This is a genomic window from Humibacter antri (assembly GCF_054777235.1).
In genome coordinates, this window is the sequence record NZ_BAAHAW010000019.1 from 57672 (window position 1) to 173014 (window position 115343).

At 67.3% G+C, this 115343-nt stretch carries 97 protein-coding genes (1 of these 97 only partly in view); 62 read left to right on the plus strand and 35 right to left on the minus strand.

Annotated features, from left to right (window positions below):
* Positions 1-39: 39 nt before the first annotated feature.
* Complete coding sequence (pgi, locus tag ACYVDK_RS06680; RefSeq protein WP_460519765.1) at positions 40-1719, plus strand: glucose-6-phosphate isomerase; 1680 nt, start codon at positions 40-42, stop codon at positions 1717-1719.
* A gap of 65 nt (positions 1720-1784) precedes the next feature.
* On the opposite strand, the gene ACYVDK_RS06685 is transcribed toward pgi, so the two are convergent.
* The 3 genes from ACYVDK_RS06685 to ACYVDK_RS06695 form a co-directional block, all read right to left on the minus strand.
* Positions 1785-2282: a hypothetical protein gene (locus ACYVDK_RS06685; RefSeq protein ID WP_460519768.1), complete on the minus strand. Its 498-nt coding sequence runs from the start codon at positions 2280-2282 to the stop codon at positions 1785-1787.
* A complete protein-coding gene (locus ACYVDK_RS06690; RefSeq protein WP_460519771.1) occupies positions 2275-2610 on the minus strand; it encodes a helix-turn-helix domain-containing protein in 336 nt (111 codons plus the stop codon). The genes ACYVDK_RS06685 and ACYVDK_RS06690 overlap by 8 nt, the downstream gene beginning before the upstream one ends.
* A 339-nt stretch (positions 2611-2949) precedes the next feature.
* A complete protein-coding gene (locus tag ACYVDK_RS06695; protein ID WP_460519774.1) occupies positions 2950-4596 on the minus strand; it encodes a DEAD/DEAH box helicase in 1647 nt (548 codons plus the stop codon).
* A gap of 429 nt (positions 4597-5025) precedes the next feature.
* Between ACYVDK_RS06695 and ACYVDK_RS06700 the strand changes: the two genes are divergently transcribed.
* From ACYVDK_RS06700 to ACYVDK_RS06715, 4 genes are all read left to right on the plus strand, one after another.
* Positions 5026-7473 carry a HelD family protein gene (locus tag ACYVDK_RS06700; RefSeq protein WP_460519777.1) on the plus strand — a complete coding sequence of 816 codons (2448 nt, stop codon included), beginning with the start codon at positions 5026-5028 and terminating at the stop codon, positions 7471-7473.
* Positions 7474-7579: 106 nt separating this feature from the next.
* On the plus strand, positions 7580-9004 hold the full coding sequence (locus ACYVDK_RS06705; RefSeq protein ID WP_460519780.1) for a glycoside hydrolase family 1 protein: 1425 nt from the start codon (positions 7580-7582) through the stop codon (positions 9002-9004).
* A 4-nt stretch (positions 9005-9008) separates the two neighbouring features.
* Entirely contained in the window at positions 9009-10241 is a 1233-nt protein-coding gene (locus tag ACYVDK_RS06710) for an MFS transporter (protein WP_460519783.1), read from the plus strand.
* Positions 10242-10254: 13 nt separating this feature from the next.
* Positions 10255-12120 carry a sulfatase gene (locus tag ACYVDK_RS06715; protein ID WP_460519786.1) on the plus strand — a complete coding sequence of 622 codons (1866 nt, stop codon included), beginning with the start codon at positions 10255-10257 and terminating at the stop codon, positions 12118-12120.
* Here ACYVDK_RS06715 and ACYVDK_RS06720 read toward each other — a convergent pair.
* Entirely contained in the window at positions 12029-13993 is a 1965-nt protein-coding gene (locus ACYVDK_RS06720) for an ABC1 kinase family protein (RefSeq protein WP_460519788.1), read from the minus strand. The two genes, ACYVDK_RS06715 and ACYVDK_RS06720, sit on opposite strands and share 92 nt — an antisense overlap.
* A gap of 173 nt (positions 13994-14166) precedes the next feature.
* On the opposite strand from ACYVDK_RS06720, the gene ACYVDK_RS06725 reads away from it, so the two are divergent.
* Positions 14167-14631: a DUF2871 domain-containing protein gene (locus ACYVDK_RS06725; protein WP_460519792.1), complete on the plus strand. Its 465-nt coding sequence runs from the start codon at positions 14167-14169 to the stop codon at positions 14629-14631.
* Between the two features lie 102 nt (positions 14632-14733).
* Here the strand turns inward: ACYVDK_RS06725 and ACYVDK_RS06730 are convergent, their stop codons facing one another.
* Together ACYVDK_RS06730 and ACYVDK_RS06735 are read right to left on the minus strand one after the other, a co-directional pair.
* Entirely contained in the window at positions 14734-15354 is a 621-nt protein-coding gene (locus ACYVDK_RS06730; protein WP_460519794.1) for a transcriptional regulator, read from the minus strand.
* Between the two features lie 4 nt (positions 15355-15358).
* Positions 15359-16531, minus strand: coding sequence for a sensor histidine kinase (locus ACYVDK_RS06735; protein ID WP_460519797.1), 1173 nt, complete (start codon positions 16529-16531; stop codon positions 15359-15361).
* A gap of 151 nt (positions 16532-16682) precedes the next feature.
* On the opposite strand from ACYVDK_RS06735, the gene ACYVDK_RS06740 reads away from it, so the two are divergent.
* The 4 genes from ACYVDK_RS06740 to ACYVDK_RS06755 are packed head-to-tail and all read left to right on the plus strand — an operon-like array spanning position 16683 to position 20954.
* On the plus strand, positions 16683-17762 hold the full coding sequence (locus tag ACYVDK_RS06740; RefSeq protein WP_460519799.1) for an ABC transporter permease: 1080 nt from the start codon (positions 16683-16685) through the stop codon (positions 17760-17762).
* The gene (locus tag ACYVDK_RS06745; RefSeq protein WP_460519802.1) at positions 17759-18472 is read left to right on the plus strand and encodes an ABC transporter ATP-binding protein; all 714 of its coding nucleotides are present in this window, start codon (positions 17759-17761) and stop codon (positions 18470-18472) included. The genes ACYVDK_RS06740 and ACYVDK_RS06745 overlap by 4 nt, the downstream gene beginning before the upstream one ends.
* Positions 18469-20133: an efflux MFS transporter permease gene (locus ACYVDK_RS06750; protein ID WP_460519805.1), complete on the plus strand. Its 1665-nt coding sequence runs from the start codon at positions 18469-18471 to the stop codon at positions 20131-20133. Before ACYVDK_RS06745 ends, ACYVDK_RS06750 begins: the two co-directional genes overlap by 4 nt.
* The gene (locus tag ACYVDK_RS06755) at positions 20130-20954 is read left to right on the plus strand and encodes a 2-phosphosulfolactate phosphatase (RefSeq protein WP_460519807.1); all 825 of its coding nucleotides are present in this window, start codon (positions 20130-20132) and stop codon (positions 20952-20954) included. Before ACYVDK_RS06750 ends, ACYVDK_RS06755 begins: the two co-directional genes overlap by 4 nt.
* Positions 20955-20980: 26 nt before the next feature.
* Here the strand turns inward: ACYVDK_RS06755 and ACYVDK_RS06760 are convergent, their stop codons facing one another.
* On the minus strand, positions 20981-21478 hold the full coding sequence (locus tag ACYVDK_RS06760) for a cupin domain-containing protein (RefSeq protein WP_460519809.1): 498 nt from the start codon (positions 21476-21478) through the stop codon (positions 20981-20983).
* Positions 21479-21541: 63 nt separating this feature from the next.
* Between ACYVDK_RS06760 and ACYVDK_RS06765 the strand changes: the two genes are divergently transcribed.
* Complete coding sequence (locus tag ACYVDK_RS06765; RefSeq protein ID WP_460519812.1) at positions 21542-22135, plus strand: TetR/AcrR family transcriptional regulator; 594 nt, start codon at positions 21542-21544, stop codon at positions 22133-22135.
* Positions 22136-22474: 339 nt separating this feature from the next.
* A complete protein-coding gene (locus tag ACYVDK_RS06770; RefSeq protein ID WP_460519815.1) occupies positions 22475-22927 on the plus strand; it encodes a hypothetical protein in 453 nt (150 codons plus the stop codon).
* Positions 22928-23003: 76 nt separating this feature from the next.
* Here the strand turns inward: ACYVDK_RS06770 and ACYVDK_RS06775 are convergent, their stop codons facing one another.
* Together ACYVDK_RS06775 and ACYVDK_RS06780 are read right to left on the minus strand one after the other, a co-directional pair.
* Positions 23004-23228 carry a hypothetical protein gene (locus ACYVDK_RS06775; RefSeq protein WP_460519818.1) on the minus strand — a complete coding sequence of 75 codons (225 nt, stop codon included), beginning with the start codon at positions 23226-23228 and terminating at the stop codon, positions 23004-23006.
* Between the two features lie 140 nt (positions 23229-23368).
* The gene (locus tag ACYVDK_RS06780; RefSeq protein ID WP_460519820.1) at positions 23369-24331 is read right to left on the minus strand and encodes a quinone oxidoreductase family protein; all 963 of its coding nucleotides are present in this window, start codon (positions 24329-24331) and stop codon (positions 23369-23371) included.
* 94 nt (positions 24332-24425) lie between these two features.
* On the opposite strand from ACYVDK_RS06780, the gene ACYVDK_RS06785 reads away from it, so the two are divergent.
* Entirely contained in the window at positions 24426-25040 is a 615-nt protein-coding gene (locus ACYVDK_RS06785) for a TetR family transcriptional regulator (protein ID WP_460519823.1), read from the plus strand.
* Here the strand turns inward: ACYVDK_RS06785 and ACYVDK_RS06790 are convergent.
* Complete coding sequence (locus tag ACYVDK_RS06790) at positions 25032-26330, minus strand: zinc ribbon domain-containing protein (RefSeq protein WP_460519826.1); 1299 nt, start codon at positions 26328-26330, stop codon at positions 25032-25034. The two genes, ACYVDK_RS06785 and ACYVDK_RS06790, sit on opposite strands and share 9 nt — an antisense overlap.
* A 195-nt stretch (positions 26331-26525) precedes the next feature.
* On the opposite strand from ACYVDK_RS06790, the gene ACYVDK_RS06795 reads away from it, so the two are divergent.
* The gene (locus tag ACYVDK_RS06795; protein WP_460519829.1) at positions 26526-26828 is read left to right on the plus strand and encodes a DUF427 domain-containing protein; all 303 of its coding nucleotides are present in this window, start codon (positions 26526-26528) and stop codon (positions 26826-26828) included.
* A gap of 67 nt (positions 26829-26895) precedes the next feature.
* On the opposite strand, the gene ACYVDK_RS06800 is transcribed toward ACYVDK_RS06795, so the two are convergent.
* Positions 26896-27768 carry an LLM class oxidoreductase gene (locus ACYVDK_RS06800; RefSeq protein ID WP_460519832.1) on the minus strand — a complete coding sequence of 291 codons (873 nt, stop codon included), beginning with the start codon at positions 27766-27768 and terminating at the stop codon, positions 26896-26898.
* A 44-nt stretch (positions 27769-27812) separates the two neighbouring features.
* Positions 27813-28427: a TetR/AcrR family transcriptional regulator gene (locus ACYVDK_RS06805; RefSeq protein ID WP_460519835.1), complete on the minus strand. Its 615-nt coding sequence runs from the start codon at positions 28425-28427 to the stop codon at positions 27813-27815.
* Between the two features lie 53 nt (positions 28428-28480).
* Here ACYVDK_RS06805 and ACYVDK_RS06810 point away from each other — a divergent pair, with 53 nt between their 5' ends.
* Positions 28481-28819: a hypothetical protein gene (locus ACYVDK_RS06810; RefSeq protein WP_460519838.1), complete on the plus strand. Its 339-nt coding sequence runs from the start codon at positions 28481-28483 to the stop codon at positions 28817-28819.
* A 4-nt stretch (positions 28820-28823) separates the two neighbouring features.
* Here ACYVDK_RS06810 and ACYVDK_RS06815 read toward each other — a convergent pair whose 3' ends face one another.
* Positions 28824-29519, minus strand: a complete 696-nt coding sequence (locus ACYVDK_RS06815) for a CGNR zinc finger domain-containing protein (protein WP_460519841.1) — start codon at positions 29517-29519, stop codon at positions 28824-28826.
* Between the two features lie 111 nt (positions 29520-29630).
* A complete protein-coding gene (locus ACYVDK_RS06820) occupies positions 29631-30086 on the minus strand; it encodes a SprT-like domain-containing protein (RefSeq protein ID WP_460519844.1) in 456 nt (151 codons plus the stop codon).
* A 210-nt stretch (positions 30087-30296) separates the two neighbouring features.
* On the opposite strand from ACYVDK_RS06820, the gene ACYVDK_RS06825 reads away from it, so the two are divergent.
* Together ACYVDK_RS06825 and ACYVDK_RS06830 are read left to right on the plus strand one after the other, a co-directional pair.
* On the plus strand, positions 30297-31055 hold the full coding sequence (locus tag ACYVDK_RS06825) for a LamB/YcsF family protein (RefSeq protein ID WP_460519847.1): 759 nt from the start codon (positions 30297-30299) through the stop codon (positions 31053-31055).
* Entirely contained in the window at positions 31052-33184 is a 2133-nt protein-coding gene (locus tag ACYVDK_RS06830) for a 5-oxoprolinase subunit B/C family protein (protein WP_460519850.1), read from the plus strand. The genes ACYVDK_RS06825 and ACYVDK_RS06830 overlap by 4 nt, the downstream gene beginning before the upstream one ends.
* 350 nt (positions 33185-33534) lie before the next feature.
* Here ACYVDK_RS06830 and ACYVDK_RS06835 read toward each other — a convergent pair whose 3' ends face one another.
* Positions 33535-34431: a spermidine synthase gene (locus ACYVDK_RS06835; RefSeq protein ID WP_460519853.1), complete on the minus strand. Its 897-nt coding sequence runs from the start codon at positions 34429-34431 to the stop codon at positions 33535-33537.
* 51 nt (positions 34432-34482) lie between these two features.
* Here ACYVDK_RS06835 and ACYVDK_RS06840 point away from each other — a divergent pair, with 51 nt between their 5' ends.
* The 21 genes from ACYVDK_RS06840 (at position 34483) to ACYVDK_RS06940 (ending at position 63346) form a co-directional block, all read left to right on the plus strand.
* Entirely contained in the window at positions 34483-35040 is a 558-nt protein-coding gene (locus ACYVDK_RS06840; RefSeq protein WP_460519856.1) for a hypothetical protein, read from the plus strand.
* Between the two features lie 253 nt (positions 35041-35293).
* Positions 35294-36523, plus strand: coding sequence for a sensor histidine kinase (locus tag ACYVDK_RS06845; protein ID WP_460519859.1), 1230 nt, complete (start codon positions 35294-35296; stop codon positions 36521-36523).
* Positions 36520-37257: a response regulator gene (locus ACYVDK_RS06850; protein ID WP_460519862.1), complete on the plus strand. Its 738-nt coding sequence runs from the start codon at positions 36520-36522 to the stop codon at positions 37255-37257. The genes ACYVDK_RS06845 and ACYVDK_RS06850 overlap by 4 nt, the downstream gene beginning before the upstream one ends.
* Before the next feature lie 308 nt (positions 37258-37565).
* On the plus strand, positions 37566-38450 hold the full coding sequence (locus tag ACYVDK_RS06855) for an endonuclease domain-containing protein (protein WP_460519865.1): 885 nt from the start codon (positions 37566-37568) through the stop codon (positions 38448-38450).
* 626 nt (positions 38451-39076) lie between these two features.
* Positions 39077-42604 carry a DNA-directed RNA polymerase subunit beta gene (gene rpoB / locus ACYVDK_RS06860; RefSeq protein ID WP_460519868.1) on the plus strand — a complete coding sequence of 1176 codons (3528 nt, stop codon included), beginning with the start codon at positions 39077-39079 and terminating at the stop codon, positions 42602-42604.
* 81 nt (positions 42605-42685) lie between these two features.
* Positions 42686-46567 carry a DNA-directed RNA polymerase subunit beta' gene (locus ACYVDK_RS06865; protein ID WP_460519871.1) on the plus strand — a complete coding sequence of 1294 codons (3882 nt, stop codon included), beginning with the start codon at positions 42686-42688 and terminating at the stop codon, positions 46565-46567.
* A 485-nt stretch (positions 46568-47052) separates the two neighbouring features.
* Complete coding sequence (locus ACYVDK_RS06870; RefSeq protein WP_460519874.1) at positions 47053-48441, plus strand: hypothetical protein; 1389 nt, start codon at positions 47053-47055, stop codon at positions 48439-48441.
* A gap of 90 nt (positions 48442-48531) precedes the next feature.
* Positions 48532-49011, plus strand: a complete 480-nt coding sequence (locus tag ACYVDK_RS06875) for a DUF6121 family protein (RefSeq protein WP_460519877.1) — start codon at positions 48532-48534, stop codon at positions 49009-49011.
* Between the two features lie 249 nt (positions 49012-49260).
* Positions 49261-49620 (plus strand): PadR family transcriptional regulator, encoded by a 360-nt coding sequence (locus ACYVDK_RS06880; RefSeq protein WP_460519880.1) that lies wholly within the window; start codon positions 49261-49263, stop codon positions 49618-49620.
* Between the two features lies 1 nt (position 49621).
* Entirely contained in the window at positions 49622-50572 is a 951-nt protein-coding gene (locus tag ACYVDK_RS06885; RefSeq protein WP_460519883.1) for a permease prefix domain 1-containing protein, read from the plus strand.
* A gap of 144 nt (positions 50573-50716) precedes the next feature.
* Positions 50717-51790 (plus strand): ABC transporter ATP-binding protein, encoded by a 1074-nt coding sequence (locus tag ACYVDK_RS06890; RefSeq protein ID WP_460519886.1) that lies wholly within the window; start codon positions 50717-50719, stop codon positions 51788-51790.
* Positions 51787-52602, plus strand: a complete 816-nt coding sequence (locus ACYVDK_RS06895; protein WP_460519889.1) for an ABC transporter permease — start codon at positions 51787-51789, stop codon at positions 52600-52602. The genes ACYVDK_RS06890 and ACYVDK_RS06895 overlap by 4 nt, the downstream gene beginning before the upstream one ends.
* 59 nt (positions 52603-52661) lie before the next feature.
* Positions 52662-57233, plus strand: a complete 4572-nt coding sequence (locus ACYVDK_RS06900; RefSeq protein WP_460519892.1) for an FtsK/SpoIIIE domain-containing protein — start codon at positions 52662-52664, stop codon at positions 57231-57233.
* A 189-nt stretch (positions 57234-57422) separates the two neighbouring features.
* The gene (locus tag ACYVDK_RS06905; protein WP_460519895.1) at positions 57423-57749 is read left to right on the plus strand and encodes a hypothetical protein; all 327 of its coding nucleotides are present in this window, start codon (positions 57423-57425) and stop codon (positions 57747-57749) included.
* Positions 57733-59298 carry a putative T7SS-secreted protein gene (locus tag ACYVDK_RS06910; protein ID WP_460519898.1) on the plus strand — a complete coding sequence of 522 codons (1566 nt, stop codon included), beginning with the start codon at positions 57733-57735 and terminating at the stop codon, positions 59296-59298. Before ACYVDK_RS06905 ends, ACYVDK_RS06910 begins: the two co-directional genes overlap by 17 nt.
* A 16-nt stretch (positions 59299-59314) precedes the next feature.
* Positions 59315-59905 (plus strand): hypothetical protein, encoded by a 591-nt coding sequence (locus tag ACYVDK_RS06915; RefSeq protein WP_460519901.1) that lies wholly within the window; start codon positions 59315-59317, stop codon positions 59903-59905.
* Complete coding sequence (locus tag ACYVDK_RS06920) at positions 59902-60537, plus strand: hypothetical protein (protein ID WP_460519903.1); 636 nt, start codon at positions 59902-59904, stop codon at positions 60535-60537. The genes ACYVDK_RS06915 and ACYVDK_RS06920 overlap by 4 nt, the downstream gene beginning before the upstream one ends.
* Entirely contained in the window at positions 60534-61187 is a 654-nt protein-coding gene (locus ACYVDK_RS06925; RefSeq protein WP_460519906.1) for a DUF3592 domain-containing protein, read from the plus strand. The genes ACYVDK_RS06920 and ACYVDK_RS06925 overlap by 4 nt, the downstream gene beginning before the upstream one ends.
* Before the next feature lie 253 nt (positions 61188-61440).
* Positions 61441-61740: a WXG100 family type VII secretion target gene (locus ACYVDK_RS06930; RefSeq protein WP_460519909.1), complete on the plus strand. Its 300-nt coding sequence runs from the start codon at positions 61441-61443 to the stop codon at positions 61738-61740.
* A 135-nt stretch (positions 61741-61875) separates the two neighbouring features.
* Positions 61876-62556: a hypothetical protein gene (locus tag ACYVDK_RS06935; RefSeq protein ID WP_460519912.1), complete on the plus strand. Its 681-nt coding sequence runs from the start codon at positions 61876-61878 to the stop codon at positions 62554-62556.
* A complete protein-coding gene (locus ACYVDK_RS06940; protein WP_460519915.1) occupies positions 62549-63346 on the plus strand; it encodes a hypothetical protein in 798 nt (265 codons plus the stop codon). Before ACYVDK_RS06935 ends, ACYVDK_RS06940 begins: the two co-directional genes overlap by 8 nt.
* Before the next feature lie 379 nt (positions 63347-63725).
* On the opposite strand, the gene ACYVDK_RS06945 is transcribed toward ACYVDK_RS06940, so the two are convergent.
* Positions 63726-64712, minus strand: a complete 987-nt coding sequence (locus ACYVDK_RS06945) for an LLM class F420-dependent oxidoreductase (RefSeq protein ID WP_460519918.1) — start codon at positions 64710-64712, stop codon at positions 63726-63728.
* A gap of 375 nt (positions 64713-65087) precedes the next feature.
* Positions 65088-66128 carry a hypothetical protein gene (locus tag ACYVDK_RS06950; protein WP_460519920.1) on the minus strand — a complete coding sequence of 347 codons (1041 nt, stop codon included), beginning with the start codon at positions 66126-66128 and terminating at the stop codon, positions 65088-65090.
* Positions 66129-66679: 551 nt separating this feature from the next.
* On the opposite strand from ACYVDK_RS06950, the gene rpsL reads away from it, so the two are divergent.
* The 8 genes from rpsL to ACYVDK_RS06990 all read left to right on the plus strand — a co-directional run bounded on the left by rpsL (position 66680) and on the right by ACYVDK_RS06990 (position 76783).
* A complete protein-coding gene (gene rpsL, locus ACYVDK_RS06955; RefSeq protein ID WP_170024989.1) occupies positions 66680-67054 on the plus strand; it encodes a 30S ribosomal protein S12 in 375 nt (124 codons plus the stop codon).
* On the plus strand, positions 67054-67524 hold the full coding sequence (gene rpsG / locus ACYVDK_RS06960; RefSeq protein ID WP_460519923.1) for a 30S ribosomal protein S7: 471 nt from the start codon (positions 67054-67056) through the stop codon (positions 67522-67524). The genes rpsL and rpsG overlap by 1 nt, the downstream gene beginning before the upstream one ends.
* Before the next feature lie 176 nt (positions 67525-67700).
* Positions 67701-69815 carry an elongation factor G gene (fusA, locus tag ACYVDK_RS06965; protein WP_460519926.1) on the plus strand — a complete coding sequence of 705 codons (2115 nt, stop codon included), beginning with the start codon at positions 67701-67703 and terminating at the stop codon, positions 69813-69815.
* A 163-nt stretch (positions 69816-69978) separates the two neighbouring features.
* Positions 69979-71172, plus strand: coding sequence for an elongation factor Tu (gene tuf / locus ACYVDK_RS06970; protein WP_460519929.1), 1194 nt, complete (start codon positions 69979-69981; stop codon positions 71170-71172).
* A 363-nt stretch (positions 71173-71535) separates the two neighbouring features.
* Complete coding sequence (locus ACYVDK_RS06975; RefSeq protein WP_460519932.1) at positions 71536-72954, plus strand: tyrosine-protein kinase domain-containing protein; 1419 nt, start codon at positions 71536-71538, stop codon at positions 72952-72954.
* Complete coding sequence (locus tag ACYVDK_RS06980; protein WP_460519935.1) at positions 72951-73550, plus strand: low molecular weight phosphatase family protein; 600 nt, start codon at positions 72951-72953, stop codon at positions 73548-73550. Before ACYVDK_RS06975 ends, ACYVDK_RS06980 begins: the two co-directional genes overlap by 4 nt.
* Before the next feature lie 70 nt (positions 73551-73620).
* The gene (locus ACYVDK_RS06985) at positions 73621-75489 is read left to right on the plus strand and encodes a polysaccharide biosynthesis protein (RefSeq protein WP_460519938.1); all 1869 of its coding nucleotides are present in this window, start codon (positions 73621-73623) and stop codon (positions 75487-75489) included.
* Positions 75490-75550: 61 nt separating this feature from the next.
* On the plus strand, positions 75551-76783 hold the full coding sequence (locus tag ACYVDK_RS06990; RefSeq protein WP_460519941.1) for a glycosyltransferase family 4 protein: 1233 nt from the start codon (positions 75551-75553) through the stop codon (positions 76781-76783).
* Here the strand turns inward: ACYVDK_RS06990 and ACYVDK_RS06995 are convergent.
* From ACYVDK_RS06995 to ACYVDK_RS07040, 10 genes are all read right to left on the minus strand, one after another.
* Complete coding sequence (locus ACYVDK_RS06995; protein ID WP_460519943.1) at positions 76699-78075, minus strand: O-antigen ligase family protein; 1377 nt, start codon at positions 78073-78075, stop codon at positions 76699-76701. The two genes, ACYVDK_RS06990 and ACYVDK_RS06995, sit on opposite strands and share 85 nt — an antisense overlap.
* Positions 78076-78155: 80 nt before the next feature.
* A complete protein-coding gene (locus tag ACYVDK_RS07000; protein WP_460519946.1) occupies positions 78156-79457 on the minus strand; it encodes a lipopolysaccharide biosynthesis protein in 1302 nt (433 codons plus the stop codon).
* 22 nt (positions 79458-79479) lie between these two features.
* The gene (gene wecB / locus ACYVDK_RS07005; RefSeq protein ID WP_460519949.1) at positions 79480-80613 is read right to left on the minus strand and encodes a UDP-N-acetyl glucosamine 2-epimerase; all 1134 of its coding nucleotides are present in this window, start codon (positions 80611-80613) and stop codon (positions 79480-79482) included.
* Complete coding sequence (locus tag ACYVDK_RS07010; RefSeq protein WP_460519952.1) at positions 80610-81701, minus strand: polysaccharide biosynthesis C-terminal domain-containing protein; 1092 nt, start codon at positions 81699-81701, stop codon at positions 80610-80612. The genes wecB and ACYVDK_RS07010 overlap by 4 nt, the downstream gene beginning before the upstream one ends.
* A complete protein-coding gene (locus ACYVDK_RS07015; protein ID WP_460519955.1) occupies positions 81698-82753 on the minus strand; it encodes a polysaccharide biosynthesis protein in 1056 nt (351 codons plus the stop codon). The genes ACYVDK_RS07010 and ACYVDK_RS07015 overlap by 4 nt, the downstream gene beginning before the upstream one ends.
* Positions 82754-82809: 56 nt before the next feature.
* Complete coding sequence (locus tag ACYVDK_RS07020; protein WP_460519958.1) at positions 82810-83871, minus strand: GNAT family N-acetyltransferase; 1062 nt, start codon at positions 83869-83871, stop codon at positions 82810-82812.
* On the minus strand, positions 83868-84851 hold the full coding sequence (locus tag ACYVDK_RS07025; protein WP_460519961.1) for an aspartate aminotransferase family protein: 984 nt from the start codon (positions 84849-84851) through the stop codon (positions 83868-83870). Before ACYVDK_RS07025 ends, ACYVDK_RS07020 begins: the two co-directional genes overlap by 4 nt.
* Positions 84848-85612, minus strand: a complete 765-nt coding sequence (locus tag ACYVDK_RS07030; protein ID WP_460519964.1) for a GNAT family N-acetyltransferase — start codon at positions 85610-85612, stop codon at positions 84848-84850. Before ACYVDK_RS07030 ends, ACYVDK_RS07025 begins: the two co-directional genes overlap by 4 nt.
* Positions 85609-87450 carry a sugar transferase gene (locus ACYVDK_RS07035; protein WP_460519967.1) on the minus strand — a complete coding sequence of 614 codons (1842 nt, stop codon included), beginning with the start codon at positions 87448-87450 and terminating at the stop codon, positions 85609-85611. The genes ACYVDK_RS07030 and ACYVDK_RS07035 overlap by 4 nt, the downstream gene beginning before the upstream one ends.
* A 51-nt stretch (positions 87451-87501) precedes the next feature.
* Positions 87502-88638 (minus strand): DegT/DnrJ/EryC1/StrS family aminotransferase, encoded by a 1137-nt coding sequence (locus tag ACYVDK_RS07040; RefSeq protein WP_460519970.1) that lies wholly within the window; start codon positions 88636-88638, stop codon positions 87502-87504.
* A gap of 243 nt (positions 88639-88881) precedes the next feature.
* On the opposite strand from ACYVDK_RS07040, the gene ACYVDK_RS07045 reads away from it, so the two are divergent.
* Positions 88882-90696: a DUF4012 domain-containing protein gene (locus ACYVDK_RS07045; RefSeq protein WP_460519973.1), complete on the plus strand. Its 1815-nt coding sequence runs from the start codon at positions 88882-88884 to the stop codon at positions 90694-90696.
* Here the strand turns inward: ACYVDK_RS07045 and ACYVDK_RS07050 are convergent.
* A complete protein-coding gene (locus tag ACYVDK_RS07050) occupies positions 90587-91123 on the minus strand; it encodes a GtrA family protein (protein WP_460519976.1) in 537 nt (178 codons plus the stop codon). The two genes, ACYVDK_RS07045 and ACYVDK_RS07050, sit on opposite strands and share 110 nt — an antisense overlap.
* 68 nt (positions 91124-91191) lie before the next feature.
* Between ACYVDK_RS07050 and ACYVDK_RS07055 the strand changes: the two genes are divergently transcribed.
* The 13 genes from ACYVDK_RS07055 to ACYVDK_RS07115 all read left to right on the plus strand — a co-directional run bounded on the left by ACYVDK_RS07055 (position 91192) and on the right by ACYVDK_RS07115 (position 106037).
* The gene (locus tag ACYVDK_RS07055) at positions 91192-91977 is read left to right on the plus strand and encodes a glycosyltransferase family 2 protein (RefSeq protein WP_460519979.1); all 786 of its coding nucleotides are present in this window, start codon (positions 91192-91194) and stop codon (positions 91975-91977) included.
* Positions 91974-93596, plus strand: a complete 1623-nt coding sequence (locus ACYVDK_RS07060; RefSeq protein ID WP_460519982.1) for an ArnT family glycosyltransferase — start codon at positions 91974-91976, stop codon at positions 93594-93596. The genes ACYVDK_RS07055 and ACYVDK_RS07060 overlap by 4 nt, the downstream gene beginning before the upstream one ends.
* A gap of 188 nt (positions 93597-93784) precedes the next feature.
* Positions 93785-95599, plus strand: coding sequence for a DUF4012 domain-containing protein (locus ACYVDK_RS07065; protein ID WP_460519984.1), 1815 nt, complete (start codon positions 93785-93787; stop codon positions 95597-95599).
* Positions 95600-95772: 173 nt separating this feature from the next.
* Positions 95773-96045, plus strand: coding sequence for an LPXTG cell wall anchor domain-containing protein (locus tag ACYVDK_RS07070; protein WP_460519987.1), 273 nt, complete (start codon positions 95773-95775; stop codon positions 96043-96045).
* A 325-nt stretch (positions 96046-96370) separates the two neighbouring features.
* Positions 96371-97909 carry a sugar transferase gene (locus ACYVDK_RS07075; RefSeq protein WP_460519990.1) on the plus strand — a complete coding sequence of 513 codons (1539 nt, stop codon included), beginning with the start codon at positions 96371-96373 and terminating at the stop codon, positions 97907-97909.
* Between the two features lie 351 nt (positions 97910-98260).
* Entirely contained in the window at positions 98261-98938 is a 678-nt protein-coding gene (locus tag ACYVDK_RS07080; RefSeq protein ID WP_460519993.1) for a ferredoxin--NADP reductase, read from the plus strand.
* A gap of 134 nt (positions 98939-99072) precedes the next feature.
* Positions 99073-99450 carry a holo-ACP synthase gene (locus tag ACYVDK_RS07085; RefSeq protein ID WP_460519996.1) on the plus strand — a complete coding sequence of 126 codons (378 nt, stop codon included), beginning with the start codon at positions 99073-99075 and terminating at the stop codon, positions 99448-99450.
* Between the two features lie 141 nt (positions 99451-99591).
* Complete coding sequence (locus ACYVDK_RS07090) at positions 99592-99837, plus strand: acyl carrier protein (protein WP_460519998.1); 246 nt, start codon at positions 99592-99594, stop codon at positions 99835-99837.
* Positions 99837-100763: a class-II aminoacyl-tRNA synthetase family protein gene (locus tag ACYVDK_RS07095; protein WP_460520000.1), complete on the plus strand. Its 927-nt coding sequence runs from the start codon at positions 99837-99839 to the stop codon at positions 100761-100763. The genes ACYVDK_RS07090 and ACYVDK_RS07095 overlap by 1 nt, the downstream gene beginning before the upstream one ends.
* A gap of 49 nt (positions 100764-100812) precedes the next feature.
* Complete coding sequence (locus ACYVDK_RS07100) at positions 100813-102510, plus strand: CocE/NonD family hydrolase (protein ID WP_460520003.1); 1698 nt, start codon at positions 100813-100815, stop codon at positions 102508-102510.
* Positions 102511-102606: 96 nt separating this feature from the next.
* Positions 102607-103827 carry an acyl-CoA dehydrogenase family protein gene (locus ACYVDK_RS07105; RefSeq protein ID WP_460520005.1) on the plus strand — a complete coding sequence of 407 codons (1221 nt, stop codon included), beginning with the start codon at positions 102607-102609 and terminating at the stop codon, positions 103825-103827.
* A gap of 1 nt (position 103828) precedes the next feature.
* On the plus strand, positions 103829-105100 hold the full coding sequence (locus tag ACYVDK_RS07110; protein ID WP_460520007.1) for an ATP-grasp domain-containing protein: 1272 nt from the start codon (positions 103829-103831) through the stop codon (positions 105098-105100).
* On the plus strand, positions 105090-106037 hold the full coding sequence (locus ACYVDK_RS07115) for a CE1 family esterase (RefSeq protein WP_460520010.1): 948 nt from the start codon (positions 105090-105092) through the stop codon (positions 106035-106037). The genes ACYVDK_RS07110 and ACYVDK_RS07115 overlap by 11 nt, the downstream gene beginning before the upstream one ends.
* A 135-nt stretch (positions 106038-106172) precedes the next feature.
* Here the strand turns inward: ACYVDK_RS07115 and ACYVDK_RS07120 are convergent, their stop codons facing one another.
* From ACYVDK_RS07120 to ACYVDK_RS07140, 5 genes are read right to left on the minus strand one after another with little or no spacing between them, the layout of a single operon-like run.
* On the minus strand, positions 106173-107126 hold the full coding sequence (locus ACYVDK_RS07120) for a glycosyltransferase family 2 protein (RefSeq protein ID WP_460520013.1): 954 nt from the start codon (positions 107124-107126) through the stop codon (positions 106173-106175).
* 2 nt (positions 107127-107128) lie between these two features.
* Complete coding sequence (locus ACYVDK_RS07125) at positions 107129-107875, minus strand: PIG-L deacetylase family protein (RefSeq protein WP_460520016.1); 747 nt, start codon at positions 107873-107875, stop codon at positions 107129-107131.
* The gene (locus ACYVDK_RS07130) at positions 107872-109056 is read right to left on the minus strand and encodes a polysaccharide pyruvyl transferase family protein (protein ID WP_460520019.1); all 1185 of its coding nucleotides are present in this window, start codon (positions 109054-109056) and stop codon (positions 107872-107874) included. The genes ACYVDK_RS07125 and ACYVDK_RS07130 overlap by 4 nt, the downstream gene beginning before the upstream one ends.
* Positions 109057-109093: 37 nt before the next feature.
* Positions 109094-109879, minus strand: a complete 786-nt coding sequence (locus tag ACYVDK_RS07135) for a glycosyltransferase family protein (protein WP_460520022.1) — start codon at positions 109877-109879, stop codon at positions 109094-109096.
* 1 nt (position 109880) lies between these two features.
* On the minus strand, positions 109881-111242 hold the full coding sequence (locus ACYVDK_RS07140) for a PLP-dependent aminotransferase family protein (protein WP_460520025.1): 1362 nt from the start codon (positions 111240-111242) through the stop codon (positions 109881-109883).
* A gap of 53 nt (positions 111243-111295) precedes the next feature.
* Between ACYVDK_RS07140 and rfbG the strand changes: the two genes are divergently transcribed.
* Positions 111296-112360 carry a CDP-glucose 4,6-dehydratase gene (gene rfbG / locus ACYVDK_RS07145; protein ID WP_460520028.1) on the plus strand — a complete coding sequence of 355 codons (1065 nt, stop codon included), beginning with the start codon at positions 111296-111298 and terminating at the stop codon, positions 112358-112360.
* Positions 112357-113511: a class I SAM-dependent methyltransferase gene (locus tag ACYVDK_RS07150; RefSeq protein ID WP_460520031.1), complete on the plus strand. Its 1155-nt coding sequence runs from the start codon at positions 112357-112359 to the stop codon at positions 113509-113511. The genes rfbG and ACYVDK_RS07150 overlap by 4 nt, the downstream gene beginning before the upstream one ends.
* Before the next feature lie 46 nt (positions 113512-113557).
* Here ACYVDK_RS07150 and rfbC read toward each other — a convergent pair whose 3' ends face one another.
* Together rfbC and ACYVDK_RS07160 are read right to left on the minus strand one after the other, a co-directional pair.
* Positions 113558-114109 carry a dTDP-4-dehydrorhamnose 3,5-epimerase family protein gene (gene rfbC, locus ACYVDK_RS07155; protein WP_460520033.1) on the minus strand — a complete coding sequence of 184 codons (552 nt, stop codon included), beginning with the start codon at positions 114107-114109 and terminating at the stop codon, positions 113558-113560.
* A 44-nt stretch (positions 114110-114153) separates the two neighbouring features.
* Positions 114154-115343, minus strand: partial view of a glycosyltransferase gene (locus ACYVDK_RS07160; RefSeq protein WP_460520036.1) — the 3' portion only. Its footprint extends 7 nt past the window's final position; only the last 1190 of its 1197 coding nucleotides appear in the window; its start codon lies off the right edge, out of view; its stop codon occupies positions 114154-114156.

Sequence of the window (115343 nt, forward strand, 5' to 3'; positions counted from 1 at the left end):
CCCACCACTCTCGGCTCAATCGCGGATAGCGTTGGCGGTGTGAATGCACCCGTCGACCCCACCACGACATCCGCCTGGGCAGAGCTCGAGGCCCACCGCGACGCTTTCGCCCCCGACCTGCGCGGCTGGTTCGCCACCGACCCGGGCCGCGTCGAGCGCCTGAGCTTCGCGCTTGCCGACCTGCACGTCGATCTGTCCAAGAACTTGGTGACCGACGACACCCTCGCCTCGCTTGTGCGCCTGGCAGAGCAGGTCGGCGTCGCCGAGCGCTTCGAGCAGATGCTCGCCGGCGTGCACATCAACACCACAGAGGATCGCGCCGTTCTGCACACCGCGCTGCGCCGGCCGGCGGATGCCTCGCCCGAGCTGGTCGTCGACGGCCAGCACGTGGACCACGACGTGCACGAGGTGCTCGACCGCATCGCCGCGTTCGCCGACCGGGTGCGTTCCGGCGACTTCGCGGGAGTCACAGGCAAGAAGATCGCCACGGTGGTGAACATCGGGATCGGTGGATCCGACCTCGGGCCGGTGATGGTCTACGAGGCCCTCAAGCCGTACGCGGATGCCGGGATTCAGGCCCGCTTCATCTCCAACATCGACCCCACCGATCTGGCGCAGAAGACGTCCGGCCTCGACCCGGAGACCACGCTCTTCATCGTCGCGTCCAAGACGTTCACCACTCTCGAGACGCTGACCAACGCGCGACTGGCGCGCGACTGGCTGTGGGAGTCTCTGCAGGCATCCGGTGCCATCGGTGACGACGAGCAGAGCAAGAAGGATGCCGTCGCCCACCACTTCATCGCCGTCTCGACCGCGCTCGACAAGGTCGCCGAGTTCGGCATCGACACCGACAACGCGTTCGGCTTCTGGGACTGGGTCGGCGGCCGGTACTCCGTCGACTCCGCGATCGGCACGTCGCTGGCGATCGCGCTCGGGCCGCAGAACTTCGCCGACTTCCTGGCCGGATTCCACGCCGTCGACGAGCACGTGGCATCCACCCCGCTTCAGCGGAACGTGCCCGTGCTGATGGGACTGCTCAACGTCTGGTATTCGAACCTGCTCGGCGCGCAGTCGCACGCCGTGCTGCCGTACGCGCAGCTGCTGCACCGCTTTCCGGCCTACCTGCAGCAGCTCACCATGGAGTCGAACGGCAAGTCCGTTCGCTGGGACGGTACGCCGGTCACGACCACGACGGGGGAGATCTTCTGGGGCGAGCCCGGCACGAACGGGCAGCACGCGTTCTACCAGCTGATCCACCAGGGCACCCGCCTCATCCCGGCGGACTTCATCGCGTTCGCCGACCCGGCCTATCCGATGAAGGACGGCGACCGCGATGTGCACGGGCTGTTTCTGGCGAACTTCCTGGCGCAGACGAAGGCGCTCGCGTTCGGCAAGACCGCCGAAGAGGTCGAGGCGGAGGGCACCACCGGGGCGCTCGTGGCCGCGCGCACCTTCCCGGGGAACCGGCCGACGACATCCATCATGGGCGAGGCGCTGACGCCGAAGGTGCTGGGCGAGTTGATCGCGCTGTACGAGCACATCACGTTCACGCAGGGCGCCGTGTGGGGCATCAACTCATTCGACCAGTGGGGCGTCGAGCTCGGCAAGCAGCTAGCGCTGCAGATCGCCCCTGCGATCGAGGGCGACGAGGCGGCGATCCAGGCACAGGATGCCTCCACCCGCGCCCTTCTGGACTACTACCACCAGCACCGGTCGTAGGTCGGCGACTGTCTCGCCGCACGAGGCGTCTTGGTCGTGCAGCGAGAAATTCATCGGCGTTCGGCTCAACCCGGTTCGTGCCGGCTGGCCAGTATCTCGCGCAGTGTGGGCAGGACGCGCTGGTCCTTGGGCCGGTTCGTCGCTTGTTTCGAACGAATGATGTCGGCCAGCGATGCGAGGCGAACGGTCACACCGCGCACGTCGAGCAGGGAGGCGTCGCGCGCGAGGTCCGCGTATCCCGTGGTGCCGTTTGGAACGAAGGAGATGTCGAAGTCGCCGAAGTCTGTCACGAGGTTCCAGGTCTGGGCCGAGGCGAGCGACGCAGCGTCGTGCGCGAAGGGGAGGCCGTCTGGTTCGGATGCGGTGCGAACCAGGGCGTGGAGGTCGCGAAGTGCATCCGAGAGCCTCGCGAGGTTCTCTTGCGATGCCTCAGGTGTGATGTCGACGTCCTGGGTCAGGAAGGGGGAACCGTGTTGAACGGCGGCGTATCCGCCGATCAGCACGTATTCGACCCCCCGGGTTTCGAGGGTGCGCAGCAACTCGATCGCGTTGAACTCAGGCATCGGATGCACCCATGACACGCGCCTCCTGCATGGCGCGTGCTTGATCGAGTAGGTTCTCGAAGGCGTCCTGCCGTTGCGCCGGAGTCAGAGCGAGCATGCGCTGCGCTTGAACCCAGTCGGAGTCGTCGAGCTCCACGAGCATGACGTCGAGGTCGAGGCGCATCAGTCGCAGGTACCGAACGACGTCATCAAAGCTCGGGGCGGTTCGCCCGGACTCGAGCCGAGCGACCGCCGACTGAGTGGTGCCGGCGAGTGCAGCGAGTTGCGCCTGCGTGAGTCCGCGTCGGCGCCGCGCTTCCCGGATCAGGTCGTTGCCCATCCCCACCATGAGATGAGTATAGCAAGGGTGCTATGCACGGCGCCGGTGTTCGGGGATCCTCTAGGGGCTGGTTCGGGTGAGGCTCGCACGGCGTCCGCGGCCGTACGCGTTCGCCGCGGGTGCAGCGGTGCCGCTCGGCTGGTGGAAGTCATCGAGAGGCGCTCTAGCGGCGGACTCTGCATCCGGCGCGGACGCGAACCTCCACTCTGCGAACCCTCGCAGCACCTCGCGCTGTTCATTACTCAGGACCGCGGCCGGAGGTCGCCTGCTGCACGCCGGAGATCATGCGGGGCTGCGGGGCCGGGCTGTCCAGCGGTCCTGATTTATGAACGGATGAGGCGCGCCAGGTCAGCCCTGCGCGCGACGCGGGCCGCGGCCGCGAGAGGTGCCGCCGTTGGGACGCACGATGTCGCCCACGCGGTACCCGGTACGGCTCTGTGCCGCCCCGCCGCGGTGTGAGGACTGGCCGGTCGCCTGTTGGCCGCCACGCGAGGGCTGCCCCGACGACTGCTGGCCGCCACGCGAGGGCTGCCCCGACGACTGCTGGCCGCCACGCGACGACTGTCCGCCGCTGCGACCGTGCTGTCCGCCGCGGGTGGGCTGGTCGCCGCGTTCCGCGTCGGCCCGACCACCACGCGATGACTGCGTGCTGCGGCCGGATGCCTGCTGGGTGCGGGCATCCGCTCCACCCGAGCCGCGCCCGCGTCGACGGCCGTTGCCGCGAGCCGAGCCGGCCTCGAGTGCCTCCCCGACCGTGCGGCTGCCGCCCTTGGACGAGCGCTGCGGCCGCTGCTGCTGCTGAGCCTTCGGCGCCGGCTTCACGTACGGTGCCACCTCGCCGACCAGGCGCGCCACCTCGGGCGACGTCGCCGTCACAGTCAGCGGCATGGCCGCGATAGCGGCCTTGCGCAGCACGACGCGAAGATCGGCACTCTGGGTCGGCAGCGAGATCGTCACCACGTCGCCGGTGGCGCCGGCGCGGGCCGTGCGGCCCGAGCGGTGCAAGTACGCCTTGTGCTCCGCCGGCGGATCCACGTGCACCACGAGCTCGACGTCGTCGACGTGCACGCCGCGGGCGGCGACATCCGTCGCCACCAGAACCCGAACGCTGCCGTCGCCGAACGCGGCCAGGTTGCGGTCGCGCTGCGGCTGCGACAGGTTGCCGTGCAGGTCGACGGCCGGGATGCCCGACTCGGTCAGCTTCTTGGCCAGTCGCTTGGCATGGTGCTTGGTGCGCATGAACAGGATGCTGCGCCCCTTGCCCGACGCCAGCGCGTGCACGAGATCGTTCTTCGCGTCGGCGTCCGTGACCTCGAACACGTGGTGAGTCATGCGGTCCACGTGACTCGTCTCGTCGTCCACGGAGTGCAGCACGGGGGAGTGCAGGAAGCGCTTCACGAGCTTGTCCACACCGTTGTCGAGCGTCGCGGAGAAGAGCAGGCGCTGCCCGGAATCGGGAGTCTTGCTCAGGATGCGCGTCACCACGGGCAGGAATCCGAGGTCGGCCATGTGGTCGGCCTCATCGAGCACGGTGATCTCGACGGCGTCGAGCGAGACGAATCCCTGGTTCATCAGATCTTCGAGGCGGCCAGGGCAGGCGACGAGGATGTCCACACCGGCTCGCAGCGCATCCACCTGGCGCTTCTGGCTGACGCCTCCGAACACGGTGGTGGTGGTCAGGCGGTAGGCGGCGGCGAGCGGCTCGAGCGCTGTCGCGATCTGTGTGGCGAGCTCGCGGGTCGGGGCGAGCACGAGCGCGAGCGGATGCCCCGCCCTGCGCTTTCCGCCGGCGAGCGTCGTGCCGAGTCGTGCGGCGATCGGCAGGGCGAACGCGATCGTCTTGCCTGAGCCGGTCTTGCCCCGGCCGAGCACGTCGCGGCCGGCGAGCGTGTCGGGCAGGGTGTCGGCCTGGATCGGGAATGCCTCGCTCTTGCCGTCGCGTTCGAGTACGGCGACGAGGGGCGCGGGCACGCCGAGGTCGGAGAAGGAAGTCATGGGGGTGCCTTTCGGGCGGGCGTCGTGGTGCGCACGACGGAAGTGCGGCGAAGGCGCCGAGTGGCGCATCCGTTCGCCGTGAGAAGGAATCGAAAGCGAGTCGTGCGCGATTATGACGCGGCGACGACCTCGCGAGCTGATGCGCTCTGACGACGCAGGCGTATCCCGGCATCGGGAACGCAAGAGCAACAAGCCTATCAGGTCGTGTAGTAACTGGCGGCAGAGCAGACACGATGCCGCTCCTCGACAGGGCACGATGCCTTTCCTCGACAGGACATAGAGCGCTCTCCCGCCGAGAACATGCCGAACTGGCATGCTCTCGATCGGTTGTCCTGTTGGCGCGCCTCGCCGACTGCGACGGCTCCTTGAGCAGCGGAGCCGGGCACAGTCCCTTAAACTGGACGGCCTGATATCGAACCGGGGGGACGCGTGCACGAATCGGAACTCGCTCGGGAACGCCGCGTCGTCGCCGACCTCTACGCCCGGCTCGACGCTCTCCGCGAGGACACCGTGCAGCGCCTCGCCGCCGTCCGCAGGCAGAGCGCGGGCGGCACGCACCAGGCGCGCGGCGAGCGGGATGCCTACGCGCGGCTCTATGAGGACCGCATCCTGCAGCTGCGCGAGGTGGAGCCCCGTCTCGTGTTCGGCCGCCTGCAGCTGGAGGAGGATGCCGCGAGACTGCACGCCGGCGCCGAGACAGCGGGTAATGCCCTCCTCCTCGGGGCGGGCGTGCAGTCTCACGACTCGGATGCCGGCGACTCGGATGCCGGCGACTCGGGTGCCGGCGACTCGGGTGCCGACGACCCGCTGCGCGACCCGCGTCTGCGCTATGTGGGACGAACCGGCCTGCGCGACGACGACGAGCACACCGTGCTGCTGGACTGGCGCGCTCCCCAGGCGACCGCGTTCTACCAGGCGACCGCCGCGAATCCGCTCGGGGTCGCCGCCCGGCGCCGACTGACCATGCGCGATCGCCATGTGCTGCGGGTCGACGACGAGGTGTTCGACTCCCGGGTGCTCGAGCAGGCAGGGACGCGACCCGACGAGGTGTCCGGCGACGCGGCGCTGATGGCCGCGCTGATGTCGCAGCGCACCGGGCGCATGAACGACATCGTGGCGACGATCCAGTCCGAGCAGGACCGCATCATCCGGTCCGAGCTGCGCGACGCGCTCGTGGTACAGGGCGGCCCCGGGACGGGAAAGACCGCGGTGGCGCTGCACCGCGCCGCCTACCTGCTGTACGCGCATCGGCAGAAGCTGCAGGCATCCGGCGTGCTCGTCGTCGGCCCGACGCACGCGTTCCTCACCTACATCGAGGAGGTGCTCCCGTCGCTCGGCGAGACCGGCGTGGTGATGCAGAGCCTCGGCGAGCTGTACCCCGGCGTCTCCGCTGACACAGATGACCCGCCCGCCACGGCCCAGCTGAAGGGCTCCAAGCAGCTGGTGAGCCTCATTCAGCGGGCCGTCGAGTCGCGGCAGCGGGTGCCCGGCGAGGCATCCGTGGTCAAGATCGACAACGAGCGACTGGTGGTCGAGCCCGCGCTCATCACGGATGCCCTGCGTCGCGCACAGCGTACCGGCAAGCCGCACAACGTCGCCCGCGTCACCTTCGTCAAGCAGGCGCTCACCGCCCTGACCGCCCGGCTCGCCGAGCAGCTTCGCAAGAAGGGGCAGACGCTCGACGAGGAGGACTTGACCGTGCTGCGCGAAGACGTGCGCACGAGCTACGACGTGCGCGTGCTGCTGAACACCGCATGGCTGCCGCTGACCCCCCAGAAGCTCCTCGCCGACCTGTATGCGAGGCCGCAGTGGCTGGCCGAGCTGACGCCCAGGTGGAGCGCCGAGAAGCGGGCGCTGCTGCGGCGGTCGCGGGAGGCCGAGTTCACGATCAGCGACATCCCTCTGCTCGATGAGGCCTCCGAGCTTCTGGGCGAGGCCGCCGATGTCAGGGACCAGGCGCAGCGGCAGGCGTCCAAGGAGCAGCGCAGGCGCGACCTGCGGATGGCGAGAGCCGCGATCGCGGATGCCGGCGCGGAGTCGTTCGTCACCGCCGAGCAGCTCGTGGACCAGGCCGCGGAGCGCGGCGACGGGCTGACAACGGCAGAACGTGCCGCGTCCGATCGCACCTGGACGTACGGGCACGTGGTCGTCGACGAGGCGCAGGAACTCAGCCCTATGCAGTGGCGACTGCTGGTTCGGCGCTGCCCCATGAAGTCGTTCACGATCGTGGGCGACATCGCGCAGTCGTCGGCGGCCGGCGGCGGGCGGAGCTGGGCGGATGCCGTCGGCCCGCTCTTCAAGGACCACTGGCGTCTCGAGGAGCTCACCGTCAACTACCGCACCCCGGCGCAGATCGCGCGGCAGGCGGAGGCGTTCGCCCGCTTGCACGGGCTGCCGATCACGCCGGCGCGTGCCGTGCGCGAGGGCGAGTGGCCGGTGCGCGAGGTGGTCGCCGCCCCTCCACCCGTTCAGGCCGCACATTTTGTCGGTTCTGAGCTTCCGGACCGACGAGAACTGCGACCTGAACGGATGGAGGGTGCGTCGGCCCTGATCGACGCCACGGTCGACGCCGTCGCGCACGACCGGGGCATCGAGGACACGGGGTCGCTCGCCGTGATCGTGCCGGTCGCGCTCGCGGACGAGGTGGCGGATGCGGTCTCCCGTCACTACGGAACGGATGCCGGCCGCGGGGCATCCGGCCTGGTGAAGCCGATCGTCGTGCTGACCGCGCACGACGCCAAGGGCCTCGAGTTCGACGCCGTGGTGATCGCGGACCCCGACGCGCTGGTCGCGGAATCGCCGCGCGGGGCATCCGCTCTCTACGTCGCGATGACGCGTCCGACGCAGCGGCTCACGCTGGTGCGCGCCTCGGCGTAGGGCAGCGCTGACACGGATGCCCTCGATCGAGGGTATGGTGTCCGAAGTGGGTCAAGTGACCCACTTCGGTGCGTAGCGGACGATGTGGTCCGCATCGGGAGACATGATGGTCGAAGACGACTACACAGATGCAGCGGCGCTGGCACGACGATTGCCACCCGGTTTCGTGATGGGAACCGCAACGGCCGCCGCCCAGATCGAAGGCGCCGCCACGACGGAGGGCCGCACACCGAGCGTGTGGGACCGGTTCAGCGCGCTGCCGGGCAGGATCGTCGACGGCAGCGACACCAGCATGACGACCGACCACTTCCACCGGCATTCCGAAGACGTGGCCCTCATGCGGGAACTCGGTGCGGATGCGTACCGGTTCTCGTTCTCCTGGACTCGGCTTCAACCCCACGGCCGCGGCTCGCTGCATGCCGACGGCGTCGCCTTCTACGACCGGCTCCTTGACGAGCTGCTCGATGCGGGGATCGGGCCGGCCGCGACGCTCTCGCACTGGGATCTGCCCGTCGAGTACGGCAACGGTTGGCTGGACCGGGACACAGCGGCCCGGTTCGGCGACTTCGCAGGCCTGGTCGGCGAGCGTTTCGCCGACCGAGTGAACATGTGGATCACCATCAACGAACCGGCGACGGTGACGCTGAACGGATATGCACTCGGCCTGCATGCGCCCGGACTTGCGCTCCTCTTCGACGCCCTGCCCACCGTGCACAACCAGCTGCTGGGCCACGGCCTCGCGGTCCAGGCGCTGCGTGGCGCAGGCGTGCAGGGGCGGATCGGCATCACCAACGTGCACAGCCCGGTCATTCCGGCCAGCGACAGCGAGGAGGACGCCACGATGGCCGCCCTCTTCGACATCGTGCACAACCGTGTGTTCGCCGATCCTGTTCTGTTGGGTCGCTACCCGGATGCGCCTCCCGGGCTCGATACGATCCTCGGCTCACTGGGAGCTGTTCCGCAGGACGACCTCGATGTCATCCACCAGCCTCTCGACTTCTACGGGCTCAACTACTACATGCCATCCCGCGTCGCCGCCGGAGCCGGGAGCGGAGCGAGCCCCGACGGGATCAGCGAGGCGATGAGCGACCTGCCGTTCCGTCTGGAATCGCTGCCGGAGCATCCGGTCACCGGCTTCGGCTGGCCGATCGCCCCGGAGTTCTTCGCGACCACGCTCGTCGAGTTGCAGGAACGGTACGGCTCCGCGTTGCCTCCGGTGTACATCACGGAGAACGGCGCGAGCTTCTCCGAGTCGGCCGCCGCCGACGGCGTCGTTCACGACGCGGAGCGCATCCGCTACCTGGCGTCGCATCTGCGTGCCGCCCTCGATGCGGTGGCTCCCGGGGGCCCTGCCGAAGGCATCGACCTGCGCGGCTACTTCGTCTGGTCGCTCCTGGACAACTGGGAGTGGGCGGCGGGATTCACTCAGCGGTTCGGGCTCGTGCATGTGGACTTCGCCACGCTGAAGCGCACCCCGAAGGCATCGTTCCATTGGATGCGCGACCTCCTCGCCGCGCGCACCGTCGGCTAGCGGCATGACCGACGAGTCGACTCTGCAGGCTCCCGCGGTCGAGGACGGGCGGTCGGTGGGTCGAAGATGGCTGACCTGTTTCGGCCTCGCCTGGTTCGGCTTCTGGCTTATCGTGATGCTTCCCGGGCAGTTCATGACGCTCAAACTCGCCGGAACGATCGATGCCGCGGCCAAGGTCTCGATCAGTTCCTTCCTGATCGCGGAGTCATCCGTCATCATCCTGGCGACCGTCCCGATCATCGGCTGGCTGTGCGATCGCAGTTCGCCACGGTTCGGACGCCGCCGTACCTGGGCGCTCGCGGGATTCATCGTCGCCGTCGTGCCCTTCGCCTTCGTCGGTCTTCAGACCGCCTGGCCGCTTGCCGCGGTGCTTCTCGGCATCGTCGCGATGGGGCAGGCGACCGTGCTGGTCTCCCTGTCGGCGGTGATCGCCGACCATGTGCCCGTGCACCAGCGAGGACGGGCTTCGGCCGCCATGGGCGTGCCGCAGGTGATCGCGTTGGCCGGCGGCACCGCGCTGGTGACGGAGGTCGTCACAGATGTGGCGGCGAGCTGGATGCTGATCGCCGCCATAGCGTTCGTGTCGGCTCTGCCCTTCCTGCTCTTCTTCCGAGAGCCGGCGTCGCCGCCGGTGGCCAGGCGAAGCGGGGTGCGCCGGTCCGCATCCCGTGCAGCCCTGGCGGGCTACCACGACTATGGCTGGGCGATGCTCGCACGGGTGCTGATCAACGCGGGCAACCTGGTCGGCACGACGTACCTGCTGTTCTTCCTCTCCGATGCGCTGCGGCTCGCCGACGCCGACACGGCACTTCTGTTGCTGACGCTCGTCTATCTGCTCGCCAGTGGGGCCGCATCGTGGATCGGCGGCGTCGTCAGCGACCGGTGGCGATCACGCCGCAGGCTCGTGGCCTTGTCTGCAGCACTGCAGTCGGCCGCCGCGCTCACGCTGGCCCTTTCGCCCGTCTGGCCCAGTGCGATCGTCGCCGCCGTGCTCCTCGGCCTCGGGTACGGCCTGTTCCTCTCCGTCGATCAGGCGCTCCTCACCGATGTGCTGCCCAACCCGCGCACTCGAGCCCGCGATCTGGGCATCGTCAACTCGGCGCAGCACATCCCGGTCGCGCCACTCGTCGGATGGCTGGTGCTGAGCATCGCGGGCTACACCTCGCTCTATGTGGTCGCAGCCGTGCTGATCGCGATCGGCGGAGCCGTCGTCTACCGCATTCGTTCCATTCGCTGACCGGAGGTCGCCAGTGAAAGCCATCATCGTCATGTTCGACACCCTCAACAGGCGATTCCTGCCCCCGTACGGCGCCAAGGGTGTGCATGCGCCCAACTTCGAGCGACTCGCGCAGCACAGCGTGCTTTTCGAGAACTGCTACGGCGGCTCGATGCCCTGCATGCCGAGCCGACGTGAGATGCACACGGGACGATACAACTTCTTGCATCGCGGCTGGGGGCCGCTCGAACCGTTCGACGACTCCGTACCTCAGATGCTCTCGTCGGCAGGCGTGTACACGCATCTGGCCACCGATCACCAGCACTACTGGCTCGATGGCGGCGCGACCTATCATCCGCGTTTTCGCACCTTCGAGTTCTTCCGCGGTCAGGAGGGCGACGAGTGGAAGGGGTCGGTCGCCGACCCCGACATGACGAATGTCGCACCCCACTCGAGCAACCGGCTGTTGCGGCGCCAGGATGCCGTCAACCGCACCCACCTGCGGACCGAGGACAGGCATCCGCAGACGCTGACCTTCGATGCGGGCATCGAATTCATCCAGACCAATCGAGACAGCGACGATTGGTTCCTGCAGATCGAGACCTTCGACCCGCACGAGCCCTTCTTCAGCTACGAGCAGTACCACCGGCTCTACGAGAGCGAACCCTGTGATCGCGCCGGAGCAACCGCCTCAGGTTCCGACTTCGACTGGCCCGACTACAAGCAGGTCACTGAATCCGACGAGGAACTCGCCCACCTGCGCAACCGATACCTGGCGTTGTTGTCGATGTGCGACCGCTCCCTGGGGCGCGTGCTCGACACGATGGACGAACTCGCGTTGTGGAACGACACGATGCTCATCGTCTGCACCGACCACGGGCTCCTGCTCGGGGAACACGCGTGGCTCGGCAAGAACGTGCCGCCCTTCTACGACGAGACCATCCACACCCCGCTGTTCGTCTGGGATCCGCGATACGAGGTCGCGGGGGAGAGGCGCGATCAGCTCGTGCAGACGATCGACTTCGGCCCCACGCTGCTCGACTTCTTCGGTTTCGAGCGCACACCCGACATGCAGGGCCGGTCGCTCGGCACGGTGATCTCCACTGGGACCTCGCTGCGCAACGCGGCACTCTTCGGAATTCACGGTGGCCACGCGAATGTGACAGACGGACGCTACGTATACATGCGAGCCTGCGTGACGCCTGACAACCAGCCGCTCAGCGAGTACACGCTCATGCCGACCAGCATGCGGGGTCGATTCTCGCCTGACCGTCTCGCGCACGCCGAGCTCGTGCCGGCGATGGGTCACACGAAGGCGTCTCCCTTGCTGAAGGTGCCCTCCATGGCGCCGACCAACCCCGCAGCGTTCGGATCGATGCTCTTCGACCTGGTCACCGACCCGCAACAGGCGGCGCCCCTGGTGGACGACGCACTGGAATTGCGGATGGCTACCCTGCTCGTCGAGCTGATGCGGGCATCCGAGGCCCCCGCCGAGCAGTACGTGCGCCTGGGCCTGCCGCAGCGAGGGGAGGTCACCGAGGACCATCTCGTTCTGGGGCGCGGTGCGCCGCCCCGGGCGGCCGGCGCGGAACCGGCGCAGGAGGTGCGTGCCGACTCTCTGCTCAACACCCTCCCGCTGCGAGTCCTGCTCGCCGATCCCGCCGCAGTGGACGTTCTGCGCAGCGTGCTGGGACCCATAGCCGACAGCCCGCTGCCCGAGGAGGCGATGGACATGACGCTCGTGCAGATCGCCACAGTCACCGCGGGAATGGTGTCGGCGCAAGCGCTCGCCGAGCACGACGCCCTGCTCAGCGCCGCCGGAACGCGTCGAAGAACACCCGAAGAGCCAGCACGCCCGACACCACCAGCAGCAGATAGCCGAAGAGCTGGAACAGAGTGAGCGACGGGGTCACCTGAGGGCCGCCGCCGCTGGTCAGCAGCATCGCAGCCATGATGCCGAACACCCCGGAGAGGAAGGTGAGGGCCGCAAGGGTGACGAACTCGCGCAGCACCTTGCGATCCCGCTGATCGGCCAGAAGGCGCACATTGACGCTGAGCCGGCCGGAGGCGAGGTCCCCCGTGATGCGGTCGATGCGCTGCGGCAGCTTGCGGATCACCGGCACGGCACCGAGCACTTCGTGCTTGAGCGCGTCGGCCAGCGCTGAAGGGCGACGAGCGGCGGCCACGCGCTCCTCGGCGTAGGCGGTGGCCGCGGCGACGAGCTCGAACGGCGGATGCAGGGCCCGCAGACTGCCCTCCACCGTCGCCATCGCGCGGAACGGCACGGTCAGCTCGGCAGGTGCTGTGAGATCGAACGACGCCAGAATGCGCATCACCTGGGTGAACGCCGACGCATCGAGTGTCGATCCCGGGCCGAGGAATCGCGCCATGAACTCACCGATCTGCTGCCGCAGGGCGAACTCGTCGAGGTCGTCGGGAACCTCGACGAACGTGAGCAGGGCATCGGAGAAGGCAGCGGCATCCGATCGGGCGAAGGCGAGCAGCACGTCGGTGATCTGGCCGCGCACCTGCGAGTCGAGTCTGCCGACCGAGCCGAAGTCGAGCAGCACGAGCTCGCCCGCAGGCGTGACCAGCACGTTGCCGGGATGCAGGTCGGAGTGGAAGACGCCGGCATCCATGATCTGGGCCAGCATCGAGTGGAACAGCCGCGTCGCCAGCGCCTTGCGGGTTTCGTCGTCGAACGCGGCGAGGGCCTCGGGGTCGCTCAGTGTGGCGCCTTCGACGAACTCCAGAACGAGCACGCCATCGGTGGAGAGCCGGGCGAAGTGCTTCGGGATGCGCACCCTGGCCTGCTCGGGCAGCCCGGCGATCGCCGCCTCGAGCGCGGCCATGTTGCCGGCCTCCACCCGATAGTCCAGCTCGTCGCGAAGGCTGTTGGTGAGGCTGGCCGCGAGTTGATCGAGTCCGATCTGCCGCGCCCAGACGGTGGATTCGCTCAGTCGCCGCGCCACCCGGCGAGCGATGTCGGCGTCCCGCTCCACCAGAGGCACGATTCCGGGGCGGCGCACCTTGACGGCGACATGCTCCCCGGAGACGAGGCTGCCGACATGAACCTGTCCGATGGAGGCCGCCGCGAGCGGCTCGGTGTTCAGCTCGGCGAACACCTCGTCTCGGGGGAGGGGCAGTGCGCCGTCGAGCTCGGCGGCGATGTCGTGCCACGGCACGGTCGGAACCCGCTGCTGCAGCGAACGCAGCACGGTGGTGAACTCGGTCGGCAGAATGTCGGTGCGGGTCGAGAGCAGCTGGCCGATCTTGACGAACGCTCCGCCGGCCTCCTCCAGTGCGGCGACCATGGCCCTGGCCTGCTTCGTGCGTTCCATGGCCGCCGTGGCGGTCTGATCGGAATCGATCGTGAACGGGATGAGCTTGTTGCGACCGGCGATGCGCAGCAGTTCGGAGTAGCGCGCCGCTCGGTCGAGGGTGCGGCGCATGCCTGGAATCCACTGATCGGGGCGGGCGACCGACCCCTGCGGCACGAGAAGCTCTGCGACCACCAGGAACGCGATCGCGGTGAAGAAGATGATCGCGAGCTGAATCGGGATGATCGCGGGGCTGTAGGTCGCCTTGCCCCAGACGTACTGCGACTCGAACCCGACCTCCGCTCCCAGGCCCAGGATGCCCGCGATGACGATGCGGATCACCCCGACCCGCACCCCCAGCAGTCGTCGGGACAGGGTGCCGATCAACAGCATCGCGATGACGGTCGCCACCGCCATGAGCACGACATCGAGCACGGCGGACAAGACCGTCATGGCGCCACCTCCCTGAACGGAGAGCCGTTGTCAGCGTAGCCGCGGCGGAACGGATGTCCGTGGCGCGCGGCATCCTTCATCGGGCGCGCCGAGGGTTGACGGAACTCTCCAACGTTCGGACGATGACCGCCGGCCGCCGGAGCGGGAGGCTGGCCTGGAGTGAAGGGAATCCCATGCGTCGCCTGTTCTACGCCTCGTTCGCCTACCTCGTGGTGGGGCTGGCCTCCGGCCTGTTCTTCCGCGAGTTCACGAAGGCCCACGACTTCTCCGAGAATCGCTTCACGCAGCTCGCTGTGGTGCACACGCACCTGCTGACCCTCGGCTTCATCGTGCTGCTCATCGTGCTGCTGCTCGAGAAGGTCTTCACGCTGTCGCAGAGCCGCTGGTTCGGCTGGTTCTTCTGGGTCTACAACGCGGGCCTTGTCGTCACCGCGGCGATGCTCACCTGGCACGGGAGTCTCACCGTGCTGGGCCGGGAGTCGACGGCGATGATCTCGGGGATCGCCGGTCTCGGGCACATTCTGCTGTCGGCAGGCATGGTGTTCCTGTTCCTCGCCCTCGGGCGGGCGATCGGCCGACAGCATCGTGACACGGCGGCACGCAGCCGTTCCGGCGACATGGTTCCCGCGAACGACTGAACGGTTGCGGCGCTGCGCTCGGCCCGGCGCTGCGCGCGGCGGTGCGCCGGGCGAAGGCCGCACCGCGTTCAGCGCAGCACCCCGTTCAGCGCAGCGCCGCGTTCAGCGCAGCACCCCGAGTCTGCGCGCGGCAGAGACCGCTGCGGTGCGGGAGGCCACGCCCAGCTTCGAGAACACGTGCACCAAGTGCGATTTCACTGTCGCGTCCGTGATGTGCAGATTCGCTGCGATCTCGCTGTTCGACGCTCCGGCCGCAACCAGCGCGAGCACCTCGATCTCGCGGGAGGAGAGGCTGATCTGCGGTGCACGCACCCGCTCCATCAGGCGCCCGGCGATGGCGGGCGCCAACGCGCTCTCGCCCGATGCCGCGGCGCGCACCGCCGCAATGAGCTCGCTGGGCGGGGCATCCTTCAGCAGATACCCGCTGGCACCGGCTTCGACGGCGCTCAAGATGTCGCCGTCGGTGTCGTAGTTCGTCAGCACGAGCACGTACGGCGCGACGTCCAGCGCCCGGATGCGCCTGGTGGCGTCGGCGCCGGTGGTCGTCTGCCCGAACTGCAGGTCCATCAGCACGAGTTCGGGGTCGAGCGACTGCGCCAGGGCGACCGCTTCATCGGGTGTGGCGGCCTCGCCGACGACGGTGAGGTCGTCTTCGCCGTCGAGGAGGGCGCGGATGCCTGCACGAACGACGGGATGGTCGTCGGCGATGACGATTCGGATCATGGGTTCACTCCACTTTCACGATCACGGAGACGGTGGTGCCGGCTCCCGGCGCGCTGACGATCTCGAGGTCGCCGCCCAGCTGGTCGACGCGTTCGCCGATCGCACGCAGACCGAAGGAGTCGGAGGCCGTCTCACGCGTGCTCAGCGTGCTCGGGTCGAAGCCGACACCGTCATCCGTCACGGTCAGGCGAACCGAATCGGTGATCGTCTCGATCGTGATCCTCGCGTGCGTCGCCTGCGCGTGTTTCACCACGTTCGCCAGCGTGCTCTGTGCGATGCGCAGCAGCGCGGTCTGCACATGCATGGGCAGCTCGAGCGGTTCGGGAACGTCGACCTGCACCTGCAGGCCCTCGGTCGTCCACTCCCGTTCCGCCAAGCGGATCAGGGCGCCGCGCAGCCCCTCGTCGAGTGCGGGTGGCGAGAGCTCGCGAATGAACCGCCGGGTGTCGGCCAGGCTCGCCGCAGCGGTCTCCCTCGCGAGCCTGAGGTGCTCGGCACCAGGGCGGTCGGCGTCGGCACGCTCGGCGGCATGCATCAGCATCTGGATGCTCGACAGCGACTGCGCCACGGTGTCGTGAATCTCGCGGGCGAGTCGTGCCCGCTCCTCGAGCACCCCCTGCTCGCGTTCCGAGGCGGCCAGCCGGTCCCGCGTGGCGAGGAGCTCGGTGAGCAGCGCCTCACGCTCGGCCGCATCGCGGGCCAGCTCCTGGTAGCCCATCCCGATCAGCAGCGCGACGCCGGCGCCCAGCAGCGGCCCGACGACGCCTCCGACGGTGAAACCGCCGTGCATCCCGAGCGCGAGGATCGCAAGGCCGGTGGCGACGAGCACCATGATCGGGCCGACCGGTGGCGGCAGCAGGTGGAGATAGAGGAAGAAGAACGGGAAGACCAGGTAGGCGGCCTCTGGAACGAGGAAAAGGAGCCCGATCCAGACGACCGAGAGCGCGGCGAGCCAGAGCGCGCTCGCCAGCCGCCGATGCTCCGGTGGCACGTGGATGACCCAGATGCCGGCCATGTAGAGCAACCCGAGGAGCGCAGACAGCAGGAGGCCCAGCCACATGAGCGGCATTGCCTGCAGCACGAGTCGCACGACCACCAGCGCGAGCAGGGCGACGAACAGCACGTGCAGCCCGATGCGCAGCACGAGGAAGACGCGGGTGAGATCGCGGTGCACCATTTCACGTTCAGCCTACAAATCGTCGCAACGACAGGTCATCCATCGAAAGTGGGAGCGCAAGGGTGAACCCCTCGGCGATGGCACGGCGGCGCGGTTTCGCGAGGCTGGATGACGTGGCCTGCTCCGGGCATGCCGCGGAAAGGACTCCATCGTGTTCGTCGCCTGGCGCGACTTGCGTTTCGCGCGCGGCCGATTCGTGCTCATCGGCTCGGTCGTCGCACTCATCACACTGCTCGTCGGCTTCCTGGCCGGTCTCACCGGCGGACTCGCCGCGCAGAACGTGTCGGCCGTGCTCGAGCTTCCGGGCAACCGGATCGTGCTGCAGCATCCCAGCTCCGGGCAGGCGAGTTTCAGCGAATCGTCCATCGGCGCCACTGCGGTCGAGAAGTGGCGCAGCGCACCGGGCGTGAGCGACGTGCTCCCGGTCGGCATCGCGCAGGGCAAAGCGAAGGTGCACGGCACGACCGCAGCCGTGGCCTTCTTCGGCCTGCCGAATGGCGGCAAGGCGTCCACCGTCACCGATCTCGCGCCACGCAACGCCGACGAGGTGGGCCTCTCGGCCGGAGCAGCGAAAGACCTGGGTAACGCGCAGGTCGGCGATCGCGTGAGCATCCTCGGCGACACCTACACCGTGGCATCCGTCGGTGGCGACGCCTGGTACAGCCACACGCCCGTGGTCGCCCTCACGCCCGACGCCTGGTCCCAGCTCAGTAAGAGCATGGGAGGCGATGGTGAAGCGACGGCGCTCGCGGTGACCGGCGATCCGGACTGGAACGCCGTCGCGAACAGCACGCACACCGTCGCGCAGCCGCCGCTTCTCAGCCTGGCCGCACTCGACACCTTCAAGTCCGAGATCGGCTCGCTGGGGCTCATGATCGCGATGCTGTTCGGCATCTCCGCGCTCGTCGTCGGGGCCTTCTTCACGGTCTGGACCATGCAGCGCTCCGGCGATGTCGCCGTGCTCAAGGCGCTCGGCGCCACGACGAAGTCCCTGGTGCGCGACGCGCTCGGCCAAGCCCTGGTCGTTCTCGTGATCGGCATCGGCGTCGGGATGCTCGTGGTGGTCGCTCTCGGAACGCTCGCCGGCGGCGCGCTGCCCTTCCTGCTGAACCCCCTCACCACGCTGGCGCCCGCGGTCGCCATGGCCGTGCTCGGCCTGGTCGGCGCGGCGGTCGCACTGCGCAACGTCACCAAGTCAGACCCCCTCACCGCACTCGGGAGCAACCGATGATCACCCTCGACGACATCACCCTCACCTTCCCGGACGGCGCCTCCCGCGTCACCGCCGTCGACCGCGTCTGCCTCGATGCCAAGGCTGGTGTGCTCACCGGGATCACCGGGCCCTCCGGCTCCGGCAAGTCGAGCCTGCTCGCCGTGGCGGCCACGCTCATCCGCCCGGACTCCGGTCGTGTCGTCATCGGCGACGTGGATGCCACGACACTGTCCCGTGACGAGGCCACCGCGCTGCGCCGGGAGAGCATCGGCATCGTCTTCCAGCAGTCGAATCTGCTGCCGTCGCTGACTGCTCGTGAGCAGCTCATGGTGATGGCGGAGCTCGGCGGCCGTGGTGCTCGCAAGCGTCGCCGTCTGGTGCGTTCGCGGGTCGACGAGCTCCTGGATGCCGTCGGCCTGACCGGGCATGCGGGCAAGCGTCCCGCGCAGCTCTCCGGCGGCCAACGGCAGCGTGTGGCGATCGCCAGGGCGCTCGTGCACGAGCCGGAGGTGCTTCTGGTGGACGAGCCGACGAGTGCTCTCGATCAGGAGCGCGGCGCGGCGATCATGGAACTCATCGCCCACCTCACGCACGAGCGGGAGACGGCGACGCTGCTGGTCACGCACGACCTGGTGCACGAGCACCTCCTCGACTCGTTGGTCACGGTCGTCGACGGCCGCATCGTGGAGTCACGCACGCCCGAGTTCACGGAGGCGTTGCAATCATGACGGCGGCGGGCACGACGATTCAGGCCGAGGCACCGACGCGTCGCCAGTGGCTGGGACTCGGCGTGCTCGCCACCGGCCTCGGCATGATCGTTCTCGATGGCACGGTCGTGAGCGTCGCACTGCCCGACATGGTGCGCGACCTGAAGCTCGACCTCACCGAGGCGCAGTGGGTCAGCAGTCTCTATGCCGTGCTCCTGGCCGCCCTTCTGCTGGTCACCGGGAGGCTGTCGGATCGCTGGGGCCGTCGGGCCCTGTTCATCGCGGGTCTGGTGGTTTTCGGCGCATCCAGCGGTCTCGCCGCAGCGGCCGACAGCGCGACCGCGTTGCTCACGGCACGTGCCGCGCAGGCGATCGGGGCCGCCCTGATCATGCCGTCGACCCTGTCGACAGTGAACGCGGTGTTCCGCGGCAAGTACCGGGCTGCGGCATTCGGGGTCTGGGGCGCCGTCGTCTCAGGGGCGGCGGCGATCGGCCCGCTCGTCGGTGGTGCGCTGACGCAATGGGCGTCGTGGCACTGGATCTTCCTCATCAACATTCCGATCGCGCTCGTCGTGCTGGTGGCGGCTCTCGTGACGGTCCCGCCCACCCGCGGAGCGAAACCGCGGCCAGGGGCTGACGTCGACGGTGCGTTGCTCAGCGCCATCGGACTCGGCGCGCTCGTCTTCGCGGTGATCGAGGGACCGACCCTGGGCTGGTGGGCGCCGGCATCCTCCTTCTCGCTGCTGGGATGGGTCTGGCCGCAGTCCGCCCCGATCTCGATCGTGCCGGTCGCCTTCGCCGTCGCCGCGGTCGCGCTGACGCTCTTCGTGTTCTGGGAACGTCACCGCGAGCGGGTGAAGCGCTCGGCGCTGCTGGATCTGAACCTCTTTCGCTTCGGCACGTTCTCGTGGGGCAACGTGACCGCCGCTACCGTGGCGATCGGCGAGTTCGCGCTGTTGTTCGTGCTGCCGCTGTACCTGGTGAACGCGCTCGGACTCGACGTGCTCGGCGCCGGAGTCGTGCTGGCGGCCATGGCTGTCGGTGCGTTCCTCTCCGGTGCGGCGGCGCGGCACCTGGCGGCGCGTCTGGGTGCGCCCGGCACGGTTCTGCTCGGGCTCGCCCTCGAGGTGAGTGGAGTCATCGTGCTCGCGCTCCTGGTCACCGGAACCACGCCGGGCTGGCTGGTCGCGCTGCCGCTGGCGCTGTACGGGCTAGGTCTGGGGCTGGCGTCGGCCCAGCTCACCGGAACCGTGCTCAGCGAAGTGCCGGTCGGCATGTCCGGGCAGGGGTCGGCGACGCAGAGCACGGTTCGGCAGATCGGCACGGCCATCGGCACGGCCATCTCAGGCGCCGTGCTCTCGGCCGCGCTGGCCATCACGGTGCCGTCCTCGCTCGATGGCGCCGGGGTGCCGGGCACGACGGTGACGAAGCTTGCGGATGCCACGAGGAGCTCGGCCGGCACGACGATCACTCAGCTTCGCGAGCAGGGGGCGGCAAGCCCGTTCGGCGCGCACACCGGGCAGGTGGTCGGCTCGCTCGCAGGCGGCTTCGCGGATGCCACACGCTGGTCCCTGCTCGTCGCAGGCGTCTTCCTCCTGCTCGGTCTGGTCGGCGCGATCATGGTGCGCCGGGCGAGCCTGCAGGAGGGCAGGCATCCGCGCGCCACTACCATGGCCGGGTGAAGACGCCCCTGAACCCCGACGATCCCACCCAGCAGGCCTACGAGGTGCGCTTCGACTGGGGACGCGAAGGGCTGCGCAGCATCGTGCACGGCGCCGGCGTCATCGTCGTGATCGATGCCATCTCCTTCACGACGACGGTTCAGATGGGGGTGGCGCTCGGGCTCGACGTGCAGCCGTATGCAGGACTGCGACACGAGGCGGAGACGGCGGATGCAGCGGGCGAGTTCGCCGATGCCCGGCTGGCCGGGCGCCGTGGTGCCGCCGGCGTCTCGCTCTCGCCCTCCAGCATGACGGAGCAGAACGTCGCCGAGTTCGGTGCGCACCGCGCCGTGGTCCCCTCGCTGAACGGATCGCGCCTCACCGCACTGGCAGCGGGTTATGGCGTTCCCGTCCTGGCGGCCTGCCTGCGCAACCGCACGGCGGTGGCGCGCTGGGTCCTGGACTACCAGGAACGCCTCGGGCGCCGGGCGAAGGTCGCCGTCGTCGCCGCGGGCGAGACGCGCACCGACGAGACCGTGCGCTTCGCCGTCGAAGACCTGCTGACCGCCGGCGCGGTGATCGACTCGCTCGGCAAGGTCGGCATCGATGCGTGCTCGCCGGAGGCGGCAGCGGCGTGCGCTGCGTACACCGGACTCGAGCGGGGCATCCGCCACATGTTCACCGCCTCCGTGAGCGGCGGCGAACTGCTGAAAGACGACCAGGGCGAAGACATCGCCGTGGCATACCAGACGGATGTCTCCACCGCCGTTCCGGTGCTCGTCGACGGAGTGTTCACGGATGCCTCGCCCGACTCAGTCGCGGCTCGCGCCCACGTGGCGTAGGCCGCTTCGGGAACTGTGCCGGCCGCTCACAGGGTGAGCCCGTGCGTCGCGCACAACTCCGGAATCGATTCGGGGCGGATCTCCAGCCCGTAGCGAGCCGCGACGGCACCGATCGCGGCGAGCGGTGCTTCCGCGCTCGCCCGCAATAGCGCGTCGATCTCGGCGAAGTAGCCTTCGAATCCGCCGGGGACGATGATCTCCAGAAGTGTCGCCTCCTCATCGGTCGCATTCCAGAACGTGTGCCATTGACCGCGCGGCTTGACGACGACGTCACCCGCAGAGGCCTCGACGGTCTGCTCGCCGAGCAGCACGGTGATCGTTCCCGAAGTGACGATCGAGTACTCGTCTTCGCGGGTGTGGCGATGGTCGGGGGCGCCGAGCCTGTGAGCGCCGAGGGTGTGCGCCACGACGCTCATGGCCGTGGTGATGTTCGCATCGAGCATGAATCGGCAGCCGAGCGAGCCGACCATCGCGGTGGAGAGGTCGGCCGAGCGGATCAGCTGGTCTACGGCCAGTGGAGGCATGGTGAAACTCTTTTCAGTGAACTACACGTTCAATGAACTGAGACGGTACCATCGTTGAACAGCATGTCAAGTGAAACTCGTCGGTATCAGCTGAAGGCGCGCGCCCGCAGTCAAGAGGACACGCGTCGGCGAATCATCGAGACCACCATGGGTCTGCACGCGGAAGTCGGTCCGGCTCGCACCACCGTCGCCGAGATCGCGCGCCGAGCAGGAGTGCAGCGCCTCACGGTCTACAACCACTTTCCCGAAGACGCGGAACTCGTGGCAGCGTGCCAAGCGCATTGGCTCGACCTGAACCCGCCCCCGGACTTCGCTGCGGCACTGTCGCGACCGCAGGCTGCCGATGCCGTTCGGGCCGCCCTTGCGCAGCTCTATTCCTGGTACGACGCCACGCAGAACATGGCCGAGAACGTGCAGCGCGACCGTGCACGGATGCCTGCCCTGGATGCTCTCCTCCGGTCGACGGCGGACGCGCAGTTGGATGCTCTGGGTGCTGGAATCGCCGGTCGGGCGAGCGGGGAGCCGACGGCGGCTCTTGCTGCTCTCGCGAATCTGGCCGTGAGCTTCTGGACGTGGCGCACCCTGCATCGCAGTGGCCTGGACGCCGGCGCGGCGGCCGCCGTCATGACCGATGCCCTGCTCACCGCGGGCGCCTGACTGAAGCGCCCATTGGCAACGGACGGTGCATGGTCACCCATCCTCCGGTTACGCTTCGCGCTCGCGTCGACGCCGACATCGACGCGCTGTTCAGCATCGCTGCAGACCTGAGCACGTGGGAGGAGCGGAATCCCTCGATGCCCGCGAACACGCGTGGGTGCGCGGACGTTTCGAAGACATCGTGCTGATGGGAGTCCCGCGCTCGGAGTGGCGTTCCCGGTCTGCGCACAGCGGGTGAGGCCCGGGCTGTTCTCCACAGAGCCCGGGCATCGAGTGGACTTTGCACAGAACGCCCGCTTCCCGCTTCCGACCAGCCGACCCGGCATCAGGATCGACGGCATGAGTTCCCGTAATCCCTCACCTCTCCATGAACGCATGCTCGACCGTGACGACGACCTCGGCAGCTTCCTGGAATTCCTCCTGCTTCGTGCCAACCGCAGGCAGATGTGGCTGCTGTTCCTCGACGACCGACGACGTCTCGGCGATCCGATCATGCCCATGGACGACTATCCGGAGAACCCGGACGGCCTCGTCTCAACGGACGATCTCGGCGAACTCCCGCATGCCCGTCTTCTCATGCATCGCGCCGAGATGTGTCGGGAACTGACGAACAATGCGGCCATCGTGCTGGTGTGGGAGCGGCTCGGCCCCTGTCCCATCGACGAGAACACCAGAGCCTGGGCCAGCGCGATGGCCGAGGCCGCCAGGGACATCGGCGTTCCGCTGCGCGCTCAGTTCCTTTTGCACGACGGCGGCATCCGCCAGGTGCATCCGGATGACTACGTGTCCTAGTACACGCACCGGCACACAAGTCCGTTCCAGTGGCGCGCTGCAGCGCCAGAAGCACACGCCTCGGCACGGGCGGGTCTCAGCGGTCCGCGTGCACGATGCGCGCGATGCGGTTCTGCCAGGCGACGAGTACGCGCGGCGGGTTCTGGTGATGGCCGTTCGGGCTGTGCAGGCTGCGACCCTGGTGGTGACCATGCGGGCGTCGGGTCGCTGCTGCGCTCTTCGGATCGGCATTGGGGGAGTGTTCGGGCACGCCCGGAACGCGATGCGTGAGGGTGTGGAGCACCCGGGTGAGTTCGTTCATGGTGATTCTCCTTTTCGTGTTAGAGGATTCGAGTTCGTTCGTGGTCTGTGATCGATCAGGGAGTCGGCATCGAGCCGGGAGTCGGCATCGAGCCGGGAGTCGGGATTGAGCAGGGATTTGTGTTCGATCGGGCATCGAGTTCAATCGGGCACGATGACGAGCCGGCGGCCGCGTAGGTCGGTGCGCGTCCAGGCTTCGGCGATGCGGCGTAGCGGCATGGTCTCGACGGGAATGATCAGCTCGCCCGTGCGCACCCAGTCGACGACCTGCTGGTACGCGGCGGCCATCCCGATCGCGGCGTTGCGGCCTGCGCCGTAGATCTCGAGTCCGGATGTGCGCAGCGCGTCCGCGGTGAGTCGGATGCCCGAGCCGGCGGCCTCGCCGATCTGCACGAACCGCGTCGGCTTGCCGAGCGCGAAGCCGGTGGGGATGAGGGCTTGAGTGAGCATCTCCGTCGGCCGCCCCCAGAGGTAGTCGAGAACCACGTCGTATCCCGTGCCGGCAGCATCCCGGAAGGCCTGGATGAGTGATGCGTCGTCGACAGCCGTGTTGATCGTGGCATCGGCTCCGAGGTCGCGCAGCTCGCCGAGAGCGGCGTCGTCGCGGCCGGTGGCCACGATGCGTTCCGCGCCGAGACGACGCGCGATCTGGATCGCCAGTCGCCCGGCGACCCCGGTGCCGCCTTGAATCAGCACGGTCTCGCCGAAGCGAAGGTCGGCTGCGGCGCTGAGGGCCAGCATGGCGCTGATGGCGGAAGAGAGCGTGGCGGCCACGGGGGCGTCGATACCGGCTGGGATCGGTACGGTGTATGCGGCGGGGACGACGACCCGCTCAGCCAACGCCCCCTGCGGGGGTCTGAGGCCGCCGAAGCCCACGAGCGTTTCGTCGGGGAGGCGTCCGATGCCGTCGAAGCAGGGGATCGCCGGAAGCGAAGCCTGGAAGCCGGCTGACGTGTAGTGCGCGCCCGCGACGATGGCGCGGTCGACGTTCTCGACCGCGACGGCCTCGACGATGACCATGACGTCGCCATCCTGCGCCACCGGTTCCGGCCAGTCCCGGTATTCGGGTATGCCGCCGACTCGGTCGACCACGGCTGCCTTCATCGCTTCGCCCTCTCGCTCACCAGTCTCTTACAGTGTTAGAGATCTAGGATTGTTCTAACACTGTAAGAGACGTTGCGCAAGTGGAGGGTCGACGGTGTCGTTGAACCGGGAACGCGTGCTCGAGGAGGCGCTCAGGCTCGTCGATGACGACGGGCTGGACGCGCTGAGCCTTCGCGCCCTCGCCGGTCGGCTGAATGTGCAGGCGCCCACCCTGTACTGGCATGTGAAGAGCAAGTCGGAACTGCTGGATGCCCTCGCCGACGCGATCATGGACGAGGCGATCGCTGCAGCGCCTCATCCCGAAGTACACGGGAGCGGGCGCGGATGGCTTCTCGAAGCGCTCGGCGTGCTGCGCGCGGCCATGCTCGGCCACCGCGACGGCGCTCGCATCATCTCGGGATCCCGGTACTCACTGCGGCGCGCCGACTTCTCCGAGACGGCGATGGCCGCGCTCGTGGAGCAGGGAATGGACCTTCAGGATGCCCGCCTGCTCGTGCTGGTCGGGGAGCGATTCACGGTGGGTTGGGTTCTCGAGGAGCAGTCTCCGGCGCCGGACGGTCCTGCACCGTCGACTGAGGCGCTGCTGGCCCGCTTTCCCGTCGCCTCGAAGGCGATCGGAGACTACTTCATGGGAACGGGTCGAACCGCGGACGACCTCTTCCGCGACGGAGCGCGGCTCATTCTGCGGGCGCCTCTTCCGTCAGGCTGAGCCCTGGAACGCCTTTCCCGACCAGTCGACCGAGACGAAGATCGCCTTGCCGTTCTTGTCGAAGCCGGTGATGTCTCCGTCCACCCGCACGGGGAGCGGCGCCTCCGAGAAGACGATTCCGGAGCTGCCGTCGTCTGCGGTGTAGTCGGCGAGGAAGGTCGCCGATCCACTCGTCGTGGTCGAGACCGGCCATCCGTGCCCGTCCCAGGGGCCGACGTCGAAGACGGGCGCCGAGGCGAGCGTCCATTTCAGGTTCGAGAGGTGCAGCTCCGGATACGTGTTGTTCAGGGCGAAGCTGCATCCGGATGGCGCCAAGGCGGGCTGGGCGATGCACGCGGCGACCCATCCGTTGACGGCGTCGTTCGCGGCGTGCCGGCCTGCGTTGGTGAACGTCGCCTCCAGTGCGACGACATCCTTGCCCGAGGTGTCGCCCGTGTTCGTCAGATCGCTGATCGTGGTGCTCCTATCGGCGACCGTGTAGTTCGCCGTGGTGGGCAGCGACACGTCGTAGCGACCGGGCAGAGCACCCAGCTCCATCTCGCTTTCCGCACTGACGGTCGTGCCGTTCACGTCGATGCCGGCTGCGGCGGGTGCACCGACGGCGATCTTCAACGTGGGAAGGGTTATCGGCTCGAGTTTCCACCTCGTGAAGAAGAGCAGGTCCGTTCCGTTCTTCTCCAGCCGCAGCACCTGGCTGAAACGACTCGTGCCCTGCCGGTACTTGACGGTGACCATCGCCTCGCTGCCCACGGTCCGTGCCGGCTCGATGGAGTAGCCCGTCACGTGCTCGCCGGTCTTCGAGTAGACCGACTGCGTCACGAGGGGGCTGCGGGTGTGGATGTTCCCGGCTTTCACGGCCGCCTTCACATCGCCCTTCACCAGGGCGTCCAGGTACGGCTTGACCGCGGCCTGCGGTGTGTGAGACGCCGTCTCGACGGATGCCCATATCGCTCCCGCGATGATCAGCACGACGACGGCAACGCCGCCCGCTATCAACCACGTGAGCATGCCGGACCGCCTGGGCTTGCTCGCGGGGACCGCGTTCGCCTGCTCGCTCCGGTGCTGCCCTGTGGGGTGTTCCTGGGTGGGATATTGCTCGGTCGGATACTGCTCGGTCGGATACGGCGGGGTGGGCTGCTGCCCCGTCTCGTACTCCGGCGGCCGTCCGTACTGCGGCGACTCGACCGGAGCCGGCCAGTTTGCGGCTTCCGGCCGAGCTGCGGTCGGGTCGGTCGGGGGCGACTGCTCCTGGCCTTCGGCCGCGTCATCGGGCGAGGCTGGTGCGGTCATCAGGTGCTCCGTAGTACGAAAGGGCGGCGCGAGAGCCGTGGCGAGCACAGCCTATCGGCGCGGTAGAAGGGCGCACGAGCAGGGTAGACCGGGGTGTCGCGCGGGCCGGGTCGCAGGGCGCGGTGGGAATGGCATCCCCGCTCATCGTGTTGCCCACGACAGCCGTCGTGAACATGCGAGGAAGGGATCACCACTGTGAAAGCCGTCGTCAACGACATCGTCATCGCCGAAGCCCCGGTCGAAGAACTGATCAAGATCGAGGGCAACTGGTACTTCCCGCCGTCGAGCGTCAAGTCCGAGCTGCTCACCACCAGCCCCACTCTGTACACCTGCCCGTGGAAGGGCGAGTGTCAGTACTTCACGGTCAATGCCGGTGGCCAGCGCCTGCAGGACCGCGCCTGGAGCTATCCGCACCCGTACCCGACCGCATTCGACCGCGTCGGCAAGGACTTCAGCGACTATGTCGCGTTCTGGAAGGAAGTGCAGGTTCTCGACTGAAGAGCCCGGTGCCTGACGAGCCGGATGCCTGGCGAGCCCGATGCCTGGCGAGCCGGATGCCGCGGAGCTATCCGATCGGCTGCGCCACCTCGCCGACCCGCTCGAAGTAGGCCGTGAGGTCAGGCTCGGAGCGCGGCGGCAGCAAGACCACGTGGTGCACACCTGCCTCGGCGAATCGTCGAACGCCGGTGGCGACCTCCTCGACCGTACCCGCGAGCACGCGTCCGGCTGCGTCGCCCGGAACCTCGCCGTCCCAGTCCGCGGTGAGGCGCTCGAGCGCACCCGGCCCGAACGTGGCCGCCGCATACGCGACGATGTCCGGCTCGCCGGCGCGGCCGGCATCCGCTCGTCCGGCGCGCAGTTCGCCGACGGCGTGGACGACCTCGTCGATGGTGTGCCTGCTGTCGAGCACGGCGCCGTCGGCCACCTCGCCGGCGAGTCGCAACGTCTTGGGACCCTCCGCCGCGGCGAACACGTGGGGCACCGACGTCGGTGGCCAGTCGAGGCGAACGGCGTCGAGCGTGACGTAGCGGCCCGCTGCCGTCACCGTCTCGCCGGCGAGAAGTGAGCGGAGCGCAGCCACCTGCTCACGCATCAGGGTGAGAGGAGAGGCTACTCGCGCGCCGACCTGCGCCATCCACGACTGCACTCCGTGCCCGACGCCGGGCAGAAAGCGGTCGGGGAACATGCGCGCGATGGTGGCGATCTCCATCGCGGTCACCGCGACGTTGCGCAGGGGCATCGGTGCGATGCCGATGCCGACCCGCAGACCGGACGTGACTGCGAGTGCCGCAGATGCCGCAGCGAAAGCCGACTCGCGAAAGCAGTCCTCCCACAGCCACAGCTCGGCGACGCCGGCGCGCTCCGCCGCGATGGCGGCATCCAGGAGCGCCTCCGGCGGATTCGGATACGGACTGAAAATCGCGCCGACGCTGGTCATACCGCAACGATGCCACGAGCCGGCGACACGAGCCGGCGACACGATCAGGCGTCAGGTGCCGCGGCGCTCGGCCAGATGACATCCAGTACGCGGCTCGCCCAGTCGTCGGGCACCCCCGCCGCGGTCACATACTGGCCGTAGAACGACCCGACGAGCATGCTCGTGAGCACATCGAGGTCCGGGTCATTTGGAAGGGCCGCGGATGCCAGCGCCCGGCGGAGCAGTGCGCGCCTGGGTTCGACGAGCCGCGTCGTGAAGAGCTCGAGCAATTCCGGATGTCGTTCCTGCTCTGCCAAGAAGGAGCCGAGGATGGCCATCGCCGGCATCGCGTGCAGGTTGCGGTGAAAATTCTCGAGGATCGTCAGCGCGTGGGCGCGCGGGTTGGGTGCATCCGTGGGCGGTTCCTCAACGCGCAGCGAGCCGATCACCGCGGCCACCAGCTCCGCCTTGCTCCGGTAACGACGGCGCAGGCTGGGAACGGTCGTTCCGGCCGCTGCAGCCACCGACTCGAGCGACATCCTGGCGTAGCCGAACTCGCCGAGGCGGCGAGCGGCAGCGGAGAGGATCGCCGAGTCAAGCGCCGGGTCCCTGGGTCGCCCGGCCCCGACCCTTCTTTCAGTCGCGACCGGGTCTTCAGTGTTGACGTGTGTGGAGCCCATTACATTACGATACGAGACCAGAACGTAATTCGAGATCGAGGAAGAGGTCCATCATGACCGAGTCGTTGCCTGCAGGCGCAGTCATCCGCGTTTCGCGCGTCGCCTTCGAGCCCGGGATCTTCGACGCGGTCGTCGCGGCGGACCGCAGCACGACGGAGTACCTGGTGCCGGCCATCCAGCGGCTGCCGGGGCTCATCCACTGGTATGCGGGCTATTCGCCCGACGGCTCGTTCGTGCAGATCAGCGTCTGGGACACCGAAGAGCACGCCAAGCAGATGGACGACCTGACGGAGATGAACGTGCGGGCGCGCGACGAGTTCCGCGAAGTCGGCGTGGACTTCGGTGCGCAGTACGCGTCGATAGTCAACTATCCGATCGCCTGGACGATCTGAACTCTCACTCGAGCTGCTTCGGTGCCGCATGCCGTGCCCGGTGCGCGCGCACCTTCGCCCGGTTCCCGCAGCGCAACATAGAGCACCAGCGGCGATTGCGGCTGCGTGACACGTCGAGGTAGACGAGCGGGCAGTCGTCGGCGCCGCAGGCACGGATGCGCTCGCGGGCATCTTCAGCGCCGAAGACAGCGACGGCGTCGCGGGCGATCGCCGAAAGCGCCTGCGTCGCTCGTGGCCTGGTGCGGCCAGCCTGCCTACTGCCCCCCGCAAGGGCCGGCGGCAGATCAGGCGTCGAGGCGTACAAGTTGATGATGTCCACGTCGCGACCGGCGAACGGATGCCCGTCCAGCGCCGCGTACGCCAGGTTCGCAATCGCCTCCCTAAGCGTCAGGGCGTCGCGCCGTTCGTGCTCGGCGCAGGAGGCGTCGATGGCCGGGAACCGGCCGTGCAGCCATGCGGTGAGGTCCGCGGGCGTGCGCAGCCGCTCCCACGGCTCGTTCGGCACGCGATCGCCGTCGCGTGGCGCTGCCATGCCGCCGGTGTACGCGAAGTCGAGGCACAGGCATCCGGAGTCGAACCACCAGCGCACGCCGTCGGCGGAGTCGAACCATTGACCCGTCTCGCCGAGCCGGTGGGCGTCGTCGGCCCGATTCTCGTCGTCGGCTCGGGCCGTCGTGCTCTCCGCTGCCGTTGTCGTCATCTGTCGAGGTTCATCCGATCCGTTTGCTGGGGCTGAACCATCTTGCCGCGTCGCGAGCGTGCGGTCACATTCGCGATGGCGGCCGGGGCGGGCGGCATCAGGCACCGGCGGTCACACCCGCCGCCGCTCCCACGCGATCAGGAACTCGTGCGAGAACCCCCGCGAGCACGTCGCGCACGACATCGTGCGCCCGGGCTTGCGGTACCGGTAGTGCACGTGGCCGCGGGGGCAGCGGCCCACCCAGGGTGCGAGGTCCTGTGCGACCGGCTTGTCGAGCGTGCGCTCGCCGACGTAACCGAGTTCACGTGCGATCGCACGCCAGCGCTGCCCGTGGCCGGCCGCCGGCCCCGCGATCGCGTGCGCCACCTCGTGCAGCAGCACCTGGTGGATCTCGTCGTCCTCGAACCGGGCTGCGAGGTACCGCGAGACCGTGATGCGCTTCGTCGAGTGGTTGCACTGGCCGCCGCGGGTCTTGGCGTTGTCGAAGCCGAAGGTCCAGGCATCCGCGTCGAGGTGCATCGCGATCAGCGCCTCAGCCCACGTGCGCACCCGTACCAGTTCTGCCACCATTCGAGGCTAGCGACGACCACCGAAAGATGCCGTCGCGCGCGCTGTCGCTGTGCACAGCTCGGCGACCCGGCATGCTGTGGCCGGAGAGCCTGATCGGTCGAGGCGCGGCGGTCGCTCCTGCGCGTCCGATGTATCGAACCCGTGCGCTCCCTATGGGTGTCAGTGCCGACCCTGTCGATCGTCGCGACGGCGGGCAGAATGAAGGGGATGCGCGCGATCGACATCAACTGCGACCTCGGCGAGTCGTTCGGCGCCTGGACGATGGGCGACGACGACGCGATGCTCGACGTCGTCTCGAGCGCCAACATCGCCTGCGGATTCCACGGCGGCGACCCCGCGACGATGCTCGCCACCTGCCGCGCCGCGCGCGATCGCGGCGTCGTGATCGGAGCGCACGTGTCGTACCGCGACCTCGCCGGGTTCGGCCGTCGCTTCGTCGACGTCGCACCCTCTGACCTGCACGCCGACGTGCTCTACCAGCTGAGCGCGCTGGCCGGCATGGCGGCATCCGTCGGGGCGCAGGTGCGCTACCTCAAGCCGCACGGTGCGCTGTACAACCGCATCGCGACCGACGAACAGCAGGCGACGGCGGTGGCGGATGCCGTGGCATCCTTCCCGGTAGAACTGCCGGTGCTAAGTCTGCCGCACAGCGCGATCGAGCGAGCGTGCGCGGCGCGCGGAGTGCCGTTCGTGCGCGAGGCGTTCATCGACAGGGCATACCTCGGCGACGGCACCCTTGTGTCGCGCAGCCGGGAGGGCGCTCTGCTCTCGCAGCATGACGGCATCGCTGAGCGAGCCGTGCGCATGGCGTCAGACGGTGTCGTGCAGTCCGTCGACGGCGAGACCGTCGAGATCGACGCGGCTTCCCTGTGCGTGCACGGCGACAGCCCTGATGCCGTCGCCATGGCGATCGCGGTGCGGAGGGCCCTGGCGGAGGCGGGCATCCGGATCGAGGCGTTCGCGTGAACGGTGTGCCACCGCTGCCTCCGTACACGATCCACCGGCTGGGGGATCGCGCCCTCATCGTCGATCTGTCCGATCTGCACGAGGTGCTGAGGCTTCGCGACATTCTGTCGCAGTCTGACCGCGCGGGTATCGACGACATCGTGCCAGCGGCGCGAGCGCTGGCCGTGCTCTTCGATCCGAAGCGCATCTCGGCCGACAGCGCACACGCCTGGCTCGAGCGAACTCTGGAGTGGATGCCTGCATCCGCGCCGACATCAGGCTCGCCGGAGGGCGGGCCCCGGGCGGCCGGCGCGCTGGCGGCACCCGGCGGAGGTGGGGGTTCGGTGCGTGGTCGGGGCTCGGTGCGTGGTCTGGACTCGGCGCGTGGTCGGAGTTCAGCGCTCGGCGGGGGCGGGGGTTCGGTGCCTGGTCAGGACTCGGTGCCTGGTCAGGGTTCGGTGCTCGACGGAGGCTTCGTGCCCGACGGGGATCCCGTCGTCGTCGACGTCGTCTATGACGGTGACGATCTCGCGGACACCGCCGCACTGGTCGGCACGACCGTGGACGAACTGGTCCGTAGGCACACGGATGCCACGTGGCGCGTCGCCTTCTCCGGCTTCGCTCCGGGATTCGGCTACCTGGTGACCGACGACCCGTGGTTCGACGTACCGCGGCGCTCGAGCCCACGCAGCCGGGTGCCCGCAGGGGCGGTCGGGCTCGCCGGGGGCTTCAGCGGTGCGTATCCGCGCGAGGGTCCCGGTGGCTGGCAGCTGATCGGACGAACGGATGCCCCGCTCTGGCATCCCGGCGACAGCCACCCTGCACTCCTCACCCCTGGCACCACCGTGAGGTTCCGTGCGGTCGACGCGGAGCCTGCATCCGCGGGGCTTGCATCCGCTCAGCCTGCATCCGCTCAGCCTGCATCCGCCCGGCCTGCATCCGTGGGGCCTGCATCCGCCCGGCCTGCATCCGCTCAGCCTGCATCCGCGGAGCCTGGCCGCACCGCGTCCACCGCACCCCTTGCCCCTCGCACGGTCGGCCGGAAAACACACGATCGGCCGCACGAGGAATCGCTTTCAGATGCGGCCGATCGTGCGTTTTCCGGCGGACCTTTCGACGACGTTGCGGCTGCGGCCTCCACGACCGACGCGGCTGCGGCCTCTACGACCGACGCGGCTGCGGCAGCGGCTTCCGCATCCGACGCAGCTGCGGCCTCCTCGACCAACGCGGCGGCGTCCGCGGCTGCAGCGCCGTCGGCTGCTGTGTCGACCGGTCCGGCCGTGACCGTGCTGCAGTCCGGCCCGCAGCTCCTCATCGAAGATCTCGGGCGCCCGGGCTCCGCATCCATTGGCGCCGGCCGCTCCGGTGCGCTCGACCGCGGCGCCCTGCGGCTGGGCAACCGGTTGGTCGGCAATGCCGAGTCGGCGGCCGGACTCGAGGCGGTCGTCGGAGCGCGGTTGCGCTTCGAGCGGTCCACGTGGATCGCCGTGACCGGGGCCAGGGGTGCGCTCAAGATGGGCGGGCATGCGATCGAACCGGACGCCGCGGTGCAGGCGTCGCCCGGAGACGTGCTGGAGCTGGGCACAGCGGAGCACGGGCTGAGGTATGTGGTCGCCCTGCGCGGTGGCGTCGCCGTGCCGCACGAGCTCGGATCGGCCTCGACCGACATCGGGGCCCATCTCGGTCCGGCCCCGCTCGCTGACGGCGATACGCTCGCCCTCGCCGATGACGTCACGGCCGGGATCCCGGCGGTCGACGCACTCACGGTCTGGTCGCCACCTGACGACGAGGTGCACGTGCACGTCGTCGCGGGACCGCGGCAGAACTGGTTCACCCGGGCATCCGTCGTCGCGTTCTACGAGAGCGCCTGGCGGGTCACGCAGCAGTCCAACCGCGTGGGTTCACGATTGTGGTCGGATGCCGTGAAGCTGCAGCGGTCAGGCGACCCGGCCCTGCCTGCCGAGTTGCCCAGCGAGCCGATGGTGCCCGGCGCGATTCAGGTGCCGCCGTCCGGCGAGCCGACCGTGCTGCTTGCCGACGGCCCGGTGACCGGCGGTTACCCCGTGATCGCCGTCGTCGCCGATGCCGACCTCGATCTTTTCGCGCAACTACGTCCCGGCCAGCGCATCCGCTTCCGGCACAGCCGCTGAGGCGAACCCGTTCCGCCGCGTGAGCATGCCGCGACCACGCCCATCACGCCGACCCACGCCGACACCACGACCTTCACGCCGGCCCACGCCGACACCACGACCTTCACGCCGAGTCACACCGAGACCGCGACCTTCACGTAGAGTCACGACCTTCACGCAGAGTCACGACCTTCACGCAGAGTCACGACCTTCACGCCGACACCCCGATCCGTGCACCGTGACCGCGGACAATGTTCGAGTCACGGCAACGAAACGATAGTCCGGGCAACCAACCCCTGGTCACGGCGACGAAACCGTAGTCGGGGCCGTCCCCGTGACAGCAACCCGGCACGACAGGCCGGCGGCCGCCCTCACCCCTTCAGCTGGAACACGCTCCGACCCGGCAGCGGCGACGCGACGGCCGTCGCATCCGTCACCACCTGCGCCCCGGCGACGAACTGCCGCAGCTCACCGCCCGCGACGGCCTTGGCCGGGTGCGGACCGCTCGCGAGCAGCCGCGGCAGCCAGTCCAGCGGCAGTGCCGCGTTCGATCCGACGAGCACGATGTTGCCGAATCGCTTGCCCTTCAACACCTGGGTCTCGGCCAGCGCGGCGACGTGCTCGACGACGGAGCGGAGCGTGGATGCCTGCCCCCGCGCGAACGAGAGCGGCGGTCCGTCCGCGACGTTGACGAGAACCACCCCGTCCGCCGCAAGCAGCGACACCGCCTCCCGATAGAACTCCACGCTGGTCACGTGAGCAGGAGTGCGCGCTCCGCTGAAGATGTCGACGATGAGCAGGTCGACCGTGCCGCGCAGCCCGGCGGGAAGCCTGCGGACGACCTCGCGGGCATCCCCGTGCCGCACCCTGATCTGTGCGGACCTCGGCAGCGGCAGCTCGGAGCGCACGAGCTCGACCAGTTCGCTCTCCAGCTCGATGACCTGTTGGCGCGAACCCGGTCGCGTGGTCGCGATGTAGCGGGGAAGCGTCATCGCTCCGGCGCCGAGGTGCACGGCCGTGATCGGCTCGCCCGGCTTGCGCAGCAGGTCGATCACGTTGCCCATGCGCTGCACGTACTCGAAGAACAGCCGGGTCGGGTCATCCAGGTCCACGTGCGACTGCGGTGTGCCGTCCACCACCAGCTGATAGGAGCCGGGCACCCACCGGTCGGGCTCGATCACGGCGCGCAGGCCACTGTTCTTCAAGACGACCGACGGATGATCCTGCACCCTCCAAGAGTATGGACTCCACCCGGTCTCCACCCGCATCTCCACCCGTGGTCGGTGGTCTGCGCCCGGCTCCGAAGCGATGGTGGATGCATGACCCTTTCGATCCAGCTCCTCACCAACGCCCTCATCATCGTGGCCCTCGTCGTGTGGGTCGGATACCGGCAGCTGACCTGGCGCGCCGTCGACGCCGGACGCATGTGGCGACTGCCGGCAATCCTCGCCATCGCGGGGCTCGCCACGCTCGGCAGTATGACGAACCTCAAGTCGCTGACCGGCACCGACATCGCGGTGCTGTGCGGCGAGCTGGTGATATCCCTCGGACTCGGCGCCGCGATGGGTGCGATCGCGAGATTCCGCCCGTTGACGGCGGACGGCGTCCGTCTGTACCGCGAGGCGCACGCGAACGATCGCCGTCCGAGCATGTCGCTCGTGACGCTGGAGACCCGCACCGGATGGTTCGGCATCGCACTCTGGATCGCGTTGATCGCGGTGCGCATCGGCATCGACGCGCTGGCGGGCATGGCCGGCTCGCACCTGGCGGCCTCCACCGGAGTGATCCTGCTCATGGTCGCCGCCAACCGGCTCGCGCGGGTCGGCGTCATCCTGTACCGCGCCGGCCGGGTTCCTGCCGAGCCCGTGCGGGTCTGAGTTGTCTTGCGCGCCGGTCCCCGCCCGGCGCACCGCAGTCGGCAGGGTGCGTGGTCGGGTTTGTCGCGGCGTACACGCCGCCGCGACGTGGGGCGGGTTGGGTTGCGGGGATGGTGTGCCGGCGCGTCGAGCGTGGACCCCGGCTCGGCCCGCCCGGCCTCGGCAACGGGGAAGCCGTGCGGCAGGATGGGGCACGAGCATCCAGCAGACGACGGTTCATCGTCTGCGGGCCCGCAACGGGGAAGGAGCGAACGTGTTCGAGACGGCACCGGGTGTTCCGCTCCGCCGCACACCGTTCGGTATCGCCCTCAACGTGCTCGGCATCGCGGTGGTCGCCGCATACCTCGTGCCGCAGCTGTTCGGCGGAAAGATCCCGCTGCCGGAATGGACCGTGCCGCTCACCCTGATCTCGGTGCTGGCCTGGATCGGCGTGCTCGTGCTTCCGTTCGACTGGCTCGTCGCCACACGTGTGCTCTTTCTGGTCATGGTGACGGCCGGTGCACTCACGGCCTGGCCGACGAACGGTCTGCTCATCGTCCCGGTCATCTCGGGAGTGATGCAGGTGGGCGGCCTGGAGCATCCGCCGTGGCTCATCTATCTGTATGCGCTGATCGCGGGCGGCTTCCTGGCCGTCGCCCCCATCACCGTCGCGGTGAGCGGCGGCAAAGGTGTCACGATCGAGGGCATCCTCTCGCTCGAGTTCGCGGTGCTCGTCGCGCTGCTCGCGGGTGTGAACCGACGGCAGGCAAGGGCCAGGCAGGCCGCGGCTGCCGAACTCGCCGAGCGCACAGCTGCCATGCGCGAGGAGCAGGCGAAAGCGTCGACGCTGGCCGCGCGTCAATCCCTCGCCCGCGACATGCACGACGTGCTGGCGCACAGTCTCGGTGGCCTGGTGATTCAGCTCGACGCGGTCGAGGCGCAGCTCGAGGCGGGCAAGACGGATGCCGCGCTCGCCCGCCTGCACGACGCGCGATCGATGGCGGCGTCGGGGCTGGCCGAGGCGCGACGTGCAGTGGAGGCGCTGCGATCGCCGACGGATGCCCGTGCATCCGTCTCCTCCACCGACCTGGCCGCGCAGCTGATCGACCTGGTCGACGCGCATGAGCGACTGGGTGGCCGCATCGACTTCGAACAGCTCGGCACCCCCGTCGACGTGCCGGAACGGGTCGCGACCGCACTTCGTCGTGCGCTTCAGGAGTCGCTCAGCAACGCGCGCAAGCACGCGCCGGGCGAGGCGGTGCGGTTGCGCATCTCGTGGCATCCGGATCGGGTATCGCTCGAGGTGGCGAACGCCGTATCCGTTGCGGCAGCCGCCTCACGTGCCGGCGTCGAGCTCGCGACCACCGGGTCCGGCCGGGGGCTGCTCGGCATGCGGGAGCGCTTCGCCGAGCTGCCCGGCGGGGCAGTCGAGGCCGGAGTGCACGACGGAAGATTCCAGGTGCGCGCCGAGGTCGCGCTCGTCAAGGCTGGAGGCGCCGGATGACGGATTCGACGAACGAGCCGCGCATCCGCGTGATCGTGGCCGACGATCAGGCGATCGTGCGCGACGGCCTCGTGACCGTGCTCGACCTGCTGCCCGACGTCGAGGTCGTCGGCGAGGCGGCCGACGGTGCGCAGGCGCTCGCACTGGTGGGGGAGCGGCATCCGGATGTGGTGCTGATGGACCTGCGGATGCCTGTGCTCGACGGATCCGCCGCGACCGCCCGCATCGCCGCCGAGCATCCGGGGACGGCGGTACTCGTGCTGACCACGTTCGCCGACGATGCCTCGGTGATGGGCGCGTTGCGGGCCGGCGCCCGCGGATACCTCACCAAGGATGCGTCGCGCGCCGAAGTCGCCGCGGCCGTCCGCTCCGTCGCCCGTGGACAGACGACGCTCTCGGGCGAGGTCGGAGCGCGCCTGATCGGCGGACTCACCGGATCCGTTGCGAAGCACGACCCCTCGACGGAGCCTGCCATTGCACATTCGCCGGCCGCGCCGCACCCGTCGAGCGCTGGAGCGGGCGCGCTGCCGGCGGATGAGCTGCGCAGGCGGCATCCGCAGCTCACGGCGCGGGAGGCCGAGGTGCTCGAACTGGTCGGGCAGGGCATGAGCAACCCGGAGATCGCCGGCAGGCTCTACGTGAGCATCGCCACGGTGAAGACCCACATCAACTCGATCTTCGCCAAACTCGACCTGCGCGACCGCGCGCAGGCGATCGCCCTCGTGCGCCCCTGACGGCCGCCACCCGCGCCGAACCCCGCAGCCCGCTTCCGCCCTCTGGCTCCGCCGGCCTGCGTCGTCTCCGCCCTCTGGCTCCGCCGGCCTGCCTCGCCTCGCTGCGCGCGCACTGCGCCGCCTCAGCACAATTCAGGCGAAAAGCCCCTATTCCGCCCACTTGTGGTCGCGCGCAGGCCCCAGCGCCTGATTTATGTTCGACCCGACCCGCGGATGTCCCTCCCTCCACAGGTCCGCGGATGGGGGCATTGTCCACAGTCCTCGCGGAGTGGCCGTCGCAGGGCGTCAGGAGATTGCACCTTGGTGTCATGCTAGATACCAGGAATCGCCTCGTCGACCAGACTGGAGTCCTTTCGATAGGTCACCTGCGCCGATCGGGACTGTCCCGCAGCGATATCCAGGCCGCGCTGGATCGCGGCGATCTGAGCCGGATCCGCCGCGGCTGGTACGCACGAGATACGAGCGATGCGGATGCCGTCGAGGCGGTGTTCCTGGGCGGCGCCTTGACCAGCGTGTCAGCCGCCCCATTTCGCGGGTTGTGGACCTTGCGTGACGGGCTCCTCCACATCGCGGTACCGCACAATGCTTCGCGGCTCCGCACTGCGAGGAACAACGACGAAGTGCTTGTGGATCGTCGCGGAAACCGGATCTGCCTGCATTGGACGTCGACGCAGCATCCGTTCGCCGAGGCAGTGGCAGACGTGCATCGTGTGCTGATGGATGCCGCGGTCTGCCAGCCTGCCGATCACGTGGTGGTGTTGGCGGATTCTGCGCTGAACCGAGGAATCGTGACCCCGATTGAGATCGAGGCGTGCCTGCCGCTGCTCGCCGATCGATGCACCGGGGCGAGCGAGTCAGGCACCGAGACCATGGTTCGGCTGCACCTGAGACGGCGTGGTGTACGAGTGCGATGCCAGGTCTGGATCGGAAGCGTGGGGGTGGTGGATCTGCTGGTGGGAGACCGCCTGGTCATCGAGTGCGACAGCGCGAAGTATCACGACGGCTATCAGTCGGCCCGGGACTACGACCGCGACCTTGCACTCGTCGAGATGGGCTTCATCGTCGTTCGGCTCCGTTACGACCACGTGATCCATCACTGGGATCGTGTCGAGCGAGCCATCCTGTCGATCGTCCGCGACCGACGCCACCTACGGAGGGGTCGCGAGCACGGCGAGCACCTTCTCTTCGGGTGAGAGTCGGAAGTGGCGCCTCGGGTGAGAGTCGGAAGTGGCTCCGCGAGTGCGAGCCGGAAGTGGCTCCGCGGGTGCGCATCGGGAGAGCGCGTCGAACTCGTTCGTGGAGTGCGTCGATGTGCGGACGCTCCACCTAATTCAGGCTGCGCCGAGCAGATTCCGGCTCCCGCGGTCGCAGACACCCCTGTCAGCCTGAATTGGGTTGGGGGGCCAACGGTGATTCACGGCGGGCATCCCGGAACACGGCGGGCAACCCGCAACACCGCGGGCATCCGACGGGGACAAACGACGACAGCGGGGCGCTTATACCCCTGAATCCGAAATCGGTCAAGAAAAAACTGGACACGGCGCGGCGCATTGACGTATAGTGATTCTTTGCGCTCCCACACTCATGCCTTCATATTGCGGTCGGCTCTGCGTGTCTTCCGGTGTGTGCATGGGCTGGGTCTTTCGGTGTTGCGAACCCGGGGCTTCTGCGAGAGCAGGGCTACGGGTCTACGACGCGCGGGACCGGTCAGATAGAGCACAACGGCAGGGCACCACTTTAGCGGGAGTCTTCGTCCACACCACAACCTGACCGACAGTCACCCGTGGTCCCTTGCGGGGACCCCATGGAGGTTATTTCCTTGGCTGCTGCGCGCAACGCATCTTCCACCATCACTCCCAAGAACGGACGAAACCACTCTCGTCTTTCGTTCGCCAAGATCACCGACACCCTTACAGTTCCGGATCTCCTCGCACTGCAGACGGAGAGCTTCGACTGGCTGGTCGGAAGCGACGCGTGGAAGGCTCGCGTCGCCGAAGCCGAGGCCCAGGGTCGCCAGGATCTGCCCGGCAACAGCGGTCTGGAGGAGATCTTCGAGGAGATCTCCCCGATCGAGGACCTGAGCGAGACCATGCAGCTCTCGTTCACGAACCCTTTCCTCGAGGAGAAGAAGTACTCCATCGACGAGTGCAAGGAGAAGGGCAAGACCTACTCCGCGCCGCTCTACGTCGAGGCGGAGTTCATGAACCACATCACCGGTGAGATCAAGACTCAGACGGTGTTCATGGGCGACTTCCCGCTGATGACGGAGAAGGGCACGTTCATCATCAACGGCACCGAGCGTGTCGTCGTGTCGCAGCTGGTCCGCAGCCCCGGCGTGTACTTCGAGCGCACGCTGGAGAAGACGTCGGACAAGGACATCTACTCGGCCCGCGTCATCCCGAGCCGCGGTGCATGGCTCGAGTTCGAGATCGACAAGCGCGACCAGGTGGGCGTGCGCATCGATCGCAAGCGCAAGCAGTCCGTGACCGTGTTCCTCAAGGCGCTCGGCCTCACCAGTGAGGAGATCCTCGAGCAGTTCAAGGGCTTCACCTCGATCGAGCTGACCCTGGAGAAAGACACCATCCTCACCAAGGAGGAGGCGCTCAAAGACATCTACCGCAAGCTGCGCCCGGGCGAGCAGGTCGCCGCTGAGGCAGCACGCGCGCTGCTCGACAACTACTACTTCAACCCGAAGCGTTACGACCTCGCCAAGGTCGGCCGGTACAAGATCAACCGCAAGCTCGGTCTCGAGGCCCCGCTGTCCGACTCGGTGCTGACCAACCAGGACATCATCAAGACGATCAAGTACCTGGTCGCCCTGCACGACCCGACGGCACCCGGCGTGAAGCAGCTCGGCGACAACGTGTACGCGATCGACGGCACGCGAGGCGGCAAGAGCGCGGACATCCGTCTGGATGTCGACGACATCGACCACTTCGGAAACCGTCGCATCCGCGCGGTCGGCGAGCTCATCCAGAACCAGGTGCGCACCGGCCTCAGCCGCATGGAGCGCGTCGTGCGCGAGCGCATGACCACACAGGACATCGAAGCGATCACGCCGCAGACCCTGATCAACGTGCGCCCGGTCGTCGCCGCGATCAAGGAGTTCTTCGGAACCAGCCAGCTGTCGCAGTTCATGGATCAGAACAACCCGCTCGCCGGCCTGACCCACAAGCGCCGCCTCTCGGCGCTCGGCCCCGGTGGTCTGTCCCGCGACCGTGCGGGCGTCGAGGTGCGCGACGTTCACCCGTCGCACTACGGCCGCATGTGCCCGATCGAGACGCCTGAAGGTCCGAACATCGGCCTGATCGGCTCGCTGGCATCGTTCGCCCGCATCAACTCGTTCGGGTTCATCGAGACGCCGTACCGCAAGGTCGTCAGCGGCAAGGTCACCGACCAGATCGACTACCTGACCGCGTTCGAAGAGGACGACTTCATCGTCGCCCAGGCCAACGCCCCGCTGAAGGCCGACGGCCACTTCGCCGAGGACCGCGTTCTGGCCCGCCAGAAGGGCGGCGAGGTCGACCTCGTTCCCGCCGACCAGATCGGCTACATGGATGTCTCGCCGCGCCAGATGGTGTCGGTCGGCACCTCGCTGATCCCGTTCCTCGAGCACGACGACGCGAACCGCGCCCTGATGGGTGCGAACATGCAGCGCCAGGCCGTGCCGCTCTTGCGCAGCGAGTCGCCGAACGTCGGAACCGGCATGGAGGGTTACGCGGCCATCGACGCGGGCGACGTGCTCACGGCGGAGAAGTCCGGCGTGGTCGCCGAGGTCTCGGCGGATGCCGTCACCGTCCAGCTCGATGAGGGCGGAACCCAGACCTACTACCTGCGCAAGTTCGACCGCTCCAACCAGGGCACGAGCTACAACCACCGCGTCATCGTGAACGCCGGTGAGCGCATCGAGGCCGGCGAGGTCATCGCCGACGGTCCCGCGACCGAGGACGGCGAGCTCGCCCTCGGCAAGAACCTGCTCGTCGCGTTCATGCCGTGGGAGGGCTACAACTACGAGGACGCGATCATCCTCAGCCAGAACCTGGTGAAGGACGACACCCTCTCCTCGATCCACATCGAGGAGTACGAGGTGGATGCCCGCGACACCAAGCTCGGCAAGGAGGAGATCACCCGCGACCTGCCGAACGTGAGCCCGGAGCTGCTGGCCGACCTCGACGAGCGTGGCATCATCCGCATCGGCGCCGAGGTCCGTCCCGGCGACATCCTGGTGGGCAAGGTCACGCCGAAGGGTGAGACCGAGCTCTCTGCGGAGGAGCGCCTGCTGCGCGCGATCTTCAACGAGAAGAGCCGCGAGGTGCGCGACACGTCGCTGAAGGTGCCGCACGGTCAAGAGGGCACGGTCATCGGCGTCAAGGTGTTCGACGCGGTCGACGGCGACGACGAGCTCGGGTCCGGCGTGAATCAGCGCGTCGCCGTGTTCATCGCCCAGAAGCGCAAGATCACCGCGGGCGACAAGCTCGCCGGCCGCCACGGCAACAAGGGCGTCATCTCCCGCATCCTGCCGGTGGAAGACATGCCGTTCCTCGCGGACGGCACGCCGGTCGACGTCATCCTCAACCCGCTCGGTGTTCCCGGCCGCATGAACTTCGGCCAGGTGCTGGAGATCCACCTCGGATGGGCCGCGAAGCAGGGCTGGAAGGTCGAAGGCAAGCCCGCGTGGGCCGGCCGCTTGCCCGAGGTCGCTCGCGAAGCCGCCCCGAACACCAAGGTGGCGACGCCCGTGTTCGACGGTGCGCTGGAGGAGGAGATCGCAGGTCTCCTCGACTCCACGCTGCCGAACCGCGACGGAGAGCGTCTGATCGACCACGCCGGTAAGACCCAGCTCTTCGACGGCCGCTCCGGCGAGCCGTTCCCCGAGCCGGTCTCGGTGGGCTACATGTACATCCTGAAGCTGCACCACCTGGTCGACGACAAGATCCACGCCCGCTCGACCGGACCGTACTCGATGATCACCCAGCAGCCGCTCGGTGGTAAGGCGCAGTTCGGTGGTCAGCGATTCGGCGAGATGGAGGTGTGGGCACTCGAGGCGTACGGCGCCGCCTACGCGCTCCAGGAGCTGCTCACCGTCAAGTCCGACGACATCCTGGGCCGCGTGAAGGTGTACGAGGCCATCGTCAAGGGCGAGAACATCCAGGAGCCGGGCATCCCCGAGTCCTTCAAGGTTCTCATCAAGGAGATGCAGTCGCTGTGCCTGAACGTCGAGGTGCTCTCGGCCGACGGCACGCCGGTGAGCCTGCGGAACACGGATGACGAGGCCTATCGTGCCGCCGAAGAGCTCGGCATCAACCTGTCCAGCCACTTCGAGTCGTCGTCGATCGACGAGATCTGATCCACGGAACCGGTCGCTGAGCCCGTTGAAGCACGGTGACCGCCCTCAACTCGATTGACGAACTTTCTACTAGGAGAGAAATTGCTCGACGCAACAACTTTTGACGAGCTGCGTATCGGCCTGGCCACGGCCGACGACATCCGTCGCTGGTCTCACGGTGAGGTCAAGAAGCCCGAGACGATCAACTACCGCACCCTGAAGCCGGAGAAGGACGGCCTGTTCGGCGAACAGATCTTCGGGCCGTCCCGCGACTGGGAGTGCGCGTGCGGCAAGTACAAGCGCGTGCGGTTCAAGGGCATCGTCTGCGAGCGCTGTGGTGTGGAGGTCACCAAGTCCTCCGTACGACGTGAGCGCATGGGTCACATCGAACTCGCCGCACCGGTGACGCACATCTGGTACTTCAAGGGTGTGCCCTCGCGCCTCGGCTACCTGCTCGACATGGCGCCGAAGGACCTCGAGAAGGTCATCTACTTCGCCGCATACATGGTCATCGACGTCGACGAGAACGGTCGCCACGAAGACCTGCCGGGTCTCGAGAATGAGCTGCGCCTGGAGATCAAGGCGCTCACCGATCAGCGCGACGTTCGCGTGGCCGACCGCCTCGCCAAGCTCGAGGGCGACCTCGCCGCTCTGGAAGAGGAGGGCGCGAAGGCCGACCAGAAGCGTCGCACCCGCGATGGCGCCGAGAAGGAGATGTCGCAGATCCGCAAGGGCTTCGACGAGGACATCGCGCGTCTGGAGCGCGTGTGGGAGTCGTTCCGCACGCTCAAGGTCGGCGAACTCAAGCCCGAGGACGCCGACTTCAACGAGCTCCTCGACCGGTACGGCCTGTACTTCACGGCCTACATGGGCGCCGAGGCGATCAAGAAGCGCCTCGAGGCGTTCGACCTGGTCGCGGAGGCCGAGCTGCTGCGCGACCAGATCGCGAACGGCAAGGGCCAGAAGAAGATCCGTGCGATCAAGCGACTGCGCGTGGTCAGCTCGTTCCTGTCAACGGGCAACTCGCCGGCCGCCATGGTGCTCGATGTCGTGCCGGTCATCCCGCCCGAGCTGCGCCCGATGGTTCAGCTCGACGGCGGCCGCTTCGCCACGAGCGACCTGAACGACCTGTACCGTCGCGTGATCAACCGCAACAACCGCCTTCGTCGTCTGCTCGACCTCGGTGCTCCCGAGATCATCGTGAACAACGAGAAGCGCATGCTGCAGGAGGCCGTCGACGCGCTGTTCGACAACGGCCGCCGCGGTCGTCCCGTCACAGGCACCGGCAACCGTGCCCTGAAGTCCCTGAGCGACATGCTCAAGGGAAAGCAGGGTCGTTTCCGCCAGAACCTTCTGGGCAAGCGTGTCGACTACTCGGGCCGTTCGGTCATCATCGTGGGTCCGCAGCTCAAGCTGCACCAGTGCGGTCTGCCGAAGGACATGGCTCTCGAGCTGTTCAAGCCGTTCGTCATCAAGCGGCTGATCGACCTGCAGCACGCGCAGAACATCAAGGCCGCCAAGCGCATGGTGGAGCGCGCGAACCCGCAGGTGTGGGACGTGCTCGAGGAGATCATCCGCGAGCGCCCCGTTCTGCTGAACCGTGCGCCCACGCTGCACCGTCTGGGCATCCAGGCGTTCGAGCCGCAGCTCGTGGAGGGCAAGGCCATCCAGCTGCACCCGCTCGTCTGCGCCGCGTTCAACGCGGACTTCGACGGTGACCAGATGGCCGTGCACCTGCCGCTGTCGGTGGAGGCGCAGGCCGAGGCGCGCATCCTGATGCTTGCCTCGAACAACATCCTGAAGCCGTCCGACGGTCGCCCGGTGACACTGCCCGCGCAGGACATGATCATCGGTCTGCACCACCTGACGACGATCAAGGAGGGTGCCGAGGGCGAGGGCCGCGCGTTCTCGTCGGTGTCCGAGGCGATCCTCGCCAAAGACCAGGGCTCGCTCGATCTGAACGCCAAGGTGCGCATCCGTCTCGAGAACCTCTATCTGTCGGAAGAGGATGCCGCCGAGGACTTCGTTCAGGGCGGCACCGCTCTGCGCGAGACCTCGCTGGGTCGCGCGATCTTCAACGAGACCCTGCCGGAGGACTACCCCTACGTGGAGGCGGTCGCCGACAAGGGCAAGCTGTCGTCGATCGTGAACGACCTCGCAGAGCGCTACCCGAAGGTGGAGGTGGCCGCAACGCTCGACCGCGTGAAGGACGCCGGCTTCTACTGGGCTGCCCGCTCGGGCGTCACCGTGGCGCTCAGCGACATCGTCACGCCTCCGTCGAAGAAGGACATCATCGCCTCCTACGAGAAGAAGGCGGCGAAGGTCCAGAGCGAGTACGAGAAGGGTCTCACCACCGAGGCCGAGCGTCGCCAGGAGCTCATCAAGATCTGGACGGATGCCACCGACGAGGTCGCGAAGGCCATGCGCGAGAACTTCCCGGAGCACAACACCATCAACCGCATGGTGTCTTCCGGCGCTCGTGGCAACTGGCTGCAGGTGCGCAACATCGCAGGTATGCGAGGGCTGGTGAACAACCCGAAGGGTGAGATCATCCCGCGTCCGATCATCTCGAGCTACTCAGAGGGCCTCTCGGTGGCGGAGTACTTCATCGCGACGCACGGTGCCCGCAAGGGTCTGGCCGACACCGCTCTGCGCACGGCCGACTCCGGTTATCTCACGCGTCGTCTGGTGGATGTCTCGCAGGATGTCATCATCCGCGAGGAGGACTGCGGCACGACGAAGGGCCTCGACCTGGCGATCGGTGCACGCAATTCCGAGGGCGTGCTGGTGCGCGACGAGAACGTGGAGAACTCCTCGTTCGCTCGTACTCTCGCCACCGACGTGGTGGATGCGAAGGGCACCGTGGTGGCCGAGGCAGGTCAGGATGTCGGCGACGTTCTGATCGAGAAGCTCATCGTGGCGGGCGTCGAGACCATCCGGGTGCGCTCCGTGCTCACCTGTGAGTCGGCCGTCGGCGTCTGCGCCCTCTGCTACGGCCGTTCGCTGGCCACGGGCAAGCTCGTGGACATCGGAGAGGCCGTCGGCATCATCGCGGCGCAGTCGATCGGTGAGCCGGGCACGCAGCTGACGATGCGTACGTTCCACACCGGTGGCTCGGCATCCGCCGACGACATCACGCAGGGTCTGCCCCGCGTGCAGGAGCTGTTCGAGGCGCGCACCCCCAAGGGTGCTTCCCCGATCGCCGAGGCCCCTGGCCGTGTGCGCATCGAGGACACCGAGAAGGCCCGCTACGTCGTGCTCACCCCCGACAGTGGAGACGAGGAGCACCGCTACCAGGTGCTCAAGCGCTCGACACTGCTCGTGGAGGACGGCGACCACGTGGAGCTCGGCCAGCAGTTCATCGTCGGCACCGTCGACCCGAAGGAGGTGCTGCGCGTGCGCGGCATCCGCGCGGTGCAGGAGCACCTCGTGGGCGGCGTGCAGGGCGTGTACCGGTCGCAGGGCGTGCCGATCCACGACAAGCACATCGAGGTGATCGTGCGTCAGATGCTGCGCAAGGTCACCGTGGTCGACCATGGCGAGACCGATCTGCTTCCCGGTGAGTTCGTGGACCGGTCGAAGTACAACACGATCAACCGCGCCGCGCTCGCCGATGGCAAGAAGACGGCATCCGCCCGCCAGGAGGTCATGGGTATCACCAAGGCCTCGCTCGCAACGGAGTCGTGGCTGTCGGCCGCGTCGTTCCAGGAGACCACGCGTGTTCTCACGCAGGCCGCCATGGAGGGCAAGCGCGATCCGCTGATCGGTCTCAAGGAGAACGTGATCATCGGAAAGCTGATCCCGGCCGGTACCGGCCTGCCGCGTTACCGCAACGTGACGGTCGAGGCCACGGAGGAGGCGAAGGCGGAGCGTTACCCGAACCGCATCTTCACCGACGACACCGTGTTCAACGAGAACGATCTGAGTTTCGTCGACTTCGACAGCTTCAGCTCGGACGACTACACCCCGGGTACTTACAACTGACCAAGGTGAGAGCGAAGCGAGCTTGCTCGCTTCGCCGAACCGCGGGAAGTTGTTGAGCCGCGAAGCGGCGAACATAACTGATTGAGGTCGGGGAAAGTGAGCTTGCTCGCTTTCCCCGACCAATTGAAGTCATGAGCCGCGAAGCGGCGATATGACTGACAGTCTCCACCAGGAGCCCCACGCCAACCTCGGCGCGGGGCTCCTGTGGTTTCTGCCGCGGCCCTTGTGCATTTCTCAGGAGGCGATGCCCGCGGTGGCCGAGACACGCCGGTATTCACCGGCTACCCGGTCGGGATGCGCCGCAGTGCTCCTGAGAAGCGCACGGGGCGGGTTCGGGGGTTGCACTGCCCGCGGTGCGCCTTGCCCAGGCCTTTGGCGCGCGCTGTTACCGTGGCGAAAGCTGTCCGAGCGGCGACCAGCCGTGCACGGCGGCAGTCGATTCAGCCCGCCACGCGGTGCGCCGCGTTCACACGACAGGGGGCACCATGAGCAACGACACACCGAACGCACGGGGCACCGACGAGCAGTCGGAGCCCGCCGACGCGGATCGCGCAGCTGCGGGCGAGCCGGTGACGAGCGGCGAATCGGCAGTGGAGACTCCGGCCGACTCGGTGGAGGATACCTCCGCAGAGGGCGAAGAGTCCGCGAACGTCGAAGCCACTGTCGAGGCGGAGGCCCCTGTCGAGGCGGAGGCCCCTGTCGAGGCGGAGGCCACTGACGAGGGGGAGGCCACTGTCGAGGCGGAGGCCCCTGTCGAGAGGGAGGCCCCTGTCGAGGCGGAGGCCCCGGCCGACGCTGAAGCCCTGCCCGAGGCCGAAGCCGCTGTTTCAACTGAAGCCCCACTCTCGGCCGAAGCCCCACTCTCGGCCGAAGCGCCTGCCGAGGCCGAAGCCCCACTCGCGGCAGAAGCCCAGCCCGCTGCGCACGCCCCGGTCGACGGTGAAGCCCCGGTTCCGGCCGGAGCACCCGCCGAGGCAGAAACTCCCTTCGACGCTGAGGAGTCGGCCGCCGCCCCGCTCCAGCGGACGACCGAGCCCTACGTTGGTGACGACACGGCCGCGTTCGACGTGGTCGCCGACCAGCACGAGGGGGTGCGGGCCGACGAGCCTGCGGTGCCCATGATCGTGCCGTCGGAGGCGTCGGTGCCGTCGGGTGAGACATCCGGGTTCCCGGCCGACGGGTACGACGGTGAGTCTGCAGCGGCTGCGCCGGTTGTGCCCGAGCCTGTGCCCTACGAGGCGACGGCGTCGGCTGAACAGGCCGCCACGACAGGACTCGAAGGAGGCATCGCGGTGGCGGCGGTCGCTGCCCCCACGCCGATGTACGTCACGGCGCCGACTCCGCCGAAGCGGCGGGGCAACCGGCTGATGGGCATCCTCATCGACGTCGTCGCCACTGTCGCATTCGCTGTCGTCTTCGCCCTGGTGAGCCTGGCGTTCACCGTGTCGGCCGACCCGAAGGCGACGATGGTGACGTGGGAGCACTTCTTGCAGACGCCCGGATTCTGGCTGCCCGTCGTGGTGTTCTTCCTCGCCGAGGCGCTCCTCATCACGATCGTCAATCGCGCCGGATGGTGGGCGCACGTGCTCGGGTCGTTCTTCGTGGGCGCCGTCGTGTACTTCGCGTATCTGGGCGGCACGCTGATCTCGGTCGAGGTGTGGCGCATGTCCGCCTCGTATCTCAGCCAGTTCCTCAGGATCGTCGCGGTCAGCCCGATCGCGATCTTCGCCGGCATCATCGCGCGCGAGACATCGGTGTGGTTCGGTGCCTGGATCGCCGCCCGCGGTCGCCGGGTTCGCGCGGCTAACCTGGAAGCGCAGCGCGAATACGACCGCCGGATCGCGGCCGGGCCCACCACGAGCCCGGGAGCCTGAGCCGGGCGAGGAACGCCGGCTTCACGGTCGACGCACGCGTCGGTCGGGGTAAGCGGTCGGCGCAGGATCGCCGAAGCGCAGCATCCCACCATGGAATTCCGCCGATATGCCGCCGCCCTCGCCGTCTTCGCGACGGTGCTGTACATCGCGCTGCTGATCGCCGCGCTCGGTGTGCTCAGTGTGATGCTGAACCGCGACGTGATCGACAATGCGGATGCCGGCCTGTACGCAGGTCCGATCGCCTCCGGTGTCGCCTCCGCCGTCGTGTTCACGGTGCTCCTGGTGCGGGCGCTCCGGGTGCCGCGTCACGCGCACGACATCGCCGTCGGCGTCGCGGTCCTCAGCGGTGTCTGCTCCTACGCCGGATACGCGGTCGGCGGCGCGCTCGTCGTGGGCGTCACGGATCCCTTCCAGTCCCTGCCGTTCGCCGTCGAACAGCTGATCGGTCCGTTCGCGGTGGCGGCGGGCATCCTCTCCGTCGTCGTCGTGCTCCTGGACATGATCGTGCTGTCGTCGCACATCGACGAGCGCGGCCGCCCGCGCTGGCCCTGGGAGAAGCGCGACCCCTGACGGCCTTCGCCGTGCTCCCGCCGGCAGCCCTTCCCGCTGGGTGCCCCGCCGATTCCGCTGGATGCCCGGCCGGTCCCGTCGGCTCGTGAGACTAGGCGTACGCGCCGACACTAGCTGCACAGACATAGGTCTCATCGCATACACCCAGTCTCGGCTCGGGGCTCGGGGCTCGGGGCTCGGGGCTCGGGGCTCGGGGCCTGTGCGTGGCATCCTTGCACCGATAGTACTTGATCTGTTATAGTACTTGGCATGCAAGAAGACTCGCGGAGATCCGCGGCGTTCACCGCCGACCTGCTGCGCGGACACACCGACACGATCGTGCTCGGCGTGCTTCGCGGCGGCGACGGGTACGGCTATGAGATCCACAAGGCCATCCGCGACTCCACCGGCGGCGGCTACGAGATCAAGGAGGCGACGCTCTACGCGAGCTTTCGCCGCCTCACCAAAGACGGCCTGGTCGAGCCCTACTGGGGCGATGAGTCGCAGGGCGGCCGTCGCAAGTACTACCGCATCACCGACGCGGGGCGTGCGGTCTACGCATCCAACGTCGCGGCCTGGGTTGCGACCCGTCGCATCATCGACTCCCTCCTCGACGTAAAGGAACTCTGACATGAACACCGACATCCACCGCCTGCTCGACGAGGCGTTCGCCGGCGTCGAGATGACCCCGGAGGCGCAGGACCTGAAAGAAGAGGTGCGCGCGAACCTGGTCGCACGGGTCGACGATCTGGAGGCATCAGGGGCGTCGCCGCACGAGGCGGCCGAACGCGCCGTCGCCGAGATCGGCGATGTGCGCGAGCTGCTCGATGAGGCGGATGCGGCCGTCGACCCCGCGACTACGATCGCGTCCCGCACACGGCCTGCTCAGTACGGCTATGCCTCGCTGGCGCAGCGCAACCGAGTGCGCCCGAAGCCGGGATTCGTGGTGCGCACCGTGCTCTGGTCGGCGCTTCTCGCCGTCGGCGTCACGCTCTGCACGCTCGGCGCGACAGGGGTGCTGCCGCTGTCGGCCGGGCCGATCATCGCGCTGCTGGGGGCCGCATCCACGGGTCTCGGCATGCTGGTCGGCGACACGCTCTCGCAGGAGACGACCACGAACCATCCGATGCCGCAGAACCGTGCAGGCGGTTACGCGCTCGCCAGCTTCTTGACACTGTACGGACTCGGATTCGCAGGACTCGTCGTCCTCCAGGCTTTGCCCATCTGGTGCATCGTGTTCGCGGCGCTTGGCGTGATCGCGGCGATCGTGCTCTTCGCGTTTCTCGGCGCCACGCAGACCAACCGGCACAAAGCCTGGACCATGGCCGCCCGCAACACGATGCCGCCCGACCGGTTCGAACAGCATCCCGAGGTGGCGGCCCGCTTCGGCATCTACACCGCGGTCATCTGGCTCCTCACGTTCGTGATCATCGCCGTGCTGGTGTTCACGGTCGGCTGGTGGTGGGCGCCCGTCGCGTTCGTCGGCGGGCTCGCGGCCATGATGCTGCTGCTCGCGCGCATGCTGTTCGGCCGCACCGACGACTCCGACGCCACCGACGACAGCGACGACTCGAAGCACTGATTCGAAGCGCTGATCCGGGAGGAACACCGAACACTCCGCACAGCGACTGCGCCACCGCAGCCCAGTCGCCGCACTTCCCACGTCGGTGTGTCGACATTCGACACACCGCCATCACAGAACCCTCGAACCGAAGGGATGCTCGTCATGCCAGAAATCACCCTCGCCGTCGACGTCGTCGGCCTCGCCAAGACCTACCGCGGCCCGCACCGCACACCCGTGCACGCGCTGCGCGGCCTGACCTTCCAGGTGCCGGCGGGCATCGTGTTCTCGATGCTCGGCCCGAACGGAGCCGGCAAGTCGACCACGACGAAGATCCTCACCACGCTGAGCCACCCGAGCGGCGGATCCGCGCGCATCGACGGCATCGACGTGGTGCGACGGCCGTCCGAGGTGCGGCAGCACATCGGATATGTCTCCCAGGGCGCCAGCACCGACCCGCTCCTGACCGGCACCGAGAACCTCGTGCTGGCCTGCCGCTTACGGGGAATGAGCGCGGTGGATGCGCGCAGTCGCGCGTCCGCTCTGCTGAAGGAGTTCGGGCTGAGCGACACCTCGGACCGCCCGGTCGGCAAGTTCTCCGGCGGCATGCGTCGGCGGTTGGATGTCGCGGCCGCGCTCGTGCACGCCCCGCGCGTGCTGTTCCTCGACGAGCCCACCACCGGGCTCGACCCCGAGGCGCGCGCGGCGATGTGGGGGGAGATCCGCCGTCTGTCCGCCGAGAGCGCCATCACGGTCATCCTCACCACGCACTACCTGGAGGAGGCCGACCGGCTCGCGGACGACGTGATGATCATCGATCACGGCGCGAAGGTCGTCAGCGGGAGTCCCGACGAGCTCAAGTCGTCTCTCAACGGGGACACTCTGCGGGTGTCGCTCGTAGAGCCCGACGTCGACGCCGTGCACCGGGCGGCGGCAGCAGTGGGCGGCCTGCGCGACATCGTCGTGGAGACACAGGGCACGAACGGCCAGCTCGTCGCCCGCACGGACGACGCGTCGTCGGCCGTCGCGCCCGCGATCGCCGCGCTCGAGGCGGCCGGCATCGTGTTCGGGGCGGTGTCGGCATCCCGCCCGAGCCTGGACGACGTGTATCTGCACTACGCAGGGCGCTCGTTCGACACCGCGGACGGCTCCGCCGAAGGGGGCGGCGCTGCCGCCGGAGACGGCGTGAAGGACCGGTCGGCGAGGTCGTCGGCCGACATGAACGGAGAAGCAGCATGACCACCACAGTTGCCGGCGTCGCGCCGGCTCACCCCCTGCAGGCCGGTTGGCTCACGCAGACCGTGCAGATCACCCAGCGCTGGCTCACCAACACCCGCAGGCAGGTGTGGGGCGCGGCGTTCTCGCTCGTGCAGCCGATCGTGTGGATCCTGCTGTTCGGCCAGGTGTTCTCCTCGCTGGGAAAGCTGCCCGAGTTCGGTGGAGCCGGCTACGCCACGTTCCTCGTGCCGGGCGTGCTCATGATGACGGTGCTGTACAGCGGAGCGTGGGCCGGCTCCGGCTACATCGACGACATGAAGTCGGGCGTGATGGATCAGCTTCTCACCGCTCCCATCGCCCGCACAGCGATCGTGACCGGTCAGCTCGTGCAGCAGCTGATCGTCTGCCTCGCGCAATCGATCATCGTGCTGTTCATCGGTTGGCTCGGCGGTGCCGCCTACCCGGGCGGCATCGGCGGAATGACGCTCGCGGTCCTCACCTCGCTGCTCCTCGGCACGATCTTCTGCTCGCTCTCCACGGCCGCCGCACTCACCGCACGCAACCAGGTCGCACTGATCGGCATCTCGCAGATCGTGGTGCTGCCGGTCACCTTCCTCTCCACCACGATGATGCCGGCGTCGCTGATGCCCGACTGGGTTCAGAACGTGTCGAAGTTCAACCCGATGACCTGGTCGGTCGACCTGGCTCGCAACACCCTGGCGGGAACCACGGATGCCTCGGCTCTGCTGCACGTCGGCGGCCTGGTCGTCCTCGCGGTGCTGGCGTTCGTCTGGTCGGTCCGCGCGCTTCGCGGGTACCAGCGCAGCCTGTGACGGCTCGCCGCCGCGGGCCGGCCGGTGGATAGGGTAAGGAAACGTCAAGGCGCTTCGGTGTGTCGTCGGCACACCGAAGCGCACTGTCGAGTCCCGCCGGGCTGCACGCCTCGGCCAGCCACCAGGAGTCCACCGGCATGCGCCTCAAGTTGACGCTCAATCGACCCTCCGGCACACCCGCCGACATCATCGTCACCGCGGATGCCGCAGCCAGCATCTCCGAGATCGCAGTGGCGATCGCACGGCTCGACCCGGTGCATGGGGGAGCGCAAGCACCGGCATCCTCATCTCTCACTCTGCATGCGGCGCTTCCGGGTCAGACCGAATGGGTGCTGCTTCCCCCCGATGCCCCCGTCGGCGAAGCTTGGATCGCCAGCGGTGCGATGGTGCAGCTCGCCGACTCGGGAACGCACTACTCGCCGAAGGGGCTCAGCCGCGGCGCCCAGATCGCCACACTGAAGGTGGTCAAGGGACCGGATGCCGGCAGCGAGTTCCCGATCACCCTGGGCACGACCGTCCTCGGTCGCGATCCGGGCTGCGACATCGTGCTGCACGACGACCTCGTCTCGAAGCGACACGTGCGATTCGAGGGGTCCGATGCGGTCGAAGTGATCGACCTCGGCAGTGCCAACGGCATCGTCGTCGACGGCGGCATCGTGCCACGACTTCGCGTCACCCGCGAGGAGACGATGCTGATCGGCGACTCCGAAGTGGTGCTGAAGATCACGGATCGCCAGGCGCTCGCCGGGGTGGCTCCGAAGGCCGGTCCGGTGTTCCACAATCGCTCGCCGAAGGTCGAGGCCCGGTACGCCGGGCAGGAGTTCGCCGCTCCCGCCGTGCCGGCCAAGAAGGAACCGCAGCCCTTCCCGCTCCTGGCGATGATCGCGCCGCTGCTGATGGGCGGCGTCATGTTCGCCATCTCCAAGCAGCCGGCGTCTCTGCTCTTCGTTCTGATGTCGCCGCTCATGATGGTGGGCAATGCGATGACCGCCAAGAGCAGGGAGAAGCGCAGGCTGAGAAAGTCGATCGCCGAGTTCGACGAGTCTCTGGCGAGCCTCACCGAGGAGCTTCAGAACGAGCGAGGCACGGAGCACGAGGCTCGTACGAAGGAGTCGCCATCGACCGAGGAGGCGATGGCGCAGGCCGTGACGAGAGGGCCGTTGCTGTGGACGAGGCGCCCCGAGCATTGGTCGTTCCTCAACGTGCGGCTCGGCGTCGGGAGCATGTCCAGTCGCAACACCATCAAGACGAGCGGGCGCGGCGAGATCCTCAAGGCCTACCAGCAGCGGCTCGACGACGTGGTCGAGGGCCACACGACGATCGACGACGTGCCGATCATCGACAATCTCTTCGACTCGGGCGCTCTCGGCATCGCCGGCTCGCCGGAGCACGCCACCGGCAGTGTCAACTCGATCCTGGTGCAGCTGACCGCCCTGCATTCCCCCGCAGAACTCGCGGTCGCGGCCATCGTGTCTCCGACCTGGTCGAGGCAGCTGGAGTGGCTGAAATGGATTCCGCACACCTCGTCTCCGCAGTCTCCCATCGAGACGGTGCATCTGGCCGACAGCGCCGCGAGCGGAGCGAACCTTCTCTCGGCGCTGGAGGGCCTCATCGACTCGCGGCTCGCCGAGAACAAGGCAGCCCAGCGTCGTGGCGCGATCCAGATGGGCTCGGCAGCCCTGGAGCGCGGTGCCGAGGTCGGCAAGGACAGCGGCTCGGAGGGCACGCGATCGGCCATCCCCGCAGTGGTCGTGCTCATCTCCGATGACGCGGCAGTCGACCGGGCACGTCTCGTGCAGGTCGCGGAGCGAGCGGCGGATGCCGGCGTCTACCCGATCTGGATCGCGGGCGACGTCGCCGCGCTGCCCGCGGTGTGTCGCACGTATCTCGAGCTCGGCGAGGAGCCCGGCCGGGGGCGCGTCGGATTCGTGCGGCTCGGCGAGAGCATCGAGAACGTCGCGACCGAAACCGTCGGCGGCGCTCAAGCGCTTGGATTCGCCAGGCGGATGGCAGCCGTGATCGACGCAGGCGCCCTGGTGGCGGACTCATCCGACCTTCCGCGCAGCGTCTCGCTCGTCACGCTGCTCGGACACGACCTCGTCGAGTCGAGCGAGGCCGTCGTCGACAGATGGCGACAGAACAACTCCATTCACGACCGCAGCGGTGAGGCGCCGACCCCCCGACGAGCCGGTTCGCTCCGCGCGACGATCGGCTCGGGCGGTGTCGACGCGATGCACCTCGACCTCCGGTCGCAGGGGCCGCACGCGCTCGTCGGTGGCACGACGGGAGCCGGCAAGTCCGAGTTCCTGCAGGCGTGGGTGCTCGGGATGGCCGCCGAGTACAGCCCGGATCGCGTGACGTTCCTTTTCGTGGACTACAAGGGCGGCTCGGCGTTCGCCGACTGCGTGAGCCTGCCGCATTGCGTCGGCCTCGTGACCGACCTCAGCCCGCACCTGGTGCGGCGCGCGCTCACCAGCCTCAGGGCAGAACTGCATCACCGCGAGCATCTCCTCAACCGCAAGAAGGCGAAAGACCTCCTCGAGCTCGAGAAGCGCGGCGATCCGGACAGCCCGCCGGCACTCGTGCTCGTGATCGACGAGTTCGCCGCCCTCGTCGGCGAGGTGCCGGAGTTCGTCGACGGCGTAGTCGACATCGCCCAGCGGGGTCGCTCGCTGGGCATCCACCTGATCATGGCGACCCAACGACCCGCAGGAGTGATCAAGGACAACCTGCGGGCGAACACGAACCTACGCGTGGCGCTGCGCATGGCTGACGAGTCGGACTCCGACGATGTGGTGGGCACGAAGCAGGCCGCGCATTTCGACCCGGGCATCCCTGGCCGCGGTGTCGCCAAGACCGGACCAGGCCGTCTCACCCTCTTCCAGTCCGGATACGCCGGCGGATGGACCAGCCGCGAGCCGGAGCGAGCCGGGGTCGAGGTCGCAGAGTTGCGCTTCGGCGGCGAGCTGCGTTGGGAGGAGCCGAACGGCAACGACGTGGATCTCGATCTCAGGCGCGATCCCGGCCCCACCGATCAGCAGCGTCTCGTCTCGGCGATGGTCGGTGCGCAACAGGCCGCCGCAATCCCGGCGCCACGCCGACCATGGCTCGACGAACTCGCTCCGGCATACGACCTGAGCCTGCTGCGCCAGCGCACCGACGCGGAGCTGCTCCTTGGCGTCTCGGACATTCCCGCCCGCCAGCAGCAGGCGCCGGTCTATTTCCAGCCTGACGTCGACGGCAACATCGCGATCTACGGCACGGGCGGGTCCGGCAAATCCACCGTGCTCCGCACCCTGGCGTGCTCGGCCGCCATCACGCCGCGCGGAGGCCCCGTACAGGTCTACGCCCTCGACTTCGGTGCAGGCAGTATGCGGATGCTCGACCAGCTCCCGCACGTCGGCGCGGTCATCAAGGGCGACGACGTCGAACGAGTGGTGCGTCTTTTCCGCACCCTGAAAGCGGCGCTCGAGGATCGTGGACCGCGGTTCGCGGCGGCCAACGCGTCGAACATCACCGAGTACCGACAGCTCGCGGGCCGACCTGACGAGCCGCGCATCCTGCTGCTCATCGATGGTTTCCCGAGCTTCCGCGACGATTTCGAGGTCGCCGCGGGTCGTGCGCCGTGGTACGAGGTGTTCCGCGACGTGCTCACCGACGGGCGCCAGCTCGGAATGCACGTGGCGTTCACCGCGGACCGGGCCGGAGCGGTGCCGAGCTCAGTCGCCTCCAACGTGCAGCGTCGTGTGGTGCTTCGTCTGGCCGACGACGGGTATGCGCTGCTCGACGTACCCGGCGACATCCTCTCGCCCTCGTCTGCTCCCGGGCGGGCGATCGTCGATGGCATGGAGACCCAGATCGCCGTGCTCGGCGGCACCTCGAGCGTCTCCGAGCAGTCGATCACGGTCGGCAGGCTCGCCGAGGCGATGAAACGCGCCGGGGTGAAGGATGCGCCGCCGATCGGCTCCATGCCGACCGCCTATCCGCAGTCGTCGCTTCCGGAGAAGTCGGGCGAGTTGCCCGTTCTCGGGATCGGGGAGACGGACTTGCAGCCGGTCGGTTTCGAGCCGACCGGGACGATGGTGCTCGCCGGGCCGCCGGCCAGCGGCAGGAGCACGGCGTTTCTCGCATTCGCGCAGGCACTGCACCAGTTCGATCCGGGTTTCCAGCTCTACTATCTGGGCAATCCGAGGTCGGCGATGGTGCGCGCCTACCCGTGGACCGAGACCGCGACCACGGTGGAGGAGGTGGGCGGCATCGCCAAGGACCTTCTCGGTGCTGTGACCGACCCGGGTGCGCTCGATCGGTACGGCATCTTCATCGAATCGATCGGTGACTTCCTCCAATCGTCTGCGGATGCCCCGCTCGTCGAGCTGATCAAGGCGGTGCGGCGCAGCGATCACTTCCTGCTCGCGGAGGGCGAGACGAGCGGCTGGGGATCGAGCTGGGGTCTGATGGCGGAGGTGAAGAACGGGCGTCGGGGTCTTCTGCTGCAGCCCGAGAGCATGGAGGGGGATCTGCTGCTGAAGACCCCGCTGCCGCGCTTCGCACGGAGCGAATTCCCTCCGGGTCGCGGCATGTTCATCGCCAAGGGCACGTCCGAACGCGTGCAGGTGCCGCTGCCTGCATGAGGCGATCGAGTGAGGCCATGCAGTGAAGTGATGCAGTGAGGCAATGCAGTGAAGCCATGGGGAGTCCTCCCCATGGCTTCGCGAATTCCACGGCCGATACGATTCCTATGCGCTCCCCGCGACGCAGGTTCCGGGTGAACCGCGCAGGTGAACCGCACTGGCGAACCACACAGGGGAAGAGGAGTTGATGTGACGGATCTGAAGATCACCGACGGCATCCTCGACGAGCTGCAGTCCGGGCTGAAGTCGATCGTCGACCAGCTTCGTGACTCCACGAAGTTCTCGAGCGAGATCGGCGACCTCGTCGGGCACCATGGGCTGTCGGGTCACGTGCACGACTTCGCGAGCGACTGGTCGGTGCACCGCGGCAAGATGATCGACGGAACCACCGGCATCCACGATCACGTCGCCGTCATCAACACCGGCTTCACCCAGGCGGACACCGACCTGGCGAAGGCCTTCGACCAGCCGGCAGACCAGCACACGGAAGGGGCAGGCCATGGCCGGGCCGAGTGAGCTGGCACCGCTTCCCGGTGACCCGACCGCGCTGAAGTCGAAGGCGGACGGCCTGTCGGCCGCGGCTGAGCAGATCCAGTTGGCCATCAACCACCTGCGCAAGCTGGCCGACCGCGACGAGACGGTCAGCCTCGCGATCGACTCCGTTCGCGGCAACGCCGGCGACGTGGCCGACAACATCACCAAGGCGCAGGTGCGCTATGCGGGCACCGCGCAGGCCCTTCAGGACTATGCGCCGAAGCTGGAGAGCGCACAGCAGCGAGCGCTCCGTGCGATCTCGGCCTACAACGGTGCACAGCAGCAGGTGAGCTCGGCGCAGTCGCACCTTCACCAGCAGCAGGAGCAGTACGCGCAAGACCAGGCGAACGCTCCGACGCCTGCACCCGGCGCCGAGCCGGCCAAGCCGTTCGGTCAGACCGCCGACGGCAGCAAGGCGAATCAGGCCGTCAATGACGCGAACGGCGCGGTATCGGATGCCCTGGGCGAGTACCACGCGGCGATCGCCGAAATCGACGATGCGGCCCAGATCGCGATCTCGCAGATCAAGAAGGCGATCAGCGAGAGCGGTCTGAACGACGGCTTCTGGGACAAGCTGGGGCATGCCCTCGCGAGCGCGTGGAATGATGCCGTCGCGTGGGCGAAGAAGTACCTCGCGCCCGTTCTCGATGTGATCCAGAGGGTGGCGGCGGCCATCGCCGATATCGGCGGTTACATCTCGATGGTGCTGAACATCCTCGCGGTGTTCATCCCCGTGCTCGCCCCGCTCGCCGCTGCCGTCGACATCATCGTGCTCGCCGCGGCGGCCGTGTCGTTCCTCACCACGGCGGCGCTCGTCGGCCTCGGCGATCGATCGCTCGGAGACTTGCTGAACACGGGCATCACGCTTGTGGCCTCGGCGCTGCCGATCAAGGGCGACGCTGCGGCGCTGACCAAGGCGGGCAAGCTCACCGGCGTGGCCGAGAAGCTCTCCAGCGGCAATCTCGGCAAGGTCATCGACGTCGCCGACAAGCTCAACGGCCCGCTGGACAAGTTCGCGAAGTTCGCAGGCAAGGGCGGTGCGGCGCTCGGCGAGAAGGCCGGCTCGAAGTACCTGGGCTTCCTCGGCTCCGGCAGGGCGGCGGACTACGCGGCGGCGGCGTTCCACGGAAGCCTCGAACACGGCACCTCCCTCGACCGCGCCGGGGCGAACGCGATCGCGCAGTACCGCCACGGCATGAACGAGGCGATCACGGATGTCACCGGCGGCGTTGCGGAGAAGGGCACCTCGGCCGTGATCAACACGACGATCACCTCGGCGACCAACAACGCGGGCACGGCCCTCGACAACGTCTGGAACGGCAACAACATGCCAGGGCACAACTACTTCCAGACGCACAGTGCGCTCGACATCCAGCCGCTCATTCCGAATGTGCAGATAGTCTCCGGGTCCGCGCCGTCCTCGCTCGGCGGTCTCAACCCCGTCAACATCTTCGAGGCGGGCAAGGGGCTCACGGTGGGTGCGCCCACGGCGTTGGCGCATGCTGTGACGGGTACGGCTACGCTCAAGTGACGTTGTGAGGAGTTCCGTGGCGCTGCAATACACCTGCCTGATCCAGTCGCAGTGGTTCGAGGCGCCGAGGACTGCAGAGGAGTCCGCAGGGCTCTCCGCGGAGCTCGATCGACTGGTGGAGACGCCGGATGCCAGGGCGACCCTCGAACTCGCGGCCGAACGGCTCGTGCAGCAGGTCGCGAAAGACGACCACCCCGATCGTCACACCTGGGGTGGCGTCGGAGACCGCGCACTCGGCGACATCTCGGCCGTGATGACCATAGAACCGGTCAAGGCGCGCGGAGTCGATCTCGACCAGTTCCTCACGGCATGGACGCAGGCAGATCCCGGCGAGGGCCTCGATATCTGGTTGCGCGACTTTCAGAAGAAGGAGATCGCCGGCCGTCGTGCCGTGTCCGGGCACGAGATCCTCCAGGCGCCCGAGGGTGAGAACGGCGAGCGCATGCTCACCGAGACATACCGCGCAGCGGTCGCGGCTCCCGGCCTGGCCACGTTCATGCTCGTGACGATCACGACCGATGACCTTTCGATCTTCGACGACATCGTCGGCTACGGGGACACGGTGGCCGAGACATTCGAGTTCGAGACCGCAAGGGGAATGGCATGAGCGGTTCAGCGACGTCTCCCGGAGTGCAGATCGTGCTTCCGGGCAGCTGGTGGAAGATCCCGGTGGGCGACGAGCAGGCCGCAGCGCGTGCCATCCACGCCCTGGCCGACAAGGTGACGAAGCGCATGGACGCCTTCGTGCGTCTGCGTCGAGACCTCCGCACACAGTTGACCGAACTCGCCGACACGGCCCGGGATGGCGGGGCCGACCAGGTGTTCCTGGCGCTCGAGATCGTTCCGGGGACCACCCTGCCGATGTCGCTCGCGCTCTTCTGGCCCGACATCGACGTTCTCGGATCGACGCCATCGAAGCCGGCGTCGGTCGTCGCACTCGTGCGTGAAGCACTTCAGGCCCTCCCTGATGCCGCCGAATACGCGGACCAGGAAGAAGTGATGCTCGGTGGCACGCAGACCTGGCGACGGAGTAAGACCATCGTGCATCCCGCCGACGGTGACGTCGGCGAGTACGAGACCTTCGTCGTCGACTATTGGGTGGCCGTTCCGGGCTCGCAGAGGGTGGCGCTGCTGACGTTCTCGACAACGATCCCAGGGGAGCGCGAACTCCTGCTTCAGCTGTTCCGGGTTATGGTCGAGTCGATGCGATGGGATGATGACGCGAGCGACGACTCGTGACGCAATCGAAGCCGAAGCCGAAGCCGAAGCCGAAGCCGAAGAAGGCTGGTCCGGGCTACATCGCGACAGTGGTCGTACTGGCACTGGGCGCTGTGTTCTTCATCGGCGGGCTGGTTCCGCTGATCGGCCAGATGGTTCTCGCGTCGCATTCGTCGGCGGCGACTGCCGTCGTCGTGGGCGACCGCACTCACCCCTCCGGAGGGAAGGGCGGATGCGGTGGTCCGGCCTACTACCCGGTGGTCGCTTTCGACGCGGGCGGAAGCAAAGCCACAGCGACGCTGAGCAATAAGCTCATCTGCACGGCCCCGGACAGGGGCGCGTCGATTCACGTCATCTACGACACGACGAACCCCTCCAACGCCGAGTTCCCCTCCGCGTCCGAGAACTGGGTGTGGCCGATGGTGGCGCTCGTGCTCGGTGCCCTGCTCGTCGTCGGGGCCGCCGCAATGGCCAGGTCCACCCGTAAGACCCGGGCCGCGATCGCCGACGGCGGGCCGATTCCCGGCAGCAAGAGCCAGGCGAAGAAGCGGGAGAGAGCACGGGAGCAAGACCTCGACCGCCGCGCCTCCGACTATGTGCAGACTCTCGCGGAGCAGCAGAAGGACGCAAGCGGTCAGCATCCTCGCCCCGAGCATCCGGAGTCTGAGTAGTTCGGAGTCTGGATAATTCAGGGTCTGAGTAATTCTGGGTAGTTCGGAGCCTGCGCATCCGGGGCCTGCGCATCCGGAGTTCGGGCATCCGCCATCCAGGCATTCAGGCGTCAGTCGTTCCGGCGCATGCACGCAGCCACGGCAAGCACGGGCATGGGTACCACTCCCCATTTCATCGCCTTGGTGGCCTGCGATAGCGTCGATTCAACGAGGTCGGCCCAACGGGGGCGGCCGGAAGACCAAGGAGAATCCCATGGCGAACATGAACGTCACCTACGGCGACATGACGAGCGCGGCCGGCCGTCTCACCAGCGGCAAGGAAGACCTCGTCTCCAAGCTCCACGAGCTGCAGACGCTGGTGAACCAGCTGGTGAGCGAAGGCTTCGTGACCGACTCGGCATCCGGTGCGTTCCACGATTCGTACACGCAGTTCACCACTGGTGCGACGAACGCCGTCAACGGACTCGACGGAATGTCGCAGTTCCTCACCAAGGCTGCCGACACGCTGCAGCAGACCGACTCGTCGCTGGCATCCAGCGTCGGCGGACACTAGTCGCCCGGCCGATGGCCGGGTACGACGTGAGGGCCGTGATGCGGAATCGAATCCGCATCACGGCCCTCGTGCGTTCCCGTGTCGGTCTCGCCGATACCCTGTACTGTTCGCGGCCTGTGCACGGGAGGTGATGGCGTGGATTACTCGGTGAACCCGTGGTGGGTCTATCTGCTGGCCGTCGTCGGCACGTTCGCGCTCGTCATCGGGCTCCCGCTCGGGGGGATCGCGGCCAGTTCCCGCCGAGCGAGGCGGCAGTCAGTGGTCGTGAAGAAGGGAACCGTCTGGGTGACGGATGCCGCATATGGCGGTGAGCGCAGCATCCCGGCGGAGCAGATCGGCACGGTCGTCTACTTGCCCGCGCTCGAACCGCAGGCGACGATCGCGCCGCTGACCTCCGTCCCGCTCGCGGTCTCGAACTCGGCGCAAGGTGAGGACTACCGTGCCGCTCAGGCCCGGGCGCTCGGCAACGGGGCGAACATGTTCGCCACAGGCGGCCTGGTCATCTTGAACACGAAGGGCCGCATGGTCGGTCACGTCGCGTACGAGGTCGGGTCGAACGCACCTCTTTCGACCGTGTGGAAGCAGATCCCCGCGCAGAACTACGTGCAGGCGCCGTTGAACGGGGCGGGGAGCGGATACTCGCGTGCGGCCTTCAAGCGGGCGTTCCCGCGCGCACTGCGGTTCGGGCAGCTGTGGGGTGCCACGCGCTGGACCTGGACCGTGCTCGGGCTCGTCTTCGTCGCGGCGCCGGTTCTGGCGGCACTCGTGGCGTTCGTGTGCATCTTCATAGCGACCTGGATCGACGTGAATGGCTGAGATCTCCAACCCAGGCGCCGGCGACGGCACGGAGCACGCCGGTGGTAACCGGCCGGGTGAGACACCGCGCGCGCAGCCGACACCGGAGGGCGTCAACCTGCTGGGAACGCCGCAGCGCGTTGCCGAGAACAAGGATGCCGCCCGCCGGCGCTACGCGGTCGGCCCGTTCGGGCAGACCTGGCTGTGGACGATCGGGATCATCTTGTCGTTGACCGGCCTCTACAAGCTCCTGGCCGGGCCTGCACTCGCGGCGACGCTGCCCACGGCGCAGGGGACCGTGCTCAGCTGGATCACGATCCCGGCGAGGACGATCACGTATGCGCCCAAGATCTCCTACCAGGTCAGCGGCATGACGTACCAGTTCGTGGCCGGATCCACAGTGTCGACGTTGACGAACGCCCCGAAAGTCGCCACCGTCAGCTACGTGCCGTTCGACCCTTCGGTCGCGATCTGGAACAGCGGCGACTGGTGGTCGTCGTTCACCGACGTCTATCTGATGGTGACCGTCATCCTCGGTCTCGTCCTGTTGTGCGTCGCGATCTACCAGCGCCGCATTCGGCACTACTGGGTGGCGAAGAATCCGGATGCGGGGGCCGCCGGCCATCGGGTTCTGATCGGGGCAGGCATGCTGCTGGCGGTCGTCGGCTTCGCCTGGCTGGCAGCCGGATATCTGTCGCCGGCGTCCTGGTTCATCCCGCCGGATCCGAATGTCATCGCCGCCTTCATCGCGGCGATCGGAACGGCGCTCTTGGCGACCGGCCTGCACTACCGCAGGGCCGGCGGCCGCTGACCCGATGCCCGCCTCGACGTCGAGGACCGGCGTCGCAACCCCCTACGAACAAGACCGGCGTCGCGCACTCTACGAACAAGACCGGCGTCGCGCACTCTACGAACAAGACCGGCGCCGCGCACTCTACGAACAAGACCGGCGCCGCGCACTCTACGAACAAGACCGGCGTCGCGCGCCCTGCGAAGAGGACCGGCGCCGCGCACTCTGCGAAGAGGACCGGCGTCGGGTCCTTTACGACGAGGATCGGCGTCGCGTCCTTTACGACGAGGATCGGCGTCGCGTCCTTTACGACGAGGATCGGCGTCGCGTCCTCTACGACGAGGACCGGCATCGCGCCCTTCTACGAAGAAGACCGGCGTCGCGGCCCCTGCCGGTGCCGTCATGCGAGAGCGGGAACGACCTCACGCTCGAACAGCTCCCAGCCGGAGGTGTCGTAGGCAAGCTCCGGGAAGTAATGGATGCTGTACGCAAGTCCGTGCTCGGCCCGCCGCTGCAGCCGCTCCACCACCTGCTCCGGCGTGCCGAAGGCGTCTGAACCGAGGTACTCCTGCTCGATCCGCGCCGTACGCTCGTCACCGAGGTGGGGACGCAGACGCGCGATGACCGCATCCAGCCGGTCTCTGGCCTCCTGTTCGGTCTCGGCCACGATCGTGTTGAAGTTCGACGAGCGGGTGATCGATTCGAAGGCGCGTCCGAGTGCTTCGCAGTGTGTGCGCAGCACGTCCGACTTGTGGTCGAACTCGTCGAGCGAGCCGGTGAAGTTGGTGTAGTCCGCGTACTGCGCTGCGATCTTCAGCGTGACCTTCTCGCCGCCGCCGGCGATCCAGATCGGGATGCCGCCCTCCTGCAGAGGCTTCGGGCGCACGATCGCACCGTCGACCTGGTAATACCGCCCGTCGAGGGTCGCCGTGCCCGTCGTCCACGCCTGCTTCATGATGTCGACGCCCTCGCGGAGCATCCGGAGCCGGTCGGGCACCTCGGGGAATCCGTAGCCGTACGCTCGCCACTCGTGCTCGTACCAGCCGCCGCCGATGCCCATCTCGATGCGGCCACCCGACACGTGGTCGACGGTGGCTGCCACCTTGGCCAGGTACGCCGGATTGCGGTACCCCATGCAGGTGCACATCTGCCCGAGACGGATGCGCTTCGTCGACGCCCCGAATGCCGACATCAACGTCCACGCCTCGTGCGTGGCCTCTTCGCTCGGCATGGGCGTGGTGTGGAAGTGGTCGTATACCCACAGGGATTCCCAGGGGCCGGCATCGGCCTTCTGTGCGAGCTCGCGCATGACGGGCCACTGGTCGGCCGGATCGATGCCGACGAGGTCGAATCGCCAGCCTTGGGGGAGGAAGGTTCCGAATCGCATGCTGCTCACGTTAGCGACCGGTGCACACCAGTTGGGGCGGCTGGCGTTGGGCGAGACCGAGGCTGCCAACCGGCGTCCCACTTGTGCGGCCCCGCCCGCCGCGTAGCGCCCTCGCGCGGCGCCGCTCGCCGCGTAGCGCCCTCTCGCGCGGCGCCGCTCGCCGCTTAGCGCCCTCTCGTGCGGCCTCGCTCGCCGCTTAGCGCCCTCTCGTGCGGCCTCGCTCGCCGCTTAGCGCCCTCTCGCGCGGCGCCGTCCCGCCGCCCGTCGCTCTACCGCGGAGTCCGGTGCCGCCGCGGCGCCCCCTTGGGTGCCCCACCGGCGTCGAAACTATGAGGTTCGGCCGAGACTATGAAGCTGTGGCCGGGACTACGAAAATTAGGCCGAGACTACGGTCAATGACCGAAGTCTCGATGCGGCATCCATAGTCTCGGTGGAACCTGCGCGCAGATCGCGACCACTCGGAGGCGGGAACGAGCGCGGATTGTGGCTCAGCGTCGCGAGCATCCTGGCATCTTGCGGTCGGATGGGTTGCAGGCCTGCGTCACGAAGCTTGCGGTCGAGTCGTTCCGGGTGGAGGTCGTCGCTGAAGTCCCATCGTGCGAACCCGCCTTCGTTTCGCCGGAGGCGGTCTTCGCGCTGCTTCTCCGCGACGAGGCGATTTTCTGACTTCTTGATGTCACCTGTGTGGTACTTGCCGTAACCGTCGGACTCGCCGATAAGGCGGCGCGCGCGCCAATAGAAGTCGACGCGGTCGGTGACGCCTTCGTAGTGGAACTCGATCTGAAGCTCCGGCCGCGGGAAGCCCAGCCAGAGGAGCACGATACGCCCGACGGACTCCGCCACGGACTCCGCGAGCGGGTTCGCTTCGGCCAGAACCCATTCCAGTTGGCGAATTCCTCGTTTCCAACTCTGGGTGCGAGCCCGCTCCAGCAATGCAGATGTCGTTACCCCAGGAGCAGCCGCGCGCAACGCCGCATCCATGACCGCGATCGCGAACGCCGGCGGCAGCACCCGGGCCAGGTCCAGGACGGTGTCGGCGATGTCGACCGCCGCTCCTTCTTCCCTGACCGTGATAGCCCGATGGTCGGCGAACGTGTGGAACGCGAGGCCGGCCGAGGACGTGGAGTGAGACTGCGGCCACTTGTTGAGCACGTGCACGTACCTCGGCTCGCCGAATATCGGAAGGCCTCGTAGGCTCGCCGACGACTCGAGGCAGAACACGCTACCTGGGCGGACGAGTCGCACGGCGTGCACGCGTGCGAGGTATCGATCCCAGGGAGGCAGCGCTTCCCACTCGGCTTTTGGCGCGTACACCCCGGAGTGCACACGCGTGAACGACGAGTCGCGGCGCAGGGGTTTGCCTACCGCCCGACCGGCGAGCAGGAGAGTGATGGGAGACGGAACGAACTGCGCCATGTGTCGATGCTGGAGCGCCGCGGATGCCCGTCGAACCCATCCTGCTAGATCTGTGGATAACCCACGTGCTGCGGATAAGGCGTGCGCAGGCCCGCGCATCCCGCCGACGGCGCGTCCGCGCATCCCGCCGAGACTACGAAACTCACGCCGAGGCTATGGTCGAAGTCCCAAGTCTCGGCGCAAGTTCATAGTGTCGCGACCGGATTCGTAGTGTCGGCGCGGATTCGTAGTCTCGACGAGGGCCGGTGCGCAGACGGGCGGGCCGCCGCGCATTTGGAGCGCCACGCTGCGTCGAGTAAGCTGTTGCGGGTGTGCGCTCTGTGCGCGCTTGAACCGTGCCCGCCGCCCAGGCGGACGAGGGACCAGCTCAATCCGAAACCACACTGTTCAGGGAGCCCTGCATTCGCGGGCCACCCCCACGGCATACCCACCACACTAAGAGGCCGCCCCCGGGCGGCCGAGCAAAAGAGGTCGCTGTTCTGCGGCATCCGGTGGGTCGCGATGTGAAAAGTCATCAACGCTGTCACCGTGCAGCACAACTAGGAGAAACAGTGCCAACCATTCAGCAGTTGGTCCGCAAGGGCCGCACGCCCAAGGTCTCGAAGACCAAGGCGCCGGCGCTCAAGGCCAACCCGCAGCAGCGCGGCGTGTGCACCCGTGTGTACACGACCACGCCGAAGAAGCCGAACTCGGCGCTCCGCAAGGTCGCCCGCGTCAAGCTCTCCAACGGTACCGAGGTCACCGCGTACATCCCCGGTGAGGGCCACAACCTGCAGGAGCACTCGATGGTGCTCGTGCGCGGCGGTCGTGTGAAGGACCTGCCCGGTGTTCGCTACAAGATCATCCGTGGCGCCCTCGACACCCAGGCCGTGAAGAACCGCAAGCAGGCTCGCAGCCGCTACGGCGCGAAGATGGAGAAGAAGTAATGCCTCGCAAGGGTCCCGCTCCCAAGCGCCCCGTCGTCGCCGATCCGGTCTACGGCGCTCCGGTCGTCAGCCAGCTGGTGAACAAGATTCTGAAAGACGGCAAGAAGTCGCTCGCCGAGAGCATCGTCTACGACGCGCTCGAGGGTGTCTCTTCCAAGAACGGTCAGGATGCCGTCGCCACGCTCAAGAAGGCGCTCGACAACGTGCGTCCCACCATCGAGGTCAAGAGCCGCCGCGTCGGCGGTTCGACCTACCAGGTGCCGGTCGAGGTCAAGCCGCACCGCGCGAACACCCTCGCGCTGCGCTGGCTCACCAGCTACGCGAAGGCCCGTCGTGAGCGCACGATGACCGAGCGTCTCATGAACGAGATCCTGGATGCCTCCAACGGTCTCGGCGCCGCCGTCAAGCGTCGCGAAGACACGCACAAGATGGCCGAGTCGAACCGCGCCTTCGCTCACTACCGCTGGTAGCAGCCGAAGGCCGCAAGGTCGGCGCAGTGACCATCCACCCCGTTGCCGGAACAATTCCCTCCCGTAACGGGTTGTAACTGTACGGACGCACGGGGCGGCAGGATGCCCCTTCCCCGCCCCGCGCGCCGGCTCAGTCGGCCGGCAACTCACACCAATCTTTCTCCGGAGGAATCCCCGTGGCACAAGACGTGCTCACCGACCTGAAGAAGGTCCGCAACATCGGCATCATGGCGCACATCGATGCCGGTAAGACCACCACGACCGAGCGCATCCTGTTCTACACGGGCGTCAACCACAAGATCGGCGAGACGCACGACGGCGCCTCGACCACCGACTGGATGGAGCAGGAGAAGGAACGCGGTATCACGATCACGTCTGCCGCTGTCACGTGCTTCTGGAACAAGAACCAGATCAACATCATCGACACCCCCGGCCACGTGGACTTCACCGTCGAGGTGGAGCGGTCCCTGCGCATCCTCGACGGTGCCGTCGCCGTGTTCGACGGCAAAGAGGGCGTCGAGCCCCAGTCCGAGACCGTGTGGCGTCAGGCCGACAAGTACAACGTTCCGCGCATCTGCTTCGTCAACAAGATGGACAAGCTGGGCGCCGACTTCTACTTCACCGTCGACACCATCGTGAACCGCCTGGGTGCCAAGCCGCTCGTGCTGCAGCTGCCGATCGGTAGCGAGAACGACTTCGTCGGCGTCGTGGACCTGATCGAGATGCGCGCCTTGGTGTGGCCGGGCGACGCCAAGGGCGACGTGACCATGGGCGCCCACTACGAGATCGAGGAGATCCCGGCCAACCTCAAGGAGAAGGCCGAGGAGTACCGGCACGCACTGCTGGAGACCGTCGCCGAGACGAGCGACGAACTGCTGGAGAAGTATTTCGGTGGCGAGGAGCTCACGGTCCCCGAGATCAAGGGCGCCATCCGCAAGCTCACGGTGAACAACGAGATCTACCCCGTGCTGTGCGGCTCGGCGTTCAAGAACCGCGGCGTCCAGCCGATGCTCGACGCGGTCGTCGACTTCCTGCCCAGCCCGCTGGATGTTCCTGCCGTGCAGGGCCACGACGTGCGCGACCCCGAGAAGGTGCTGGAGCGCCACGCGGATGCCAAGGAGCCGTTCGCCGCGCTCGTCTCGAAGATCGCCGTTCACCCCTTCTTCGGTCGCCTGACCTACATCCGCGTCTACTCGGGTCACCTGGACTCCGGTGCGCAGGTCATCAACTCGACCAAGCAGAAGAAGGAGCGCATCGGAAAGATCTTCCAGATGCACGCCAACAAGGAGATCCCGGTTCCCTCGGTGACCGCCGGCCACATCTACGCGGTGATCGGCCTGAAGGACACCACCACCGGTGACACGCTGTGCGACACGCACGACCAGATCGTGCTCGAGTCGATGACGTTCCCGGAGCCTGTGCTGAAGGTCGCGATCGAGCCGAAGACGAAGGCCGACCAGGAGAAGCTGGGCACAGCCATCCAGAAGCTGGCCGAAGAAGACCCGACGTTCCGCGTCGAGCAGGACCAGGAGACCGGGCAGACCGTCATCGGCGGCATGGGCGAGCTGCACCTGGACATCCTGGTCGACCGCATGAAGCGGGAGTTCCACGTCGAGGCCAACGTCGGCAAGCCCCAGGTGGCGTACCGCGAGACCATCCGCAAGACCGTCGAGCGTCACGACTACACCCACAAGAAGCAGACCGGTGGATCCGGCCAGTTCGCGAAGGTGCAGATCGCCCTCACGCCACTGGAGGTCACGGCGGAGACGACGTACGAGTTCGAGAACAAGGTCACGGGTGGCCGCGTTCCGCGCGAGTACATCCCCTCGGTCGACGCGGGCATCCAGGATGCGATGCAGGTCGGCGTGCTCGCCGGCTACCCGACCGTTGGTGTCAAGGCGACGCTGCTCGACGGTGGCTACCACGAGGTGGACTCGTCCGAGATGGCGTTCAAGATCGCCGGTTCGATGGCGTACAAGGAGGCCGCTCGCAAGGCCAGCCCTGTACTGCTCGAGCCGCTGATGGCGGTCGAGGTGCGCACACCCGAGGAGTACATGGGTGACGTGATCGGCGACCTGAACTCGCGCCGTGGTCAGATCCAGGCCATGGAGGATGCTCAGGGCGTGAAGGTGGTGCGCGCGCACGTGCCGCTGTCGGAGATGTTCGGCTACATCGGAGACCTTCGTTCGAAGACCTCCGGCCGGGCCGTCTACTCCATGTCGTTCGAGAGCTACGCGGAGGTCCCGAAGGCTGTGGCCGACGAGATCATCCAGAAGGCCAAGGGCGAGTAGCACCGGCCGGTCCCGTTGGTTGAGCTTGTCGAAACCAGCGAATCGAAACCGTCGAGTTCGACCCGCCAGCAACATCCCGTAACATATATCTGATCCCCGTAGAATGTCCGGCCGGTCAACGCCGCCCGCAGCTTCTACACGAGAGTCCTGAGGAGGACGCACAGTGGCTAAGGCCAAGTTCGAGCGGACCAAGCCGCACGTCAACATCGGAACGATCGGTCACGTCGACCACGGAAAGACGACGCTTACTGCGGCGATCTCGAAGGTGCTCGCTGACAAGTACCCGTCGAATGTGAACGTCCCCCGTGACTTCGCATCCATCGACTCCGCTCCCGAGGAGCGCCAGCGCGGTATCACGATCAACATCTCGCACGTCGAGTACGAGACCCCGAAGCGCCACTACGCGCACGTCGACGCCCCGGGTCACGCCGACTACATCAAGAACATGATCACCGGTGCCGCTCAGATGGACGGCGCGATCCTCGTGGTCGCGGCGACCGACGGCCCCATGGCACAGACTCGTGAGCACGTTCTGCTCGCCAAGCAGGTCGGCGTGCCCTACCTGCTCGTCGCGCTGAACAAGGCCGACATGGTCGACGACGAGGAGATCCTGGAGCTCGTCGAGCTCGAGGTTCGCGACCTCCTGTCGAGCCAGAGCTTCGACGGGGACAACGCTCCCGTCGTGCGTGTTTCGGGCCTGAAGGCTCTCGAGGGCGACGAGAAGTGGACGCAGTCCGTCCTCGACCTCATGGACGCCGTCGACGAGTCGATCCCCGACCCGGTGCGCGACCGTGACAAGCCGTTCCTGATGCCGATCGAAGACGTCTTCACGATCACCGGCCGTGGCACCGTCGTGACGGGCCGCGCCGAGCGTGGCACGCTCGCGATCAACTCCGAGGTCGAGATCGTCGGCATCCGCCCGACGCAGAAGACCACGGTCACGGGCATCGAGATGTTCCACAAGCAGCTCGACGAGGCGTGGGCCGGCGAGAACTGTGGTCTGCTGCTGCGCGGCACCAAGCGTGAGGATGTCGAGCGCGGCCAGGTCGTGGCGAAGCCCGGCTCGGTCACGCCGCACACGCAGTTCGAGGGCACCGCGTACATCCTGTCCAAGGACGAGGGTGGACGCCACAACCCGTTCTACGCGAACTACCGTCCGCAGTTCTACTTCCGCACCACCGACGTCACCGGCGTGATCTCGCTGCCCGAGGGCACCGAGATGGTCATGCCCGGTGACACCACCGACATGACGGTCGAGCTGATCCAGCCGATCGCCATGGAGGAGGGCCTCGGCTTCGCCATCCGTGAGGGTGGACGCACCGTCGGCGCCGGAACGGTGACCAAGATCATCAAGTGAGTCGGGAGGGCTCAATGCGCGAAGCGCGTTGAGCCCTCACGACTCAGATCGAGCAGGCGGCGAAGCCGCCATGTCGAGATCTTGACTCGGTCGGGACCTCGGACGAGATCTCGATTCGGTCGGGACTTCGGACGAGATCTCGACCAAGTCGAGACCTTCGGACTCGATCTCGAAAGGGGCCAGGCCTTCGGGTCTGGCCCCTTTTCGCGTGTCACGAGTGTGGACTTTCGTGGTGAAGCCTCGGAATCAATGTCCGGAAAGGTAATCTGAGCCCGGAGCCGTGTACCTGCATCCGCGTTTGGGGCGCGAGAGAATGCGCAGGCTTTTCACGGAACGGGTCGTAAGTTCGGGGGTATTGGCGCGTTGGAATTACGTGACTATCTGAGAATTCTTCATAAGAGCTGGATCCTCATCGTGGCGTGCATCCTCGTCGGTATCGCTATTGCGGCTGGGTATTCACTGGTCGCGACGAAGCACTATCAAGCCAAGACAGAACTCTATGTCTCGGTACGCAACGGAACCGGCGGCGCCAGCGATCTCGTGCAGGGAACGAGCTTCGCTCAGCAGGCGGTGACCAGCTATGTGAGTGTCGTCAGCAGCTCCCTCGTACTCGATCGGGTGATCAAAGATCTCGACCTGCACACGACGTCGAGCCAGCTCGCCGGGAGGGTCACCGCGCAGTCCCCGCTCAATACGGTGCTGATCGACATCACGGTGACGGAGAACGATCCGGCGTTGGCGGCGAAGATCGCGAACTCCGTTGGCCAGAACATGGCATACGTCGTCAGCAACCAGCTGGAGAAGCCGGCGGGCGGCGTCAGCCTCGTGAACGTTCAGACTGTGCAAGAGGCCATGGTGCCGACGGCTCCCTCCAGCCCGAACGTCCCGCTGAACCTCGTGCTCGGTCTGCTCATCGGCCTCGCGGTGGGCGTGGCGGCCGCGATCATGCGCAGTGTGCTCGACACACGCATCCACTCGTCCCACGACGTCGAGCAGATCACCGATCGCCCGATTCTCGGTGGCATCAGCCTGGACCCGAACGCACAGAAGCGTCCGCTCATCGTCCATACCGATCCGCACAATCCACGCGCAGAGTCGTTCCGCAGCCTGCGCACGAACCTGCAGTTCGTCAACGTCGGTGACCACCCGCGAAGCTATGTGATCACCAGCTCGGTGCCCGGAGAGGGCAAGAGCACGACGGCTGCGAACCTCGCGATGACTCTCGCCGAGACGGGCGCCAAGGTCGCACTCGTCGACGCCGATCTTCGGCTGCCGAAGATCGCAGAATATATGGGCATCGAGGGCGCCGTCGGTCTTACCGACGTGCTCATCGGGCGTGCGGAACTGGCCGACGTCATTCAGAAGTGGGGTCGTGCGCAGCTGTACGTATTGCCATCGGGACGCATTCCGCCGAACCCGAGTGAACTTCTTGGATCGCGATCGATGGCCAAACTGCTCGAGACTCTCACCGGCACATTCGACTACGTGCTGCTGGACACGCCGCCCCTGCTTCTGGTCACGGATGCCGCGGTCGTGAGCAAGATGACCGGTGGCGCCATCATCACGGTCTCGTCGGGCAAGACGAAGAAGAACGAGCTCGCCGGGGCCGCGCGTGCTCTGGAACACGCGGGAAGTCGGCTCGTGGGCCTGGTGATCACGATGCTGCCCACCAGGGGGCCCGATTCGTACGGGTACGGCCAGTACGGCTACGGAATCGACCACGACCCCGCAGAGGAAACTCCGGCGAAGCCCCGGGCATCACGCAGGACAGCGCGGGCATGAGCGAGTTCCGCATCCTCGTGGTCTGCACGGGGAATGTCTGCCGGTCACCCTTGGCCGAGCAGTTTCTGCGTTCGCTGCTCGCCGGGATGGACGTTCGGGTCGGCAGCGCGGGCACCGAGGCCCTGGTCGGGCGGCCCATGGACGACCGAGCTGCGAGCTACGCGGAACGGTTCGGGGGAGATCCCGGCTCGCACCGCGCTCGGCAGCTGACGGTGGAGCAGATCAGAGACGCCGACCTCGTGCTCACCGCCGAGCGGGAGCATCGTCGTCGGGTGGTGGAGTCCCTGCCGCGGGCATCCCACTTCACTTTCACGTTGCGCGAGTTCGCCCGTCTGCCCGCCACGCTCAATATCGACGATGAGGCAGAAATAGCCGCCGGAGACGATGCCGGCGCACGGGCGAGCACCCTGATCGCGATCATGGCATCCAATCGCGGCGTCGCGGAGCTCCTCGAGAATCCTGACGATGACGACGTGGTCGACCCATTTCGGCAGAGCGACGAGGTCTACGAGGAATCGGCGCGCGTCATCCTGGAGGCGGTGCAGTCGGCGGCGACCGCAGTGCGTCGGGCCATGTCGGCGCCCGTTCCGCACTAGCACCGAGCCGCACAGTGTCTATAGGGCGCTCACCGTGGCGTCCGTCATTCATTGCAGTAGGGGGACTGAAATGAATCACAAGTTGTTCAGCGAGCGCGTTCGGGTAGAGACCGCTCGCCGCGGCTCGTCACTGGCCGTGCGGTTCGGGTCTCAGGTCGTGATCGACGGGCTCTCGTGGATCGTCGCGGTGCTCGTGGCGATCGAGCTCAGGTACGACGGGGCGATCACGCAGACCTCCTGGCCGACGGTGGTCGTTCTCTGTGCCGTCTTGGTCGTCGTGCAGGCGATGACCGGTGCCGGCTTCTCGCTGTACCGCGGTCGCTACACCTACGGCAGCTTCGAGGAGGTGCGAGCGCTCCTCTACACGGTGCTCATCACGGCGCTGATCTGCGGGATACCCCTTGCGATCATCGGCACGTACGTCGGCCTCGCCCGCAGCATCGTCTTCGGCGCGCTTCCGTTCGCATTCGTACTCATGGGAGCGGTGCGCTACGTCAAACGGCTGTATGTGGAGAAGCTGGGCCGTCCTGGGGTGAACGCGAAACCGACCCTCGTCTATGGCGCGGGTGAGATGGGTGCGAACCTCGTGCGGCGGATGCTGGCCGACAAGTACTCATCGTTGGTTCCGGTCGGGATCATCGATGACGATCCGGCGGTCAGGGCGCGGCAACTGCGCGGTGTACCGGTGCAGGGCACAGGAGAAGAGCTGGCCGCAATCGCTGAGCGAACCGGCGCCGAGGTGCTCATCGTCGCTGTCGCTCGCGCAGATGCCAAGTTCCTGCGCACGGCAGCTGACAAGGCGGCGGCCGCGGGCCTCGAGGTCAAGGTGCTTCCCACGCTCGACGAAGTGCTGATGGGCAAGCGTTCGCCTGCCGACATCCGTGACATTGCGATCGAGGACCTGATCGGCCGTCATCCGGTGGAGACGGATGTCGCCTCGATAGCCGGATACATCACAGACAGGCGCGTCCTGGTCACCGGTGCCGGGGGATCGATCGGCTCCGAGCTGTGCCGCCAGATCTCGCGCTTCGGCCCCCGCGAGCTGATCATGCTCGACAGGGATGAGACCGGTCTGCAGGGAACGCAGCTCAGCGTCTTCGGCCACGGACTGCTCAACACCCCTGATGTCGTGCTGGCCGACATCAGGGACAGTGCGGCACTCGGCGAGATCTTCACGCACCGTCGCCCCGAGGTCGTCTTCCACGCAGCGGCGTTGAAGCACCTCCCCATGTTGGCGCAGTATCCCGACGAGGCGTGGAAGACGAACGTCCTTGGCACGCTCAACGTCTTGCGCGCGGCGATGGATGCCGGCACCACAGTCTTCGTCAACATCTCCACGGACAAGGCGGCCAACCCGACGAGCGTTCTGGGGCATTCGAAGCGCGTCGGTGAGAAGCTCACGGCTTGGGCGGCGGAGAGAGCCGGCGTTCGATACCTCTCGGTGCGATTCGGCAATGTGATCGGAAGCCGTGGCTCCATGCTTCCCACTTTCCAGAGCCTCATCGAGTCCGGAGGCCCGCTGACGATCACCCATCCGGATGTGACGCGCTACTTCATGACCATTCCAGAGGCGTGTCAGCTCGTCGTGCAAGCCGGTGGCATCGGCGAACCCGGAGAGGTGCTGATCCTCGACATGGGCGAGCCGGTGCGGATCCTCGACATCGCGGAACGGATGATCGCAACGAGCGGCAAGGACATCGAGATCGTGTTCACCGGACTTCGCGACGGTGAGAAGCTGCATGAAGATCTGGTGGGCATCGACGAGAGCGACATGCGACCCAAGCATCCGAAGATCTCGCACACCCGCATCATGCCGATGGCGCCGGACCTACTGGACCATGTGCGCTGGGAGCACCGACTGCGCACGAATGGGGCCGATACCGCGGTGCTGGATCGAGTCGCTGCACACGTTTCAGCAGGAACGCGGACTCTACGGTGAGCAGCTGGGTCAGGGCAGCGCGCCGCTGCCGGAGCGCTGACCGCGGATGGGCGGGAGTGTCATGCGCGTATTGATCGTGACGGGGAACTTCGCTGGACCGCGAACCAATCCATGGCTCCTCGACGATCTGACCCACGAATTCGCCGCGCGGGGCGACCGGGTCGACGTGATTCTCCATGACACGAAAACGGCGCGGCCGCGGGGGATCTCGCTGGTGGAGGATGGTCGCGTTCGCGTCATGAGCGTGGGACCCGCCCGGCTATTCGGCGGCCCCTGGGGAAAAGCGCTGGGCTTCTTGAACACGATCGTGGGACTGCATACCCGGGGTATCCGTCATGTTCGCCGACACCGATATGACCTGTGCATCTACACATCTATCGGCTTGTTCTCGTGGGGATTCCCGGCGCGTCTTCGGGCCGCGAACATCGCACGCCGAGCGGTATTCATCCTCTGGGACTTCTTTCCCGTTCATCAATTGGAGATCGGACGCATCCCGCGTTGGTCGCCCGCCAGAATTCTTCGGGCGGTCGAGGCAATGACATTCCGTCAGGCGGATGTCGTGGCGCTGATGTCACCGGCGAACGAAGCCTTTTTCCACTCGTATCACCCGTCCGCACGAAATGCGACGACCATAATCCCGCCATGGGCAGCGATAGACATTCCCGACGACGTGCGCAAACGCCAGAACTTCACTGTTGTGTTCGGCGGCCAGCTGACGTTGGGACGTGGGGTCGGCACACTTCTGGAAGCGGCGGCGATTCTGCAGCGAGAGGGGGTCGAAATCGAACTTTTGATCGTAGGAAGCGGGCCGACTCGAGGCGCACTCGAAGACATGTCGGCATCGCTGGCACTTCACAACACGACCCTGCTCGGCGCGCTTCCGCGCGATGAATACCGAAAGCTCTTGGCGACCGTGCACGTGGGAATTGCGGTGACAGTACCCGGCGTATCGCCACCCACCTTTCCCTCGAAGATCGCCGAGTATTCAGGCGTAGGGCTCCCGGTGATCGTGTGCGTGGAGAGGTCCTCGGATGCCGGATCCCTGGTCTGCGACGCCGGTGCAGGCCTCTCGGTGCCGGCCGGCGATGCCGTCGAACTGGCCGGGGCGATAGCGGAGCTGGCCGGCGAACACGAACGGGGATCCCTCGTAGAGCGATCGAAGCGAGCGCGCATCCTCTACGAGCGGGAACTCTCCGTGGCCGAGGCTGTTCAGCGGCTCAAGGGACTCGCCGTCGAGGAGGGCGGCACTCCGAGCCCGAACGAGTCGAGTTCGGGCGATGCGCGCACCAGCTGACCAGCCTTGGCGCGGAGGAAACGGCCTTGCGCTGCGAACGCGAGGACGAGCAGCCAGAACGTCAGCGCGGTGGGACCGCCGAATCCGTATATCGAGGACTCGGTGAGTTCGATCACCGCTACGGTCACGGCCACGCTCACCAGCGGTCGTGGCGCGCTGCCAGAGCGCGACGCCAGGATGATGGCGATGATCAGGCTCAGGAACACCACGAAGCCCAGGATGCCGGTCTGGGAGAGTACCGAAAGGTAGGTGTCGTGCGCTGCGAGACCGCCCGTGACGGCATCCGTGGTGTGATAGCCGGTCCCCGTGATCGGTGCCTTCGTGAATCGAGCCAGCAGCGTCTCGTAGATGGTCAGGCGTCCCGAGGTCGGATCGTTGGCGACCGAAGGGTCACGGCGGAAGAACGTGCTCAGCGGTGTCAGGACCTGTGGTGCCGCGATCACGACGATCACGATGATGAACCCGGCACTGAGCAGCAGCGGGACGATGACTCTTCGAGCGGTGCGCGCCAGCAACAGCACGAGGATGCCGACCACGAGAGCGAGAATCGCGCCCCGTGAACCGGATGCGATCATCCCGACCAACAGCACGGCGAGTGCGCAGACGATGGCGATGCGTCGCACGGCGTAGCGGAGCAGGTAGACACCGAGCATGATCATCGCGGCTGAGACGATACCGGCGTAGTTGGCGTTGGAGAAGAGCCCCCGGTAGCGGCCGTAGTCGGGATCGAGCGGCCATGACTGGCCGGCGAGCAGACCGATCACTCCCACTGCCTGCAAGACGCTGAGCGTCCAGAAGAGCACCAGCAGATCGCCCCGGATCACGTCGACGTCTACCCAACGCCGCGTGTAGGTGAGGACCAGGAACAGCGTGACGCCGAACAAGAGCAGCGCTTGGCTGAGTGTGTCACCTGGAGTGATGCTGAAGCCGGTGGTGGCGATTGCCCAAGCCGCGTAGAGAAGCAGGAACGCGACCAGCGCGCGGTCCACGCGGCGGCTCGGGGCGGCCTTGCTGCTGAAGATGGTGATGCCTGCGGCGATCACCAGAGGGCCGAACTGGAGCGCATACCAGATGCTGCCGTTCAAAAAGGGCAGCATCGGGCCGGAGCGGAGCACGGACACGGCCACCGAGGTGGCGACCATAGTCCGCCAGACGCCGAGCTTGTGGAGGAGGATCGCGTAGATGCAGGCTCCGGCGATCATGGCGGCGACGACGGGTGCTGAGAGTGCCAGCCAGGTCAGCACCCCGCCAGCGGCGGCAGCGACCGCATACCACCCCATCGTTCTCCCCATGCGTCCACGGTAGAGGCCCCTTGGCGCCTTCGGGACGGTCTGCCGCTCAGGTCGGCCGTGTCGAGCCTGAGAGCCGGCCACTACACCCTGACGAACGACCGGATCCCCCGAACCTTGCGCAGGAGCAGCGCCGACAATGCGGAGTAGGCGACCGAGGAGATCAGCGCGAACGCGCAGACTCCCGTGAGCCCCAGGCCGTAGCCGATCAGAACGCCCAACGTCGCCCACGCGAGAAGCACCACGCCGTTGAGGGAGAGTGCACGACCCTCCAATCCGCAGAGGAGCATGAGCTGATTGACCTGCCCGAAGGGAATCACGAGAAAGCCTGCTGCTGCGAGAAGGATCAGGGGGAGGGCGGCGGAGGCGTACCGCGCACCGTAGAGGATCGTCAGCACCGGATCCGCCCCGATGGTCAACACGAGCACCGGGAGAAGGGAGACGGCAGAGGCCTGTCGTGCCGCGCGGTTGCACAAGTCACTGAGAGATTCGATCTCGGCGTGGTGGTAGAGCCTCGCGAAGGCGGGTGCGAGATATGAGACCTGGATCGAGGGCCACAGTGAGATGAAAGCGGCCAGCCGGGCCGCCACGGTGTAGAGCGCGACGCTGCTCGTTCCACTCGTCGCGCTGAGAACGTACTGCGGGGCCCACGTCAGCACGTAGAACAGCAACGATGTCCCCATCATCGAGAACAAGGAGAGCGCATTCCTTCGGAGGAATCGGGGGAGCGCCCCGGCAGTCCGTTCAACCGTGCCCTGGCGATCCGCCGTGCGGCGAAGCGCCCCGAGGGCGGCGGGCACAGACCAGGCGGCAGTCATCCACGAGGCGGCCGTCAGAGCCGCCACGGCCGCTGTCAGTGTCGCGGTTCCGGCTGCGGCCGTGGTGAGAACTATGACCAGCGTGAGAATCGGTATCGAGCCGAGCTCGGCCATCGTGCCCGCGCCGAGCCGCCCCAGGCCACGCAGTATCGCGCCGGACAGTACGGCCAGCGCTTGAGGGATGCTCGCGCTCGCGGCGATGAGAGCGATGGAAAACGGAAGGGACGGGAACGAGAGCCTGAACACGGCTACGACGAGAAGCGAGATGACGAAGGCGGCCAGGCCGCCGGCGATGCAGATGCCGAAGAGGCGAAGCACCTCCCGGCGCACGGCTGCGCCACCGCCGGAGGTGAGCTTGAGCGCAAGGTTGTCGGTGCCGAGACGGCCGAACGTGGCCAGCACGGCCAGGCTCGTCAGAATGAGGAAGAAGACCCCGCTTCCCGTCGGATCCAGCAGACGGGCGACGGTGATCGTCAGCAAGAAGCTCGCGAGGAGGGAGCCGACGCGCGCAGAGATCGCCCTGAGCGCACCGAGCCGACTCGCGAGTGCTGAACGCTTCAACGACACGCGGCACCTTCCGGCACGTTCGTCATCGGTGGATGCCTGCTCGCGCGTGGTGCCGAGTCGCAGTCGACAGGATGAACGCGGTGACGCGTGATGATGTGTCGTCGATCTCGTATCCCGAGGGCAGGCCCGGAAGCTCCCGACGCTGCCACCGCTCGAGCACATGATCGACCGCGCGGAGTATGTCGTCGGTCTCGACTCCGGCCAAGACGATCGCTCCCGCGTCGAGCGCCTCGGGGCGCTCGATCGCATCGCGCAGGGTCACGGCGGGGAACCCGAGGATGCTCGACTCCTCGCTGATCGTGCCGCTGTCCGAGAGCACGAGTCTGGCGCACTGCTGCAGCTTGACGTAGTCGTTGAAACCGAAGGGCGGATGGAGTCGCAGCTTCTCCTTCGCCTCGTGAGGCAGCGACTCCAGGCGCTTTCGCGTGCGTGGGTGAGTCGACACCAGCACGGGCACGTCGTACTCGTCCGCCAGGCTGCCCAATGCGTGAAGCACGGAAGCGAGCCGCTCGAGGTTGTCGACGTTCTCCTCACGGTGAAGGCTGACGAGGAAGTACCCGCTCTCGGTCAGATCCTGCCGATCAAGGACGTCGCTGGCATCGATCGCCGTCGCGTTCGCCGCCAGCACCTCTCGCATAGGCGACCCGGTCAGCACGATGCGAGACGGATGAATGCCTTCTGCGAGCAGGTTGCGGCGAGCGTGCTCGGTGTACACCAGGTTGTAGTCGGAGACGTGGTCGACCATGCGGCGGTTGACCTCTTCCGGTACGTTCTCGTCGAAGCTCCGGTTGCCGGCCTCCATGTGGTACACCGGAATCTTCATTCGGCGGGCCATGAGCGCACTGATACAGCTGTTGGTGTCGCCGAGCACGAGGACGGCATCCGGAGCCTCTTCGAGCAGCACGGTCTCCACCTTCGCGAGCACCGAGCCGAGAACCGCACCGAGCGAACTCGTGTCGGCCTCCAGGAAGTGGTCGGGGCGGCGGAGCCCGAGATCCTCGAAGAACACCTCGTTGAGCTCGTAGTCGTAGTTCTGACCCGTGTGCACCAGCACATGGTCTGTGGCTTTGTCGAGGCGTTTGATCGTGGCAGCCAAGCGGATGATCTCCGGACGGGTTCCCACGACCGTGAGCACCTTCAGTCGGCGAGTGGTCATACGTCCTCCGGGACGGTGTCGGGTCGTTCCGGGTCGAACAGTTCGTCGGCCCAGAACGAGGTGTAGAGGGTGGAGTCGCCGATGTTCGTGATGTTGTGCGCCCACATTGTCGGCATGTCGATGCTCAGAGGGGAATCGCTGCCGGCGCGGAACTCGAGCACCTCCGTGGTGAACAAGCGCCGTAGTGCGATGACGGCCTCCCCGGAGAGCACGGTGAAGCGTTCCACCTTGCGGCGATGGTAGTGCTGACCGCGGGTGACGCCGGGGGCCGTCGTCGAGAACGAGGATTGGCCCGGACCGCCATGGTGTCTCACTATCTCGAAGAACGATCCCCGAGCATCCGCGTGCCGCCGGAGGGGCAGCGGAGTCGTCGTGTCGAATGCCGCCGCGCGATAGGTGTTGAAGAGGTCCCGATCGAAGGGCGAGGACAAGTCGGGGATCTCGCCGCGGCCATAGGTATCCGCCATCGTCGTCAGCCGCGACAGGACCCCGGAGACCGTCTCCGTCGTTCCGGCACGCTCGGCCGCTTCCGGACTGGCGACGCCGAGGAGGGCGTCGGCCGCGTTCTGCGCGTGCAGAAGCGTCAGCTCACGATCCTCATGAATGCGGGGCGGCTCGCCGACCGCCAGCTGGTGGCTGAAGGTCGCCACCACGGAGTTGTAGAACGGGCGTCCGTGTTCACCGAACAGGTTCGGAAGTCGTACGTCGATGAACTCGACGCCCGCCTTCTCGGCGGCGGCGGCGAGGACGGCGGCGGCTCGCGCCTTCGCCTCTGCATAGACCGTTCCATTCCCGGCCTGAGTCGAGTTTGCGAAGAGCACGATCGCCGGCGGCGCGCTGGCATTCAGAAGCGCGTCGGCGGTTTGTCGCGCGAAGAGGAGATTCCCTTCGAGGATGTCGTTGTCCGATGCGCGATTGACTCCTGCGAGATGCACAAGGCGGGTGGCTCCCGAGACCGCGTCGGATGCGGTGTCGATGTCGAACCCGTCTCCTACCTCCACGCGCCGGGTCGTCAGCCCCGAAGCGTGTGCGGCGCATCGTGTGTGCCATCCGAGGAACCCGCCGGCCCCGGTGAGAGCGATCGTCACGCCACCACCGCGTGTTCCGGTTCGATTCCGGCGGCCTGAAGCTCGGCTCTGACCTCGGGGAGTTCGAGCAGGAGCCCCTCGATCTCGGCCACCGAGAGACGCGTCGTGGTGTGCGAATCGTAGTCGGCGTATTCGGTCTGCGTCGTGTCGCCCTTCTCGACATAGACGCTGTAGTTGAGGTTCCGCTTGTCGGCCGAGATCTTGAAGTAGTCCCCGCGGTCGCTCGAGCGCGCCAACTCCTCACGGCTAGCCAGCACCTCCGAGACCTTCTCCGCATGCCGGGTGCCGATCACCTCGACCTGGAGGTCGACGCGGAACAGGTTCGCCAATGCGGCGGCCAGGTCGCCGATCGTGCTGGCCGGCGCCTTCCGAATGAAGAGGTCGCCCTGCTCGGCGTTCTGGAACGCGAACTCGACGAGATCCACGGACTGAGCCAGGGACATCATGAACCTGGTCATCCCGGGGTTGGTCAACGTGAGCGGGGCTCCGGCCTTGAGCTGGCGTATGAACAGCGGGATGACGGAGCCTCGCGAATACATCACGTTTCCGTAGCGCACACATGCGACCGTGGTCTCCGCATTCGGATTGTTGAGGCCATGGGACTGCGCGACCTTCTCCATCATCGCCTTGCTCATCCCCATGGCATTCACCGGGTACACGGCCTTGTCGGTGCTCAGGCACACGAGCGAGCGGACCCCGGCGGACTCTGATGCCCGAACGACGTTCTCGCTTCCGAGGATGTTCGTCTTCACGGCTTCCATCGGGAAGAACTCGCACGAGGGAACCTGCTTGAGCGCCGCCGCGTGGAAGACGTAGTCGACGTCGCGGGTCGCCCGCTCGACGCTTCCGTAATCGCGGACGTCACCGACGTAGAAGCGCACACGGGAGTCGTGCAACTCGTGACGCATGAGGTCTTGCTTCGCTTCGTCGCGGCTGAGGATGCGCACTTCGCCGACGTCCCGAGACAGGAGCTTCTCCGCCACGGTGTGACCGAACGATCCGGTCCCTCCTGTGATGAGAACGCGTTTGTTCGCATACCCGATTTCATTCACTGCTGTCCCCCTTGCATTCGGCTTGGTTGCGATTTCTTTCTCCGTCGGCCGCGACGTCAGGATCGATAAGCGGGAAAGAACCCGTCCCGAGCGGGCATCGTGCGGTCCGCCGATCGTTTCCCCGCGAGAAGTCCATACGATGCGTTGTCGAGGATCCTCGTTCCGACCTTGAAGGGCCGGACACCCCGCGGCGCGAAAGCGCGCTTGTATCGGAAGATCCCGTCGCCGGGTTCGAAGCCGCCCCCGAGAACGAACCGGATGCGACCGTTCCTCGCCGACCAGCGCATGATCTCGAACTTGAGAAGATCATTGGGCCGCAGACCGTAGGCGTCGTCCAGGGTGCCGCCGAGGAATGAATACGCACTCCGTTGCGACAAGAGCACGAGTTCGGTGGATACCGCCACATCGTCGACGCGCGCATGGAAGTACGCGAACTGGCCGGCGAGCTCACGGTGAATCGCGTCGAAGAATTCGCGGCCGAAGTAGTAGCCCTGATCGGCGCCCCTTCGCTCCATCGTCGCCTTGTAGATTCTGCTGAAGACGTCGTATCCGGCCCCGGTCGTATCGACCTCGACTTCGACGCCGGACCGACGAGCCTTGTTCACGTTCTTCCGTACCTTGTGGTCGAAGCTCATCCAGAGCTCGTCTTCGGGCAAGGCGAGGTCGACGACCACGTTGTCCTGCTTCACGGTCACGGAACCGGGGTAGGGGAGCAGCGCGTCCTCGAACAGGCTCAGCCGCACGAACTCCGACACGACGGCGGCGTCTCCCGCCCACTGCGTGAATGCGTCCCAGAACCGACGGGCGAGGGTGTTCGGGTCGGACACAGACCAGGTGTAAGCGCCCCCGTATCCGTACGGCGTCACCACATCGGTGCAGGACCTGCCCGTTGCCGCTTTGGACGACGGCACCTGTCTGAGCACGAACGGGAAGAGCACGGAGCCCGCCTCGGAGCGGAGGGTCGCGGCCAATGCCCGCTCCTCGGATCCGGTGAAGAGTGCGACGTACGCGGGGTGCGCCTGCACTTCGCGTGTCGGCCAGTCGTGCCACAGTTCGAGCCACTCCCGCCGCTCGGCGACATCGGCGGCGTCGAGCACACGGAACCACGATGCGCTCATTCGGACTCCTTCGGCGCCCGGGGCGCTCGGCGCCCGAGGTGGTGGCGAAAAGAGTCGACCATCCCGTCGAGGTCGGTGACGCGAACGTCCTGATGGACCGGGAAGTTGATGATGTGATGCGAGAGGTCGTTCAGCCGTTCGAATCGATCCCGGCTCTGTTCGATGAGCGTGTGGTACAGGCTCACCATGCCGTAGCCATCCGCGTTCATGCCGAAGTAGACATCGTCGCGCTCATCCCCGAGCACCCTGACGGGCAGCGTCTGTGGCACATCTCTTTCGGCCAGGCGCGGCCACATCAGCTCGAAGGTGCGACCGTGATCGGGAAGAGCGGCAAGGCGTTCGGCGAGCCCGCGAAATGTGCGCCTCCGGGCGTCGGCTATGGCCTTCCAGTCGTAGTCGAGCAGGTGTAGGGCGAGCTCCGGCCTGGTCGATGCCTGACCGTTCACAAGGCCCGGCATCGCGTATTGCGCCATGCCGCCGTCGGCGAACGGGAACATCTTGTGCAACGAGAAGAGGTTGAGATGCCCGTGCCTGCCGGCTCCGTGCGTGGCGAGCGCGGTGAAGAACGCGTGGGCGAGGTCCTCGACCAAGAGCACCCCATGGTCGTCGGCCAGGGCCCGGATCTCCGCGATAGCCGGATCACTACGACCGAAATAGTGGATGACCACCAGCACGCGGTAGTTGTCAGCACTCAGCGCACGGCGAAGCTCGTCGACATCCACCGTCAAATCGTCCTGGAGACCGTAGAACCCGGTACGGGCGCCGACCTGCAGCACCGGATCGAGCACCCCGCTGCCCTCACGGGGCGAGAGGCCTATGAAGCCGGGAAGGAGCACGCCCTCGTCGGGTGACGTCAGGGTGTGCGTGAGGAAGTCGTGCATCCCCTCTCGCGCAGACCGGTAGAACAGGGTGGGTCGTCGTGCCGTGGCCTCCTTGAAAGCGGTCTTCGGCACGATCGGCGGCACCTGCTCCCTGTTCATGCTCGGAATCCACTGACGTCTAGTGCCATGCGATCGGACAACAACAGGACTTCGTGAGGGACCCGCATTTCGTGTTCGACGGCCTCGGGGACCACTGCGAAAGCCGTGTCGGGGGTTCCTGTCAGGCCACGTACGCTCGCCAGGAGTGCGTCATCCTCGAAAGTCGAGCGGCTGAAGCATCTGAGTACGTGTTCGCCGAGCATGCCGACCGTCTCGTCGGCGCGCGGCCGATCGAGGTGCAGTTCGCAGAATCCGTAGGCGTTGTGTGCTGCGAGCGAGACGGACAGACCGCGCACCGCTGGAGGCAGGTCCGCCGGCGGAAGGGGGCGCGTAATCCACGCCGATGTCTCCTCGACGGCGAAGCCCCAGCCCTCGTACAGGGACCGAGCGACGGTGTTGTGACGGAAGGTGTCGAGCCTGACGGTTCGAACGTCGGGATGAACGCCGAGGAAGGCGTTGAACATTGCTGTGGCGAGCCCTCTGCCTTGCACTTCCGGCGCCACGCAGATGTAGGAGAGAAAGCCGATTCGCCGATCGACCACTGTGAAGTCAGCGAATCCGATCGGCGAATCGGTGCGCTCGTCCGCAGTCACAACGAGATATCTCGGTTCGACCGAGAGCGGAAAGCGCACGGCGACGTCGAGGTATGCGCCGGCTCCGTGCTGGGTGTACGTCATGTAGGGCCACAGGTGCGGGGAGAACGACTGCTTCACCATGTCCGCGACCCGTGGGATGTCTTCGTGCTCCAGTCGGCGGATCATGGGGTTTCCGCTCTCTTGAGCGCGAAAGAGCGTTCAACGTCCAGGTTCGCCATGACCGACTCCGGATCCGCGATCACTCCCGAGCGCGTGAAGACGCGGAGCACGGTGCGGCCGAGAATCGCCAGGTCCTGTCGCACGGAGAGGTTGCGCACGTAGGTCGCATCGTCGGCCAGTCGTGAGTCCCACGATGCGGTGTTCCGTCCGTTCGTCTGGGCCAGACCCGTGATGCCCGGCCGCACATCGAGTCGAAGCGACTCCTCTTCTGTGAAGTAGGCGGTGTAGCGGGGCAGAAGCGGCCGAGGGCCGACGAGCGACATGTCTCCGCGCAAGACATTCCACAGGCTGGGCAACTCGTCGGCGCTGGTGGCGCGCAGCAGCCTGCCGAACGGTGTGAGTCGCTCACGGTCGGGGAGCAGCGCTCCCGTCTCATCCGTGTCGTCGGTCATGGTGCGGAACTTGATCAGCTCGAACGGCTTCCCGTAACGCCCAGGACGGATCTGGCGGAACAAGGTGGGACTGCCGAGCTTGCGTCGCACGACGATCGACAGGCCCGCAATCGGCACCGCAAGCACGGCGAGTGCCAGTGCGGAGACGATGACGTCGCCTGCTCGTTTGGCTGCGAGAACGTGCGGTTTCGACAGACTCGCAGCTTCGAGAACGTGTGCGAACCGTGCTGATCCCACGCGGAGTGAAAGTCGGTCGCGGTAGTAGCGCTCTCCGGCACGGCCGAGCTCGGCTCGTACTTCGGGGTCGAGCCCCGCGAGTTCGACCACGGCGCCCGCGAGCTGTCGTGCATCCTCCGGATCGAAGCTCATTCCGGCGTGCGCAGCCTCGACCATTCGGGCGGCATCGCCGCGCACGCCCATGAGTATCGGACGGCCGGCGAGGAGATAGGCCTGTGTCTTCGACGGGATGGTGATCGCGAAGAGCGGCTCGTCCTTGAGGTGCACGAGCAGCGCGTCCGAGCGGGTGAGGAGCGGCCCGATCTTCGAGATCGGCCTCCGCGGCAGGAACGCGACGTTCGGCAGCTCTCGACGCTGTGATTCCTTCTGCAGTGCATCCTTCTCGAGGCCGGCGCCGACGACGACGAAACGGATGTCCGCGCGTTCGCGCAGGAGCTCGGCGGCGTCGAGAAGAGTCTCCAGGCCCTGAGCCCTTCCGATGTTTCCGGCGAACGTGACGACGAACTCGCCGTGAGGGAAGAGGTGCTCCTCGACGTCGCGAGGGGCCGAGCCGACGTCGATGCGTGCTTCATCGGCCCAGTTCGGGATGACCTTGAGCTTCTTCCTGGGCACGCCTCGGGATGCGAGTGAGTTCTCGAACCCCTCGGACAACACCACGACGCGCGCGGCTCCCCGGTACGCCCGCATCATCAGTCGGCCGACGATGGCGAGAACCCTCCGATGCGTCAGCATCCCGGTCGCGGCAAGCGTGTCCGGCCAGAGATCCTGAACGTCGTAGACGTACGGGACGCCCTTGAGCACCTTCAAGACGACGGCCGGGATGGCGACGGTGGCCGGCGGGTGGTAAACGTACGCCACGTCAGGTCGCCGCGTGGCGAGTACCCCGATCGTCGCCGACGCGGCAAACGACAGGTAGTTCGCCACTCGCTTCACTGCCGACGCGTCGTGGCTCGGATACAGCGGCACACGAAGAACGGGCACGCCTTCGACGATCTCTCTACGGAAGCCTGAGATCCGGTAGCCGTCATAGACCTTGCCACCCGGATAGTTCGGGTACCCGGTGACCACCCTCACCTCGTGCCCTTGGCGGATCAACTCTTGTGCGAACAGGACACCCTTGAACGTGGGTTCCGGGTCGAACCACTGGGTGATCATGAGGATCCTCATCGCCTTCGCCCCTCACGCCGGGATGCGATTCCGCAGGGTTCAGTCATGGTGTGCGAGGAACGTCTGGAGGGTGCTCAGAATGCGCTCGAGTTGGGCCTGCGTCAGTGCAGACCCGCTCGGAAGTGTCAGCCCCGAGTGGAAGAAACGTTCTGCAGTGCCGTTCAAGACGGTGGGCGCGTCAGCGAAGACGGGCTGCAGATGCATGGGCTTCCAGAGCGGACGACTCTCGATGTTCGCGTCATTCAAAGCCGCGCGCAGGTCTTCTGCCTTCCAGCCGGTGACATCGGGGTCCACGACGATCGAGGTCAGCCAGCAGTTGTCTTCGGCGTCATCGGTGCCCCCGAATATTTCGACCCCGTCGGTATTCGCGATCAGGGCACGGTACGCCTCGCGCACACGTCTCCGGCGTGCCATCATCTCGTCCAGCCGAGTCAGCTGACCCCTGCCGAGCGCGGCCAGCAGGTTGCTCAGCCGGTAGTTGAACCCGATCTCGGTGTGCTCGTAGTGCACCACCGGCTGCCGCGCCTGCGTCGACAGATAGCGAACATGGGCGGCGACCTCGCGATCATCCGTCAGCAGCATCCCGCCGCCGGACGTGGTCATGATCTTGTTTCCGTTGAACGACAGTGCGGATGCCGTGCCGAATGAGCCGGCGGGGCGACCCCGGTGGCTTGCGCCGAGGGCTTCCGCGGCGTCCGCGAGGAGCGGCACGCCGAAGTGGGCTGCGATGGGCGCGATGCGTGCGTAGTCGGCGGTCTTGCCGAACAGGTCCACCGGAACGATGGCCGATACCCGCTCGCCCGAGGCCGTCAACCGGTTGAGCGCTTGTTCCAGCAGACCGGGATCCATGTTGCCCGAGCTCGGTTCGGAATCGACGAAGAATGGTCTCGCGCCGGTGTACACGATGGCGTTCGCGGTGGCCGCGAAGGTGAGGGTCGAAGTCACGACAACGTTCCCGGGCCGTACGCCGAGCGTCAGCAGCCCGAGATGAAGCGCCGCGGTCCCGGAGGAAAGCGCGACGGCATGTCGAACGCCGACCCGGTCAGCGACCTCGCGTTCGAAGGCATCGACATCGGGACCGAGCGGCGCTATCCAGCCCGAACGGAACGCGTGAAGCAGGTATCGCTCCTCCACCTCGCCGACATCCGGCGAAGACATGAGCACCCGCTCGCTCACCGATCGTGCCTCGAAGCCGACTGCTCGGGCTGTCTGCTGTTCATGCCATCGTCCCCCCTTGGACGGCGCACGACGGGGCCGATGGATCACCAAGCCATCGAACCCGAATCGTGTCGACGGCGCTCGAAGTCCCCTGTGCTTCTGAGCGCTCGAATACCGTGTGAAGTCTAGTGGTCGCACTGACTTCGGGGATCGATGGACTCGCCTCGGGTCGCACTGACCACTGTCTGATTGAATGCACGCATGTCCGACGACGAGCCCTCGACCCGCCGTTCGGTCCGCAGCAGGGCCCACAAGCCGCTCTTGCGCAGCGGGCGACTGTGGGTTCTGGTGGGATGCGGCATCGTACTCATCGCAATCGCGTTCGTCACGCTGCGAGTGGCCTACCACGCGTTCGCCGCCCGCGGCGATCTCGCGGCGGCGATTCCGTTGGCGAAGCAGGCTGAGCGACAGATCCTGAGCGGCGACAGCGCGGGCGCCGCCAGAACCGCGCGGGCGTTCACCGCGAAGACCGCTGCTGCTCGTTCCGAGGTGAGCGGGCCGTTGTGGGCCTGGGCCGAGTCCGCACCTTGGGTGGGCCCGAACCTTGCTGCCGTGCATACCCTCGCGGACACCACGGACGGGCTCGCGCGCAATGCACTCACCCCAGCTGCTGACATCGACCTCGATGCGTTCAAGCCGGTCGACGGAAGAATCAGCCCCGACGCGATTCATTCTCTGGTGGGAACGGTCGCACAGGTGAAATCCTCGATCAGCTCGGCCAGAGAGAGCATTTCGCACGTCAAGACCCGTGGACTCATGGCCGAAGTCAGTTCAGCCGTCACGACACTCGACACGCAACTCGGCAAGGCCGGCGGGGCGATGGATGCCTTGGATCCGATTGTGAGACTGCTCCCCGGCGATCTCGGCATCGGTACTCCGAAGAACTACCTCATGATGTTCCAGGGCAACTCGGAAGTGCGAGGTCTGGGTGGCAACCCCGCCGCCTTCGCCGTGCTGCATGTCAGTGACGGCGCGATAAGCATCACGGCTCAGTACAACAGCAATCAGTTTCGACAGGACCTCACCGATCCCATCGTTCCTCTGCCGCCCGACGTCGAGCACGTCTACTCGAAGATCATCGGAACGTACACGCCGAACATCACGTCGGCTCCCGACTTTCCCTTGACGGTGCATCTCGCTCTCGCCTATCTGACGGAGGTCTCAGGCACGCACATCGATGGGGTGATCTCGTTCGATCCGGTGGCACTGAGCTATCTTCTTGCCGTCACCGGGCCGGTGAAGCTCCAGACGGGGCAGTCATTGACGGCGCAGAATGCGGTACCCCTTCTGCTCAATCAGGTGTATTCGATCTATCCGAATCCGGATGATCAGAACTCGTTCTTCGCAGCAGCCGCGGCGTCCGTGTTCACGGTGCTCACATCGGGCAAAGGCGGCCCCGCGGAGATGTTCGCGGCCCTCGCCCGCGCAGCGAACGAAGGGCGGCTGCTGCTGTGGAGCGCCGACCCTTCGGAGGAGAAGATCCTCACGTCGACGCGCATCGGCGGAGTGCTTCCCGATTCCAACGCCAAGCGAACGGTGATCGGAACATACTTCAACGATGTGACGGGGGCGAAGATGGACTACTTCGTGAAGGCGAAGGTCGCGGGCACCTCGAATCAGTGCACGAGCGACACGCCGACCTTCACGCAGACGGTGACGCTCTCCAACTTCATCACTCAAGCGCAGACTCCGTCGTTGCCGCCCTACGTCACCGGGCAGTACTACACACCCGGAGTCATCGGCACCGACGTCGTCGTGTACGGGCCGGTGGGCTCGGCGCTCTCCTCATGGAAGGTGGATGGAGCGTCGACCGAAGTCAGAGCGCAAGGCGAGATCGGCGGCCGGCCGGTGCTGCGGGTCTGGGTCGGGCTCTCACCCCAGCAGGCCGCCACGTTCACATATGTCTTCAAGGGCGCGAAGGGGGAGTACGGCCCGCTGGAGGAGCAGACGACTCCGATGGTGTGGCCGACTCCTGCGACGGTGAATACTCCGGGCTGTCCGGCGACGACGAAATAGCCGCGGCCGGTTTGCGTCCCGGAAAAACCACCCAGTGGTAGAACGCGAAACGCACGATCACGACGATCCCGATGCTCACGATGTTCACCGCGTTGACGATGAGCCCGCCTCGCCCGAACATCGCCTCCCCGGCCCACACGATCACCGCGCCGAGCACCGTGCAGGCGCCGTTGACCAGCAGGAAGAGCACGGCCTCGCGAAAACGGCCGTGACGCCCTCGGTCGCGGAACGCCCATTCGCGGTTGCCGATGTATGCGTTGATCAGCGCGATCAACGACGAAGCGATCTTCGCCCACACGGGGCTCCAGCCGAACGCCAGAAAGAAGAGGTTGAAGAGACCGATCTCGATCACGGTGCTCGCCGCCCCGATGATCAAGAAGCGCACGCTGAGCCCCGCCGCCCGGCGGACGCGTTCTGACGAGATCATGACTGCATTACGCTACATCGTGACAGCCGCCGCCGAGCCCCTCGCGGCATCCACCCGAAAGAGCGCCGATGCACGTGCCCGCCCTCACCGTGGTCATGCCCGCATACAACGAGGCGCAGGCGCTCCCGACGTTCGTGCGCGAGGTCGTGGACGCGTTGCGTCCACACACCGAGACGTTGCGCGTCGTTGTGGTCGATGACCAGTCGACGGATGACACCGGGGAGGCACTCGAGGCGCTCTCGCTGGAGCTTTCCGAGTTGATCACGGTGCGCTCGCCGAAGAACCAGGGTCATGGACCGACGGCGCTCGCCGCGTACCGAGCGGGACTGGAGACGATGCCGGATGCCGTGATGCACGTCGACGGCGACGGACAGTTCATGGGGGAGGACTTTCCGCGGGTGCTCGCGGCACTCGAGGGCGTGCAGGTCGTGCATGGCGTGCGCACCGGGCGGGACGAGCCGTGGTTCCGCCGCGCCCTCACCGGCACGGTCGGCGTCGGAGTCGCCCTGCTCGCTCACGGGCGCGTGCCCGATGTGAACACCCCGCTTCGGCTCTACCGCACGGCCACACTTCGCCGCCTCCTGGATGTCTGCCCGCCCGACGCCCTCGTGCCTCACGTGCACTTCTCCATCGCCGAGCAGCGACACGGAGTGCCGCGCGCGTTCGTCGACGTGCGGAGCATCCCGAGACGCGGCGCCTCGAGTACCGGAACGATGTGGGGTGCGGCTCCGGCCAGGCCGAAGCTGCCGCCGAAGCGGCTCATCCAGTTCAGTGCGCGAGCAGCCCGAGAAGTCTGGCGCTATGACGTCCTGCACCACGCGGCGCCCCCTGCGACCACGGAACAGCCCGCGTGACGGCGGCCGGATGGGGGCGGCGGGCGGCGGGCGTCGTCTTCTGGTTGCTGTTCGCGATCGTGCTCGCGGCCCAGCTCGCCGTCGTGGCGCCCGAGTTCTGGACGACCCGCCTCTGGGAGGACGAGGCTTTCAATCTCACCGTTCCGCTGAATCTGCTCGCAGGACATGGATACTCGAGCGCCGGCCTGCTCGGCTCAGGGATGCTCACGCCGTTCGACGTGCGCATCTCCACGGGCCCGGTCGTGCTGGTGCCCGTGGCGGCCGTGCTCGCAACGGGTATCGATCCCGTCGTCGGCGGACGGCTCGTGTCGCTCCTGTTCTACGCAGGCCTGCTGGCCGCGCTCTGGATGCTCGGCCGCCGGATCGCGGGTCGCTGGGGTGCGCTGATCGCCGTCGTCGTTCCGCTCGCGCTCAACACCAATCAGTTGCCGTCACCCGTGCAAGGTCCGGTCGACATCCTCGGCGAGTTGCCGGCGGCCGCGTTGATCGCCTGGTCGATCGTGTTCGTGCGGCGGCGCCCCTGGCTGGCCGGACTGTTCCTCGGTCTGGCCATCCAGACGAAGTTCATCTCGCTTCTGGCCGCACCGGCGCTGCTCGTCTACGTGTGGTTCCTGACCGCCGGGGAGCCGTGGCGGGCTCGCCTGAAGCGATGCGTCTGGCTCACGGTCTGGGCAGTCGTGCCGACAGCGTCGTACTGGCTCGTCGTGCTGATAAGCCTCGGGCCCGCCGGCTTGGTGAGCAACGCGCATCAGTTCCTGGCCTTTCTCAAGACGGGCGGACAGACGGCATCCGTTCCCCCTGACCAGAAGCTGGGCGCCCTGACGAACAGCTGGTTCGTCGAGGGTTGGGCCGTGATCGCGGTTCTTGTGGCAGCCGTGGTGATCGGCACGCTGGCGATCCTGGCCATGCGATCACCCGCGCGACGGGGTGCGTCGGCGGATGAATCCGTGAAGGATGCCGGTGCGCAGGCAGCCGCACGTGACGTCGCCCTCCTGTTGATCGCGGCCGGTGTCAACCTGCTGGCCTGGGTGGGCTGGTGGACGCTGTCGCAGGGAACCCCCACCTGGATCAGGTACCCGGCGACGGGGCTGGTGGTCAGCATTCCGATGCTCGCCGCGGCCGCCGTGCTCGGTGTGCGGCTGTTGTGGGTGCGTATTCCTCGGCGTGAGCGTGTCGAAACTGCATCGAGAGCGGTTGGGTTTCGACAAGCTCAACCGGCGGACGGGCGGCAGCGGTGGATCGTCGCGGGCGTCGCAGCGCTCGCGTGTGCGGCGATCGTGGTGTCCACCGGGGTCAGCGTGCAGCGTCACGCGGTCGCGGCGCAGGTTCCCGACTACGGCGAGACCCTGTCGCAGCAACGCGACGTAGCTCGTCAGCTCGCGGCGCTCGGCGACGAGAAGTTCGCGACGCCGTGGGGAAGCCAGCTCGGCGCGATCCTGCTCAGCGGCGTTCAGTTCACGAACCTGACCGGGCCGAACGCCCGGAGTCTTCCCACTGTTCTGTGGTCCCCGGAGCTCAGCGGCCCAGGCCAGGCCGCGTTCGACGGGCTGATCAGCTCGGCGTGCAAGCGTGACGTCGTGCGCGTCGCCGCGCAGTACGCGGTCTGTCGCGTTCGCTGACGATCTGCCTTGTCTCCGGTCGGAGTAGCTTCCCGAGCCTGGTCCGGACTCTCGGTGCTGCTTCCACGCATACAGTGATCGGACTCGCCCCGTGTCGCTTGAGTGCGCGGTCGGAAGCACCCCCCTTTCTCGTGCCACTTGCTCACCGCATGAGCTGGCCTCAAGAACGTTCTGCTTGAATGACCGGCATGTCCGAATCCGCGACTATGCCTGCGCGTCGTAGACGCCGTCGCATCATCGTGTGGTCCATCGTCGGCGTGGTCGTCTTTCTCATAGCGTGCGGCGTATGGATCGCGGTGCGCGGGCTGCAGGCGAAGGATGCGTTGCAGGCATCCCTCCCTCTCGTCGACAAGGTGCAGACGCAGATCACCTCAGGCGACGCTAAAGGGGCGGCAGCCACGGCACGCGTGCTCTCCGCGCGCCTGCACACGGCCCGCAACGACACCGGCGACCCCATCTGGCGAGCGGCCGAGATCATCCCCGGCGTCGGTCCGAACCTCGCCGCAGTCCGCCAGGTTGCGGCAGCGTCCTCCGATGTCACCGATCGGGCGCTCGTTCCACTGGCGCGACTGGCCGGCACGATGAACCTCTCGAGCTTCAGCCCGGTGAACGGCAAGGTTCCGCTGAAACCCTTGGCGCAGGCCGCGCCGACGATCACGCGGGCGAACTCGGCCCTGCAGTCCGATCTCGCCACGGTTCGCTCGATCGATGCAACGGCCACGGTCGGTCCGGTGCGCGATGCGGTTCAGAAGCTGCGGGGAGCGCTCGAGAAGGCAGGGGCGGTGACGGATGCCGCCAGCCGGGCCGCGCAGTTGCTCCCCGGCATGCTCGGTGCGGACGGTCCCCGCGAGTACGTGCTGGTCGTGCAGAACAACGCCGAAGCACGCTCGACGGGCGGCATCGTCGGCGCGCTGGCGCTGCTGCGCGCCGACGACGGGGCGATCTCGCTGGTGAGCCAGGCATCCGCATCCGACTTCCCGCAGCTCGACGAGCCGGTGATGCCGCTGCCGTCGGGCACCACCAAGCTGTACGGAAACCTCCCAGGGGAGTTCATCCAGGACGTCACCATGCCGCCGAACTTCGCGACATCCGGTGAACTGGTGCGCGCCATGTGGCAGAAACGGTTCGGAACGAAGGTCGACGGCGTGGTTTCGGTCGACCCAGTAGCGCTCAGCTACCTGCTCAAGGCGACCGGTCCCATTCCGCTGCCCGACGGGGAGCAGCTCACGAGCGACAACGCGGTGCAGGTGCTGCTCAGCGAGTCGTACGCCCGCTTCGACGATCCCGTGGCGCAGAACGCGTACTTCGCCGCCGCAGCTGCGGCCGTCTTCGGCAAGGTCGCGAGCGGCCAGTTCGATACCGGGGCGATGCTGAGCGCGTTGGCGCGGGCATCCGGCGAGCACCGCCTGCTGCTCTGGAGTGCCGACAAGCACGAGCAGTCGATCATCGCAGGTACGGCCATCGCAGGGGATCTGCCCGCGAGCTCGCCGGAAGCACCGCGATTCGGCGTCTACCTGAACGACGCCACCGGCGCCAAGATGGACTACTACCTCCACACCGAGGTGGGCCTGGGTGGGGCGAGATGCCGCACCGATGGTCGCGTGAACTATCTCGTGCGGGTCACCCTGTCGAGCGACGCGCCCGCCGATGCCGCGAAGTCGTTGCCGTGGTACGTGACAGGTGGCGGGCTCTCGGGAGTGCCGGCGGGGCAGACCGACACCACTGTCGCCGTCTATGCGCCCACCGGGTTCGTCACCGTAGGCGCGACCAGCGCGGGCAAGGACGTCGAGATCCGGCGCGGAACGGATGCGGGCCGCAGCGTCGCCCAACTGCTGGTCAAGCTGACTCCCGGGCAAAGCGCCACGTACGACGTCCAGTTCGTCGGAGCGCCCCCGACGGGGTCGACGGTCGCGCCGACCGATGCCGGCGCGCAGACGACCCCGGGCGTGGGGTCCACCGAGGTGCGGCGTGCATCCTTCGACTGCTCCGACGTGCTGCAGTAGGGGCCATGCCCCGGGGTGATGCAGCTTCGGCTCGGGGCGCTGCGCTGATCCTGAGTGTCTTGCGCCGATCTTGACTCCTTTACACCCGATCGGGGGACTGCTGCAAGTATCGGCTCCCGCTAGGCTCTAGCTAACCCGAAATTGCCTCACCAAACCCGAAGGTAGGCTCCCCAATGAAACGCCGTCTTTTGGCGTGCCTCGGCGGGCTCGGAGTGGTGGCAGCTGTCACGCTCTCCGCGCCGCTCGCTGCGGCAGCCGATAGTTACGTACCCACTGACCCCTGCGCGAACGGGGGCTGCAGCAACTCGGTGAATGTGCCCGGCAGTGGCCTCGCCGACACCGGCAGCACCATCTCGTGGCCGATCATCGGCCTGGCCGGCGCGGCAGTCGTCGTCGGCGGAGGCGCACTCGTCGTCTCCAGGCGTCGCTCGCACCGATCGAGCTGAGGCTCGAGTCGTTCCCACCCGATCGCCGTCTTCGGTGTGACCGGGTGGTCGAACGCGCCCTCTGAGCCCTCGTACACCCCTAATGAGGATGCCCACAATTAGGGACATGAGGATTCCTCAGGAATCGATACACTCTTCCTAGTCGAGGTTCTCTCGCCTCCCCGGACCCGAAACCGAGGAGAACAAGCGACGTACCTCGCAGGCTTCACAGCCCGTTTACCCGAACCCGAGGTGCCCCAGTGGCCGCATGGACCGGGGCGGCACGCGAGACCCGAACCGCGTGCCGCTCCTATGCGCCGCACCACCAGGCATTCGCCTGCCGTGAGTGCAGAGCATCAGAGCGCTGCGAGTGTGCAGCATGACCGGGCTGGATGACCGCCGGTCGATCGCCGTAGGGCGGCCGGCGTTCGCGCGCCTCGGCGCAGGAACGCGCGTCGGTCACCTCTCGGCAGAACAGCGATGGAGCCGCAGCTACCGCACGAAGCTGATCGTGAGCGACGGGTTGATCGTCACCGCGTCGGTGACCGGCGCCTTCCTCGCTCGATTCGGTCTGAGCGGAAGTGACCTCGGCGGCTTGGACGAACTCTATTGGGTCATCGCCGTCTCGGTGGTCGCCACCTGGCTGGCCCTGCTCGCAGCCTTCCATACCCGTGACTCGCGGATCATCGGTGTGGGGTTCGCCGAATATCGCAGGGTCGCGAGCGCGAGCGCCTTCACTTTCGGGTCGCTGGCCATCATCTTCCTGGTCGGCAAGGTGGAGGTTGCTCGTGGATTCTTCGTGCTCACGCTCCCCTTCGGGCTGGCAGCACTGACGGTCAGCAGATGGCTCTGGCGCCAGTGGCTGACCAGGCAACGCACCAAGGGTCGCTACCTCTCCCGGGCGCTCGTCGGCGGGTCGCCGGCGGATGTCGCCTACGTCGTCGACCAGATCGAACGCAACGCGGGTGCCACCTATCACATCGTGGGGGCCGCGATCGACGGCACGGCGCGAGACTCGGGGCATCCGGATCCCCGTGTTCCGGTCGTCGCCGACCTCGCGAACCTGGCGATGGCCGCCGCGAACCTGCAGGTCGACACGGTGATATTGGCCGGGCAGCCGAGCGACGACCGCGGGTTCGTACGCGACCTCAGCTGGCAGCTCGAAGGTGCGGCGACCGACCTGGTGCTGGCGGCAGGACTGACGGATGTCGCGGGGCCGCGAATCCACTTCCGTCCGGTCGAGGGGCTGCCGCTCATCCACGTGGAGATTCCGCAGTTCGACGGGGCGAAGCACGTTCTCAAGCGGGCGCTCGACGTGATGCTCTCCGGGATCGCCCTGGCCGTGCTCGCGCCGCTGTTCGCGGTGCTCGCTGTCGCCGTGCGGCTGGACAGCCCGGGCGGCGCGGTCTTCAGCCAGCAGCGCGTCGGCCGCAACGGTGAGCGCTTCACGATGTACAAGTTCCGCAGCATGGCGGCTTCGTCGGAACGAGATGCCGCGCAGCTGGCGTCGAAGAACGAGGGCGCCGGGGTGCTCTTCAAGCTGAAGAACGACCCGCGCGTGACCCGCATCGGCCGGGTCATCCGCAAGTACTCGCTCGACGAGCTGCCGCAGTTGTGGAACGTCTTCACCGGCGACATGAGCCTGGTCGGGCCGCGACCGCCGCTGCCGAGCGAAGTCGCCGCGTACGAGAACCACGTGCAGCGCAGACTCTTCATCAAGCCCGGGCTGACGGGCATGTGGCAGATCAACGGCCGCAGCGACCTGAGCTGGGACGAGAGCGTACGGCTCGACCTGTACTACGTGGAGAACTGGTCGCTGACCGGTGACCTCATCATCCTGTGGCGTACGGCGAAGGTGCTGGTGAACCCGGTCGGGGCGTACTGATGCCTGCCGGGTGCGCCACTTCGTCCGGTTTCAGGCCGAGGGTCGGCATCGAGGCATGCTGCGTGATGTGAATGGGATGATTCTCCTGTTGCGACCCGGGCGGGCGCGGGAGACGGGGTGCGACGTGACGGAGGGAACAATGGAGCGCAACTCCTTTCGTCGGTCGTCTCTGCGGTCGTGGGGAAGGCGAGATGATGGTGTGTGCGCTCGGCCGGTGGTACGACCGATCCGCGCCGCCTCTCGAGCGAACGTCGGAGTCGGAAGTCCGGTGAAACGGTGACCGAGTCCTGTGCCATCGGGGGCGGCTGGCGTGATGCGAGGCTCATCGGGACCTCCCCTCTCGTTCCCGGCATGTGCGAGGTCACCCTCGAGGTCGACTCATGGCCCGGGCATCTCGCAGGTCAGCATGTCGACATCCGGCTGCGTGGAGGCTCCCGCTGGCAGCGACCGCACAGCTATTCGATCGGCAACGCACCCGGCACAGGAGACATGCCGTCCAACGGCCTGCGTCTGGCCGTGCCGATCGAACTGCTCATGCAGCTCGATCGCGGCAGACCGGTGCAGATCACCGGCCCTAAGGGTGACCGGATGGCGTGGGCACCGGGCCAGACCGGCGGGCGACCCCTTCTCCTGATAGGCGGAGGGAGCGGAATCGTCCCGCTGCTCGCCATTGCGTACGCCTGGGCATCCCAACCGAGCCGGAGTGCACTGCGTCTGATCCACTCCGTGAGGTCGCGGCAGGAGCAGCTCTACAGAGATGAACTGTCGCTTCTGGAGATAGAGTGCGGCGCGCGCGTGGCCTCGGTCGTCACGCGGGGCACGTCGGCTGCCTCGATTCCGCCGCGCGGCCGGCTCGGCCGGCACGACCTCGAGTCCTTCGGCCTGCCGCCGTCGGCGGATCCGGAGTGCTTCGTGTGTGGGCCGTCGTCATTCGTGGAGTCCGTCGTCGCCCTGCTGGAAGCGGCCGGACATCCGGCCGAGCGCATTCGCACCGAGTGGGCGGTCCGGGCCGCCGGAGCGGCGGCCTAGGGCGTGTCTCTCGATTCGGGCCGGGTCGCGCCTCCGCCGCCGGCGTCACCGGCAGTCACGCTCGTCTCGCCGTCCCTGCGATCGACGGCACCGAGCGCATCCCCACCCGACCCCGAATCGGGAGACACACCCTGATGCGAATCGGCATCGACGCGCAGCCGGTAGACGAAGTGCGGGATGCTCTCATCGCGCACGGGGAGCGTTACCTTCGCCGCATCTTCACAGAGCACGAGATCGAGTGCTGCGGTGGTGTGTTCGCCGACCCGGCGACCTCGGCGGCCTCCTTGGCGGCACGTTACGCAGCCAAGGAGGCGGTGTTCAAAGTGCTGCGCGTGAGCGACACGGTTCCACCCTTCACCGACATCGAGGTCGTGCGCGAGCCCGGTGGGTGGACATCCCTCCGGCTGCTCGGCACGGCCCGCACGTTGGCAGAGGACGCGGGTCTGGTGACCTTCGAGATCTCTCTCACGCACACCGACCGACTCGCCATCGCCGTCGTCGCGGCGACGTGAGCGACGGCGCGAACGTAACCGGCTTCAGCGCGCCGTCTATGCGGGCACCCGTGTCGCGGTCGACCGCGATCGGGCCTCCCGCTGCCTCATACAATGAGGCAGCGCGCTTCCCTGCGCGCCCGGTGAGAGAGTGGGAATGTCGTGGACGAGACGATCCGGAGAGTTCTCGCGGAGTATGCGAGACTCGGCGCTGACCTGGCCGGCGTGGATCGCGACGCAGACCTCTACATGCTGGGACTGACGTCGCACGCCAGTGTCAACGTCATGCTCGGGCTGGAGGATGCCTTCGGTGTCGAGTTCCCGGACCAGCTCCTGCGCAAGGACACGTTCCGCTCCATCGCGAGCATCGCCGAGGCCGTCGGCGGACTCGACAGGGCGAACGTCTGATGGCCGGGCCCGACCTCGCACCCGACGAGGAACGGGCAGCGTTCCGGGCGGAACTGCTGGCTTCCGGGCTGCTCGTGTACGGCGGCGTGGACGGTCTCTATCAGCGTTCAGGCGCTTTCGAGCGCGTGGTGCGCGGCGTAGAGGCGCTTGCATCCGGCGCGGGCCAGGGGCGGGGAGGTCCGCAACTCTTCTTCCCGCCGATCATGGCCAGAGATGCGTTCGAGCGCACCGACTACCTGCGCTCGTTCCCCGACCTTGCGGGCGTCGTCGAGGTCTTCAAGGGCGGTGACGCCGAACACGCCGAACTCATCCTCGCACTGGAGCAGGCGGCGGAATGGACGGAGTTGCTCGTTCCCGCCGACGTGGCTCTGAGCTCGGCGGCCTGCCACCCCTTGTACGCAACACTCGCCGGAACCCTGCCTGCGGGCGGCGCACGCTACGAGGTGCATGGCTATTGCTTCAGGCACGAGCCGAGCATCGATCCGGTGCGCATGCAGAGCTTCCGGCAGCACGAGTTCGTCTACGTCGGCGAGCCGGAGACCGCCCGAGCGCATCGCGATGAATGGCTCGACCGAGGCGTGGAGCTCCTGCGGTCGCTGGGCCTGGACGTTCGAGTCGAAGAGGCCAATGACCCGTTCTTCGGTCGTGCCGGACGCATGCTCGCCGCCAATCAGCGTGCAACTGCGCTGAAGTTCGAGATCACAGCACCGGTAAGCTCGCAGACGGCTCGCACCGCCATCGCATCGGCCAACTGCCACGAATCCCACTTCGGCGAGGCCTTCGGCATCCGAACCGCCGACGGTTTCGCCGCTCATTCGGCGTGCATCGGCTTCGGGCTCGAGCGCATAGCGCTGGCGCTCGTGAAGCGTCATGGTACCGATGTGGAGCGGTGGCCGACACCGGTGCGCGAGGCGCTGCACGCGTGACCTCGCAGGCAGAAGGCTGCGGCGTCCCGCTGACACGAGGAGACCCGTCGTGACCGAGGCGGTAGCGCTGAAGCACGACGGCATCGTGGAGGCGCCCAGCTGGTTCGGCCCGTCGGAGCGGCCGCTGCTCGGCTGGTTCACGTACCCGGCCTCAGAGCGCGTGCGCGGCGCAGTCGTGCTGTGCCAGCCGCTTGCCGAAGAAGGCAACATGGCATACCGCACGTTCCGCACGCTCGCGCAGCGTCTCGCATCCGAGGGGTTCCTCGCGGTGCGCTTCGACTACGACGGCACGGGAGACAGCGCGGGTGGTTTCGAAGACGAGGGACGAGCGGATGCCTGGCTTGCCTCCATCGTCGCGGCGGTCGCGGAGGCCCGGGCCTGGGGCGCCGATCACGTGAGTCTCGTCGGCATGCGGCTCGGTGCCACTCTCGGCTACGCTGCGGCGGCGGACGGGAGGCTCCGCCTCGACGAGCTGGTGCTGTGGGATCCGTGCCTCACAGGTCGCGGATTCCTGCGCGAGCTTCAGCTCGTGCACCGCGTATGGCTCGAGGGAAGGCCGCCGTCACCGGTCGGGTGGGTGGAGACTCCGTCGTACCGATTCGCGCCAGACGCGGCATCCGCGATCCGTCGTCTGGCGATCGACGGACGTGCACCGGTTTCGCGGCTCGCCCGACGGACAAGGGTCGTGGTGCGTGCCGACCGCGCCCCCTCTCCGCAATTGGCGGAGGCCGTCCCCCCGACGGAGTCCACGTGGCGGGAGTCGGCGGGGCAGGCCGAGCTGCTCGACGTTCCCACTCTGCACGCCGCCGTGCCCCGTGCCGCAGTCGAGAGCATCGTGACCGAGCTCGCTCGTTCTGCACGCGCGGCCGGCACCGTGATCAGGCCGCGTCTCCAGCCGCGCGCCGAGTGGCGAGAGAAGGGGCATGCGATCGAGGAGACCGCCTGCCTGCTCGGTCGCGATCGGCTGCTCTTCGGCATCCGCACGAGCGGTGCGACGTCGGGGTTCGACTCGCCGCGCGTTGCCATGTTCAACGTGGCAGCAGAACGCCACCTCGGCGAGGGACGCACCTGGGTCAGGGTGGCCAGGGCTCTCGCGGGCGATGGAGTCGGGTCGGTGCGGGTCGACCATGGCGGTGTCGGCGACAGCGGTACGAGGGCCGGCCACGCTGACGACGTCGTGTACGACGTGGACTGGATGAGTGACGTGGCGCAGGTCGCGGACGAGCTCGCCCAGAACGGCCGACGGGAGGTGATCGGCGTCGGGCTCTGCTCCTCGGGGACCAGCGTCTTGCAGGCGGCGATCTCCGGTTCTCTCCGCGAGGCCATCGTGGTCAACGTCGTGTTCGACACCGACCTGAACGAGGGCCTCGCTCCGGCGTGGACGCTGTTCCCACGCAAGCCGGAATGGTTGAAGAAGTTCGCAGTTCGGCACAAGAGGGCGGCGGCGTACCTGTGGGCTGCCTGGGGATTCGCGGACCCTCGAAAGGTGCCGGTCTGGACCACCTGCCGGGCTGTGGCGCGCGGCCTGAACCTCACCGTGGTCGGCGGCCCCGACGATCTGGCGAGGCTGAGGCTGAACGTCTTCTGGCGCTGGGTGTGGGCACGGCCGCTCTCGGACCACCGACGATTCCGAGTGGAGTCGGTGCCGGAGGCCGACCACTCGCTGCGCGTCAGTGCCGGACAGGACGCGGTCGTGAACCTCATCGTCGAGCGAGTACGATCACGCTCGACGGGCGTGAGTTCCTGAGGAACATTCCGCTTTTGCCCAGTGCGGTTCGACGCGATCGCACTTGCTCGCCCGGCGATATGGGATGTCGTCGGTTCGACGACGTAGGGAGTCGTGGTGAGTCAAGACACAACAATCAAGTCGGTCGACCGCGCCGATGAAGTGCTCATCGACGGGCTCTCCGCGCCCGCCGCGGGTGCGGGCGATCCGGAGAGGGTGGCGTGGCGGATCGGTGTGGAGGTCGCAGGACCCGTCGCCGACGAGGTGGACGAGCGGGCCCGTTTCCCGCACGAGGCCGTGACCGCTATGCGCGAATCCGGGCTGCTCGCGGCCCTCGTTCCGGTCGAACTAGGAGGCGGAGGCGCATCTCTGGCCGAAGTGGCTCAGGCCGTCAGAGCACTCGCCGTTCACTGCACCTCGAGCGCGCTCGTTCTCGGCATGCACAGCATCGAGGTCTTCAATCTGGTGAGACACGGCACGACCCCCGCACTGCGGGCCGTGCTCCAGGAGGTGGCGAACGACGGACTGTTGCTCGCCAACGCGAACAGCGAGGTCGGCATCGGCGGCGACGTCTCGCGCAGCCGCTGCGCCCTCGAGCAGCGTGATGGGGGCTGGCACCTGGAGAAGGACGCTCTCGCGATCTCTTATGGGGAGTATGCGGACGCGATCGTCACCATCGCGCGCCCGAACGCCGACGCGGCGGAGACGGACCAGGTCATGATGGTGTGCCGCAAGCGCGACGCGACGTTGGAGCGCACCAGCGAATGGAACACCATGGGCCTGCGCGGAACGTGCTCGTCGGGGTTCCATCTCTCGGCAGACATCAGGTCGGATGCGCTCTTTCCCGTGCCGTTCTCGGTCATCTCCAACGACGGTGCCGGACAGGCCAGACAGATCCTGTTGAGCGCCGTCTGGGTAGGACTGGCGGAGGCCGCCGCGGCGAAGGCGCATTCCTTCGTGAACGCCGCCGCGCGGCGCAGCATCGGAACACTGCCGCCGTCCGCCATGCGGCTGGCAGAGCTCGCCAGTGAGCTCCAGTCGGCGCGAAGCCTTCTGATCGCCTCGGCGCTGCGCTATGAGGCGCTGGACCGCACTGGGGATGGGCAGGATGCCGGCCTCATCGTAGGGCTGAGGGCGTTGAAGGTCTCGACCTCCGAAGTCGCCGTCAAGACGGCGACTTCGGCCCTCAGCATCTGCGGCATGGCCGGCTTCCGCCGTGATACGGCGTTCGCCCTTGATCGCATCGTGCGCGACGCTCATGGCGGCCTCGTCATGGTGAGCAACGACCGTCTGATGAACGACAACGCACAACTCCTCGTCGCCCGCAAGGCGCTCTGAGGTGTCGCAGGCCGAGGGGCCGCGACGACGTCTCGGCTTCGTGTTCCACCCGAGGTCTTTCGCCACCCTCTCCATCGTCGAGGCGGCGAAGGGGCTGTGCGATCTCGTTTGGATCGTCGACACGGGCGATCCCCGGCTGGAGTCGATGGCCAGGCTTCTCGCGCGCTTGGGCACGGTCGTCGACGTCGCGGGAATGTCGGGCCGCGCAGCCGCACAGTTGGTGCGCGAGCAACGGCTCGACGGCGTGCTAGCGCTCGCCGACGAGCTCCTGGAGTGGACGGCGCAGCTGGCGGCATCCCTCGACCTGCCCTTCCACAGCGTCGAGACCACGAGACTGCTGACCGACAAGTTCGCGCAGCGTGCGGCCTTTCGCGCCGCAGGACTCCCGACTCCCGGCAGCTGGATTCTGCATCGCGACACTGCGGATGACGAATGGGTCCGGGTGGGTGAAGAGGCGTTTTTCCCTGCCGTGCTGAAGCCGCGGCGCGGTGAAGGCAGCCGGAACACCATGCCGGTCGACTCGATCGCGCAGGTGCGCTCGATCGTCTCCACGGCCGAGGAGTCTGCCGACGAGCACGCAGACCGGGAGTGGGTGCTGGAGGAATACATTCCGGATGCCGTTGCCGAGCTCTGCGGAGCGGCTTTCGCCAACTACGTCTCGGTGGAGAGTTTCGTGTCCGACGGGGTCATCACGACTCTCGCGGTCACCGGCCGCACACCGCCCGCGTGGCCCTTCCGCGAGACCGGGTTCTTCATTCCGGCCGAGATAGACGGGCGGCGGGCGAACGCGGTCATCGACGCGGCGAACGCGGCCGCTCGAGCGCTCGGCATCACGATCGGGTGTCTGCACATCGAGGTGAAGCTCACTCCGGCGGGCCCCGTCGTCATCGAGGTGAACGGTCGCATAGGCGGCGGCGTCCCGGAGATGCTCGAGCTGACCACAGGCATCCACTTTCTCGAGATCGCGATCCGGATCGCGCTAGGGGATCGAGTGGATGTCGGCACGCCCGAGCCCCGCGGCATCGGTTATCTCTTGTACATGCAAGCGGCCGACGACGTGCACCGCATCACGGCCGTCACCGGACTCGACGACGTCAAGTCGATGCCGGGTGTGCGCGAGGTGGCCCTCAACCGTGGCCCGGGTCACGATGTGGACTGGCGGGATGGCAACCACGGACACGTGTATTCCGTGCTCGGTGCGGCCGCAGATCACGACGGGCTCCGCGCGGTCCTGGAACGTGTGACGGAGCTGGTGCACATCGATGGAGTCTGACGGCCGGCGTTCTCAGCGCCCGCTCATCATGGGCGTGGCGCTTGCGGGGGTCGCCGTGCTTCTGGCGGCCGGGATCGCCTGGGCCGTTTGGGGCTCCGCAGCACGGACGGGCGGCGCGGAGTCCTCGACCGCTGCGCCTGCGACGACTGCTTCCGCTTCGGTGCCGGCCGGCGACCGCACCATCACGGTGCAAGCGGCCGGCCGCACACGCACGATGATCGTGCACGTTCCAAAGGGCCCCGCGAAGGGGCCCATGCCGCTCGTCCTCGTCTTCCACGGTGCGGGCGACACCGCTCTGAGCACCGCAGCGGGCACCGACTTCGAAAGTGTCGCCGATCAGCGCGGCATGGTGGTCGCGTTCCTGCAGGGCTACCAGAACACCTGGAACGAAGGTGCCGGACACACCCCGGCCGAGGTGGCCGGCATCGACGACGTGGCGTTCGCGCGCGTCGCACTCCAGCGCATCCAGGGGATGGTCCCCATCGACCGTCAGCGGGTCGCCGCAGTCGGCTTCTCCAACGGCGCGCTCCTGACCGACCTGCTCGGTTGCCGCCTGGCCGATGCCGTGCGCCTGATCGTCCCGGTGTCGGGACCGCTCCCCGTCTCGGTGTCGCAATCGTGCCGGCCGAGCCGGCCGGTCTCGGTGCTCGAGGTGCACGGCACTGCCGACGACGCGATACCGTACGGCGGCGGCCCATTCGCAGGCGTCGGCGGAGGAACGACGGTGCTCTCCGCACCGGATGCGGTCGCGCGGTGGGCGGCGCTCGACGGCTGTGGATCTCGCGCCTCAACCACGCCCGATGCAGGCGGCATCCGGATCACCTCGTACACCGGATGCCCGCCCGGGGTGTCCGTGCGGCTTCGCACAGTGGAGGGCGGAGGGCACGCGTGGCCGGCCGACATCGGCGAACTCGTCGCCGAAGCCCTCGGCACGTGACCGGGTCTCAACCGGCGAGACGCCGCCTCTCATGACCGGGGCCCGCGCAGGGCCCTTGGTCGACGCGGATCCGCGTAGCGGGCATCCGAAGTCTCCTGCCGCACACGGAGCGACCGACGACGGCACCCCGCATGGCTATCGGGTGCCCGGCTCGCCACCCTCGCTCGCTCGGGCCTGTGCCGCTGCCTGTGCGGCCTGCTGTGCGCGAAGGCGACCGGCCCCCTGGCTCATCCCGATCGCGTTGGCGACGTCTCGCGCCATCGCCCGCCAGCGTGGAAACACCCAGGACGGTCCGAGTGTCGACAACGTGCGCGCTTTCTCGGCCAAGGGCAGCTCGCTGTGCGCGACTCCGCGGTACATCTCGATGTTGGTGCGTGTCTCGGCGAACGAACGGTTACCGCGCTGGCCGGGAGCGAACCAAGCCGATGCTGCCGAGCCCTGCACCGAGACCTGGGCGTCGTGACGTCGTTGCAGGAACGCCTGTTCCGGAGCAGTCGCCATCTTGCCCGCGCACAGCAGCTCGACCAGCAGCACGATGTCGTCGCCCAGAACGGATCGGATGCCCCGTGTCTTGCGCAGTGCCGACATGCGGATGACGCCGTACATCGCATGAGAGGCCTGTGCATGCAGCATGTTCCTCACGCGCTGGTGCGCGGTCTCGGCGTCCAGCCCCATACTCGCGTCGTTGAGGTCTTCGTAGACCACGCCCTCGCCGTTGATGATGCGCGTGCGCGGGCAGGCGAATGCCGTCTCCGGCCCTCCCCCGTCGAGGGCGGCGATGGTCGCGCGGGCGAATCCGGGCAGCTTGATGTCGTCGGCGGCCATCCAGCTGAAGAGTTCGGTCCTGCAGAGCTCTGTGACGTTCCGGTAGTTCCAGATTCCGCCTCGGTTCTCCTCGTAGCGGTGATACTCGATCCGCTCGTCGTGTGCTGAGGCGGTTCGGCAGATCTCCTGCGTGCCGTCGGTCGAGCCGTTGTCGGAGATGACGATGCGGATGTCCGACTCGCCCTGCTCCTGCACGGAACCGAGCGCGGAACCCAGGTAGTGCTCACCGTTGTAGACAGGGATGCCGAACGTGAGGCGTGTCATCGTCACTCCGTTGTGATGATCAGCTTGGCCGCCGAGAACGCCTCGGCGTATCTACTCTGTGCTGTGGAACTACTCGGTGCTGTGGATCTACTCGGTGCTGTGGATCTACTCGGTGCTGTCGCTGCGGGGCCGCTTTCCGCGCCGCTTGCCGAACCCGGCCTGTGCTGAGCCTCGGCGCCGCGCAACCGCATGATGCTCAGGAAGAACTCATCGTCCCACCAATCGCGCCCGCGCTGCGAGGGAAACAGCGAATTCAGGAGCCCCACTTTGCGGGACGCGTCCGCCTCCGAGACTGGTACGTACACATTCGGCCGAGCGAGATCGCCGTCCCACTTGGGTATTTCGTAGTGCAGCACGAGCGGCCCGCGCCAAACCGTCGGCGCCAGCGTCCCGAGCAGGCGATGGTCTTGGTGCGCATCCTCGGAGCGCGGCACGAACACGACGTCCGGCTGCGGGTTGTCGTCGCGGAACCTGTGCAGGAGGTCTTTGACGGCGCCCCAGTGTTCGGGCAGCCGGGCGTCCGGGAGATGGCCGAATGCCGGCTCTGTCGAGGCTCCGAACGCGGCGGCGGCACGGCGCGCCTCGTCTTGGCGTTCCGGGGTTCCGGTGGCGACGAGCGTGCGCAGGTCTGTGTCGCCGCGCGAGGCGAGCGAGAGCAGTGTCGCCCCGCACCCGATCTCGATGTCGTCGGGATGCGCGCCGATGGCGAACACGGTCAGCGGGCCGGAGGGAAAGCCGAGAACGGTCATGATGCTCTTCTCATCGTCAGCAGCACGGGTTCGATTTCGTGCCATTGCGCATCCAGTCGGTCGCGGGCCGCATCCACCGCCGCGTCGATTCTCGCGGTCAGCGCCGGCCGCTCCGAAGCCAGCCGTACTGCCGCCTCGGCGACGTCTCGTGCATCGAACGACTCGATGTCATGGTGCTCGTAGGGCACTCCCAATTGATCGAGGATGGCGCGGTGCTTGTCCCCGTAACCGATCGAGACAACCGGGGTCCCGGCGAGGAGTCCCATGATGACCGTGTGGTAGCGAGAGGCCACCACCACGTGCGCCGCCGACATCTCCGCGACAAGCTCCTCGGGACTTCGCGCCTCTACGACGGGAGCGCTGTCGGTGAGACTGGCCGCGAGAAGATGCGCGTACTCGAGATCCTCGTCGTCGCCGCCGATCAGTCGCACCCGATATCGGCGGGCTTGGAAGGCTCGGGTCAGGGCCAGCAACCCGGCCGTGTACGCCTGGTGCACCGCCTCGCTCGTCTCATGCGAGTCGTCTCGGCCCCAGTAGTCCATCACGCCGAGCGCCACGACCCGTTCCGGCGACCGAGGTTTGCGTGCGGGGCGCAGTCCGAAGGCCAGATCCGTGACCACGGGGTCGGAGGCGGCAGAGCGCAGCCCATTCGCCGTCATGTTCTGACGCGAGATGGTGTCGCGATAGGAGCGATACGCTGCGGTGCGCCCCGCGCCATGGACGAAGAATCGCGCCAGCCGCCGAGGAAGCACCTCGACACCGATGTCGAGCAGTATGAAGGGGCGTCGGATCAGTCGGCTGGCGAATCCGAGCGCCCACATTTCGAAGGGCGTGCCGAACGCACCTGCCCCGTAGCGCTCGAGGCCTCCTGAGCCCACCACGATCACGACGTCGACGCGACGCGCAGCAGCGAATGCCCCCCGCAGCAGATGCAGCCGGTTGAATGCCGCGGATGCGACACGATGGAGCCCCGATCTCGCGCGACCCTCGACGGGGCGTCCGAGACTGACCGCTGGTATGCCGTGCAACTCGGACGCGGCGTCCGGGTCCTCGCAGAAGATGACCGGCTCGTACTCCGCCGGGTCGAGACGTTGAAGGAACGCGGTGAGCAAGGCCTCGTTCCCGAAGTTGCCGCGGCCGAACACGCCCCAGAGTCCCACTCGAATCCTGCGGTCCGTCACGATCCACGCCCCGCCGACGTCTGTGCTGAGGGCGACGTCACACCGTTTCCCTCAGTCGCCACAGTTCCCACGGAGCGGTGCCTGTGGCGTGAAGCTCCTCGAGATACGCCCGTTCCTTCAGCGTGTCCATGCACGCCCAGAACCCTTCGTACCGGTTCGCCGTGAACCTTCCCGCCGCTGCCGCGCGGATGCATCCGTCCATCACAAGGTCTTCGCCCTCGCCGATGTAGTCGAAGATGCCTTGTCGCAGTACGAAGAAGCCGCCGTTGATCCACATGTTCATCGACGCCACGGGAACGATGCCGGTCATACCGCCTTCCTGGTCGAGCCCGACCACATGGAAGGAGTCCTGCGGTGGAACGGCGAGGAGGCTGCCGACATGTTCGGCAGGAAGGGCGGCGATCAATGAGTTCATGTCGACGTCGGACACTCCGTCGCCATAGTTCGCCAGGAAGACCTCATCGTCTTGAAGGTACGGGCGCACCCGACGCAGGCGCTCGCCGATCGCCGTGGTGAGTCCGGTGTCGACGAAGGTGATCTTCCACTCCGAGATGTCGGACTCGAGCATCTCCACGTCTTGGCCGCCGTTGCTGAGGACGAAGTCGTTGGATGCGGTCTCGCGGTAGTTGAGGAAGTAGTCCTTGATGACGTTCGCTCCGTAGCCGAGGCAGAGGATGAACTCCGTGTGGCCGAAGTGGGCGTAGTAGCGCATGATGTGCCAGAGGATCGGACGATCGCCGATCGAGGTCATCGGCTTCGGCGCGGACTGATTGTCGGCACGGATGCGCATTCCCATGCCACCGCAGAACAGCACGACCTTCATGTCACACTCCCAACCGCCGCGGCGCGGCGAACTCGCGTATCGCCGGAGCCACCGGCCTGCCGAGCAGAAGGCGGTCGGTCGTACCGGTCTCGATCGCCTTGGCGTAGACGACGGATGCCGCTCGCACCGCATCGACAGTGGTCTCGATGTCGGCGTCGGTGTGCGCAGCCGAGATCACGAGCGACTGCGCGAGCACGCCGTGCCGCAGCAGTTCCTGGATGAAGAGGGTGCGGAAGGCCTGCGATGGCTTGCCCCCGCTGTCTTTCGTGCCGAACACGAGTGCAGAGGGGCGGCCCAGGATGGCGATGTGGTCGGACATCCCGGCGTCCGCGACCGCTTCGAGCAATCCGGCCCTGAGTTTCTCGCCTTGGGACTCCATGACACCGACGACGTCGCGCTGCTCGTAGGCGTCCGCGACAGCGAGATAGGCGGCGAGGCCCGTGGTCTCTGCGCCGTGGGTGTTCGAAAGCAAGAAGACGCGCGATGCGTCGGTGTTGAGGCCACCCAGCTCCATGAGTTCCCGCTTGCCGGCGAGCGCGGAAACGCTGAAGCCGTTTCCGAGCGCCTTGCCCCAGGTCGACAGATCGGGTGTGACTCCGTAGACCGACTGGGCGCCGGCCGGCGACCATCGCATCCCTGAGATCATCTCGTCGAAGACGAGCACGAATCCGTCGCGGTCGGCCAGCTCGCGCACGCCCTGAAGGAACCCGGTGGCCGGCTCGACGGTGCCGGTCGCCGCCTCCATGATCACGGCGGCTATCCGGCCCGGGTGCTCGTCGAGCACGGCGCGCAGCGAGTCGAGGTCGTTGTACGCGAACCCCACAGTGAGGTCGCGCACCGCTTGCGGCACGCCCGCGGGCATTGCGCTGGCGCCCATGAACCAGTCGTCGACCGAGAAGAACGGTTGTGTGCGGCACACCGCGACGAGGTCGCGTCCGGTGGCCGCCCGTGCGAGCTTGATGGCAGCAGTCGTGACGTCGGAACCGTTCTTCGCGAACTTCACCATCTCGGCCGTGGGAACCATCCGAAGGAACCGCTCGGCGGCGTCCACCTCCCACACGGTCGGCCTGGAGAAGTTCACGCCGTCGGCCGCGGCCCGGCACACGGCCTCGACCACGGGCCGGTAGGCGTGGCCGAGGGTCACCGCCTTCAGCCCCATGCCGTATTCGACGAGCCAGTTGCCATCGACGTCGAGCACTCTGGCGCCGTCTCCCCGCACGATCACGGGAGCCATCTGCTCGGGGTACTGGTCGGAGCCGCGGGCGTTCGTGTGCGCACCTCCCGGAATGAGCTCATGCAGCCGTTGCTGCAGTCTGGCCGACTCCGAGAATCGGTCGACGATGTCGTCGTTGGCTGCGTTCATTGCCTACCCCCTGGCTTTGCGTCGGTGAGACCGGCATGCCCTACGGTGTGACTATGGACACAGCGTACTGGGCTGGTAGGTCCGTCTTGATCACGGGCCACACCGGTTTCAAAGGCGCGTGGCTGTGTCTTCTGCTTCATCGGATGGGCGCGCGGATCCACGGTTTTGCCTTGCAGACGCCTGCGACCTTCCTTTACCGACGAGCGGGAATCGCGGACTGTCTGGAACACGATGTGCGCGGCGACATCCGCGACGCGGATGCGGTATCGGATGCCGCGCGACAGGCCGGTGCAGAGGTGGTGCTGCACCTGGCAGCACAGTCGCTCGTGCGTGAGTCGTACCTGACACCGCGTGAGACCTTCTCGGCGAACGTGGACGGGACGCTGTCAGTGCTCGAGGCCGTGCGCGGCGTCGACTCGGTCGAGCGCGTCGTGGTGGTGACCACCGACAAGGTGTACCGCAACAACGAGTGGTCATGGGGGTACCGCGAGATCGATCCGCTCGGCGGCGATGATCCGTACAGCGCCAGTAAGGCGGCGGCCGAGTTGGCGACGCATTCGTTCGCAGCCTCATACCCCCGCGAACGGTTCGCAGTGGCATCGGCCCGTGCCGGCAATGTCATCGGCGGCGGCGATGCGACGCCGGATGCTCTCATCCCCGAGTTGATCTCGGGTTTCGCCGAGGGCCGCCCGGCCCGACTGCGTCGACCCGGCGCGACGCGGCCCTGGCAGCACGTGCTGGAGCCGCTCAGCGGTTACCTCACGCTCGCCGAGCAGCTGGACGAGTCGCTGAACGACACGGCATGGAACTTCGGCCCCGCCTCCGATGATGAGCTCACGGTCGCCGCGCTCGCCGACGAGGCCGGCAGATTGTGGGGCGGCGATGCCCGATGGATCGACGAGGACGACGGCGGACCCCACGAGGCGGGGCTTCTGATGGTCGATTCGGCCAAGTCCCGCGCCGAGCTGGGCTGGCGTCCGACGCTTCGTGTCGCCGAGGCCATCGAGTTCACGGTCGAGTGGGAGAAACGAGTTCGGGCCGGCGAGTCGCCTTTCGGGATCACGGCCGATCAGGTCGATCGGTACCTGGTGCGCAATCAGAAGCAGGAGGCGTCATGAGCAGCACGCAGAAGCCCGTCCAGCAGTGGCGTGATCGGTGGTCGGGCGACGCGTCGGGCGTCGTTGTGCTCGACCTGGGGGAGCAACCGGCGTCCGACCTGTTCCCGCGGCCGACAGACCCAACGCCGGATCCGCGATACCGCATGCGTATGGTCTTCAGTCCGGTGAGCGGCCTGCTCCAACTCGAAGACGACCCGACGACGCCGGAGGAGATCATGGGGGTGGAGCCGGCCGCGCTGGTGCGGCAGGCCGAACTGTGCGTCGCCGACGCGGATGCCGCCGGCCTCATCGCGCACGCCGCCCGCGTTCTGCACTACCCCAGTCCGCACGGCGGGTCGTGGCACAAGCAGTTGGAGCCGTTCGACCTGATCGAGGTGACCGACGGGGAAGCGGACCTCATCGTCGACGTGCACGGCATGATGCACGCTCCCGATCAGAAGGCGGCGTTCCTCGAGCGACGGGACCACCTCTCCGACGACGGCATCATCCTCTTCATGATCCACAACGCCTCGGCGATCGTGCGGGAGGGCATGTGGAACGCGCTCAAGAACGGGCATTTCGCGTACTACACCACGCCGGTGATGGTGCGCATGGGCGACGAGATCGGCCTCGTGGCGATCGGGGCCTGGTCGTACCCGCTCTATAACAACGGAACGACGTTGCTGGCCTTCGCCAGGAAAGACGGAACCCGGGGGCCGGCCCAGGCCGAATCGGTGACGCGGCTGATCGAGGAGGAGACGGCGCTGGGCGTGCTCGACCCCGCGCGCGTCACCGAGTCGCTGCACACGGCGCTGGTCGATTCGGTGGCAGCGATCCGCTCCTACCTCGACAGGGCGAAGGAGCAGGGGCTTACGGTGGCCGGCTACGGCGCCGCGTCACGAACCGCTGCGCTGCTCACGTCGGCAGAGGTGTCGTCAGACGATGTCAGCATGATCGCCGACGCGTCGACCGCCAAACACGGACGCACCATGCCAGGAACGCGCATACCCATCGTGTCGCCCGACGAACTCGTGGACGCTGCGCCGGATCGCGTGCTCCTCTTCATCTCCGACCTGTTGCCCGAGGTGCGGCGCGCGATGCCGGGCATCGAACAGAGCGGCGGCAAGTGGGTCGTGGTCGACCCGGTGCCGACGGAGATCGACGCGCAGTAGGCCTCGACGCGCAGTAGACGCCGCGCCGCGGGCACGCGTGCTCGGATCAGGCGGCGCCCACCGAGCGCTTGTACTCCTGCCAGGAGATGCCGTTGCGGTCCCGCTCGCTCACGATCGTGATCGGCGCAGGCCAGACCACTGCGAGATCCGGGTCGTCGAATGCGACCGTGAGGTCCTCGTCGGGACCGTAGAAGTCGTCGATGCGATAGCAGAAGTCGGTCACCGAGGTCAGTGCCTGATATCCGTGCAGGAAGCCGCGCGGAATGTAGACCTGGCGGTGAACCTGGTCGTCGAGCACGAATGTGCGCACCTCGCCGAACGTGGGGGATCCGGGCCGCGCGTCGATGGCGATATCGAGCACGGCCCCGTGCGCGCAGCGAACGAGCTTGGCCTCGCCGTCGTTCGCCCGCCCGTGCAATCCGCGCACCACGCCCTGGTAGGAACGCGACTGGTTCTCCTGCTTGAAGCTCGCCGGATCGATGCCGGCGTCTGCGAGGATCGCGACATCCATGGTGCGCGTGAAATAGCCGCGCTCGTCACGATGCGGAGTCGGCTCGAGCACGATGAGGCCCTGGATGTCCGTTTCGATGATCTTCATGTCGCGCCCTCTGTCTCGTTCGCCGGTCCCGGCAGGGTCACAGGTTAGCGGACGCGAACCCGGCCCGGCAGTGCCCCGTTCCAGGCACCCGAGACGACTCGCGCGGTCTCGGCGATGGTGAATCGCAACGCCGAGTCGGCGCGAGCCGCCTCCGCGCGGGCATCCGCAGCTCGGGGGTCGCCGAGCACCGAGACGATCGCCTCGGCCAGCGACGAGACATCCCCCGGGCGCACGAGCACGCCCAGCGGCGTCGTCGACCACGGCCCCTCCGCACGGCGACGCCCGTCGAGGATCTCGGGCACGCCACCGGCGGCGGTCGCGACGACGGGCACCCCGGCCGCCATCGCCTCGACGATCACCTGGCCGAACGGCTCGGGAACGGGGGAGGCGTGCACGAGGAGTGCCAATCCGCGTATACGAGCAGGAGCATCCGAGACCCAACCGGTGAACTCGACTCGGTCGGCGATGCCCAGTCGCTCGGCGAGCGAGCGCAGTTCCACCTCGTAATCGTCCTCGCCGAAGAGTGCGCCCCCGATCACGGCGAACCGTACGTGCTCGTAGTGGGGTGCGACGCGTTCAGCGGCGTAGAGGAACTCGCGCTGGCCCTTGGTAGGGCTCACGCGGCCGACGATGCCGACGACGGGGGTGGCAGGGGTTTCGGATGCCTCTGCGAACGCCTCAGCGGGCAGCCCTGGGTAGGCGATCACCGCCTTGCGCCGGGCGAGGGAGGGAAGCGTCTCGAGCGTCGCTGCCGAGTTCGTCACAATGGCGCACGGTCCGAGGACGGCAATGAGACGCATGGCGAGCTTGAGCGGTGTCGGTAGGTAGTCGTCGGCCAGCCGGTCGTGCAGGTGCCACACCCAGCGCCGACCGGCCAGCGGGGCGGCGAGGAACGCGAACCCGGCGGATTTGAGCGAGTTCGCGACGACGAGATCGGCCTGTGAGCCGCGAATCGCACGCGCCAGCCGAAGCGGGAACCTCAGGGCGCTGATCGCCGGTCGCACGCCGCCGGCCAGAAGGCGTTCACGAGACGCGGCCGCCACGTCGTCGGCAAGGCGGAGCACTGCGGTGGGGATGCCCGCCGCCGAGATCCGACTGACCATGGGCCCGTCGGCGAAAAGCAGAACCCGCAGTTCGAACGCCCCGCACGACTGCAACATCTCGCCGAGGCGCAGCAGCGCCACCTCGGCGCCGCCCTCACTGGCGGTGTGGTCGAGCAGGAGCACGCGGGGCC

Bases quoted from the DNA above. Each gene is read 5' to 3' on its own strand.
- ACYVDK_RS06685 (WP_460519768.1), bottom strand. From the start codon at position 2,282: ATGCCTGAGTTCAACGCGATCGAGTTGCTGCGCACCCTCGAAACCCGG.
- ACYVDK_RS06690 (WP_460519771.1), bottom strand. From the start codon at position 2,610: ATGGTGGGGATGGGCAACGACCTGATCCGGGAAGCGCGGCGCCGACGC.
- ACYVDK_RS06695 (WP_460519774.1), bottom strand. From the start codon at position 4,596: ATGACTTCCTTCTCCGACCTCGGCGTGCCCGCGCCCCTCGTCGCCGTA.
- ACYVDK_RS06705 (WP_460519780.1), top strand. From the start codon at position 7,580: ATGGTCGAAGACGACTACACAGATGCAGCGGCGCTGGCACGACGATTG.
- ACYVDK_RS06710 (WP_460519783.1), top strand. From the start codon at position 9,009: ATGACCGACGAGTCGACTCTGCAGGCTCCCGCGGTCGAGGACGGGCGG.
- ACYVDK_RS06720 (WP_460519788.1), bottom strand. From the start codon at position 13,993: ATGACGGTCTTGTCCGCCGTGCTCGATGTCGTGCTCATGGCGGTGGCG.
- ACYVDK_RS06725 (WP_460519792.1), top strand. From the start codon at position 14,167: ATGCGTCGCCTGTTCTACGCCTCGTTCGCCTACCTCGTGGTGGGGCTG.
- ACYVDK_RS06730 (WP_460519794.1), bottom strand. From the start codon at position 15,354: ATGATCCGAATCGTCATCGCCGACGACCATCCCGTCGTTCGTGCAGGC.
- ACYVDK_RS06735 (WP_460519797.1), bottom strand. From the start codon at position 16,531: ATGGTGCACCGCGATCTCACCCGCGTCTTCCTCGTGCTGCGCATCGGG.
- ACYVDK_RS06745 (WP_460519802.1), top strand. From the start codon at position 17,759: ATGATCACCCTCGACGACATCACCCTCACCTTCCCGGACGGCGCCTCC.
- ACYVDK_RS06750 (WP_460519805.1), top strand. From the start codon at position 18,469: ATGACGGCGGCGGGCACGACGATTCAGGCCGAGGCACCGACGCGTCGC.
- ACYVDK_RS06760 (WP_460519809.1), bottom strand. From the start codon at position 21,478: ATGCCTCCACTGGCCGTAGACCAGCTGATCCGCTCGGCCGACCTCTCC.
- ACYVDK_RS06765 (WP_460519812.1), top strand. From the start codon at position 21,542: ATGTCAAGTGAAACTCGTCGGTATCAGCTGAAGGCGCGCGCCCGCAGT.
- ACYVDK_RS06770 (WP_460519815.1), top strand. From the start codon at position 22,475: ATGAGTTCCCGTAATCCCTCACCTCTCCATGAACGCATGCTCGACCGT.
- ACYVDK_RS06775 (WP_460519818.1), bottom strand. From the start codon at position 23,228: ATGAACGAACTCACCCGGGTGCTCCACACCCTCACGCATCGCGTTCCG.
- ACYVDK_RS06780 (WP_460519820.1), bottom strand. From the start codon at position 24,331: ATGAAGGCAGCCGTGGTCGACCGAGTCGGCGGCATACCCGAATACCGG.
- ACYVDK_RS06790 (WP_460519826.1), bottom strand. From the start codon at position 26,330: ATGACCGCACCAGCCTCGCCCGATGACGCGGCCGAAGGCCAGGAGCAG.
- ACYVDK_RS06800 (WP_460519832.1), bottom strand. From the start codon at position 27,768: ATGACCAGCGTCGGCGCGATTTTCAGTCCGTATCCGAATCCGCCGGAG.
- ACYVDK_RS06805 (WP_460519835.1), bottom strand. From the start codon at position 28,427: ATGGGCTCCACACACGTCAACACTGAAGACCCGGTCGCGACTGAAAGA.
- ACYVDK_RS06810 (WP_460519838.1), top strand. From the start codon at position 28,481: ATGACCGAGTCGTTGCCTGCAGGCGCAGTCATCCGCGTTTCGCGCGTC.
- ACYVDK_RS06815 (WP_460519841.1), bottom strand. From the start codon at position 29,519: ATGACGACAACGGCAGCGGAGAGCACGACGGCCCGAGCCGACGACGAG.
- ACYVDK_RS06825 (WP_460519847.1), top strand. From the start codon at position 30,297: ATGCGCGCGATCGACATCAACTGCGACCTCGGCGAGTCGTTCGGCGCC.
- ACYVDK_RS06835 (WP_460519853.1), bottom strand. From the start codon at position 34,431: ATGCGGGTGGAGACCGGGTGGAGTCCATACTCTTGGAGGGTGCAGGAT.
- ACYVDK_RS06840 (WP_460519856.1), top strand. From the start codon at position 34,483: ATGACCCTTTCGATCCAGCTCCTCACCAACGCCCTCATCATCGTGGCC.
- ACYVDK_RS06850 (WP_460519862.1), top strand. From the start codon at position 36,520: ATGACGGATTCGACGAACGAGCCGCGCATCCGCGTGATCGTGGCCGAC.
- ACYVDK_RS06855 (WP_460519865.1), top strand. From the start codon at position 37,566: ATGCTAGATACCAGGAATCGCCTCGTCGACCAGACTGGAGTCCTTTCG.
- ACYVDK_RS06870 (WP_460519874.1), top strand. From the start codon at position 47,053: ATGAGCAACGACACACCGAACGCACGGGGCACCGACGAGCAGTCGGAG.
- ACYVDK_RS06875 (WP_460519877.1), top strand. From the start codon at position 48,532: ATGGAATTCCGCCGATATGCCGCCGCCCTCGCCGTCTTCGCGACGGTG.
- ACYVDK_RS06880 (WP_460519880.1), top strand. From the start codon at position 49,261: ATGCAAGAAGACTCGCGGAGATCCGCGGCGTTCACCGCCGACCTGCTG.
- ACYVDK_RS06885 (WP_460519883.1), top strand. From the start codon at position 49,622: ATGAACACCGACATCCACCGCCTGCTCGACGAGGCGTTCGCCGGCGTC.
- ACYVDK_RS06890 (WP_460519886.1), top strand. From the start codon at position 50,717: ATGCCAGAAATCACCCTCGCCGTCGACGTCGTCGGCCTCGCCAAGACC.
- ACYVDK_RS06895 (WP_460519889.1), top strand. From the start codon at position 51,787: ATGACCACCACAGTTGCCGGCGTCGCGCCGGCTCACCCCCTGCAGGCC.
- ACYVDK_RS06910 (WP_460519898.1), top strand. From the start codon at position 57,733: ATGGCCGGGCCGAGTGAGCTGGCACCGCTTCCCGGTGACCCGACCGCG.
- ACYVDK_RS06920 (WP_460519903.1), top strand. From the start codon at position 59,902: ATGAGCGGTTCAGCGACGTCTCCCGGAGTGCAGATCGTGCTTCCGGGC.
- ACYVDK_RS06930 (WP_460519909.1), top strand. From the start codon at position 61,441: ATGGCGAACATGAACGTCACCTACGGCGACATGACGAGCGCGGCCGGC.
- ACYVDK_RS06940 (WP_460519915.1), top strand. From the start codon at position 62,549: ATGGCTGAGATCTCCAACCCAGGCGCCGGCGACGGCACGGAGCACGCC.
- ACYVDK_RS06945 (WP_460519918.1), bottom strand. From the start codon at position 64,712: ATGCGATTCGGAACCTTCCTCCCCCAAGGCTGGCGATTCGACCTCGTC.
- ACYVDK_RS06950 (WP_460519920.1), bottom strand. From the start codon at position 66,128: ATGGCGCAGTTCGTTCCGTCTCCCATCACTCTCCTGCTCGCCGGTCGG.
- rpsG (WP_460519923.1), top strand. From the start codon at position 67,054: ATGCCTCGCAAGGGTCCCGCTCCCAAGCGCCCCGTCGTCGCCGATCCG.
- ACYVDK_RS06980 (WP_460519935.1), top strand. From the start codon at position 72,951: ATGAGCGAGTTCCGCATCCTCGTGGTCTGCACGGGGAATGTCTGCCGG.
- ACYVDK_RS06985 (WP_460519938.1), top strand. From the start codon at position 73,621: ATGAATCACAAGTTGTTCAGCGAGCGCGTTCGGGTAGAGACCGCTCGC.
- ACYVDK_RS06990 (WP_460519941.1), top strand. From the start codon at position 75,551: ATGCGCGTATTGATCGTGACGGGGAACTTCGCTGGACCGCGAACCAAT.
- ACYVDK_RS06995 (WP_460519943.1), bottom strand. From the start codon at position 78,075: ATGGGGAGAACGATGGGGTGGTATGCGGTCGCTGCCGCCGCTGGCGGG.
- wecB (WP_460519949.1), bottom strand. From the start codon at position 80,613: ATGACCACTCGCCGACTGAAGGTGCTCACGGTCGTGGGAACCCGTCCG.
- ACYVDK_RS07020 (WP_460519958.1), bottom strand. From the start codon at position 83,871: ATGAGCGCATCGTGGTTCCGTGTGCTCGACGCCGCCGATGTCGCCGAG.
- ACYVDK_RS07025 (WP_460519961.1), bottom strand. From the start codon at position 84,851: ATGAACAGGGAGCAGGTGCCGCCGATCGTGCCGAAGACCGCTTTCAAG.
- ACYVDK_RS07030 (WP_460519964.1), bottom strand. From the start codon at position 85,612: ATGATCCGCCGACTGGAGCACGAAGACATCCCACGGGTCGCGGACATG.
- ACYVDK_RS07035 (WP_460519967.1), bottom strand. From the start codon at position 87,450: ATGATCACCCAGTGGTTCGACCCGGAACCCACGTTCAAGGGTGTCCTG.
- ACYVDK_RS07045 (WP_460519973.1), top strand. From the start codon at position 88,882: ATGTCCGACGACGAGCCCTCGACCCGCCGTTCGGTCCGCAGCAGGGCC.
- ACYVDK_RS07050 (WP_460519976.1), bottom strand. From the start codon at position 91,123: ATGATCTCGTCAGAACGCGTCCGCCGGGCGGCGGGGCTCAGCGTGCGC.
- ACYVDK_RS07055 (WP_460519979.1), top strand. From the start codon at position 91,192: ATGCACGTGCCCGCCCTCACCGTGGTCATGCCCGCATACAACGAGGCG.
- ACYVDK_RS07065 (WP_460519984.1), top strand. From the start codon at position 93,785: ATGTCCGAATCCGCGACTATGCCTGCGCGTCGTAGACGCCGTCGCATC.
- ACYVDK_RS07070 (WP_460519987.1), top strand. From the start codon at position 95,773: ATGAAACGCCGTCTTTTGGCGTGCCTCGGCGGGCTCGGAGTGGTGGCA.
- ACYVDK_RS07080 (WP_460519993.1), top strand. From the start codon at position 98,261: ATGTGCGAGGTCACCCTCGAGGTCGACTCATGGCCCGGGCATCTCGCA.
- ACYVDK_RS07085 (WP_460519996.1), top strand. From the start codon at position 99,073: ATGCGAATCGGCATCGACGCGCAGCCGGTAGACGAAGTGCGGGATGCT.
- ACYVDK_RS07095 (WP_460520000.1), top strand. From the start codon at position 99,837: ATGGCCGGGCCCGACCTCGCACCCGACGAGGAACGGGCAGCGTTCCGG.
- ACYVDK_RS07115 (WP_460520010.1), top strand. From the start codon at position 105,090: ATGGAGTCTGACGGCCGGCGTTCTCAGCGCCCGCTCATCATGGGCGTG.
- ACYVDK_RS07120 (WP_460520013.1), bottom strand. From the start codon at position 107,126: ATGACACGCCTCACGTTCGGCATCCCTGTCTACAACGGTGAGCACTAC.
- ACYVDK_RS07125 (WP_460520016.1), bottom strand. From the start codon at position 107,875: ATGACCGTTCTCGGCTTTCCCTCCGGCCCGCTGACCGTGTTCGCCATC.
- ACYVDK_RS07135 (WP_460520022.1), bottom strand. From the start codon at position 109,879: ATGAAGGTCGTGCTGTTCTGCGGTGGCATGGGAATGCGCATCCGTGCC.
- ACYVDK_RS07140 (WP_460520025.1), bottom strand. From the start codon at position 111,242: ATGAACGCAGCCAACGACGACATCGTCGACCGATTCTCGGAGTCGGCC.
- rfbG (WP_460520028.1), top strand. From the start codon at position 111,296: ATGGACACAGCGTACTGGGCTGGTAGGTCCGTCTTGATCACGGGCCAC.
- ACYVDK_RS07150 (WP_460520031.1), top strand. From the start codon at position 112,357: ATGAGCAGCACGCAGAAGCCCGTCCAGCAGTGGCGTGATCGGTGGTCG.
- rfbC (WP_460520033.1), bottom strand. From the start codon at position 114,109: ATGAAGATCATCGAAACGGACATCCAGGGCCTCATCGTGCTCGAGCCG.